This window comes from Pseudoalteromonas sp. GutCa3, assembly GCF_002836155.1.
In the GTDB taxonomy this organism is placed as follows: Bacteria; Pseudomonadota; Gammaproteobacteria; order Enterobacterales; family Alteromonadaceae; genus Pseudoalteromonas; species Pseudoalteromonas arctica.
Genome location: NZ_PJBK01000073.1, coordinates 1 through 115,343, shown reverse-complemented (window position 1 = coordinate 115,343; position 115,343 = coordinate 1). Strand labels below are relative to the sequence as shown.

At 38.8% G+C, this 115,343-nt stretch carries 102 protein-coding genes, 7 tRNA genes and 2 pseudogenes; 63 read left to right on the top strand and 48 right to left on the bottom strand.

Going from position 1 to position 115,343, the window contains the following annotated elements:
- Window positions 1–83: 83 nt before the first annotated feature.
- Entirely contained in the window at window positions 84–215 is a 132-nt protein-coding gene (locus CXF64_RS21040; RefSeq protein ID WP_267135521.1) for a hypothetical protein, read from the bottom strand.
- A gap of 381 nt (window positions 216–596) precedes the next feature.
- Between CXF64_RS21040 and CXF64_RS12905 the strand changes: the two genes are divergently transcribed.
- The 8 genes from CXF64_RS12905 (at window position 597) to CXF64_RS12870 (ending at window position 10,112) form a co-directional block, all read left to right on the top strand.
- Complete coding sequence (locus CXF64_RS12905; RefSeq protein ID WP_101217215.1) at window positions 597–1,757, top strand: CBASS cGAMP synthase; 1,161 nt, start codon at window positions 597–599, stop codon at window positions 1,755–1,757.
- Entirely contained in the window at window positions 1,754–3,469 is a 1,716-nt protein-coding gene (locus CXF64_RS12900) for a ThiF family adenylyltransferase (RefSeq protein WP_101217214.1), read from the top strand. Before CXF64_RS12905 ends, CXF64_RS12900 begins: the two co-directional genes overlap by 4 nt.
- Window positions 3,462–3,899, top strand: coding sequence for a Mov34/MPN/PAD-1 family protein (locus CXF64_RS12895; protein WP_010388203.1), 438 nt, complete (start codon window positions 3,462–3,464; stop codon window positions 3,897–3,899). The genes CXF64_RS12900 and CXF64_RS12895 overlap by 8 nt, the downstream gene beginning before the upstream one ends.
- Window positions 3,880–4,488, top strand: coding sequence for a hypothetical protein (locus CXF64_RS12890; protein WP_010388205.1), 609 nt, complete (start codon window positions 3,880–3,882; stop codon window positions 4,486–4,488). Before CXF64_RS12895 ends, CXF64_RS12890 begins: the two co-directional genes overlap by 20 nt.
- 623 nt (window positions 4,489–5,111) lie before the next feature.
- Window positions 5,112–6,638: an acetyl-CoA hydrolase/transferase family protein gene (locus tag CXF64_RS12885; RefSeq protein WP_101217213.1), complete on the top strand. Its 1,527-nt coding sequence runs from the start codon at window positions 5,112–5,114 to the stop codon at window positions 6,636–6,638.
- 239 nt (window positions 6,639–6,877) lie between these two features.
- The gene (locus CXF64_RS12880) at window positions 6,878–7,234 is read left to right on the top strand and encodes a TfoX/Sxy family protein (RefSeq protein ID WP_024608634.1); all 357 of its coding nucleotides are present in this window, start codon (window positions 6,878–6,880) and stop codon (window positions 7,232–7,234) included.
- A gap of 211 nt (window positions 7,235–7,445) precedes the next feature.
- Window positions 7,446–7,757: an EthD family reductase gene (locus CXF64_RS12875; RefSeq protein ID WP_002958288.1), complete on the top strand. Its 312-nt coding sequence runs from the start codon at window positions 7,446–7,448 to the stop codon at window positions 7,755–7,757.
- Window positions 7,758–7,976: 219 nt separating this feature from the next.
- Window positions 7,977–10,112 carry a TonB-dependent siderophore receptor gene (locus CXF64_RS12870; RefSeq protein ID WP_101217212.1) on the top strand — a complete coding sequence of 712 codons (2,136 nt, stop codon included), beginning with the start codon at window positions 7,977–7,979 and terminating at the stop codon, window positions 10,110–10,112.
- A 34-nt stretch (window positions 10,113–10,146) separates the two neighbouring features.
- Here the strand turns inward: CXF64_RS12870 and CXF64_RS12865 are convergent, their stop codons facing one another.
- From CXF64_RS12865 to CXF64_RS12835, 7 genes are all read right to left on the bottom strand, one after another.
- A complete protein-coding gene (locus tag CXF64_RS12865) occupies window positions 10,147–11,241 on the bottom strand; it encodes a mechanosensitive ion channel family protein (protein WP_101217211.1) in 1,095 nt (364 codons plus the stop codon).
- A 97-nt stretch (window positions 11,242–11,338) separates the two neighbouring features.
- Window positions 11,339–11,740, bottom strand: coding sequence for a DUF6691 family protein (locus tag CXF64_RS12860; protein WP_002958285.1), 402 nt, complete (start codon window positions 11,738–11,740; stop codon window positions 11,339–11,341).
- A gap of 3 nt (window positions 11,741–11,743) precedes the next feature.
- On the bottom strand, window positions 11,744–12,157 hold the full coding sequence (locus tag CXF64_RS12855) for a YeeE/YedE family protein (RefSeq protein WP_082007390.1): 414 nt from the start codon (window positions 12,155–12,157) through the stop codon (window positions 11,744–11,746).
- Between the two features lie 3 nt (window positions 12,158–12,160).
- The gene (locus CXF64_RS12850) at window positions 12,161–13,420 is read right to left on the bottom strand and encodes an OmpP1/FadL family transporter (RefSeq protein WP_101217210.1); all 1,260 of its coding nucleotides are present in this window, start codon (window positions 13,418–13,420) and stop codon (window positions 12,161–12,163) included.
- A gap of 325 nt (window positions 13,421–13,745) precedes the next feature.
- Window positions 13,746–15,176: a sugar porter family MFS transporter gene (locus CXF64_RS12845; RefSeq protein WP_101217209.1), complete on the bottom strand. Its 1,431-nt coding sequence runs from the start codon at window positions 15,174–15,176 to the stop codon at window positions 13,746–13,748.
- 36 nt (window positions 15,177–15,212) lie between these two features.
- The gene (locus tag CXF64_RS12840; protein ID WP_101164372.1) at window positions 15,213–16,316 is read right to left on the bottom strand and encodes a FecR family protein; all 1,104 of its coding nucleotides are present in this window, start codon (window positions 16,314–16,316) and stop codon (window positions 15,213–15,215) included.
- Window positions 16,309–16,881 (bottom strand): RNA polymerase sigma factor, encoded by a 573-nt coding sequence (locus CXF64_RS12835; protein ID WP_024590760.1) that lies wholly within the window; start codon window positions 16,879–16,881, stop codon window positions 16,309–16,311. The genes CXF64_RS12840 and CXF64_RS12835 overlap by 8 nt, the downstream gene beginning before the upstream one ends.
- Window positions 16,882–17,228: 347 nt before the next feature.
- Between CXF64_RS12835 and CXF64_RS12830 the strand changes: the two genes are divergently transcribed.
- The 4 genes from CXF64_RS12830 (at window position 17,229) to CXF64_RS12815 (ending at window position 23,641) form a co-directional block, all read left to right on the top strand.
- Window positions 17,229–20,522, top strand: a complete 3,294-nt coding sequence (locus tag CXF64_RS12830) for a TonB-dependent receptor (RefSeq protein WP_024592088.1) — start codon at window positions 17,229–17,231, stop codon at window positions 20,520–20,522.
- Window positions 20,523–20,593: 71 nt separating this feature from the next.
- Window positions 20,594–22,150 carry a tryptophan halogenase family protein gene (locus CXF64_RS12825; protein ID WP_024590761.1) on the top strand — a complete coding sequence of 519 codons (1,557 nt, stop codon included), beginning with the start codon at window positions 20,594–20,596 and terminating at the stop codon, window positions 22,148–22,150.
- Window positions 22,151–22,188: 38 nt separating this feature from the next.
- Entirely contained in the window at window positions 22,189–22,929 is a 741-nt protein-coding gene (locus tag CXF64_RS12820; protein WP_024590762.1) for a SapC family protein, read from the top strand.
- Complete coding sequence (locus CXF64_RS12815; protein ID WP_024590763.1) at window positions 22,922–23,641, top strand: DUF6445 family protein; 720 nt, start codon at window positions 22,922–22,924, stop codon at window positions 23,639–23,641. Before CXF64_RS12820 ends, CXF64_RS12815 begins: the two co-directional genes overlap by 8 nt.
- Window positions 23,642–23,679: 38 nt before the next feature.
- Here CXF64_RS12815 and CXF64_RS20975 read toward each other — a convergent pair.
- Window positions 23,680–23,859 (bottom strand): annotated as a pseudogene (locus CXF64_RS20975) (protein phosphatase); the annotation flags it as partial.
- A 129-nt stretch (window positions 23,860–23,988) separates the two neighbouring features.
- On the opposite strand from CXF64_RS20975, the gene CXF64_RS12805 reads away from it, so the two are divergent.
- The 3 genes from CXF64_RS12805 (at window position 23,989) to CXF64_RS12795 (ending at window position 28,173) form a co-directional block, all read left to right on the top strand.
- On the top strand, window positions 23,989–26,151 hold the full coding sequence (locus tag CXF64_RS12805; RefSeq protein ID WP_232783802.1) for an exonuclease domain-containing protein: 2,163 nt from the start codon (window positions 23,989–23,991) through the stop codon (window positions 26,149–26,151).
- 135 nt (window positions 26,152–26,286) lie between these two features.
- Window positions 26,287–27,153, top strand: coding sequence for a hypothetical protein (locus CXF64_RS12800; protein ID WP_101217207.1), 867 nt, complete (start codon window positions 26,287–26,289; stop codon window positions 27,151–27,153).
- Between the two features lie 66 nt (window positions 27,154–27,219).
- Entirely contained in the window at window positions 27,220–28,173 is a 954-nt protein-coding gene (locus CXF64_RS12795; protein ID WP_024590766.1) for a surface lipoprotein assembly modifier, read from the top strand.
- On the opposite strand, the gene CXF64_RS12790 is transcribed toward CXF64_RS12795, so the two are convergent.
- A complete protein-coding gene (locus tag CXF64_RS12790; RefSeq protein ID WP_101217206.1) occupies window positions 28,157–29,503 on the bottom strand; it encodes a S8 family serine peptidase in 1,347 nt (448 codons plus the stop codon). The two genes, CXF64_RS12795 and CXF64_RS12790, sit on opposite strands and share 17 nt — an antisense overlap.
- Before the next feature lie 141 nt (window positions 29,504–29,644).
- Here CXF64_RS12790 and CXF64_RS12785 point away from each other — a divergent pair, with 141 nt between their 5' ends.
- From CXF64_RS12785 to CXF64_RS12775, 3 genes are read left to right on the top strand one after another with little or no spacing between them, the layout of a single operon-like run.
- Window positions 29,645–30,136, top strand: coding sequence for an RNA polymerase sigma factor (locus CXF64_RS12785; RefSeq protein WP_101217205.1), 492 nt, complete (start codon window positions 29,645–29,647; stop codon window positions 30,134–30,136).
- Window positions 30,133–30,873 (top strand): hypothetical protein, encoded by a 741-nt coding sequence (locus CXF64_RS12780; protein WP_076924427.1) that lies wholly within the window; start codon window positions 30,133–30,135, stop codon window positions 30,871–30,873. Before CXF64_RS12785 ends, CXF64_RS12780 begins: the two co-directional genes overlap by 4 nt.
- A gap of 25 nt (window positions 30,874–30,898) precedes the next feature.
- On the top strand, window positions 30,899–31,411 hold the full coding sequence (locus tag CXF64_RS12775) for a CC0125/CC1285 family lipoprotein (protein WP_101217204.1): 513 nt from the start codon (window positions 30,899–30,901) through the stop codon (window positions 31,409–31,411).
- Between the two features lie 30 nt (window positions 31,412–31,441).
- On the opposite strand, the gene CXF64_RS12770 is transcribed toward CXF64_RS12775, so the two are convergent.
- Window positions 31,442–32,326: a DMT family transporter gene (locus tag CXF64_RS12770; RefSeq protein WP_101217203.1), complete on the bottom strand. Its 885-nt coding sequence runs from the start codon at window positions 32,324–32,326 to the stop codon at window positions 31,442–31,444.
- Between the two features lie 105 nt (window positions 32,327–32,431).
- Here CXF64_RS12770 and CXF64_RS12765 point away from each other — a divergent pair, with 105 nt between their 5' ends.
- On the top strand, window positions 32,432–32,953 hold the full coding sequence (locus CXF64_RS12765; RefSeq protein WP_007584047.1) for a sel1 repeat family protein: 522 nt from the start codon (window positions 32,432–32,434) through the stop codon (window positions 32,951–32,953).
- 2 nt (window positions 32,954–32,955) lie between these two features.
- Here CXF64_RS12765 and CXF64_RS12760 read toward each other — a convergent pair whose 3' ends face one another.
- From CXF64_RS12760 to CXF64_RS12730, 7 genes are all read right to left on the bottom strand, one after another.
- Entirely contained in the window at window positions 32,956–33,108 is a 153-nt protein-coding gene (locus CXF64_RS12760; RefSeq protein WP_101217202.1) for a DUF2496 domain-containing protein, read from the bottom strand.
- A complete protein-coding gene (locus CXF64_RS12755; protein ID WP_024590772.1) occupies window positions 33,092–33,373 on the bottom strand; it encodes a late competence development ComFB family protein in 282 nt (93 codons plus the stop codon). Before CXF64_RS12755 ends, CXF64_RS12760 begins: the two co-directional genes overlap by 17 nt.
- A 51-nt stretch (window positions 33,374–33,424) precedes the next feature.
- Window positions 33,425–34,318, bottom strand: a complete 894-nt coding sequence (locus CXF64_RS12750; protein ID WP_101217201.1) for a histone deacetylase family protein — start codon at window positions 34,316–34,318, stop codon at window positions 33,425–33,427.
- Window positions 34,319–34,331: 13 nt separating this feature from the next.
- Window positions 34,332–34,940 carry a primosomal replication protein gene (locus CXF64_RS12745; RefSeq protein ID WP_101217200.1) on the bottom strand — a complete coding sequence of 203 codons (609 nt, stop codon included), beginning with the start codon at window positions 34,938–34,940 and terminating at the stop codon, window positions 34,332–34,334.
- A gap of 1 nt (window position 34,941) precedes the next feature.
- The gene (locus tag CXF64_RS12740) at window positions 34,942–35,718 is read right to left on the bottom strand and encodes a sulfite exporter TauE/SafE family protein (RefSeq protein WP_101217199.1); all 777 of its coding nucleotides are present in this window, start codon (window positions 35,716–35,718) and stop codon (window positions 34,942–34,944) included.
- A complete protein-coding gene (gene dinG, locus CXF64_RS12735) occupies window positions 35,718–37,793 on the bottom strand; it encodes an ATP-dependent DNA helicase DinG (protein WP_101217198.1) in 2,076 nt (691 codons plus the stop codon). Before dinG ends, CXF64_RS12740 begins: the two co-directional genes overlap by 1 nt.
- Window positions 37,794–37,877: 84 nt before the next feature.
- On the bottom strand, window positions 37,878–39,611 hold the full coding sequence (locus tag CXF64_RS12730) for a tetratricopeptide repeat-containing sulfotransferase family protein (RefSeq protein ID WP_101217197.1): 1,734 nt from the start codon (window positions 39,609–39,611) through the stop codon (window positions 37,878–37,880).
- A gap of 108 nt (window positions 39,612–39,719) precedes the next feature.
- On the opposite strand from CXF64_RS12730, the gene CXF64_RS12725 reads away from it, so the two are divergent.
- From CXF64_RS12725 to CXF64_RS12715, 3 genes are all read left to right on the top strand, one after another.
- On the top strand, window positions 39,720–42,059 hold the full coding sequence (locus CXF64_RS12725; RefSeq protein WP_101217196.1) for a DNA polymerase II: 2,340 nt from the start codon (window positions 39,720–39,722) through the stop codon (window positions 42,057–42,059).
- Window positions 42,060–42,336: 277 nt separating this feature from the next.
- Window positions 42,337–45,201: a TonB-dependent receptor domain-containing protein gene (locus CXF64_RS12720; RefSeq protein ID WP_101217195.1), complete on the top strand. Its 2,865-nt coding sequence runs from the start codon at window positions 42,337–42,339 to the stop codon at window positions 45,199–45,201.
- Between the two features lie 58 nt (window positions 45,202–45,259).
- A complete protein-coding gene (locus CXF64_RS12715; protein ID WP_101217194.1) occupies window positions 45,260–46,912 on the top strand; it encodes a tetratricopeptide repeat-containing sulfotransferase family protein in 1,653 nt (550 codons plus the stop codon).
- A 46-nt stretch (window positions 46,913–46,958) separates the two neighbouring features.
- Here CXF64_RS12715 and CXF64_RS12710 read toward each other — a convergent pair whose 3' ends face one another.
- The 3 genes from CXF64_RS12710 to CXF64_RS12700 all read right to left on the bottom strand — a co-directional run bounded on the left by CXF64_RS12710 (window position 46,959) and on the right by CXF64_RS12700 (window position 51,181).
- Window positions 46,959–48,098, bottom strand: coding sequence for a DUF547 domain-containing protein (locus CXF64_RS12710; RefSeq protein WP_101217193.1), 1,140 nt, complete (start codon window positions 48,096–48,098; stop codon window positions 46,959–46,961).
- Window positions 48,099–48,157: 59 nt separating this feature from the next.
- Window positions 48,158–49,954 carry a 2OG-Fe(II) oxygenase family protein gene (locus CXF64_RS12705; RefSeq protein WP_101217192.1) on the bottom strand — a complete coding sequence of 599 codons (1,797 nt, stop codon included), beginning with the start codon at window positions 49,952–49,954 and terminating at the stop codon, window positions 48,158–48,160.
- A gap of 63 nt (window positions 49,955–50,017) precedes the next feature.
- Window positions 50,018–51,181 (bottom strand): DUF547 domain-containing protein, encoded by a 1,164-nt coding sequence (locus CXF64_RS12700; RefSeq protein ID WP_157823670.1) that lies wholly within the window; start codon window positions 51,179–51,181, stop codon window positions 50,018–50,020.
- A 314-nt stretch (window positions 51,182–51,495) separates the two neighbouring features.
- Here CXF64_RS12700 and CXF64_RS12695 point away from each other — a divergent pair, with 314 nt between their 5' ends.
- From CXF64_RS12695 to CXF64_RS12685, 3 genes are all read left to right on the top strand, one after another.
- Complete coding sequence (locus CXF64_RS12695) at window positions 51,496–54,123, top strand: TonB-dependent receptor (protein ID WP_101217190.1); 2,628 nt, start codon at window positions 51,496–51,498, stop codon at window positions 54,121–54,123.
- Between the two features lie 533 nt (window positions 54,124–54,656).
- Complete coding sequence (locus CXF64_RS12690) at window positions 54,657–54,959, top strand: H-NS histone family protein (RefSeq protein ID WP_007586043.1); 303 nt, start codon at window positions 54,657–54,659, stop codon at window positions 54,957–54,959.
- A 124-nt stretch (window positions 54,960–55,083) separates the two neighbouring features.
- Window positions 55,084–56,835 carry a DEAD/DEAH box helicase gene (locus CXF64_RS12685; RefSeq protein WP_101217189.1) on the top strand — a complete coding sequence of 584 codons (1,752 nt, stop codon included), beginning with the start codon at window positions 55,084–55,086 and terminating at the stop codon, window positions 56,833–56,835.
- Between the two features lie 35 nt (window positions 56,836–56,870).
- Here the strand turns inward: CXF64_RS12685 and CXF64_RS12680 are convergent, their stop codons facing one another.
- Window positions 56,871–57,206, bottom strand: a complete 336-nt coding sequence (locus CXF64_RS12680) for a ribonuclease E inhibitor RraB (protein WP_007378192.1) — start codon at window positions 57,204–57,206, stop codon at window positions 56,871–56,873.
- Between the two features lie 214 nt (window positions 57,207–57,420).
- On the opposite strand from CXF64_RS12680, the gene CXF64_RS12675 reads away from it, so the two are divergent.
- Genes CXF64_RS12675 through CXF64_RS12665 form a run of 3 tightly spaced genes read left to right on the top strand, consistent with a single transcriptional unit; the run spans window position 57,421 to window position 63,757 of the window.
- Complete coding sequence (locus CXF64_RS12675; RefSeq protein ID WP_007378193.1) at window positions 57,421–59,148, top strand: autotransporter assembly complex protein TamA; 1,728 nt, start codon at window positions 57,421–57,423, stop codon at window positions 59,146–59,148.
- The gene (gene tamB, locus CXF64_RS12670) at window positions 59,148–62,837 is read left to right on the top strand and encodes an autotransporter assembly complex protein TamB (protein ID WP_101217188.1); all 3,690 of its coding nucleotides are present in this window, start codon (window positions 59,148–59,150) and stop codon (window positions 62,835–62,837) included. The genes CXF64_RS12675 and tamB overlap by 1 nt, the downstream gene beginning before the upstream one ends.
- A 32-nt stretch (window positions 62,838–62,869) precedes the next feature.
- Window positions 62,870–63,757 (top strand): peptidylprolyl isomerase, encoded by an 888-nt coding sequence (locus tag CXF64_RS12665; protein ID WP_101217187.1) that lies wholly within the window; start codon window positions 62,870–62,872, stop codon window positions 63,755–63,757.
- A gap of 59 nt (window positions 63,758–63,816) precedes the next feature.
- Here CXF64_RS12665 and queF read toward each other — a convergent pair whose 3' ends face one another.
- The gene (gene queF, locus CXF64_RS12660; RefSeq protein WP_101217186.1) at window positions 63,817–64,662 is read right to left on the bottom strand and encodes an NADPH-dependent 7-cyano-7-deazaguanine reductase QueF; all 846 of its coding nucleotides are present in this window, start codon (window positions 64,660–64,662) and stop codon (window positions 63,817–63,819) included.
- A gap of 59 nt (window positions 64,663–64,721) precedes the next feature.
- Here queF and syd point away from each other — a divergent pair, with 59 nt between their 5' ends.
- Window positions 64,722–65,261: a SecY-interacting protein gene (gene syd, locus CXF64_RS12655; RefSeq protein WP_101217185.1), complete on the top strand. Its 540-nt coding sequence runs from the start codon at window positions 64,722–64,724 to the stop codon at window positions 65,259–65,261.
- Window positions 65,262–65,324: 63 nt separating this feature from the next.
- Here the strand turns inward: syd and CXF64_RS12650 are convergent, their stop codons facing one another.
- The 3 genes from CXF64_RS12650 to CXF64_RS12640 all read right to left on the bottom strand — a co-directional run bounded on the left by CXF64_RS12650 (window position 65,325) and on the right by CXF64_RS12640 (window position 66,711).
- A complete protein-coding gene (locus CXF64_RS12650; protein ID WP_002958242.1) occupies window positions 65,325–66,098 on the bottom strand; it encodes a Zn-ribbon-containing protein in 774 nt (257 codons plus the stop codon).
- A gap of 13 nt (window positions 66,099–66,111) precedes the next feature.
- Complete coding sequence (locus tag CXF64_RS12645; protein WP_010553684.1) at window positions 66,112–66,378, bottom strand: hypothetical protein; 267 nt, start codon at window positions 66,376–66,378, stop codon at window positions 66,112–66,114.
- Window positions 66,379–66,474: 96 nt separating this feature from the next.
- Window positions 66,475–66,711 carry a DUF2789 domain-containing protein gene (locus tag CXF64_RS12640; RefSeq protein WP_002958240.1) on the bottom strand — a complete coding sequence of 79 codons (237 nt, stop codon included), beginning with the start codon at window positions 66,709–66,711 and terminating at the stop codon, window positions 66,475–66,477.
- A gap of 153 nt (window positions 66,712–66,864) precedes the next feature.
- Between CXF64_RS12640 and CXF64_RS12635 the strand changes: the two genes are divergently transcribed.
- Window positions 66,865–67,518: a GNAT family N-acetyltransferase gene (locus CXF64_RS12635; protein WP_008169301.1), complete on the top strand. Its 654-nt coding sequence runs from the start codon at window positions 66,865–66,867 to the stop codon at window positions 67,516–67,518.
- A gap of 851 nt (window positions 67,519–68,369) precedes the next feature.
- On the opposite strand, the gene CXF64_RS12630 is transcribed toward CXF64_RS12635, so the two are convergent.
- Window positions 68,370–68,669, bottom strand: coding sequence for a DUF3301 domain-containing protein (locus CXF64_RS12630; RefSeq protein ID WP_007378202.1), 300 nt, complete (start codon window positions 68,667–68,669; stop codon window positions 68,370–68,372).
- A complete protein-coding gene (locus tag CXF64_RS12625; protein ID WP_101217184.1) occupies window positions 68,670–69,698 on the bottom strand; it encodes a DUF3549 family protein in 1,029 nt (342 codons plus the stop codon).
- 104 nt (window positions 69,699–69,802) lie between these two features.
- Here CXF64_RS12625 and CXF64_RS12620 point away from each other — a divergent pair, with 104 nt between their 5' ends.
- Genes CXF64_RS12620 through CXF64_RS12610 form a run of 3 tightly spaced genes read left to right on the top strand, consistent with a single transcriptional unit; the run spans window position 69,803 to window position 71,329 of the window.
- Window positions 69,803–70,123: a YqcC family protein gene (locus CXF64_RS12620; protein ID WP_024590787.1), complete on the top strand. Its 321-nt coding sequence runs from the start codon at window positions 69,803–69,805 to the stop codon at window positions 70,121–70,123.
- On the top strand, window positions 70,116–70,880 hold the full coding sequence (gene truC / locus CXF64_RS12615) for a tRNA pseudouridine(65) synthase TruC (protein WP_101217183.1): 765 nt from the start codon (window positions 70,116–70,118) through the stop codon (window positions 70,878–70,880). Before CXF64_RS12620 ends, truC begins: the two co-directional genes overlap by 8 nt.
- Entirely contained in the window at window positions 70,880–71,329 is a 450-nt protein-coding gene (locus CXF64_RS12610; RefSeq protein WP_010553680.1) for a flavodoxin, read from the top strand. The genes truC and CXF64_RS12610 overlap by 1 nt, the downstream gene beginning before the upstream one ends.
- Window positions 71,330–71,394: 65 nt before the next feature.
- Here the strand turns inward: CXF64_RS12610 and CXF64_RS12605 are convergent, their stop codons facing one another.
- Both CXF64_RS12605 and gloB read right to left on the bottom strand, forming a co-directional pair.
- Entirely contained in the window at window positions 71,395–72,975 is a 1,581-nt protein-coding gene (locus CXF64_RS12605; protein ID WP_101217182.1) for a LysM peptidoglycan-binding domain-containing protein, read from the bottom strand.
- A 155-nt stretch (window positions 72,976–73,130) separates the two neighbouring features.
- The gene (gene gloB / locus CXF64_RS12600) at window positions 73,131–73,904 is read right to left on the bottom strand and encodes a hydroxyacylglutathione hydrolase (protein WP_101217181.1); all 774 of its coding nucleotides are present in this window, start codon (window positions 73,902–73,904) and stop codon (window positions 73,131–73,133) included.
- 53 nt (window positions 73,905–73,957) lie between these two features.
- Here gloB and CXF64_RS12595 point away from each other — a divergent pair, with 53 nt between their 5' ends.
- A complete protein-coding gene (locus CXF64_RS12595) occupies window positions 73,958–74,743 on the top strand; it encodes a class I SAM-dependent methyltransferase (protein WP_101217180.1) in 786 nt (261 codons plus the stop codon).
- Between the two features lie 162 nt (window positions 74,744–74,905).
- Here the strand turns inward: CXF64_RS12595 and rnhA are convergent, their stop codons facing one another.
- Window positions 74,906–75,370, bottom strand: a complete 465-nt coding sequence (gene rnhA / locus CXF64_RS12590; protein WP_007378210.1) for a ribonuclease HI — start codon at window positions 75,368–75,370, stop codon at window positions 74,906–74,908.
- A 68-nt stretch (window positions 75,371–75,438) separates the two neighbouring features.
- On the opposite strand from rnhA, the gene dnaQ reads away from it, so the two are divergent.
- The 11 genes from dnaQ to CXF64_RS12535 all read left to right on the top strand — a co-directional run bounded on the left by dnaQ (window position 75,439) and on the right by CXF64_RS12535 (window position 80,654).
- Window positions 75,439–76,152, top strand: coding sequence for a DNA polymerase III subunit epsilon (dnaQ, locus tag CXF64_RS12585; RefSeq protein WP_007586004.1), 714 nt, complete (start codon window positions 75,439–75,441; stop codon window positions 76,150–76,152).
- 9 nt (window positions 76,153–76,161) lie between these two features.
- Window positions 76,162–77,532 carry a TIGR03503 family protein gene (locus CXF64_RS12580; RefSeq protein WP_101217179.1) on the top strand — a complete coding sequence of 457 codons (1,371 nt, stop codon included), beginning with the start codon at window positions 76,162–76,164 and terminating at the stop codon, window positions 77,530–77,532.
- Window positions 77,533–77,629: 97 nt separating this feature from the next.
- Window positions 77,630–77,706: transfer RNA gene (locus CXF64_RS12575), tRNA-Asp, on the top strand.
- A gap of 27 nt (window positions 77,707–77,733) precedes the next feature.
- Window positions 77,734–77,810 (top strand) — tRNA-Asp (locus CXF64_RS12570).
- 41 nt (window positions 77,811–77,851) lie between these two features.
- Window positions 77,852–77,928, top strand: a tRNA-Asp gene (locus CXF64_RS12565).
- Between the two features lie 31 nt (window positions 77,929–77,959).
- Window positions 77,960–78,036, top strand: a tRNA-Asp gene (locus CXF64_RS12560).
- 38 nt (window positions 78,037–78,074) lie between these two features.
- Window positions 78,075–78,151 (top strand) — tRNA-Asp (locus tag CXF64_RS12555).
- Between the two features lie 37 nt (window positions 78,152–78,188).
- Window positions 78,189–78,265 (top strand) — tRNA-Asp (locus tag CXF64_RS12550).
- A 54-nt stretch (window positions 78,266–78,319) separates the two neighbouring features.
- A tRNA-Asp gene (locus CXF64_RS12545) sits at window positions 78,320–78,396 on the top strand.
- A 555-nt stretch (window positions 78,397–78,951) separates the two neighbouring features.
- The gene (locus CXF64_RS12540) at window positions 78,952–79,542 is read left to right on the top strand and encodes an ABC transporter ATP-binding protein (RefSeq protein ID WP_101217178.1); all 591 of its coding nucleotides are present in this window, start codon (window positions 78,952–78,954) and stop codon (window positions 79,540–79,542) included.
- Entirely contained in the window at window positions 79,539–80,654 is a 1,116-nt protein-coding gene (locus CXF64_RS12535; protein ID WP_101217177.1) for a DUF6136 family protein, read from the top strand. Before CXF64_RS12540 ends, CXF64_RS12535 begins: the two co-directional genes overlap by 4 nt.
- On the opposite strand, the gene fadE is transcribed toward CXF64_RS12535, so the two are convergent.
- Window positions 80,655–83,111, bottom strand: a complete 2,457-nt coding sequence (gene fadE, locus CXF64_RS12530) for an acyl-CoA dehydrogenase FadE (protein ID WP_007586946.1) — start codon at window positions 83,109–83,111, stop codon at window positions 80,655–80,657.
- Window positions 83,112–83,435: 324 nt separating this feature from the next.
- Here fadE and CXF64_RS12525 point away from each other — a divergent pair, with 324 nt between their 5' ends.
- A complete protein-coding gene (locus CXF64_RS12525) occupies window positions 83,436–84,200 on the top strand; it encodes a class II glutamine amidotransferase (protein WP_024591316.1) in 765 nt (254 codons plus the stop codon).
- 43 nt (window positions 84,201–84,243) lie between these two features.
- Here the strand turns inward: CXF64_RS12525 and CXF64_RS12520 are convergent, their stop codons facing one another.
- From CXF64_RS12520 to cmoA, 5 genes are all read right to left on the bottom strand, one after another.
- Window positions 84,244–84,978: a DUF3108 domain-containing protein gene (locus tag CXF64_RS12520; RefSeq protein ID WP_007586948.1), complete on the bottom strand. Its 735-nt coding sequence runs from the start codon at window positions 84,976–84,978 to the stop codon at window positions 84,244–84,246.
- Between the two features lie 16 nt (window positions 84,979–84,994).
- Window positions 84,995–85,642, bottom strand: a complete 648-nt coding sequence (gene purN / locus CXF64_RS12515) for a phosphoribosylglycinamide formyltransferase (RefSeq protein ID WP_101217176.1) — start codon at window positions 85,640–85,642, stop codon at window positions 84,995–84,997.
- Window positions 85,642–86,694 carry a phosphoribosylformylglycinamidine cyclo-ligase gene (gene purM, locus CXF64_RS12510; protein WP_101217175.1) on the bottom strand — a complete coding sequence of 351 codons (1,053 nt, stop codon included), beginning with the start codon at window positions 86,692–86,694 and terminating at the stop codon, window positions 85,642–85,644. The genes purN and purM overlap by 1 nt, the downstream gene beginning before the upstream one ends.
- Window positions 86,695–86,884: 190 nt before the next feature.
- Window positions 86,885–87,853, bottom strand: coding sequence for a tRNA 5-methoxyuridine(34)/uridine 5-oxyacetic acid(34) synthase CmoB (gene cmoB / locus CXF64_RS12505; RefSeq protein ID WP_101217174.1), 969 nt, complete (start codon window positions 87,851–87,853; stop codon window positions 86,885–86,887).
- Window positions 87,854–87,865: 12 nt separating this feature from the next.
- Window positions 87,866–88,591 (bottom strand): carboxy-S-adenosyl-L-methionine synthase CmoA, encoded by a 726-nt coding sequence (gene cmoA, locus CXF64_RS12500; RefSeq protein WP_007378000.1) that lies wholly within the window; start codon window positions 88,589–88,591, stop codon window positions 87,866–87,868.
- A gap of 116 nt (window positions 88,592–88,707) precedes the next feature.
- Between cmoA and CXF64_RS12495 the strand changes: the two genes are divergently transcribed.
- The 3 genes from CXF64_RS12495 to CXF64_RS12485 all read left to right on the top strand — a co-directional run bounded on the left by CXF64_RS12495 (window position 88,708) and on the right by CXF64_RS12485 (window position 90,701).
- Complete coding sequence (locus CXF64_RS12495) at window positions 88,708–89,394, top strand: DUF3334 family protein (RefSeq protein WP_007586957.1); 687 nt, start codon at window positions 88,708–88,710, stop codon at window positions 89,392–89,394.
- Between the two features lie 219 nt (window positions 89,395–89,613).
- Window positions 89,614–90,174, top strand: coding sequence for a hypothetical protein (locus CXF64_RS12490; RefSeq protein WP_024599836.1), 561 nt, complete (start codon window positions 89,614–89,616; stop codon window positions 90,172–90,174).
- Entirely contained in the window at window positions 90,171–90,701 is a 531-nt protein-coding gene (locus tag CXF64_RS12485; protein ID WP_101217173.1) for a hypothetical protein, read from the top strand. The genes CXF64_RS12490 and CXF64_RS12485 overlap by 4 nt, the downstream gene beginning before the upstream one ends.
- Before the next feature lie 60 nt (window positions 90,702–90,761).
- Here the strand turns inward: CXF64_RS12485 and CXF64_RS20970 are convergent.
- From CXF64_RS20970 to CXF64_RS12450, 7 genes and pseudogenes are all read right to left on the bottom strand, one after another.
- A pseudogene (locus CXF64_RS20970) lies at window positions 90,762–90,929 on the bottom strand (metal-dependent hydrolase); the annotation flags it as partial.
- A gap of 104 nt (window positions 90,930–91,033) precedes the next feature.
- Window positions 91,034–91,711 carry a response regulator gene (locus CXF64_RS12475; RefSeq protein ID WP_101217172.1) on the bottom strand — a complete coding sequence of 226 codons (678 nt, stop codon included), beginning with the start codon at window positions 91,709–91,711 and terminating at the stop codon, window positions 91,034–91,036.
- A gap of 4 nt (window positions 91,712–91,715) precedes the next feature.
- Complete coding sequence (locus tag CXF64_RS12470) at window positions 91,716–93,074, bottom strand: ATP-binding protein (protein ID WP_232783801.1); 1,359 nt, start codon at window positions 93,072–93,074, stop codon at window positions 91,716–91,718.
- Window positions 93,075–93,295: 221 nt separating this feature from the next.
- Entirely contained in the window at window positions 93,296–93,802 is a 507-nt protein-coding gene (locus CXF64_RS12465; protein WP_101217170.1) for a hypothetical protein, read from the bottom strand.
- A gap of 36 nt (window positions 93,803–93,838) precedes the next feature.
- Entirely contained in the window at window positions 93,839–96,022 is a 2,184-nt protein-coding gene (locus CXF64_RS12460; protein ID WP_198551139.1) for a YHYH protein, read from the bottom strand.
- Between the two features lie 234 nt (window positions 96,023–96,256).
- The gene (locus tag CXF64_RS12455; protein WP_024608393.1) at window positions 96,257–96,757 is read right to left on the bottom strand and encodes a M48 metallopeptidase family protein; all 501 of its coding nucleotides are present in this window, start codon (window positions 96,755–96,757) and stop codon (window positions 96,257–96,259) included.
- Window positions 96,758–96,781: 24 nt separating this feature from the next.
- Window positions 96,782–97,630: a DUF72 domain-containing protein gene (locus tag CXF64_RS12450; protein WP_101217243.1), complete on the bottom strand. Its 849-nt coding sequence runs from the start codon at window positions 97,628–97,630 to the stop codon at window positions 96,782–96,784.
- 247 nt (window positions 97,631–97,877) lie between these two features.
- On the opposite strand from CXF64_RS12450, the gene aspS reads away from it, so the two are divergent.
- The 3 genes from aspS (at window position 97,878) to CXF64_RS12435 (ending at window position 100,618) form a co-directional block, all read left to right on the top strand.
- Window positions 97,878–99,656, top strand: coding sequence for an aspartate--tRNA ligase (gene aspS, locus CXF64_RS12445; protein WP_024591308.1), 1,779 nt, complete (start codon window positions 97,878–97,880; stop codon window positions 99,654–99,656).
- Between the two features lie 118 nt (window positions 99,657–99,774).
- Window positions 99,775–100,005 carry a hypothetical protein gene (locus tag CXF64_RS12440; RefSeq protein ID WP_007586979.1) on the top strand — a complete coding sequence of 77 codons (231 nt, stop codon included), beginning with the start codon at window positions 99,775–99,777 and terminating at the stop codon, window positions 100,003–100,005.
- 16 nt (window positions 100,006–100,021) lie between these two features.
- Complete coding sequence (locus CXF64_RS12435; RefSeq protein WP_101217169.1) at window positions 100,022–100,618, top strand: pentapeptide repeat-containing protein; 597 nt, start codon at window positions 100,022–100,024, stop codon at window positions 100,616–100,618.
- A gap of 72 nt (window positions 100,619–100,690) precedes the next feature.
- On the opposite strand, the gene CXF64_RS12430 is transcribed toward CXF64_RS12435, so the two are convergent.
- Window positions 100,691–101,014 (bottom strand): hypothetical protein, encoded by a 324-nt coding sequence (locus tag CXF64_RS12430; protein WP_010555318.1) that lies wholly within the window; start codon window positions 101,012–101,014, stop codon window positions 100,691–100,693.
- Between the two features lie 129 nt (window positions 101,015–101,143).
- Between CXF64_RS12430 and CXF64_RS12425 the strand changes: the two genes are divergently transcribed.
- The gene (locus CXF64_RS12425; protein ID WP_101217168.1) at window positions 101,144–101,911 is read left to right on the top strand and encodes an alpha/beta hydrolase; all 768 of its coding nucleotides are present in this window, start codon (window positions 101,144–101,146) and stop codon (window positions 101,909–101,911) included.
- Window positions 101,912–101,969: 58 nt separating this feature from the next.
- Here CXF64_RS12425 and CXF64_RS12420 read toward each other — a convergent pair whose 3' ends face one another.
- Window positions 101,970–103,172 carry a bifunctional alpha/beta hydrolase/OsmC family protein gene (locus CXF64_RS12420; RefSeq protein ID WP_007586983.1) on the bottom strand — a complete coding sequence of 401 codons (1,203 nt, stop codon included), beginning with the start codon at window positions 103,170–103,172 and terminating at the stop codon, window positions 101,970–101,972.
- Between the two features lie 533 nt (window positions 103,173–103,705).
- Between CXF64_RS12420 and CXF64_RS12415 the strand changes: the two genes are divergently transcribed.
- Both CXF64_RS12415 and CXF64_RS12410 read left to right on the top strand, forming a co-directional pair.
- Window positions 103,706–104,545 carry an isopenicillin N synthase family dioxygenase gene (locus CXF64_RS12415; protein ID WP_024591305.1) on the top strand — a complete coding sequence of 280 codons (840 nt, stop codon included), beginning with the start codon at window positions 103,706–103,708 and terminating at the stop codon, window positions 104,543–104,545.
- 200 nt (window positions 104,546–104,745) lie between these two features.
- Window positions 104,746–106,140, top strand: a complete 1,395-nt coding sequence (locus CXF64_RS12410) for a DEAD/DEAH box helicase (protein ID WP_008172585.1) — start codon at window positions 104,746–104,748, stop codon at window positions 106,138–106,140.
- Between the two features lie 124 nt (window positions 106,141–106,264).
- Here CXF64_RS12410 and CXF64_RS12405 read toward each other — a convergent pair whose 3' ends face one another.
- Together CXF64_RS12405 and CXF64_RS12400 are read right to left on the bottom strand one after the other, a co-directional pair.
- Window positions 106,265–107,020 carry a DUF3307 domain-containing protein gene (locus tag CXF64_RS12405; protein ID WP_101217167.1) on the bottom strand — a complete coding sequence of 252 codons (756 nt, stop codon included), beginning with the start codon at window positions 107,018–107,020 and terminating at the stop codon, window positions 106,265–106,267.
- On the bottom strand, window positions 107,020–107,643 hold the full coding sequence (locus tag CXF64_RS12400) for a hypothetical protein (RefSeq protein ID WP_101217166.1): 624 nt from the start codon (window positions 107,641–107,643) through the stop codon (window positions 107,020–107,022). Before CXF64_RS12400 ends, CXF64_RS12405 begins: the two co-directional genes overlap by 1 nt.
- A gap of 150 nt (window positions 107,644–107,793) precedes the next feature.
- Here CXF64_RS12400 and CXF64_RS12395 point away from each other — a divergent pair, with 150 nt between their 5' ends.
- The 8 genes from CXF64_RS12395 (at window position 107,794) to CXF64_RS12360 (ending at window position 115,298) form a co-directional block, all read left to right on the top strand.
- Entirely contained in the window at window positions 107,794–108,297 is a 504-nt protein-coding gene (locus CXF64_RS12395) for a LabA-like NYN domain-containing protein (protein ID WP_007586991.1), read from the top strand.
- Between the two features lie 174 nt (window positions 108,298–108,471).
- Window positions 108,472–109,392: an NAD(+) diphosphatase gene (gene nudC, locus CXF64_RS12390; RefSeq protein ID WP_101217242.1), complete on the top strand. Its 921-nt coding sequence runs from the start codon at window positions 108,472–108,474 to the stop codon at window positions 109,390–109,392.
- A 9-nt stretch (window positions 109,393–109,401) separates the two neighbouring features.
- The gene (locus CXF64_RS12385) at window positions 109,402–110,583 is read left to right on the top strand and encodes a cystathionine beta-lyase (protein ID WP_024605559.1); all 1,182 of its coding nucleotides are present in this window, start codon (window positions 109,402–109,404) and stop codon (window positions 110,581–110,583) included.
- A 143-nt stretch (window positions 110,584–110,726) separates the two neighbouring features.
- Entirely contained in the window at window positions 110,727–111,554 is an 828-nt protein-coding gene (locus CXF64_RS12380; RefSeq protein ID WP_101217165.1) for an ABC transporter permease, read from the top strand.
- Window positions 111,551–112,459, top strand: a complete 909-nt coding sequence (locus CXF64_RS12375) for an ABC transporter ATP-binding protein (protein ID WP_007377980.1) — start codon at window positions 111,551–111,553, stop codon at window positions 112,457–112,459. The genes CXF64_RS12380 and CXF64_RS12375 overlap by 4 nt, the downstream gene beginning before the upstream one ends.
- The gene (locus tag CXF64_RS12370) at window positions 112,459–112,833 is read left to right on the top strand and encodes a PH domain-containing protein (protein ID WP_007377979.1); all 375 of its coding nucleotides are present in this window, start codon (window positions 112,459–112,461) and stop codon (window positions 112,831–112,833) included. The genes CXF64_RS12375 and CXF64_RS12370 overlap by 1 nt, the downstream gene beginning before the upstream one ends.
- Window positions 112,834–113,034: 201 nt before the next feature.
- A complete protein-coding gene (locus CXF64_RS12365) occupies window positions 113,035–113,829 on the top strand; it encodes a putative porin (protein ID WP_101217164.1) in 795 nt (264 codons plus the stop codon).
- 665 nt (window positions 113,830–114,494) lie between these two features.
- Complete coding sequence (locus CXF64_RS12360) at window positions 114,495–115,298, top strand: putative porin (RefSeq protein ID WP_101217163.1); 804 nt, start codon at window positions 114,495–114,497, stop codon at window positions 115,296–115,298.
- Window positions 115,299–115,343 lie beyond the last annotated feature (45 nt).

Below are 115,343 nucleotides of genomic sequence, written 5' to 3'. Positions count from 1 at the left end.
TGCCGAAAAGGCAGAGGCTAAATAAAAAGACCCCCAGCAAATGCTGGGGTCTTTTGTTCTAAAGCCGAATAATAATTTTAATCTCATTCACCTTTTTTGTGATCATGCTTTTTAAGACTTGGGTGTTTACTTTTATTCTCTGGGGTAACACGTCTTCTCTTATCAGTTTTACCTGTAGAGTCAGCTTTAGGTTTTGGACCTGGTTTAATACTCATATTATCTTCCGTTGTAATTATTCATTTTAGTCTAGTACAAAACTTGGGCTGCTCAAGGGTTCCAAAATTCCGCACTGACTATTTTTGCGAAAGTAGACCTAACTAAACTTATATTATTTGAAGCTTTAAGTTTTAGCTGCATGTCGCGATTTTAGAATATTTTATAATTTATATAGCTAAACAAGTTACAAAAAGTTAGCTGTCTAGATTAATAAGGTAATTTATTTCGACTATTAACTATAAAAATACTTTTTTGAATAAAGTATGAACTGACGGTTGAGTTTTAAAATACAACCCCAATTAATTACAAAAGCATGTAACACTGTATGTGGTATTTCAGTATTACATTAAATACTAGATATAGATTTTGAGGTTATGAATATGCTTAAATTTTCAATTAACAAACTTTTGAGTTCTTCAGGTTTAAGGGATAGGGAATATTATCTCGATAACTTAAGAATATCTGATGAAATACGCTCAAAGCTCGTATCTCTTAGAGATGATGCTCGGAGCGGGATATTGGAAGCTTGGTCATACGCTAAAGAACAAGTAAAACAAGACAAAGACCTTTATGAAAGAGTACCTTTAAGTAAATTGGAACAGCTTATAAAGTTGAAGCCTCGCTTCAAAATGCAAGGTAGTTATGTATACGGCACTATAGTACAGCCAGCCCACAATTCTCAAGATATTGATTTAGATGATGGTATGTATATACCTATGAGCGTTGTACAGTATGATGATAAAACCATGAGTACCGCGATGTTTGAAGTTGTAGATAGGGTACTTAAGAAAATGGCTAGCGCTAATGGCTGGAAGCAAATACCAAAGAAAACTTGCAGTCGCTTACAGACCAATGAAGCTATTCATCTTGACATTCCTTGTTATGCTATTCCTGATGAAGACTTCAACCGTTTATGGTTGTTCGAATCTGCATCAATGGAATCAAATTCAGCTCAAGACACAGAGTTAAAAACCCACACTGTCAATCTAGCTCTTAGAAATGGCGAATGGCTAGAATCGAACCCAGAGCATATAAAAGACTGGGTAAGTAGAGCAAAAAAACTTCACCCTAACTTTAAAGATATTGTAATGGTTGTTAAAGGTCTTAGAGATCATAATTATCCAACAGGTGGACCAAGTTCAATATCTTTAATGGTAGCTATTGAAAAAATCATGTCGAACTCTCCCAAACACGGAGATTTGACTGAAGAACTATATAACGTGGTGCAGAAATTACCTGCTGTGATTTCAGATGAATTAAAGCATCCACATCCTGAGTCAGCACATTTGACAATTCACTCACCTACAGAATTAGAGAAGCAAGAATTACGAATGAAGTTTGATAGTTTCGCGATGTCATTTAAGCAAGCACTTGTTACATCACTTACTGAACGTGAAACTTTGGATATTCTAATTAATCTATTTGGAATTAGAATGCCAAATGATCAAACAAGAATTATTCGTTGTAGTCGAGATAGTGACCTTAAAACAAAAAAATCTGAAGTTATAACTCCTATACAAGAGCACAACACTTTCGGATGAAAAAATATTTAGAAATAGCTCATAATACCCTCATTCAAAAAGGGTTCTCACTCAATATAATGACATACACATGTATTCATGATTACTGCTACGAGGGGAGAGTTAGTATACCTCAAGTTCAGCAAGGATTCGTTGATGTCATTTTTGGTTTTAACGAAGTTCCATTTTTTGAACCGCCCACGATATATCTTGCCAACCGGCCACCCCCTTTAGATAAGTTTTGGCCTAATATTGAAAAGCCAGAAAATGGCCTACATAAGCTATGTGTATTCGATACTACAACTCATAAACTAGAGCCATATGCAATTGAAGAGGTTATTGAAATATATTTAAAGAGGGTAAAAGACATTGTTGCACGTAGTCCCGAAGACCGCTTTGATGCATTTAAAGCAGAGGTAACAGCATATTTTCCAAGAGACTTCTTTAGCTACTTTGTAAAAAGTCCAACAGAGTCTACTTTATCCATTCGATTATACGAATCTTCAGATGCAAGCAATAAACTTGCATATGTCGCAAAGTCTAGTCAAGGTTGTATAAGTCATATTACCCAAGGTAATTACTCACCCATTCCAACAATAATTACCAACCTAGAAGAGATTAAAACATCACCTGAGGGGCAAGCAGGTCTTGCTCAGGTTACAGGCTTTATTGATATAGTTAGAGGCACAAATAAAGAGACTTTAACTACTCTAAAAGAAAAGCTAAAAAACTTAATCCACAGAGAAAAAGACGATATAAAACAGTTCGGAGGTTTCGCTTTATGTTTTTATTATAATGGCAATATATATGCTTATATTATTAAATTAGCTCAGGCACAGATTAAGCAACTACAAAATAGAAGTAAAAACTTCATTGAGCGCTTATTGCGTGGTCAACTGCGTATTATGTCGAATAACTTTGGTGGGGAGTTAAAAAAAGTAACTAATGTTCATTTTTCAGATGGTTCCCAAAGCACTCTGATCAAAAGAAACTATTCCCAAAACTTAGTAGATAAGCAAATTTGTATTATTGGGGCTGGAACTTTAGGTAGCTACTTAGCACATATTTTGATGAAACATGGTGCAGGTTCGTCCAAGTCACTCCACATCTATGATGATGATGTGTTACTACCTCAAAATATTTCAAGACATTTACTCGGGTCTGAATCGTTATTTATTAATAAGGCACAAGCTTTAGTCAATTCACAAAAAAAATTAGCACCGAATAACAATTTATTTTCTCATAAGGAAAAATTTACTAATTTGAACCAAATCCCTCAAGGAACAGATATTGTAATAGATGCTACAGGTGAATTTTCAACGGCAATGACATTGAATCATCAATATATAAGTAATGAGTTCCCTTTTAAACTTTACCATTCGTATTTGTGTGCCGGTGGTCACTCTGCTAGGTTATTTAAACAAGGTGATGGCGGATGCTATAGGTGTTTATTTGATAACCAACATAAACACATAGATAAAGAGTTCAAAAAAGCAGAACATAAAGCATTGATTACAAGAAATTGTGGTGAAAGCAATGTGCAATTTCCTGTTGATAGTTCAATTGGTGCTGCATCATTCATTGCTGCAAATATTTTAGACAGCGAGTATTCAGATAAAAAAAATGCTTACATATATTTTAAAACTCTAGGAAAAAAAGCAGCAGAACATAAAAATAAGCCGTTGCAACGTTCACCTTATTGCCCAGCTTGTAGGGTGAAAAAAAATGAGTGAGGTGATTAAAGTCCATTTTGATCCAAAAGTAGTATCTTTAATAATGGATTATTCTAGGCAAAGAAATGAGGCTGGAGGCTTGCTACTTGGACATAGGTACATCAAAGAAGGATCAGTTGAGTACGAAATAATTAAAATCACAACCCCTTCTTTTATGGATATTAGGGCGCGTGCTTTATTTCAAAGAAGAGATAAGAGTCATTTAGAACAAGCTGTACAATTCCACAGGGATACCAATGGTTATGGAGATTACCTTGGGGAGTGGCATACCCACCCTGGTGGAGCATCAATAAAACCATCTATAAAGGATTTGTTAGCCTTTAGAAGCTCACAAAAGCTAACAAAAACTCCACTAATCTATGTCATAGCTAATTCATACAAGCTAAACACTTATACGTCAGGGGGTAATGATGTGGTCTCTTATTATTAGTAAATATGGCAGTACTGTACAAAAGTTTATAATTTTATCCTTAATATCACTTGGCTTTTTAGTCGCCACGTTAGGATTACAATATACATCTGTAAGGTATGTAGTGGTGCCTATTGTAATTTTAATTTTTTTATTCAACCTGAAACTTTGGGAATATGTTTGGAAAATATCTTTGATACAAAAGCATTTTTGTCCAAATCTAAGTGGTAAGTGGAAAGGCACTTTAAAAGCTAGATATAAATTACCTGACGATGATGAAGTTCAAGAAAAGCATGTTCGTGTTGACTTCGATATCAAAATGTCTTTTTTAACTTTTAAAATGACAGGAGTAAGTGAGAATAACTATATGAAAAGTGAGGTGCTCTCTTCTTGGCTAAAAACTGAAGAGGGTAATCTTTACCTTTACTATAATTATAAGGTTTGTGTTAAAGATCCACTTCCAACAGATGAACAGTTTTTTCATGGTTCGGCCAGGCTAGAGTTGCTTTGGAATGACTACGAATATCATTTTGAAGGTAACTATTGGACTAACAGGAAATGGAATATTGGTGGGCAAACAGCAGGGCACATTAAGTTAGATCGACTTTAAAGCGTAAAGAGGGTTAATCGAGGACGTTCAGAATTCTGAACGTGCTCTTTCTCTAAGCTGTTTATACAGAGCTGGGAAGTCCAAGCTTAAGGATTTCTGAGTTTAAGCCAAATGGGCAGTATATTGCACTGTTATTACCATCCTAACTATTTTTATCTTTTTCTACTTTTGGTGCTGAGTAATCTTTTATGTACTCTTTTATTAAAGGAGTCTCATTACACAAAACTTTATTTGGGCACTTTATGCCATTTTTCGCTTTAATACTATGCCAACTTATACTTCACTTGCAGTGCTGTAGGTCAATAAAGTCGAATGTGGTTATGTCAACTTATACTTCAAACAACATTTGGGTGTTTGAACTAATAAAGTTAATTCCTCAAAAATAATTCCTCTAATTAAATAATACTATTTATTTATAGATTACTTTATAAATTACTTTATAGATTGTTATGTCATTTTTGTTAAAAATATTACTAATAACTACATGATAGTATTAATTAAAAGTAAATTAACCTCCCTTTTAAACATGTTGCTCATCCTCGATTCGTAAATACGACTTAAGTCTAGATTGTGTAGTACGAAGTTAGGATTAGAATAATGTCAAATTTAGAGAGGAGCTCAGTATGCACTTGGAACGTATTCGCAATAGTAACCTGCACGACAAGGTGATGCCGGCAGAACAAGCAAGCCAATTTATTAAAGATGGAATGACTGTAGGGATGAGTGGCTTCACTCGCGCCGGAGAAGCTAAAGCAGTACCCAGAGCATTAATTGAGCAAGTCAAAAAAAATCCAATCAAAATAAATTTAATGACGGGTGCGTCATTAGGTAATGATCTCGACAAGCTATTAACAGAAGCGGGCATTTTAGCGCGTCGTATGCCTTTTCAAGTAGATAGCACTTTACGTAAAGCGATTAATAACGGCGAAGTTATGTTTATTGATCAGCATTTATCTGAAACGGTTGAGCATCTACGAAATCATCAATTAACCATGCCTGATGTAGCTGTTATTGAAGCAGTCGCTATTACCGAAGAAGGGCATATTGTGCCAACTACATCGGTTGGTAACTCAGCCAGTTTTGCTATTTTTGCCAAAGAAGTCATTGTTGAAATTAATATGCTGCATAACCCGAATCTTGAAGGTTTGCACGATATATACATCCCTTCGTATCGTCCTACTCGCCAACCAATGCCGTTAGTTAAAGTGGATGACCGAATTGGTAGCACTGCTATTCCTATCGATCCTGCAAAAATTGTTGGTATTGTTTTTACTAACCAAAGCGATTCGTTTTCTACCGTTACCGACCCTGATGAAGACACCGCCGCTATTGCGCGCCATTTAGTTAACTTTTTTAAAGACGAAGTGGCTCAAAATAAATTGCCAGCTAATTTAGGACCGCTACAAGCAGGCATTGGTAACATTGCAAATGCTGTAATGATGGGATTACTCGACTCTGACTTTAAAGACCTAACAATGTACTCTGAAGTACTACAAGATTCGACGTTTGACCTAATTGACGCAGGTAAGCTTAGTTTTGCATCGGGCAGCTCAATTGTTTTGTCAGAGCGTTGTAACGCGCAAGTATTTAATAATTTAGAACAATACAAAGACAAGCTAGTGTTACGCCCTCAAGAAATTTCGAACCATCCTGAAATAGTGCGCCGTTTAGGAATTATTGCAATAAACACTGCGCTTGAGTTTGATATGTATGGCAATGTAAATTCAACACATGTTTGTGGCACACGGATGATGAATGGTATTGGTGGCTCGGGTGATTTTGCTCGTAATGCTCATTTAGCAATATTTGTGACTAAATCGATTGCTAAAGATGGGGCTATTTCAAGCGTAGTGCCTATGGCGAGCCATGTTGATCATAACGAGCACGATGTTGATATTTTAGTAACCGAGCAAGGATTAGCTGATTTACGCGGTTTAGCGCCGCGTGAGCGAGCGATACAAGTTATTAAGCACTGCGTGCACCCAGATTATCGTGACGATATGTTAGATTACTACAATCGTGCTTGTGAGCGTGGCGGGCACACCCCTCATTTACTTGAAGAAGCGTTTAGCTGGCATATTCGCTTAGAGCAAGAAGGCAGTATGAAAAAAGCATCTGCAGCAGATGCTCCAGTGCAACTGTCAGCATAAGCATTTTAGTTTATTAATATTGAATTAGTTAGTTTTATACTTACTTTTGAACCGCACTAGTGTCAGCTCAATCAGCTTTGATTAGTGCGGTTTAATAAAAACTTTAAGTCCAAAATAATTTTATACCTACTCTTTGCATACCTTTTCCAGCCACCTTTTATTATTTTATTTACTTAGGTTTAAGTGCTATTACCGTTATTAAGTGTGTAATGTGTTTATTAAAAAATAGAGATGCTTAAATGGCTTTTGACAGAGGGTTAGAAGAGCGACTCTATGAGTTGTTTAATGCGCGCCACGATTTAGTAGTAAAGAAAATGTTTGGTGGTTTATGTTTTATAATTTCGGAGTATATGTGCTGCGTAATAATAGGCAACAAGCTGATGGTGCGAGTAGGGCCTGAAAACTACAGCGATTGTTTAGCTAAACCTCATGTAACTGAAATGGACTTTACCGGAAAGCCAGTTAAGGGCTTGGTTTATATTTTGCCTGAAGGTTTTGAGTCTGATTCTGATTTAACATATTGGGTAAATACGTGCGTTAACTTTGTAGAGTCTTTACCGCCCAAACCTTTTAAAAAACGACCCGCACTTAAGTAAATTAGCGAAGTATCACCTTAATTAAAATACGCATTGCAATCAAATTACTGGCGCTATGAGCATGAATACTACATAATTGAGCGACTGCTCACTTATGCGCTTTTTACTTAAGTATGATTCATACTATTTCAAAAGACGCTTTGAACACTAGTTTGTAAAGCTGTTTATTAGCACAGCTTTAAATTTTTTAGTAAATAAAAGAGAGAATGTAATGATTAAAGTAAGCGTATTATACCCAAATAATGAAAGTGCTACTTTCGATATGGACTACTACTGTAAAACACATTTACCACTAGTTGCAGAGTTAGTTGGTAAAGCGCTTATATCAAGTAGTGCAGATGCAGGTTTAGCTGGTGGCGCACCGGGCGAAGCGCCAACTTATATTGCTATGGGGCATTTAGTGTTTGAATCGGTAGAATCTTTTCAGCAAGCCTTTGCACCTCATCAAGAAGTAATAGCGGCTGATTTAGTTAATTTTACTAACGTGTCTCCAGTAATTCAAATTAGCAATATTGCTGGGTAAATTACACGCTAAAACTAATTTAAGAATTACTTAATAACCCCTACTGTATTTAATACAGTAGGGGTTTTATTTTAACTGCAATAAAAGGGCTAGCGCTCTGTTTTGAGTAATATTAGTTCTAATATTTAGATGTATTAAACCCGCTCCTGTGTTGATTATGAAAATGATAAGAGTTATCATTTAGCTTGTTGGCTATCTACACTTCTCCCAGGAATTATCATGTTTAACCCTAATTATTTGGCATTAAGTATTGCTGCGTCTTTATCTGCTTTTTCTAATATGGCATTTGCAGAGCAAAATAACGATATTGAAAAAATAGAAGTAACTGGCCGTGCCCAGCAATTTTACCTAGAAACCGAAAGTAAAATTGGTACTAAAACTAATTTAGATCTTATTAAGCTTCCGCAATCGGCTCAGGTTTTAACAGAGCAACTTATAATTGACCAAGCAGCTCGTGACATTACCGATTTGTACCGTTCTATTGCGGGAGTGAGCGAATATAGCTACTCAGGCGTAACTTTTCGTGGTTTTAGAGATGACGCAAATGTATTTTACGATGGTGTGCGTGGCGACCCATATTCGGGCTTTGGTGTACCGCAGTTATTTAATGTAGAACGTGTTGAAGTATTAAAAGGGCCAGCCTCTGCTTTGTATGGCGGTGGCGAACCTGGTGGGATGATTAATTACGTAACTAAAAAGCCAAGCTACACACAAAAACGCGAATTAAAGCTTACTTTGGGTAATTACAACACCCGTGGTGCATCACTCGATATGACGGGTGGTTTAAACGATACAATGGCTTATAGATTGGGTGGTTATTATGAAGAGCAAGACAGCTTTCGTAACAATGCAGACTCCGCTAATACCGAGCTAACAGGCGGATTGTTATTTGATTTAAGTGATTCAACAACCTTAACCACAAGTGTTGACTACATAAAACAAGACCTGGGCGGTAACCGCTTACGGGGCGTACCGGTAGATGACAACGGCAACTTTTTAGTTGACCCAAGTTATAACGCTAATGAAGCGGTTGATTATCAAGATATGGAAGCGTTGGTGCTTCAAGCCGAGATAAGTCATTACTTTAGTGATGATTTTTCTTTAAGTACTACGTTTCGTTACATGGATAATGAGCGAGACCAAGCCTACCATGAGTCGCAAAGTTGGGTAGATGTAAACAGTGATGGCGTTGCCAATATTGACGATGAAACGATTAAGCGTGAATACCGTAAGCAATTTCGTGCCAATAAAGAGGCAAGTGTAACCACCGACTTTGTTTATAACTTTGGACAAGGACAATTAACCCATCAGTTTTTATTTGGTGGTGATTACCACACCGTTGATACCGAATATGACTACTTACGTGCCCGCTATGAGGCCGATGGCGTCGCTAATTTAAATATTTTTAATTTAAACTACGGTGAAACCGATCCAAGCACTTATAACCTCACCGATTTAAACCGCGATGGCGTTGATACCGACCGATTTGGTGTGTATGCACAAGACGTAATTAGCATAGGCGAGCAGTGGACTATTATTGCAGGCCTGCGTTACGACCATTTTAAAGAGTTTAATCAAGAAACTGGCTTTAGTTACTCAGATAACGACATAACGCCGCGCGTTGCTGTGACCTACCAACCAGTAGAAAACACATCGGTATATATTAACTACTCAGAGAGCTTTAATCCTACATCGTCAGCCGATCAAGAAGATGTAGAAGGCGAAGGTAATTTAGAACCAGAAACCGGTAAGCAAACCGAGCTGGGTATGAAAAACCAATGGCTCGACGGCAAAATAATGAGCACCTTTGCAATTTACCAAATTAATAAAGAAAACGTGGTAATGAGCAACCCTGACGATACGGGAGCGGGAGATGGCATTGCTGCACTTTTAAATATAGGTGAAGTAGAAAGTCGAGGATTTGAAACAACGCTCGTAGGCGATTTATCAGCGCACTGGACCGTAACGGCTAACTACGCTTACAACGATACGCAAGTGGTAGACGGCGTAACGGGTGATACGCTTTCAAATACATTTGGAGACGGTTCGCGCTTTGCTAATGCACCACGCCACCAGGCAGGTTTATGGACTCGCTACGCACTGGATTCGATTGACTCATCAATTGCCTTTGGTGCAAATTACGTAAGTGAGCAACTTAGTACAAGTGGTCAAAAAGTAAAACCATTTACCGTATTTGATATGAGCTGGACGAGTCGCTTTGACGACGTATTACTGAGTGTAAATATTAATAACCTGTTTGATAAAGAATACGCGGTTAGTGGATTTAGTGAGCGAAACGGCCACTTTCCTGGCAGCCCTCGTGAAATTATTGGGCAAATAACCTACAAGTTTTAATACTTATTAGCGCGAGAGTTACTCGCGCTTTGTTTTAAGTATCGCCTTGCACCTTTTTATCACTATTAAATTTAGCGGCTTCTTGAGTAGTGTTAATAGCCGTAATAGGGAAGGGGATTACAATACCTTCTTTTTTATAGCGTTTATGCAGGGCTTTTATAAAAGCAGATTTTACCCAAAAGCGATTAAAGTATTCTTTAGCTCTAAGCATTACCGTAAAGTTAATGCTTGATCTATCAAAGGTATGAAAAACCACAAAGGTATTGTAATCATCAACGCCCCATTCGTGTGAAATAAGTATTTCGCGAGCCACTTCAAGTGTTACTTGCTCAACAAACTCTAAATCTGAATCGTAATGCACGCTTATATCAACAGGCACGCTTAACTCTTTTTCAGGGTAAAAGTAATTAATAATACGCGACTTAGATAATTGGCTATTAGGTATAATAATCATATTGTTAGGTAGCATTTTAACCCATGTAGATCGCCAGCCTATATGATCAACAAAGCCTTGCTCCTTAGATTCAAGCTCAATAAAATCACCCACCCTTATAGGTTTATCTATTACTAGCTGCACGCCAGAAAAAAAGTTTTCGAGGGTAGGTTGCAAAGCAAGAGCAACAGCTAGTGATGTAATACCTAATGAGGCAATAATGGGCGTAATAGAAATACCTAACGTGCCCATTAATACCAGCAAACCCACTGACGATAATGTAACGCGTATCACGCCTTTAATTATGCTTTTTGAATTAAAAACCACGGCTGATTGTTTACCATAGTAATTAATAGTGCCAATAATAAAGCGGTCTAAAAACATAATAAGTGCAAGCAGCGCTAATACAATATTAATGCTATTAAAAGGGATCTGCTGAGAAATAGAAGTACTAATAATGAAGGTGTCGTGCTCTAAAATGGTGAGCAGCACAATAATTGTGCACAGTGTTAGCGGCTTAGATATTGACTCTATTAGTAAAGTATCGAATATAAATTTGGTTTTTGAAGTCCATTTTTTTAGCCAGTACATTACAAAAAAACGAATTAAAAACAGTAGTATAGCTATAAGTAAAAGGGAGGACGCTGCGCTTAACCAAGGTGTGCTGTTAGAAAATTCCAGCGCTTTATTTAGCATAACTTAAACCTGTTCAATATAGTTTTATATATATTGCAGCAAGTTATGTACCTTTGTTTGGGTAAAAGTAGCTGCCGAGTTTAGTCGGCAGCAAATATTATACTTTTTTGGCTAACCACATACCGCCTAGCACGGCTGCAAAAAACAATAAAAACTCCATTTTAAGAGATACTAATTGAACCAAGCCCGGGCCTGGGCATATACCACTTAAACCCCAGCCTAAACCAAAAAGTACCGAGCCGATAATTAAGCGCGCATCAATTTTTTTTAAATCACTTAAATTAAACGTTCCTGAAAGAAGTGGCTTCTCTTTTTTTGCAACCCATAACCATGTAAGCATCATTATTAGCATGGCAACAGCCATCACTATAATTAAGCTTGCGTCCCATTGGTTTCCATACGTAAGAAAGTTAATCACTTTAGCAGGGTTTGTCATCCCGCTAATAATAAGTCCTAAGCCAAATATAAAGCCTATAACAACCATCATAATTGCTTTCATTATTTATCCTACAAGGTTTGCTGTAATGAAGGCAACAAGCATAAATGTGCATGTTGCAACCCAAGAGCGAGTAGAAAAGCGCGACATGCCGCACACACCATGGCCACTTGTGCACCCATTAGCTAACGTTGTACCAGCGCCAACTAAAAGCCCTGCAACAACAATAAGCCAAGACGGTAATTGCAATTCGCCTTCTAATAAAGATGGCGCAAATACCCTTACAGCGACTCCTGCCAACAATAGCCCTAAAATAAAGTATAACTGCCAACGAGAGTCTGAATTTGCTTTAGCGAATACAGACTTAACAATGCCTGATATGCCCGCAATTTTTCCGTATAAAACCAGTAATAACGTACACGCAATACCTATTAACGCCCCGCCTATTGCAGCCGATACTGGGGTGAATTCTGTTATCATTTTTTAAATTTCCCAAACAATAGAAACGCCTAAACCGGTTTGTTTCATTTCGATTGATAATTGTTGATTAGGTGCTAAGTAGTTAGCACCCGTTACTTTTTTTGCTGGCGAATAAAAAGCCATAGCGTTTAATTGTACCTTGTTGGTAAAAGAATGGCTAAAGCCAGTAGTAAAATGCCACTCTTGAACACCCGGCGCTAAAATATTTAATATAACTTGAGAAGAAGGAATAGGCTGCTCGGTGTAAGACACCCCAAAACGAATCTTTTGTTGCGATGTACGCTGCCATTGATACCCAAGCTTATAAATAGTCATATCGTTCCAGCCAAACCCAGCTCCTGCATCAACCCCTAAAGGTGCTAACATCAAGTTACTGATTGGATTTGCAATACTTTTTACTTCGCTGTAATTTATTTTTTGCCAATCAAATACAACCTGATTACTTGGGGTAAGCTTGTAGGCTGCGCCAAGTTGAAACGAACTTGGCAGATCAAATCCGCCTTGCTCTGCAAACAAACCTTTATAGCTATCAAACTCTTGCATAGACACTGATGAGCGGTAACTTGCCCCCCAGCTTAATGACGAATTTATATCTTGGCTAATACCTAGTTGAATGCCTAAGCCTGTGCTTGTATCGGTGCCATTATTTGTAAGCGCTTCTGGTGATTGCGAAAAAGGAGCAAAGTTTCCAAGCCCCTGTGCTTCAAACTGTTGCACCACGTAAATAGGGGATACACCAAGGCGTGTTTGTTCATTCAACTCATAGCTTACTGTTGGACTAATAAAGAGTTGTTTTAAATCAACGCCCGTCGTACCAGCGTAAAAAGTCCCCACAGGAGAGGATTCTGCGCCGTACTCGGTATTCATACCGCCGTTGCCATACACTAATAAACCAATATTTACTTTTTCATTTAATTGATGGCCAATAGCAAACTCTGGAATTGCAAATACGGTGTTGTCGCTTTTTTGTGTTTTTGCTTCAAGATAAAATGCACCAGGGTAAAAAGTATCTACTTTTGATGCAGTATATTTTCGTTCAGGTGAAAAAAGCTCTAAGCCCAGTGATAGCTCTGTTCCGTTAGGTAAAAAGGTTGCTGGATTATTAGCGCCAGACATTAACTCTTCTGACAGCGCTACACCTGCGCCAGCCATGCCTTTGTGGGTCATGCCATAGCCGTGAGTAAAATAACCATTAGTAGCAAATGCACTGGACGAACCTAACGCACACGTTAAAGCTAAGCCTGAAATTAACTGTTTTTTCATTTTAGTAAATACATAAAGTTGGAATGGGCGGACAATAGCTAATTTTTGATATTCTAAAAAGGAATTTAAATAGATTAGTTATAATAAAAGGTAATACGGCAATGATTATATGCGCTAACGTATTGAGCTATAGCGATATTTAAGTATGCAATCGGTAGCTATACACTTTGGTATTAAAATTTTGCTGGTAAAAGGAGCGTTTACGTATCAACAGCAGTTTAAAATATATTTATTAATTAACGTTTAGGTTATTTAAACAATCATTATTAAATGGCGCTATTGTATGTAAAAGCAAAGCGGCGATTAATATCACCGCTTTTAAAAATCACATAGATTCGAGCGTTTTACCGCGTGTTTCTTTAATGTATTTAACAACAAAAAATATGCTTATAAGTGCCGATAACGCATAAAAGCCATAAGCGCCTGCAAGTCCAATGTTAGCCAGCATAATAGGGAAGGTCATGGTAATTGCAAAGTTAGCAATCCATTGTGCGCTAGCCGCAACAGCAAGGGCAGCACCACGAATACGGTTATTAAACATTTCGCCTAATAATACCCATACAATTGGGCCCCAACTTAAGCCAAAAAATACCACAAATAAGTTAGCCATAATAAGCGCAAACGTACCCATGTTATCGCTAAGTGCAAGTTTGCCTGCTTCATCAAGGCCTGCACTGCCAAATATATAAGTAAGCGCGCTTAAGCTGATAAACATACCAATACTGCCTACTAATAGCAGTGGTTTACGGCCAACTTTGTCAACTAGGGCAATGGCAATAAAAGTAGATACAATATTAGTAGTGCCCGCTAATACATTTATAAATAGCGATTGCGATTCGTCAAACCCAGCGGCTTGCCACAGCTCAGAGCCGTAATAAAACACCACGTTAATACCCACAAATTGTTGAAACACACTCAGCGCCACACCCACCCAAACAATTGGGTGTACTTTTTTACTGCCATCAATAAATAAATCGCGAATACTTGGCTTTGTATCGCTATGCAATGAGCGTTTAACATCGCTTATTTGCGCATCAACATTGTCGTTCGATATTTTACTAAATACCGATTTTGCATCGTCTACTTTACCTTGCGCCACTAAATAACGAGGCGACTCGGGAATAAACAAAACACCGATTAAAAACAACACAGCAGGCACAAGCTCAGCCCAAAACATCCAGCGCCAAGCGGCTATATCAAGCATTAAAATATTTTGCGCGCTGCCTGCTGCATCAGCAATTAAGTAGTTACTTAAAAAAGCAGCAAATAAACCCAATACAATAGCGAGTTGTTGCAATGTAGCTAAACGACCACGAAGTGCTGGTGGCGCAACTTCAGCAATGTAAGCAGGCGCTAATACCGATGCCGCACCAATACCTAAACCACCAAATAAACGGTAAAAAATAAACTCCGCAGAGCTTTCGCTAATGCCCGAACCAAATGCACTAATGGCAAAAATAATCGCGGTGATGATCATAATTGCACGGCGACCAAACTTATCAGCCAGCGGCCCCGCAGCCAGCGCACCTAGGGCGCACCCTAGTAACACAGACGCTACATTAAAGCCCGTAGCTACACTGCTTGAATTAAATGCATTACCGAGTGCCGACACCGTGCCGTTAATAACGCCCGAGTCAAAACCAAATAAAAAGCCACCAATAGCAGCAACGGCAGAGATAAAAATTACGTAAAAAAGTGAGCACGTGTTTGATGTGTGCGCCGAGCTATTATTCCTCGGCGATAAAGATGATGTCATGATTGTGTGTCCTGATTTTTATTATTGTGTACTGTACTATATTGAAGCGCTTGGATCTGCGTAATTTAAACGAATTTTATCTGGGCTAATTCTTTCATAACTAATATTAAAATTATTATTTAATACTTCTAATAAGCCCTTAACATCGCCTGTTTTAAACATACCAGCGACTTGTACCCTTGTTAAACGCTCATCATCAGAAAGCTCAAAGTCTATATTCGTATATCGACTAATCTCGGCCATGGCATCGGCAAGAGATTCGCCTCTAAAAATAAGGCTTCCTTTACGCCAAGAAAGACTAGCCGCTACATCTATAGGGTCTACTTTTTCAACGTGCTTAGCTATTTTACCTTTGAAACTTAAATCGAGCTTTTCACCTTTAGAAACTGCTGTAGAGTTATTTGATAAATATTTACCAAGCTTATTTGTTCCATTTTTTTGGAGGTTTGATGGTTGCGAACTAGTTTGTTCGGCAACAAGCACTTTGCCATCAGTGACTATTAACTCTATTTGTTTTTTACCCACTTCAACATTAAACGCAGTGCCTACTGCCTGAATAACTTTATCACCAGCAATAACACTCAAAGGCCGTGTCTTATCATGCGCCACATTTATATGTATCTCGCCCCGCAGTAAGTTAATTACTCGAGAGTCTCGGGTATATCTTATTTGTACAAAGCTATTAGTGTTTAATGTGATTTCACTTTTATCTGGCAAAATTATGTCTTTGCTTTCACCTACACCCGTTTGAAAGTTAAGTTGCTTAGCGACAACAGCTGACTGATTAACGGGATAAAAAAATGAAAAATTAAATGCTTCTTGAAAAAAGCTAAGTGCAACAGCCAATAAAACAGAAGCGGCCGTTGCACCTAACCACACAGGGAGGCGTTTTTGTCTAGATTGTGATTGCGGGAATAGATCAGATAAGCGGCTAAGTTCACCCATCTTGTCCCATAGGTGTGCAACTTCAAGCAATACTTCGACGTTTTTATATGACTGAGCTAACCATAGCTGCAATGCGTCTTTTTCGGGTTTAGTTAAACCTCTATCGAGCTTGGCAAGCCATTCACTAGCACAATCAAGGCGTGCGTCTTCGACGGCCTTATTATTTCGTTCGCTTATATGGTGGACATTACTCATGACTACCTCCAGCACTTTTTTGTGAAGAAGAGTTCGGTTTGCCATACACACTTTTTTCAGATTGACGCATAAACTGCGTACAACGTTTTACGCCGGTTGCTATATGTTTTTCCACGGTACTTTCACTAAGGTTTAATTGAGCAGCAATTTCTCGCTGCGAATAACCATACACTTTTTTTAATACAAACACTTTACGGCATTGAACAGGCAAAAGCCTGACAGCTTCACAAAAATTTGAAAATTCGCAATCGGTTAGCGCATTTTCGTACATTTCGTCTTTCTGATGTTCTGCTAAGAGTTGCTCTAATGCTTCCATGTTGTCGATACTATCGACTAGTCGTATATTGGCTTGCTTTTGATAATCGAGCGCTAGGTTACGCGCCGTTTTATAAATAAAAGATTTTGGTGAGCTAATGTTTTCAGTGTTTTTTATTTGACAAATTCGCACGTAAGTTTCTTGCACAATGTCTTCAATTTCATGTGGAGGTACTATGCGTGCCACTACATTTGAGAGACCTTTGCGCGAGGCCAGATAAGCCTTATAAAATAGTGTGTCTTTTGTCATTGAGTGTGTGTCTCGTGTGTGTGTGGTTTTGGCAATTGTTGTTATTGTTTTGCCATTACAGCTTAAGACGATTGGTAATAAAAAATCCGCTACTCAATTTTAAAATAAATTGTTTTTCTATTTGTAAAATTGCAGGCACTATCAATCCTTGTTGTTAAAAGCTTGTAATTTGAATACCAAGTGTACTACAGTTTTTCAAATTATTAACACGTATAGGCTAGCTCTATAATTATACGTGTTCATATAACCAATTAATTAATATAAAAATATATTTAACTTTTTTAGTTGAAACCCCACAACATTTTTTTTGCACACCAAAAAATAATAAAGGTTTAGTAATAATAAGTATGGCTAGTCAAAAAAATAAATTATTTGAAAAAAATAAAAAATATTTATGGAGGAAAATAAAAAGTCACTCGTCTTCATTCTGTGTATGGCCAAAAACTATACGCATGGAATGTATACATTTGCCACTTTGTTTACCGCTATATGTGCTTGTTTTTAGCTTAGTCACCACAGAGGTGAAAGCGAGCTCGGTGGACGAAAAAGCAATGTTTAACATTCCTCGACAAAGGGCCGATTTATCGCTAATAAACTTTGCCGAGCAAGCCGATATTACTTTGCTTTTTCCGTTGGATAAAATTCAACAGTTACAAACAAATACTATTACTGGCGAGTATTCAATAATAAATGCATTACAGATTTTACTCGACAGTACCGGCTTGCAAATGCAAGTTAGCGAAGATGGGCAAATTTCTATTTTAATAGACCCTAGCTTCGAGAGAACTGACAACATGGCTAACTATAAAAAAAATGGCGTGTCGAGTGCTGTACTAGCTGTATTAAGCACAATGGCAACCCTTCCTGCAGTTGCAGAAACAGCAGTACAAGATCCAGAAATAATAGAAGTACGCGGAATTAGAGGCTCGCTTGGTCGAGCCATGGATGCAAAAAGAGAAGCCGGTGGCGTGGTTGACTCCATTTCAGCAGAAGATATTGGTAAATTTCCTGACACAAATTTAGCCGAGTCTTTGCAACGTATTACTGGGGTTTCAATAGACCGTTCAGGCGGCGAAGGGCAGCTTATTACGGTGCGTGGTTTTGGCCCGCAGTTTAATACTGTACTAGTAAACGGACGCCAAATGGCATCAGAGAATCAAAGCCGTGCATTTAGCTTTGATACCATTGCATCAGAATTGGTTAAAAGCCTAGATGTATTTAAAACCTCAACGGCCACTATGCAATCTGGTGGTATTGGCTCAACAGTAAACGTTAATACGGCGCGTCCATTTGCGATTAGTGGCTTTAAAATAGCGGGTAGTGTTAAAGGTATTTACGATGAAAATAGCGAAGAAACCACACCAGAAATTTCAGGGTTAATTAGTAATACATTTAATGATGACACACTGGGTTTGTTGTTTGCCGTTTCTCGCCAAGAGCGCGAAACACGCTTAAACCAAGCTCAAGTAGATGGATGGCTCGAAAACGTCGGTGTTTCAAACCCGCAAACTCAAAGTGGGCAAGCTTACAGTGGTAATATATTTTCGCCACGCAATTATGATCACAAAGTTACTACAGAAACACGCACACGCACTAATGCCAACTTAGTTATTCAGTATGCGCCATCAGATGATTTAGTGATTACTGCTGACGCACTTTACTCCGATTTTGATGTAGAGGCCGATACAACTTCATACGGGCACTGGTTTACAGCACCAAACTTAGAAGGCTTTGGTGATGCAGCGGGGCCAACTGTTGACGAAAATGGCACTGTAGTTGATTTATACCAAGAAGTTGGTCTTGCCACCGATATGCACGCTAAAAAGTTTGACCGTCTAACAAATTCAAGTGCACTTGGTCTTAATTTTGATTGGCATGTAAACGATAACTTAAATATGAAGTTTGATTTGAGCCACTCAAAAGCCGAGCGTGAGGCTAATAATGGCGGTGGCGATCAGCTATCGTTGATTGGCTATGCTAACCGAGTGCGCTTTGAAGTAGACGGTGGCATTTTGCCTTACGCCAGTGAATTTTCCTCAGCTAACCCTAATATTTATAGTGGCCAACAAGAACTGAATGGTGTGGCTTACGATCCAGGGGTAACGCCTGATGGAGTGTCTAATCATTTAGATACAGCAAATAGCCGAGCACATGTAATGCTCCGCCGTGGTTGGGCTGTTGAAGATACTGTTGATCAATTTCGTTGGGATAGTGTATGGAATAACGAAGGTACATCGGGGTTAATCGCGGTTAAATTTGGTGCCATGTATTCAACTGAAACTAAAAACCTTGATCGTTGGGACAACGAAGGCGTAGGTATTCACTGTACCTTTTGTGGTTACCCAGATGACCCAAGTATGGATGGCTTAGCGCAATTTGTATTTGACGCAGGAGATGACTTTTTAGGTGATGTGAGCGGCAGCGGTCGTATGCCAACGTCATGGCTTGCACATGATGGAGAGGCAAACTTTGCGTACCTTGAGCAAATAGCTGCGGCGAATGGTCAGCCTATTAGTTTTGATGCAGTTAAACGCAATAAATCGTTTGAAATAACAGAAGATACATTTTCATTTTACACTGAATTTGACTTTGAGGCCGAGCTAGCTGGCATGCCGTTATATGCATCTGCTGGTTTTAGATACGAAAGTACCGATGTAAAAGTAAAAGGCACAGATGAGCCAGTTAGCGCGCTAACTATTTTAGATAAAACCGAGATGTTGGCTAACTTTGGTGCAGTAAAAAATATTTCATCAAGCTCAGATTACGAAGCTATTTTGCCTAACTTTAGTGTAAAGCTTGAAATTAATGACGATTTGATAGCCCGTGCTGCCGTATCACAAACGATAACGCGCCCAACGCTCGATAGTATGTCGCCAGTGACTGTTATCGAAACTACTCGCCAAGGTGGCAACTTAACATCAAGCTCAGGTAATCCTGCACTTGAACCATTTACCTCCGATAACTTAGATTTATCACTAGAGTGGTACTACGCCGACGCAAGTTACTTATCAGCTGGTTACTTTAGAAAAAACGTTGCTAACTTCATTATAAACACCACTGAAGACTTAACGTTCGAGCTTGCTGGTGGTGGGTTACTTACAGACCCTTCTACAGGCAATGATGTAGATAACTCTGATGCTGCCGACTCTACAGCCGTGTTTACCAATACGTTACCAAATAATAGCGAGTCGGCAATTGTTGACGGCTGGGAGCTGGCTCTACAGCATAGTTTTGATAGTGGCTTTGGTTTTATGGTTAATGCGACATTTGTAGACAGCGATGCAGAACTAGATCCTGCAGATATAACTCAAGTATTTGCATTAACAGGCTTAAGCGACTCTTATAATGTGGTTGGCTTTTATGAGAATGGCCCATTTCAGGCGCGTTTAGCCTATAACTGGCGTGATAGTTTTGTACAGTCGCTTACGCAGTTAAATGGTGATGGTGTCACTATAGTGGAAGACTATGCACAACTCGATGCCAGTGGAAGCTATGATATTACCGAAAATGTATCGGTGTTCTTTGAAGGTATAAACTTAACCGAAGAATACGTACACAAACGTGGTCGCTTTTCTAATCAATTACTAATGGTTGAAGATAGCGGGCGACGTTTTGCGTTAGGTGTTCGTGGAAGTTTCTAACTTAAATAATAAAAGTGGCTTTTACATTTAGTAGTAGCCACTTTTTAAATATGCCTTTATAGGTAACAAGTATGAACCAGAAAAATAAAAAAATAAAAACAGTGGTTGTCATTGGTGGTGGTATAGCAGGCTGGCTAACAGCAGGTCGATTAGCGGCACATCATAAGAGTAATACGCCCGATGGTCTTAACGTTGTGCTAGTTGAATCTCCAAATATACCAATTATAGGTGTTGGCGAAGGCACGTGGCCCACTATGCGCAGTACATTAATAGCGCTTGGTATTAGCGAAACCGATTTTATACGCGAGTGTGAAGCAAGCTTTAAGCAAGGAGCAAAATTTGCCAAATGGGTGGATGGCAGCGATGATGATTTTTACTATCATCCATTAGTTCTGCCGCAGGGCTTTTCAAAAACCGATATGGCAGGGCATTGGTTAAATAACACAGCAGAGTCAACGTCTTTTTCAAACGCAGTGTGTTACCAAGAAGCTATTTGTGAGCAAGGGCTTGCCCCTAAAACAATTTGTACACCAGAATATGCTGCTATAGCCAATTATGCCTACCATTTAGACTCTGTAAAATTTGCTGTTTTTTTACAAAAACACTGTACGCAGCAGCTTGGCGTTAAACATATTTTAGCCGATGTAACGCAGGTCAATAGTGCTAAAAATGGCGATATTGCAAGCGTTACCACAAAACAACAAGGTGAAATTAGCGGTGATTTATTTGTCGATTGCACCGGCTTTTCATCATTGTTATTAGGCGAGCATTACAAGGTTCCCTTTAAGCCCTGCGATGACGTGCTGTTTATTGATACCGCCTTAGCAGTGCAAGTCCCTTATGAGGATGAAGATGAGAGCATTGCGTCTCACACAATTTCAACTGCGCAAGAAGCTGGTTGGATTTGGGATATAGGCTTGCAACACCGTCGTGGTGTTGGTTATGTGTATTCCAGTAAATATAGTACTGAAGCCCAAGCAAGAGAAAAACTCAAAGAGTACGTGGGCGATAAAATCGATTCACTCACCATCAGAAAAATCCCTATTAAAAGTGGCCATCGCTCACACTTTTGGCAGAACAACTGTGTTGCAGTTGGGCTTTCGGCTGGCTTTTTGGAACCGCTTGAAGCTTCTGCATTGGTATTAGTAGAAATGTCAGCGCAGATGATCAGCGAACAACTCCCCCACACCCGCGATATTATGGATATTACCGCCAAGCGCTTTAATGAGACGTTTAGTTATAGGTGGGAAAAAATAATCGACTTTTTAAAGTTACACTATATTTTATCAACCCGTGACGATAACGCATTTTGGAGCGATAACAGAGACCCAAAAACGATTCCTCAAAGCCTACAAGATCTAATGAAATTATGGCAATACCGCGCCCCTGCTGACCACGACTTTACAAGTAACAATGAGGTGTTTCCAGCGGCGAGTTATCAATATGTTTTATATGGTATGGGCTTTAAAAGTGACTACAGCACAACTGCCTATATGCTTAAAGACACTGTTTTTGCTAAAAGTCAGTTTGATAAAAATAAAAGCATGATAAACCAAGCAGTCACTAACTTACCTAGTAACCGAGAATTGTTAAATAAAATTAAGAATCATGGCTTTAGCACTATTTAGCTTAAAAATTTACACATAAAAACAATAAAGAGACACACATGGAAAATTTAGTCGCATTAGAGCAAAGTGCTCATCAGCATATAAAAATAGATACACAAAAAGCACAATCACACGCTGAAAACATTAATATGATCCCTGTTGTTATGGCGGAACTTAATCAAATTGCCGTTCAGCAGCCTATAGTTTTTGCAAAAAACTCAGAAACAGGGGAGTTTACACTCAATGCTTTATTAGGCTTTGAGCAACATGAGAACTTGTTTTATCAGAACTCGCAGTGGCAGGGCGTGTATTTACCGCTTCAATTACAGCGTCAGCCATTTTTTGTTGGTGATACTCATGCGCAGCAAACTCAATACCCTGTGTGTATTAATTTAAATAGCCCAGCAGTCGTTAATAATCGAGCGCAAAGCCAGAATAATTTAGAACCAATTTATACCCAAAGCGCAGAAGAAAGTAGCTATTTCAAACAAATAAAGCAGTGTTTAGGGCATTTACTACAGGGCGAAATAGACAATAAAAAGTTAATTGATACCTTGTTACAGCATGATCTACTGCAGCCATTATCGCTTGAGGTAACGTTTCAGAACAGTCAAAAAACAAAGTTAAACGGCCTATACACTATTAACCAAGAAAGACTCGCACAACTTAATAGTGATCAAATTACGCTTTTACATCAAAGCGCTTTATTACCCGCTATTTATACTGTTATAACCTCACTTGGCCAAATATACCCATTGATAGAGCGTAAAAATGCAGTGCTTAATTTAGCCGATGATTGATTTTAAACTAAACGAAAATACGGCGTTACACATACATACTGTAGGGGAAGAGAAAACCCCAATTATTGTTATTGATGATTTTGTAAATAATGTAGATGCGCTTATTAATTTTGCTGTGTTTTCTCAAAGTGCTAGAGAATCGTTTTGCGCACAAGAAAGTGATTTTTACCCAGGAGTAAGAAAAGCAGCACCGCTTAGTTATATCGAGCGGTTAAAAGCGCTTGCGCCAATTATTAATTCGCACTTTGATATGGCGGATAAAAGCGAGTTTGATGTAATTCTTTCTGCTTTTTCAATTGCATGCACTGAGCCTGATAAGCTCAGGCCAATACAAATGCTCCCTCATTTTGATACACCTAATATGAATCAACTTGCTATGGTGCACTTTTTATGTGATGAAACTCATGGTGGCACTTCATTTTATAAGCATAAATCCTTAGGGTATGAACGTATAACAAAAGAGCGGCTTATGCTTTATAGGCAAGCTATTAAGCAACAAGCCATGGCGCAAAAGCTTCATAAAAATCCACAATATATAAATGGAAGTACAACTTTGTTTGAGCAAGTTTACAGAGTAGAGGCAAAGCTAAATCGCGCAGTTATATACCCAAGTAACTTATTGCATTCCGGTAATATAAACGCGTCTAATGGTTATGCCTGCGACCCAGTTAATGGGCGTTTAACTATTAGTAGCTTTGCTGTTTTACGCTAGCTTTTTTATTACCGACTAAAACTCTCAAAGTACTCTTTTTACAGCTCTATAGTGAGTGCTTTAGGGCGAATGCCTTGTACTAGGTTGTATACCTCTTCTTATGTGTAACCTGTCGAATTTAAAATAAGTGCAGCGACCAACCCTGTGCCGCAGGTGCCACCTTTGCAATGTATGGCAATGGTTTGTTTTTGTTGTATGGCTTGTAATATGTCGCTTTTTACATTTAGTGCTTATTGACTCTACATTATTTTGATATGGCAACTATAAGCATTACCGATTACAAGTTTAAGATTGAATAATAAGCATAAATACTAGATACTGTTTTTATATACAGTTATGGCGATATTATGAAAAAAGAATTACCAGCAAAATACTATTTAGCGCATTTTAGAGAGCTTATTGAGTTTGTAACTAGTAAATGTATGCATTTACTTGAGCCTAAACATAGTGAATTTATTAGTAAAATTAACCAGCTAGATGAACAAAGCCAGTGCATGTTGGCGCGTGTGTACTCGCGAAAGCCTTATTTGGTGCAGGCGCAATCGCTTAATTATGAAGAAATAACATCACCGCATCAGGCTATTTATACGCTTAAAAAAGCCGATATTTTATTTGAGCCAAACGAGCAGCATTATTCGCAGCTTTTAGCGCACTTAACCAAACCTTCTTTGGTTGAGTTGCTAAGTAATTACGACGAGCAAATAAGCTTTAAAAAGAGCGCCGGTAAAGGCGCGCTGGTGGATATTGCGCGTGAGTTTTTTAAAGCATGCCCACAAGAGCTTGCGCCACTTTATAGCCAGTATGTAATTAATAACCGCAGTGATTACTACGAGTATTTTGAGTTTTTATTTGCAGGCAAACTAAGCAGTGGAGATGTGAATCATCAAAATCGTTTTGTAATGCGAGACTTAGGCTTAACCGCTACACGCGAAGGGCACAGTGAGAGCTTGTCACGCTTTGAAACACTTGACGAAGCGCAATCAAACTATTTATTAAACCGTTACCGGTTAGCATTTAAAAATATAACAGATGAGAGCGACTATGTTGCTTTAGCGTCACAGGTTTTAGTGCAAGCTGCACATGGTGCAATAGCTGTTGCATTAAAAAATAAATTATTAGTTAGGCTTTATAGGCAGCTAAAAGCAGTTGATAGCGAACTTGCTTTTAGCTTACTAGAAGGGTGCGCGGATGATAGCGAAGCACAAGAAATTCAAATAAGAGAGCAATACAGGCTTGGCAATAAAGAGTGGGTAAAAGCTCGATTAGAAGCCATTATCGAAAACCCACTTACTGATGATTTACTGTATTTTGCTGACGATTTTTTAATGCGTAAGTTTAATAAAAAAACACGTTCGCGTTTAAGTGCAATGCTTGCCGATACTCAGTGCGTGCTAGAAATAGATGAACTGTACCGAGGTGAAGTAGAGCAGGGCGTAAACGATTATTATACTCGCCAAGGTATGGCTGTATTTAATACCGAAAACATGCTTTGGCAAAGTTTATTTGGTTTAGTATTTTGGCATGAGTTATTTGTGGAGTCGCCTTATCCACCATGCAATGAGTTTGATATTTATCCGCAAGTATTAAGGCTTGGTAATTTTTATGAAGCGCAGCAAACACAGATAAATGAGCGCTTAGCACAGTGTCAAACGCCACAAGCATTACTTAATTTGGTATGCAAAAATGCAGCGCAATACTTTGACCAACCTAACGGCTTGTTTAGATGGCGCAGCAATTTATTAGAGCCACTAGAGGCGCTCATTTTAAACAGCCCACTTGAGGCATTAATTACTCATTTAACAGCCATGAGTAAACATTATTTACAGCTAAAAGACGGCTACCCCGACTTAATGGTAATTAATAATGGCCAAGTACATTTTGAAGAGGTAAAAGCCCCGGGCGATAAGATTAGGCGCAACCAACTTACCACCATAGATAATTTAAAAAATGTGGGCTTTACAGTACATATTGCCGCAGTTAAATGGTTTGTAGATCCAAACCGTGTTTACAGCGTGGTCGATATAGAAACCACGGGCGGCTTAAAAGGCGGTAACCGGATTACCGAAATTGGCGTAGTTAAAGTACAGCACGGTAAAGTAATTGATACCTGGACGAGCTTAGTTAACCCCGAGCGCCATATACCTGGCTTTATTACGTCATTAACCGGTATTAGCGACAGTATGGTTTACAACGCACCTGTATTTTCCGATATAGCCAAGCCGCTATTAGATAAACTCGCAGGCAGTATTTTTGTAGCCCATAACGTTAATTTTGACTACGGCTTTATTAAAAAAGAATGCGAGATGGTAGGGCACTTTTTTAAAATGCCAAAAATGTGCACCGTGGTTGAATCGCGCAAAGCGTTTAAAGGCTTAAAGTCGTATTCGCTTGGTAACCTTAGCGCGCATTTTAATTTAAATTTAACCAGCCATCACCGCGCATTGGCCGACGCAACCGCCACTGCTGAGCTGTTATTGCTGATCCAAAACAGTGAAACGCTAACGCCGTAGGGTATTAGCTTACCTTTAAGTATTTGAAATTTAGTTAATAAGTGGTTTTATTGTAATTTTTTAATTTATTTTGGAATAAAGTGTTTTTGTAAATCGTCTTCTTTATGTCAATCCGACAAACTAGAGGACAAAACAATGACTAAATTAAATAAAATTGTAAGCGTAATGATGTTAAGCGGTGTGTGTACTTTTACAGGTGCAGTGCACGCCGCTGATATTGAAATATCTCAGTCAACGTCGGCGCAGCAACAAACATCTACATCTATTGCGCTTTCACAAAACGGTTTAACAGCCAGTGGTAGCAATGATACAAACGCATCTAGCAATACACAAGTAACGGCTGATGACTCGCAAAATACAGATTCAACGGCAAATAATACACAAACCCCATCGCAAGAAAGCAGCGAGGCCGCAGAGCCTGCAAATTCATTAGTTGCCTCTGCCAGCTCATCTTTAAATAACGCATTAAATGCATCGGCATCGTCTTTAAATACCACAGGCAATACCACAGTCAATACAGCGCTTGATGCAACAGCGCAGTTAACCTCATCGGCGGGTAATTTAACGACTGCAGTGAGCCAGTCGTCATTACTTGGACTTACCTCTGATCAAGCCGCTCAGCCTGATACTACCGATACACCAACAAGTGCCTCTTTACTTTCAAACGTGGGCAGCGCTACCGATTCAGTAACTCAAGCTGATGCAGCGAGTGCGCTTACAAACCAATTAGCAATTACTAATACGGCTGCAAACTCAGTGAGCTCTGCACTGCAAGTAGGTGATGCAATTAATACCAGTAATGAAGTTGTAAGCAGTGTTCAGCAATCTTTAATTGCCAGCGTGCAAGATAGTACGGTTAGCAGTTTACAAAGTACGGTACAGCAAAGTGTTAGCGGGCAGGTGAGTGCAGCGGTCACTGATCAAATTAGTAACGATGTAGCACTTAGCACCGCAAGTGAAGTAGTTACCAACATTACTAACGATTTAGACTTAGGTCTTTAATACGCCCTAAGCGTGTTTGCACAAATGCCGAATAGGGAAACCTATTCGGCCTGTTGGAGAATAAATATGAAAGCAGTTATAACCGCCACATTGTGTGTTTTTAGTGCCCAAGCGGTGCTTGCACAAACCAACCACGTTAAAACACCTGAGCAAAATAAACCCTTTAAAAGTAGCTTTGAGCTAAATGCAGATGCAGAAGTTGGGGTATTAAGCAATTCAGCGCTCTCTGTTCAGGAGCTTGACGATATTTCGTCGCAAAGCGACAGCGGCATAAAAACCGCAGCCGGTGTTAATGCAAAATGGCAATTAACCAAAGGCGCTAAATTAACTTCAAGCTACCGGTTTGAACAGCAAGACTACGATGAATTTGATCAATACGATTTAGACCTTCATCAATATGGTTTAGATGGCAGCTACAGCTTTAATAGCCATGAGGTAGGGGTTCGTTACGATGGCACAAAAGCAAATGTAGATGGCGAACCATTTTTACATTTTAATCAAGCCAGCGCTTACTATGGCCATTTTTTAAACCCGCATACGTATTTACGTATGAGCATAAAAAACAAAGCTAAACGTTTTGCTACTGCAAAAGCACGTAATGCTGATGGCGTAGGTGCCGATGTAGCGCTTTATCATTTTATAAATAATGGGCAAACCATGCTAATGGCAGCGCTAAGTGCCGATAAAGAAAACGCCGACGACAACCAGTACGACTTTAACGGCTACGGTTTTACGACTAAAGTTACGCACAAATTTACGGCCTTTAATGTGGCTAACAAAGTAGGGGCTGGCTGGCGTTATCAAAATAAAGATTACGACGAGCAAACAACGGATGACTTTTTTGAGCAAATACCGTCGCGAGATGAGCACCGAAATGTAGTTAATGCGTTTTATAACGTAGCTGTGTTTGAGCACGTAACACTAATAGCCGAGGCTGAATATGGCGATTACCAATCAAAGCTTAGTAGCAATACCTATACTCAGTCGGTTTTATCGGCGTCAGTTAAAGTGCACTTTTAGGTGGGTAAATGGCGCCATAACCAAAGGTGGTGTCTTTGCCTTGCTCGCCTAAATCGACGGCCAGCGATGTAAGCTCGTTAAGTGCTTTGGTTTTATTATTACCATGCTTTAATAATAAACAACTTAATGCCGCGCTTACATGCGGTGCCGCCATTGACGTACCCGACTCCCTACCAAATTTTCCATTGCCTTGGCTTGTAACAACATTTACACCAAGGGCTGTAAAGTCTATGTAATCGCCTTTATTTGACCATCTATAAATGTGGTTTTTTGAATCGATAGCACTTACCGCTATCACGCTTTTATACGCACCTGGGTATAACGGCTGCGACGCCGGCCCTTGATTACCCGCAGCAGCTACAATTAATACGTTTTGTTTTATTGCTGCAGTAATACTTGCTTCTAAAATTGCGTTATTTGGCCCCGTTAGGCTCATATTTATTACGGGTATTTTATTACTAACTAGCCAGTTAAGTGCTTCTACTATGGCAAATAAAGTAGCCCCTTGTGCATATTCAGATTGCCTATAAAACACCTCGGCACTGTAAAGCTTGGCACTGCCTAAAAGCGGGTTAAGTTTTGCGCCTTTACCTGTAATTAGCCCTGCAATGGCGGTGCCGTGTAAATTTGGCGAGCTTAACCCTTTAGGTAAAAAGCTTTGCGTGGTGATATTGGCGCCTCTAAAAGCACTGTGTTTGGTATTAATAGCGCTGTCGATCATGCCAATTTTTACGCTTTGTGTGCAGTAAGGAGCAACAGGCTTATTTTGTGTTACTTTCACGCTAGGCTCGCCTGTTTGCGCTTGGTAAATGTGGTTTCGGTCAAGTATTGCAGACTCATCTAAGTTAAGCGCTTTTAATAACTCACTTTTAGAATTAACACCTTGGGGTACGTTAAAGCGCACTAAGCTCATGTTAAGTGCGTTGTAATTTTTTACCGATACAATGGTTACATTTTGCTGCTTTAGGGTATTAAGTTGTTGGCTATTTGCCATTAATAACCATTGGCGCTCTATTGCTCTAAAGCCGTTTTCAAGCTCTACTTCAACAAATGCAGTGTTTTGGCTATTTATATTAATGTTAAGCACATTAGGTAAGCTGCTAATTGGCTCACTTATTTGAGCTTTTAGTTCATCAATCGATATTTGTGGTACAGGCACTGGAAGCGGCAGGCGTTGTGCTCGCTCTATAGTTTGTTCAATACGCTGCTCTATTGGGCTTAGCTGCCCAAGCACCTGATCGACTCTTACTATGTTGGCTGAACTCGTTGCGCTAAATATGCAAAGCGAGGCGGCTATTATGTGTTTAACGCGTGTGTTTTTAATATTCATAGTGGGTTACTTCTATTAAATTTATCATGCTGGTTAGTTAACGTTTAACACATAGAAATATTTCATTATTTTAAATTATTTTGATTATTTGGGAATAAATGTTTTTTTGAATCGTCTTCTTTATAAAAGGGGTAAAAATCAATGAACGAAACTCTAAAAACCTTATTGCCCATGCTTAGGCGTTTTGCCTATTCGCTAACGGGTAGTAAAGCAGATGCAGACGATGTAGTGCAAATAACAATTGAAAAACTATTAGTAAAAGGCATTCCGGATGACGTTGAGCCTGCTAAATGGGCATTTAAAATTTGCCGTAATGTGTGGATAGACGAATACCGCTCACGCAAGGTAAGGCAAAATACGGCTCAGGCCGATATTTTACCAGAGCCAATAACAAGCAATGAACACGACACACTCGAAAACAAACAAATGCTTAAACATGTAAATACAGCACTTGGGCAGTTACCTGAAGAACAACGCGCCATAGTATCGCTGGTGGCAGTGCAGGGCATGGCCTATAAAGAAGTAGCACATACGCTAGATATACCTATAGGCAGTGTAATGAGTAAATTATCGCGCGCACGCAGTACACTTTATAACTTAATAAAACCCGACTTTAAAAAGGAGCAAGTATGAACATTAACGACGAAACTCTTAGCGCCTTTTTAGACTCAGAGCTAAGCGAGCACGAAATGGAGCAAGTGCGTAAAGCCCTTGAAACCGATGATGCGCTAGTAATGCGACTTGCAGAATTTAGCGAAGTAGACATGCTAGCAAAGGAGCACGCAATAAGTATTGACGACGCACCACTTAGTGACTCATTAGCTAAAACGGTTGCAAAGCTTGATGCAGCTACTACAAAAAACACGTTAAACAGCAATGTAGTGACGTTAACGCCTTGGCAAAAGGTTAAGCAATCGGCTAATAAAAGTTTAGCAATAGCAGCAAGCGTTGCTGTGGTATTTGGTATTGCAATGACGAGCTATTTACAACCCAGTGAGGCGCAAAACTTAGTAGCCAGCAATACCGCATCAGCCCTTAACACACAACTAAGTAGTGGTGTGTTTGAGCAAAGTGATGGCTCAGTATTTAGTGCGCAGCTTAGTTTTAAAAATCAGCAAGGTGAGCTTTGTAGGCAGTATGCACTAAGCTCAAATAATACAACGCAAACAAGCATTGCTTGTAAAACGCAAAGCGGTTGGCAAATTAAAGCGCAAACAGCCGCGCAGCAAAGTGATAATAGCGCGCAATATCAAACGGCGTCTAACAACAGTGAGTTAGATGCTGTTATAGATAGCATGATCAGCGGCGCACCACTAGATAGAGCGCAAGAGCAGCAAGCAATTAGCGCAAAGTGGCAGTTAAACAAATAATAATGTGTATAAAACGAGGTGAATTATGAAAACATCTATTTTAATTATCAGTATTTTACTTATGGCGGGCTGTGCATCTAAACCTGATTACCGCGCCGCGAATAATGGCTCACAAGGTTACAGCGAGCAAAAAATTAGCGACGATCAATACCGAGTAGAATTTAAAAGTGTGTCAAACAACGTAGCCGATGCCGGTGACTATGCATTATTGCGCGCGGCTGAGCTTACACAAGCGCAAGGCTACGACTGGTTTGTTGTAACTAATAAAGAAACCTTTGTTGAGTCTAAATCGCAAGCCCCCACGTCATCTATTAGTGCATCACAAAGCCAGCAATATGAGCGAAGCTGTGGTTTATTAACTTCCGAAACACGCGCTAGCCCAACAAGCAGCGTAGGCGTACAAGTGAGCAATAATGATAAACGCAAAGAAGTGCACACCCTGATTGATATTAAAATGGGCAAAGGTATAAAGCCAAGCGAGAACAGCTTTAGCGCCCAAGACTTAATTGAAAACTTAAGCAAAAAGGCGCAAAAGTAAGCGTTTGGTAAAAGCGCTTGATATAAGTACTTAGCTTGTTTTAGCTAAGTGCTTTTTTCGTGGTAAGAAACCAGTAACCAGCATAGTGCCTACAATTACAAATAGTGCGCCTAGTAATGTATTTGGCCCTATTTGCTCATCTAAAAATAAATGCCCCCAAAATATGCCAAATAATGGAATTAAAAACGTGACTGTTAACGCTGAGGTTGGGCCAATATCGTCGATTAATTTAAAAAATAAAATATAAGCAAGGGCGGTACATACTACGCCCAGTACTAATACACCTAGCATAATGTTGGTGCTTGGTATTTCTCGTATTGGCATAAATAAGATAAGCGGTAATACCATAAAGCTCGAAGCCCACATTGAGCCATGGGCATTATCGAATGGGGCCAGTTTAGGCGCGTTTTTAGTGTAATGCGATGCAATGGCATAGCAAAGTGAAGCACTCAATGCTGCTATTATAGCCATTATTGATTGGCTATTTAATACAAAATGATTTTGCCCAACGAGTATTGCAACGCCTATTAAGCCAAGTAGTAAACCAAGCACCATACTTTTATTGGGCTTTGTTTTCGTCCATAAAATTCCAACGACAACACCCCATATTGGTGTTGTCGAATTTAAAATTGAGAGTGTGGATGCGCTAATAGTTTGGGCTGCGTAAGCAAAAAATAAAAACGGAAGGGCAGAATTAAACGCGCCTATAATAAAAAAGTGTTTTTTGTGTTCAGTAAAGGCTAAGCGGCGTTTTAAATACAAAGCAACAATAAATAAAGTAACTGCAGCAAAGCCTACTCTAAACTCAATTAATACCGCAGGCCCCAAGCTGTTAGCTGCCATTCGCATAAATAAAAAAGAAGCGCCCCATATAGCGGCCAGAAAAAATAATCGCAGTAAACTTGCTAAGCTCATGATAGTATTTTAATTAAGCTGATTGGTTTTTAGAATAACAGGGTTTATAAAAAGTGTAAGCCATATTCGGAACTGGCATATAAAAATAATAAATTAAGGATAAGAATGAAAACGTTCTCAGTAGTTTCTATGGTATTTATCACTTTTTTGGGTGGATGTAATTCAAGCTCAATCAACCTTTACAGTGATACCACCATGAAAAAGAATGAATACAATGGTATTAAAGCGTATCGAAAAGGACAGTTTGAGGCCGCTTTCAATTATTTAAAAGAGCCTGCTGGGCTAGGCTATAAAAGCGCACAATACACGTTGGCGTTTATGTTTTTGAAAGGCCAATACTTGGAGCAATCTACTAAACTAGGGATGGGCTGGCTAGGCGTTGCAAAAGAAGCGGGGGTTGAAAATTGGTCTGCGCAATACGATGTATTTTACAGTGCAGCGACTACGCAGCAAAAACAACAAATAGACGAAACAGTTGCGTTGTATATAACGCAATTTGGCGTTAAAGCACAAAATATGACCTGTCGGCGTTCAACTTCGCCTAGGCGTACATTTGGTGAAGTTAAAATTGATTGCACTAAGCATGAAGGTAGCGTTACCGAGCACGACATACAAATAATAGAATAGAGTTATGACTTTTCTAGCTTCTTTTCAAAGTCGCTTTTAACAATATCGAGTGCTTTTAAGACCTCTTCTGGAGCAACATCGTGTTGCTCTAGTATCATAATTAAATCTACTGCAAGTTTAATATGTGTAGGGGCTTGATCAAGTGGGCTTGTCATTTAACTCTTTCTTTTTTGATATCTGGCTAATGGCAACATTTATTGCTGTTTGCACACGTTGTTCCATATGTATGCGTTCTGATTGCGGTAAATAAAACGCCATATCTACATCATAGCGAATATATCGTGGCGGGAGCTGATTTAGTACCGTACAACAAAAGTCAGCCATTACATCTTCATCATATTTTTCATCAAGTTTAAGTTTGATGATTTCTTCAACTACAATCTTTTCGTAATAGTTGTGTATGTCTTCGTGTAATCGCATATTCCCACCGCTTTAAAATAATCCGTTTAACTGAGTCTATACTAAGGCTTACTATAAATCGATAGCGGCTTTAAATAGTTGTTTATGAACATTAATTAGTGAACTCAAATTACGCTGATAACCGCCGCCTAAAGCGCACATTAGTGGGATTTGATGTTGCTTACAGAAGTTGAGAACAAACAAGTCGCGCTCATATACGCCATTGAGCGATATATTAAACAAGCCTAACTCGTCTTTAGTGTAAATATCAACGCCTGCATTATACAAAATAATATCAGGGTTATGTATGCGCACGCAAAAATCGAGTGCTTGCTTTAATGTAGCAAGGTACTCATCGTCGGCTGTTTTAGCGGGCAATGCAAAATCGTAAGTGGACTCTTGCTTATTACGAGGAAAATTTTGTTCACAATGAATTGAGCAGGTAATAATTTGGTTATGGTTTTGAGTGATTTTTGCTGTGCCATCGCCTTGGTGTACGTCGCAATCAAAAATTAAAACAGTGTCGGCTTGCTCTGTATTTATTAAATGTGCTGCTGCAATAGCTAAATCATTAAAAATACAAAAGCCACTGCCAAAATCACTATGAGAATGATGATAACCACCGCTTAAATTGAAGGTTAGATCGTGACTAAAAGCCGCTTCAGCAGCTTGAATACTCCCGCCAATAGATAAAAGAGTAAGCTCTACAAGTTGTTGCGAATAGGGAAATCCCATCTTTTTTATTGCTTTATCGCTTAGTGTTCCATTTAAAAAGTCATCTATATAACGTTGGCTATGACATAGCGCAAGTTGAGATACGGTTACTTTTTTAGGCTCTTGAAAGTGAATAGCCGAAACACCTAGATTTTCTATTTCGGTTTTAAGTAACTTATACTTTTGAATAGGGAATCGATGACGTTCTGCAAGGATAAGGTCTGAATACAATGGATGATAATAAAGCTGCATAGTAAAGTGCGGCTTAACGCAGCTGCTGTTTTTCTACTTGTTGTATTTTATCCTCAGTGGCAGAAATTGCTTTTCTGCAGCGGCCTAATCGAGCGTGTGTGCTTAATATTTCAAGGTTAAGCTTTTGTGCTTTAGCTGGCGAGGCTTTATCCATTTGCATTTTACGCTCTTCAATCATGAGCACTAAACGGCGTTCAAACTCATGGTTTTGTTTTAATTCGTCGTAAAGCTCGTGTGATGATTGCATTATTTTTTGTACCGCTTGCTTATAAACGGTTTGCTTAGGGCGTGGTTTATAATGGCTTTTGTTTTCTTTAACCCAAATAGGCGTTGATTTAATAACGTTGAATACAGCTTGTACCTGAGCTCCTATACGTTCAAGCGCGTAGGTATAAGCATGGCGATGCTCACTTGGCGGTAATCTTGATACTTCGTCTTCTATTTCTATTACGTAATCGACTAGATTCATGCTTTTTGTACTAAAAACTGCGCGGTCAAACAAGCTAGGTTGCGCCTGCATGTAGCGATTTTTAGAAAAAAGTTTAGCTTTATCAAATTGCTCAGCTTGTTGTTTTAGCGTAACAACTTGTTGACGTAGTTTATCTAAAGCCATTGAATGCATATTAAAAGTAAGCCTCGTAAATTAGTTTTAAAGCTAAAAGTATAACCATAGTATTAAATACAGGGCGAATAAATTTACTACCAAAACGTATCGCCGAATGTGCTCCAAACCATGCGCCTAGCATAATAAAAAAGCCCATTGTTATGCCAAGTAAAAAGTTTACATGGCCGAGTGCTACAAAGGTAATGAGCGATATAAAGTTAGAAACAAAGTTCATTGAACGCGCTAAACCACAATTGAGTAGCAAGTTCATTTTATAAAGCATGCCATTAGAAGCGGTCCAAAATGTCCCCGTACCTGGGCCTGCTAAACCATCAAAAAAGCCTAATGCTAAACCCTGTAGCCATTGTTTTATTTTCATCGCTTTGTTTAGTTTAGGGAGCTCATCGCCTTCTGTGGTACTTAAATTACCAAATAAGCTATAAGCGGCAACTAAAATAATAATAATGGGTAGTAGTTTGTTTAAAAAATCGATACTTAAATGATCAACAATAACAGTACCTATCAATGCACCTATTGCAGTAGCAACTATGGAGGCAGCCCAAAACTTTGGACTAAATAAGTTCTTTTTATAGTATGTATAGCTTGCTGTTAAGGAGCCAAAACTTGCTGCTAGTTTATTGGTGCCTAATGTTAAATGTGGAGGTAAGCCTGCAGTTAATAAAGCGGGCACAGTTAACATACCACCGCCACCGGCGATAGCGTCTATAAAACCTGCGGCAAGTGCAACAGCACATAAAACAGCCCAAGTTGTTGGATCGAGTGCGAGTTCAAACATTAATAATCTATTTGTCTTTTAAAAGGTGGTAGGGTGTCGAGCATGGCTTTACCGTATCGCTTAGTAATTAAGCGCCTATCGAGAATAGTAATACAGCCTTCATCACTCTCTTTTCGCAGCAGTCTACCACAGCTTTGTACCAATTTCTTTGCGGCGTCTGGCACGGTAATCGTTAAAAACGGGTTACCGCCTTTGCTTTGTACAAATTCTGCTTGCGCTTCTTCTATCGGCGAAGTAGGTACAGCAAACGGAATTTTAGTAATTATTAAGTTCTCTAAATATTTTCCTGGTAAATCAAGGCCTTCTGAAAGGCTTTGTGTTCCAAATAAAATACTGCCTTTGCCTTCGTCTACATTTTTAGTGTGCAATTTAAGCAACGCTTCTCGCGACATCTCACCTTGTACTAATAAGTTAAAACCTTTTGTTCTAAGAAACTTTGTTACGTGGTCCATTTGCCAGTAAGAAGCGAATAGTACAAGGTTCGCTTTTTTATCATTTAGGTACTCTGGTAAAGTTTTAGCTAGGTGATCACTAAAGTCTTTATCGGTAGGTTCTACTTTAGATACCGGAATACGTAAAGTGGCTTGTTTTGGGTAGTCAAAAGGAGAAGGTACTTTAATAAATTTAACGCCTTCTTCTTTAGCAAGTCCTGTTTCGTAAGCAAAGTGATCGAACGAGCCCAGTGCACTTAATGTAGCAGAGCACAAAACAGCGCCCGCGCATTCTCGCCACAATTTATCTTTTAAGTAATAACCGACCTCGATAGGGCAGTCGCTTAATAAGTGGTCGTGATGGCTTTTGTATTCAAGGCGTTTTATCCACCGTGCATGAGGAGCACCTTCGCCTTTTTTTGCGTAACTAAACCATAGTTTGTTTAGTTGTTCTAACCGGTTTATGTATTGACCGCTTTCGCCTAGTATTGGGTCGGCAACGTAAGGTTTTATGTCGCCATCACTTACATCTTGGGTAAGGGTGTCGTGCATTTTGTTTAAACAGCGCAGCGCATCTTGCGTGGCTTCGCTTATATCTTTTGCTTTACTGTGCAGCGATTGTGGAATTTCACCGTGTTCAAAGCGATAAGTATCGTCTTTTGAGTATTCAAAGTCGGCATTATCAAGAATATCGCGAACTACTTTTAAATCTTTATTCGCGTCATTAATGCTGTCGCAAAGTTTAAAGTTTTGCCCAATAGCTCTTTGCCCCACTAAAACCTTCGCCATTTTCCCGCTAAACTTGGTGAGCTTATCAAGCCATTCTATCGTGCCTTTAATTGTGGCAGCAGCTGATGAAAAATCGCGTGTTATATGTGCTAAATGATGCGCTTCATCAATAACGTAAATGGTGTTGTCGGGCTCTGGTAAAATTTTACCACCGCCTAGGTCTAAATCGGCAAGTAATAAAGAGTGGTTAATTACCAGCACATCCATTTGCATTAATTGATTACGAGCAAGCTGAAACGGACACGTTTGATGGGCCTTCATTTGGCGCTGGCACGAATGTTTGTCGCACGCTATTAAGTTCCACACTCTATCGGGAACAGTATCGGCCCAGCTGTCTCTATCGCCTTGCCATTTTTTATTCACATAGGCGTTATATAGCTCATTCAAACACTTGGTTTCCATTGCGCTCAATGGTGAAGTAAGCGTTGGCATAAAGTCCATTTGTGTTTGGCTATCGCCGTTTACAGCATTATGTAATTTGTGGGCACAAATATAACGATGGCGACCTTTTACCAAATCAAATTTAAAGTCGAGGCCTGAATGTTTTTTAAAAAATGGGAGTTCTTTTGCTATTAATTGTTCTTGCAGTGCAACGGTTGCGGTAGAAATAACTAGCTTCTTTTTTTGCGCTAAGGCAAGCGGTAATGCGCCTAAACAATAGGCAAGAGACTTACCGGTACCGGTGCCTGCTTCAATTACGCAAATGCGCTGCTTTTTATGGTATTCGCCAGCAAGCGTTTTTGCTATTTCGGCTACAAGGTAGTTTTGACTGCTACGAGGGCGATAATCGTTTAGGTTGCTAGCCACATGCTGGTGTACTTGCCTAATTGTTTTTTTTAGTGAGTCAGAAAGCATGGGATGATTTACCTAAAGTATGTATATAATTACAGTGCTATGGATTTTAGAGTTATAAGAGTGTAACTACAAGCAGCTTGTTTACTAATTTAGCCTATTAAGCAGTGGCGTTAGATGATTTGCATATTTTTTCCAGTCAGTCAGCGCTTCTTTGTAAATTGGCTTACGTACTTGTTCTGAACTGGGAGTTAAAACAGGGCGTTGGTTATTATAAAACTCATAACACGCTTGCTCTACTACTAAATTGCAATGTTCAAATAAATCATCAACCGTTTCAGTGAAGTTGTTTATTAAGCTTTCATAATTAATTGTATATATTTCGTCAGGATATACGCTATGCCAATGTGTCATCAGCTTATAATATTCATTCATGTAGTGAGCTAAATCTTCCTGATCATAGCTATAACTATGGCCTTGTGAAAATGAGTGCTTATAAAGGCTCCATGCAGTCGCTTTTTTATCTCGTTCTACATCGATTATTTTTGCATTAGGGAATAAAGTTTTGATAAGAGCAATATGTTGAAAGTTGACTGGTTGTTTATCAATAAAGTAAGGCTTGTTATTGCGAAAAGGTTCAATGAATTTTAAGTAGCGTTTGGCTAATGTTGCCAAGTGATCTTGAGTCAAACTATTTAGCTTATAAGGTACGTTGCTTTTTATCTGAAGGTTTTCTAACTCTACTGCAATAGAATTGATTTCTGATAATTCATAGCTAGCGTCAACATGGCTATGCGATGCCAGTATTTGCTCAATAAGTGTAGAGCCACTTCTAGGCAAGCTTACAATAAATATTAGCTGGACTTCATTTTCGGTTGAGGTATGTACTGTATTGGCTACTTTTTTGGTTAGGTATTTTTTACAGCGCTCATTAAAGTCATTAGTAATGTAAGGGGTAAGTGACTTTTGTAAATCGTTACTTATTCTTAGCTGCAAAAAGGCATCTTCATACCTGCTATGTTGTTCATATGCTTTAGCTAAAGCAAAGTGAAGTTGTGCTTTATTTAATTTATTTGAGTCTATTGTTATCTGCTGTTCTAAATTAGCTATATTGAGCTGAGTGAAAGTATATGTTTTTAAGTTTGCTAAGTTCCAATAGGCTTCGCCGATATGGGGAGCTAGTTTTATTGTTTTGCAATAGTACGCAATAGCACTTTGGTTATTGCCAATTATCTTTTCTATGTTTCCAAGTCTTAAATTGCAATATGCGGGGTAATAATTTTTATTTAACAAAGATTGGTAATTTAGAGATGCATTTTTGAAGTCCATCATTTTTACATAGGCAGCAGCGAGTAGACTTTGGGATTGTGGTAGTAAAGTAACTAATTTGGTCGACCTATTATAAAAAGAGATTAGTTCTAAATATTGCTTTGTATTAAATAATGCTTCAATGTGCGCATCATAAGCGGCTGATTTTGTGCTGTTTATATTTATATTATGAGAAGTAATAGCCAAATACGTTTTTAAGTCGTTTGCCTGAAAAGCTATTTTACTTAATAACACTAAAACACGGTATTCATTCGCTACAAGCTTGAGCAACTCATGGGCAATGTTTTCTGCTGGTTTTAATTCTTTGTTTAATAGATGCTGATTCGCTTTATCTAAACGTTGGTTAAACCAAGCAATCATCTCATATTGTTTATTGGCTTTTTGGTATTGCTCTTGCTCTTTTAACTGTCGATGTACTTGGGTTAATACTTGCCAAGCTTGATGGTGCTCTGGTGCAGTTTGAATTAAAGATAATATTATTTTTTTGGCTTGTTGAAGCTTGTTTTGTTGAAGTAGATTATTAGCGTGTTGGATAATTTCAGAAGGGCTCATTGAATGCTCATATTATTTTTTCTTAAGACTAACTTAGAAAGAAATAAAATATAACCTGCTTTACAAATTTTATTTTTGTCGTTTTTTATTACAAGGCTTATTTCATTAATGCACTTAGACTCGGGGTTTATTCTCTCTACAGAAACAGTTGATTCACCTTTGGGCGTAAGTTTTGTTATTTGGCTTTTAACTGATAAAGGGCCATTAAAAGCAATTAGCTTACCAGAGTCAGTTGTTTTTTTTATCAAGTTAAAGGATAAAGCGACGGTAGAAAAAGTACTGCGGCTCTCAGATGTTTCTTTTGAAATTGTCCCTGTAGAATTAAAAGATTTTCAGCAGGGGACTGTGGCTGGTTGCTACTTTAAATCACTTAAACATTACTACAATGCGTTAAAAGCTCTAAGCGCAGAGGGCATTGTGACATACGAAGATGACATACGGCCTATAGATCGCTTTTTAATGGAGCGATTTATTAAAGGCTCCACATGGGTGAGAGGAGATATTACACATAAAGACGGATATAGGCTGTTAACCAATTGCCAATTTAAAAATAACCCAGATGTAAATCCTAAGTTTAAAACAGTTTCTTTAGACATCGAATGCAATGGAGAAGGGGTATTATTCTCCATTGGTTTGGTCGGTCATGGCATTGATTGTGTATTAATGATTGGCAGTCCGATTAAATATGGAGATGCAATTGAAGTAATATGGTGTGTTGATGAAATCGATCTTTTACAAAAATTACAGCACTTTATAGCAAAAACAGATCCAGATCTTATTATTGGTTGGAACGTCATTGAGTTTGATTTTTCTGTTCTTCACTCCAGAGCTGAAACTCTAGGTATAGAATTGCGTCTTGGACGTAATAACGAAAAAATAAAATTACGAGTAGGCCATTATACTCGATTAACTATACCAGGAAGAGTTGTTATAGACGGTATAGACACGTTAAAAAATGCGACCTACCACTATGATAGCTTCAGCCTGTCAAATGTAGCTGCTAAGGAGCTTGGTGAGAAAAAGTTCATCAGTTCAAGTGACCAGCTAGCAGAAATTGAACGCCAATTTAATGATGATAAGTTATCCCTTGCGAAATACAATAGACAAGATTGCGTACTGGTGCTACGTATTTTTAACAAATTAAATTTACTTGATTTTGCTGTTGTTAGGAGTCAATTAACGGGGCTTGAACTTCATAGAATGGGAGGTTCAGTCGCTTCATTTGTTAACCTTTATCTGCCCTTACTTCACCGAAGTGGTTATGTAGCACCTAATTTAGGAGATCATGGCTTAAATTTTGATAGTCCAGGAGGGTATGTAATGTCTTCAAAACCGGGATTTTATAAAAATGTACTTGTGCTCGACTTTAAAAGCTTATATCCATCAATTATGCGTACTTTTTGTATAGATCCTCTTGGGTTAATTGAAGGGTTGCTCAATCCAAAAGATGCAATCCCAGGATATAATAATGCACTTTTTTCAAGACATAAAAATCATTTACCAGCCCTTATAAAAACTTTATCAATAACAAGGCAAGAAGCAAAAGATAGCCAAAAACCTATGTTATCGCAGGCTATAAAAATTATTATGAATAGCTTATATGGAGTGCTTGGTTCTCGGGGATGTCGTTTTTACGATCCACGTCTTTCAAGTTCAATCACACTACGTGGGCACGATATAATGCAAACCACAAAAAAATGGATAGAGGAGTGTGGGTACAATGTAATTTATGGCGATACAGATTCAATATTCATTACTTTGGATGACGGTTTGAATACGCTTCAATGCGATGAAATTGGTAAACAATTAGCTATTAATATCAATCAACAGTGGGTACAAGAAATTAGTCAGAAGCACGACTTAGAGAGCTTTTTGGAGATTGAATTTGAAACCTTATACAGTCCTTTTTTTATGCCTACAATTAGGGGGAAAACGATGGGCTCTAAAAAACGATATGTAGGTCAAAAAATTAATAAAAATCACAATGAGCTAGTATTTAAAGGTGTTGAAGCAGTTCGAAGTGATTGGACTGAGTTCGCTCAAGAGTTTCAAGTAGAGTTGTTTGAAGCTTTGTTCAGTAGTGACTATAAAATAAGCCTTTTAGAGGAGTTAGTTAATTCTTACTCTAGGCGTTTACAAAATGGAGAATTTGACGATAAATTAATTTATAGGAAAAAATTAGGACAAAATTTAACTGAATATAAAAAGAATATTCCACCACATGTCCAAGCAGTTAAAAAATATAAAGCTCTGAACCCAAACTTTGAGGTGAAACGAGGGCAAGTTATAGAATATGTTTACACCTTTGATGGACCAGAGCTCAGTGATACAAATAAAAGACTGAATTATCCTTTGTATATAAAAAAACAATTAGACCCAATAGCCGAAATGATTTTTAGTGCTATGGAAGTGACGTTATCAAAGAGCATTCAAACCTCTCTCTTTTAAGTTACTGTAAGCTAAAAGTTAACCTTTGTGAATTTAATCCCTCCTTTTTATAATTTCCCCTAATGCAGTAATGGCGCTATTTAATAATGGCAATGTAAATTTTTTGACTCTAAATTGTAATTCTTTAGCTGTAAAAGTATTGCTAATTAACATTAGGTTAATTTTATGTTGACCACGTTGTGTTGCTGGTATTATCATAGCGTATGATTACTATTTATTAACAAATGGTAATCAAGCAAAAAAATATAAAAAATATAAAGTATTCTGGGAGAATCAAATGTTAAATAATAAAGTTTCAAAGGCGGTTCGCTTAGCGATAGCTTTCGGTACAGCTTCAACAGCTGCGTTTTCAGCAAGTTCTTTTGCTGCTGATGAAGAAAAAGTTGATAAAGTTGAACGAATTGAAGTTACTGGTTCACGTATCAAACGAACAGATATGGAAACAGCTAGCCCGGTACAAGTAACAACTGCAGAAGAAATTGCTGTTGCAGGTTTTACTCGTGTTGAAGACATGATGAATAGTTTGCCGCAACTAGAAGCGTCTAACACTTCTTTCCAATCAAATGGCGCTTCGGGCACTGCAACGCTTGATTTGCGTGGTATGGGCGCTCAGCGTACTCTTGTTCTTGTAAACGGTCGTCGTATGCAAGCTGGTGGTATCTACACACAATCAGCTGATATTAACCAAATTCCTGCTGCGCTAATTAAACGCGTAGATGTAATGACTGGTGGTGGTTCATCTACTTACGGTGCAGACGCTGTTGCTGGTGTTGTAAACTTTGTAATGAACGATCAGTTTGAAGGTTTTGAAGTTAATGTAGGTACAACCGCTTACCAACATAATAACGATAATGAATACATGCAAGGCCTAATGGATGATGCTGGCTTTGAGTATGAAGAAGGTAATACGGGTCTTGATGGCGCGTCGTTTGATTTTGCAGCGACTCTAGGTGGTGCATTTGATAGTGGTAAGGGCCATGCAGTAGCTTACTTTACTTACAACAGACAAAACGAATTACGCCAAGGTGCACGTGATTACTCATCTTGTGCTCTAAATGCAGCTGGTACTGCTTGTGGCGGTTCAGGTAATGCTGTTAACCCTAACTTCTATATCTCAGCTCCTAACGCTGACGGTGTTGTAGATTTTGGTGAAGGCCAGTATGAATACTGGACTCTAGGTCAAGATAGCAGCTTTATTCCTTCAGTTGGTAATACATATAACTACGCGCCAATTAACCACTTTATGCGTCCTGATGAACGTCATACATTAGGCATGTTTGCTAACTACGAAATCAATGATAGCTTCCGTCCGTTCATGGAAGCAATGTTTATGCGTAACCGCACTACAGCGCAGATTGCTGAGTCTGGTACGTTCTTTAATGATAATTACTCAATTGATTTTGATAGCCCATTATTAAATGATACACAACGTGCACAACTAACTGAGCGCTTTGGGTTGACTTCTGGTGATCAGTTTGCAACTTATATTGGTAAGCGTAACGTTGAAGGTGGTGCTCGTGCAGACAGCCTTGAACATAACTCTTTCCGTTTAGTATTAGGTAGTAAAGGCGAAATTAACGACCTTTGGTCTTACGAAGCATTTGCTCAATACGGTTCAACTTCATCTTCTTCAGCATATGAAAATGACTTCTTTGGTCCGCGTATAATCACTGCTTTATCAGCAAATGGTGAAGATTGTAGCGCGACTTCTGGTTGTATCCCATATGATGTTTTTCAGTTTGATGGTGTAACTGAAGAAGCTGCAAAGTCATTAACAGGTACAGCAATTCTTAACGGTGTTACTGAGCAATTGATTGTAAGTGGTTTTGTTACTGGCGAATTCGATTTCTCACTTCCATCTTCAGAGTACCCTGTTGCTGCAGTATTTGGTGCAGAGTATCGTGAAGAAACATTCAGTAGAACAGCTGACGAAGTATACGCACAAGGTCTATTACTTGGCCAAGGTGGTACTACTAAGAGTTTAAATGGTGGTTATCAAGTACGTGAAGTGTTTGGTGAGCTTAGCCTACCAATCGTTGAAGATTTACCGTTAGTTGAAAGTTTACTTGTTGAATTAGGCTACCGTTGGTCAGACTATAGCACTTCAGGTGCTGAGCCGACTTATAAAGTGGCAATGAACTGGGATGTAACTAGCGATTGGAAAATTCGTTCAAGCTACAACCGTGCAGTTCGTGCAGCAAACAATGGTGAGTTATTTGCTCAACAAAGCACTGGTTTATGGGCAGGTACAGATCCATGTGCTGGTACACCAACTTTATCAGCAGCTGAGTGTGCAAATACAGGTGTTTCTGCAAGCCAGTACGGCAATGTAGGTAAGAGCCCTGCGGATCAATATAATGCTCTGTTTGGTGGTAACCCAGATTTATCTCCAGAAATCGCTGATACTATTACTTTAGGTGTTGTTGGTAACCCATTTGAAAACTTCAACTTCTCAATCGATTACTGGGATATTGAACTTGAAGACGCGATTGGTAATATTGACCCAGAAATTCTTGTTACACAATGTGGTAAAAGCGGCGCGGCTGTATTTTGTGATAACGTAGACCGTACACCTGGTAGTGGTAGCCTTTGGATAGGTTCTGGCCAAGTTGTTGCTACAAATACTAACTTAGGTAATATCCATTACGAAGGTATCGATTTAAGCGCAAACTACGATATGGAAATTGCTGAAGGTACATTAAAAACTAGTATCATTGGTACCTACATGCTAACTAAGGAATTTGATAATATTCCTGGTGTAAGTGAAGTATATGACTGTGTTGACTCATTAGATAACGGTTGTTTCCCTCAACCAGAATGGCGTCATGTTGTATCTGCTAGCTACGACACGGGCAGCTGGTGGAGAGCTACTGCTAAATGGCGTTTCTTCAGCGGTGTAAACGATTACACTGGTGCTGATACATTAGTACAAGACGACGGTATTAGCTCACAAAGCTATATTGACCTTAAAGGTACATTTACTATTAATGATTACACGTCTTTATTAGTAGGTGTTAACAACGTTATGGATAGAGAGGCACCTCTAGTTGGTGGTTCATTATCAACAAACGCAAATGCTATTGCTGGTTACTACGATTCGTTAGGTCGTTACTTCCATGCGAGCCTTTCATTAAAATTCTAATTTGAATTAATTAATGTATATTAAGCGAGCTTAGGCTCGCTTTTTTTATGGGGAAAAAATGAAATCGGTAAAAGAAAGTTTACTGTTTGCAATACAGCAATTGAATCGTGGAAATATTGTAGCAGGAAAAGCCACCCTAGAAGGTTTATGCGACAACCCTGAGGTTAATGAGCAAGCTTTAGCTGTATTGTTTAAAGTAGCTATGAATGAAGGAGATTTAGTAAAAAGTAAGGAAGTTTGTAAAAGACTCATTTCAATAGCCCCCAAAAAATTCGATTATGTAAATACTCTTTGTCAATTATATGCCGCCAGTAATGAATTCTCTTTAGCAATAGACTTACTTAAAAAATACACTGAAATAGTACCGGATAGCACAATGTCGTATTTTCAATTGGGTGAAATGGCAAAAAAAGATGGCGATGGTATTCTTGCAAGTACATCTTTCTTAGCAGCTATCGAGCTTGGTTACCACGACATATATACCGCTTATGTGGAGTTAGCATCCGTCTACTCTGAGCTTTTAATTGATTATGGGACTGCGACTAATTATTTACAGCAGGCAATTACAATTGAACCAAATAAAATTAATGCCTATTTTAATCTTGCTAATATATATGAGCAGCTTGGTGATAAGCAAAACTGTTTAAAGAGCTTTAATCAGGTATTAAAGATAAATCCTTTATATGGCCTGGCGCATGCGAGAATTGCTGATATACAAACATTTAATAAAAAAGAAGCATTAGAATACGAACTAAAAAGCCTATCTATTTTAGAAGCTACAGAAGACGATGTGTTAAAAGCTGATATGTATTATGCGCTTGGGAAAGCTTTTGACGATAGCAAAGATTATGAAAAATCATGGTCTTATTATACTAAAGCCAATAGTTTTAATCGAAAATATATCCCGCAATACAGCAGAGTTGATATTGAACATCAAGTAAGTAGCACACTAGCAAGAGAGCTTAGTAACGTAAAAAGTAAGACTGGCGATATTGTTCCAATTATTATTTGTGGCATGTTTAGGTCTGGTTCAACCTTAATAGAACAAATAATTTGTACTTCTGAGATGATTAGCAATGGAGGAGAGATTGATTACTTGCATAAGCAACTATTCAATCTAATTGATAAGCCTAAAGTGCTGTTAAGCACGGTTAACTCACAATTATTTCAGCAAGGTTATGAGAAAGAATTAAAGTTAAGAGCGGGAAAGAGTAGTCTTGTTACTGATAAACGGCCTGAGAACTACTTATACATTGATATAATCAAAACGATGTACCCTGAAGCAAAAGTTATTTGGACACAGCGCGATATTAGAGATAACAGTTTATCAGCTTACTTTCAACATTTAGGCCCAAGTTTGAATTATGCGACAGCACTGAATGATACAGTGCACTACCATAAAGCGCAGCAGCATGTTAAAACACATTGGCTAAAAAAGTATCCTAATGATATTTTTACAGTCAATTATGATGAACTTGTTTCACAGCCCGAGGGGGTATTATTGCCTCTGTTCGAATTTTTAGGCGTAAAATATCAAGGTGAAAGCGGTTTATTTCATCAACAAAAAAATATTGTAAGTACTGCTAGTGTTTGGCAGGTGAGAAAGCCTCTTTATACATCTTCATCGGGAAGATATAAAAATTTCAGTAGGTATATTAAAGAAAGCTTATCTATTTCTGATTTTGAAGAGTTTAATAATGTATTAGATTAATCACTGAGAGTATTCAGCACTCAATAGAGCGCTGAATACAATTTAATTATTTAGTGGGTAAGTCTTTTATTTTAACACTACTACTATTGATTTTTTTCTTGAGACGAAGCTTATTAATTTTGTCTAATACTGCAGGTGAAAAGCGAGATTGAGAGCTAACTTTAGAGGATAACATATCGTCTAGGAAGCTAAGGTTCATAGCGCCTGCACCAGGCACGCTACTATTGGCTGCTACGGCATTGAGTAAGGCCGCTTTGTTGGTGGCATTACCCTCACCAAATGAGCGCTCAGTGCCGTATATGTCGGTTACATTCCAGTCCTCAATAGCTAGAATTAATTCTTCCGAATCTTCTACTTGTGAGTTAATAGAAGAATCAGAATAGTTTAAAATATGCTTTAGTAGATCGTTCTCAAAGTCAGGAAATAAAATTTTTGCTTGATCATAAAAAATAGAAACATTTAGACGATTTCTTTTAACTTGAACGCCTCGGTTGGAGTTTACAAACTCTTCAGCATTACCTGAAAGTTGTTGATATACCTTATCAGCTGTGTAAGCTTCGTTACGTAAATTCGGACTTCCAATTATCCCTTGATAGAAGCCATACATTACTATTTTCTTATTCCCAAATTTCTTAAAAACGATATTATGTTGAATATTATTAAGTGACAAGGTATGGCCTGAAACATTTATAAATTTATCGTTTAGTATTGAGTTTTCACCTTCGAGTAATTTTTTTGCATTCCGAACTGGGTAATGTTCAATTAACTTTTCAATAATGGCTGTATTATATAAGTTTAGCCAATAAGCTAATTGCTCATCTAAGGTTAATGCATTTAAAGGGACTTCTTCAGGTACTTTTTCTAGGCTTTGGCGAATTATTTTAAAACCTAGCTTAATATCCGATTTTACAACTTCTTCGAAGTAAAAGCGGTTAGCCTCTAAAGCCGTATCTCTGTCTCTATTAGATCGTAACCTTGTGCCATTACCTACTATTGGTTTTAGGATAGTCCTATCAGATAAACCCATGTCAGTAACGGTTAACTCTAGGAGTTGGTCTAGGTCTTCATAAGATATGCTTATATCCCTATTTAAGCCAAAATCTGAAAACTCTTCGGGTAAAGAGAATTCTTCAGCTTTCACTGGGATAAAAACAATAGCGATTATAAGTAGCAAGCATTTTATCATGATCAATCCTTTGTTTATTTTTATTTGTATAGCACTAGTTTAAATTTCAATCAACTAGATTAACCAATTGGCATAATATCGCTAGGTATTGTTAAGCGAGGTCTATCACTTTTGAGCTCATTTGTACCATGCCAAATATAGCTAGGAAAAATGATAATTTGTCCACTTTCAGGGCATATCTCGCGATCTATTGATTCTCTTTTTCCTAGATCAAGACATGTTTCTCCTAGCTTTAACCAGCCATTTTTAAGTGGATCATTTTTACTCATTTCATCAGGTATAGAAATATAGCTGGGTGCTGACAACCAACCGTGAGGATGAATATGATTGGCATGATATCCTCCATTTTCGAGTTTTACTGACCAGCTGCCTTTGGCAGTAAAGTTTAGGCTATTTCTTACCGTTAATGGGTGCATACTATCTGCTGGTAAATCATTTAAGTAAGTAGATATACATGACTCCATTGACTGCTTAAATAATGAGAGTAACGTATTTGAGCGATAGAGTAAGTGTCCTTCAGTTTGGCTTCCTCTTCGAACACTTTGATCAAGCGGGTCTTGTTCTTTAGTGTGTAAAGTAAGTAAGAGTTCCTTGAGATCCTTACCAAAAGAGTCAAACGACTTGTAGCCTTTAGGCGTAGGTAGAGCCATTGTTTTAACAAACATATCGTAATTAGTTAACCAATGATATTTATCGTCTTTAGCTAAGCGCCAAGCTGTGGATAAATAAGCCCAGATTTCTTGATTAAAAGGGTTGTGTTTAACTGCAGTGTTTAAGTGCAGTATTGCTTTTTTATATTCAAAATTTTCAATACAGTAGTTTGCCAAATCTACACTATATCTTGCTGATTGGGGAGCCTGTGATACAAGCTCATCTAATATAATGAATGCTTTATCACTTTGCCCATGCTTACCTAAAATGATGCCATGAGCATGTTTTATGTCTAAGTTATCAGGGAAGAGCCTAATTGCTTGTGAAGATACATCAAGGGCTTGATTAAAATCTTTAAAATGTAAAAGCTGAGCTAGTTGTGATTGAACTAGTTGTGGGTTTTTAGCATGATTTAAGAATGTACTATCGTAGGAGCTCATAAGGGCTGATTTGTTTGCACGATCCCAGTATAATTTATTTAAACACTCATGCGCAGGTATATAGTTAGGAGCCTGTTCAAGACATCGTTTTAAATACTGCTCACAGAGCTCAAACTTTAGTAAATCATAATAAGTACAGCCAATCAAAAAGTTAACCTCGGGGCTATACTTGTTCTGCTTATCGCTTAGCATTAAAAATATATCTAAAGCATTGTCGAATTTACCCATATTGCGAAAATTACAAGCACGTTTATATTTAAATAAAAATTGATTTTTTAAATCGGCAGGTAAAGACAGGTAATAGCTTTCAACTAACTCTAAGTCACCCAAACGTTCTAGTAATTCAAGCTTTAACCAGTGATATCTCTCTTTTAAGGTTTCATCAGATAAGGTTTTAGAAAGTTCCTTTTTTGCTTGTAACAACTGGTTGGTTTTGATCAAGCTTTCTATAAAATTCAGAGATACCTTTTCGCTTTGTGCCAAATACCTTGTGTTTTTTAAAAAGTTTAAACATAACGAATGTTTAGCAGTTCTGCATAGCAAGTTTGTATAGTTTTCAATTAGAGTGAGGGATGAAGGAAACTTATTTACTGCGTAAGAATATGTTTGTTCGGCATTTTCATTTTGGTTAAGTGCGCTATATGTAGCGGCAAGTAAAATATACCAATCAACAGTTTTAATATCACATTTGTTTAAAAAAAGAATAGCTTGGTTATATTGACGTGAATTATAAGCAGTGAGCGCAGAGTTAAGAAAGTTAGACATAAAACACCCTATTTTTCGTACTATGTTAACAGGGTGTTTTTTAAAGTTAAATAATAAAATTTATTAAAGGTCTTTTATTTTTACTGAGCCACTATTATCAGTTTCTTTTAGCTTGAGAGCTCTAATTTTTTCGAGCATTTCTGGAGAGAAGCGGCCAAAGTCCATCGTTTTCTCCGAAATAGAATTAGATAAAAAGCTTATGTTAACAGCACCTAATCCTGAACCTGCGCCATCAGCTCCTATTGGTTTTGATGAGTTATTTGCAACAGCATTGAGCATGGCGGCAGGATTTGTTGACGCTGCGCCACCAAACTTTCGCTCTGTGCCATAAATATCAGTGATTCTCCAATCTTCAATACCTATTTTAAAGCTCTTAGCATATTTTATATCAGAGCTCATTGGCGGGTTTGCATAGTCTTTTAGGTGCTCTCGTAAATCTTTCTCGAAGTTTTCGAATAATGGTTTAACTTGCTCATAGTACTTAGAGGCATAAAGGCGATTTTTTCGCTTGATACTAGTTCCTCTATTTGAATTGACAAATTCTTCAGCGTTTTCAACTAATTGATGATAAACCTTGTTTCCTTTATATGCTTCGGCACGAATGTTAGGACTTCCTATATTTCCTTGATAAAACCCATACATAACTATTGGCTTTTTTATACCAAACTTTTTAAAAACAATATTTTGTTGTATATCGTTTAAAGAAAGTTTATGGCCAGCAACATTTAAAAACTCATCCTCTAAAATTGAATTGCTGCCAAAGAGTAAATCTTCTGTATCGCGAATAGGATAGTGTGTGATTAGTTTTTCTAACATGGCTGTATTGTAAAGGTTTAACCAATAAGCAAGTTGCTCATCAAGGCTGAGTTCGTTAAGTGAGATTTCATTTGGCAGACTTTCTAGGCTAACTCTAATCTTATAAAAACCATCTTTAATCTCTGATTTTGTTACTTCTTCAAAGAAGAAACGATTTGCTTCTAATGCTGTGTCGTTATTTTTATGCGACTTCATTCTTGTACCGATAGAGGCTTGAGAATTTAGTTTGGAACGATCTGATGCTCCAGTATCAATTACAGTAAAACTTAGAAGAGTATCTAAGTCATCATATGAGACAGAAATATCTCTATTTAAACTAAAATCTGAAAATTCTTCCGGAAGTTCTTTTAAATCAGCGAAAGCTGAACAAGAGACAAGAAGTATAAAAATAAATGCGGAGTAGGTTTTCATAGCAATTCCTTTGTTTGTTAGGAACACCATCATCTACAAATGTTAATTCACTTTCAAGGTTTGTTTACATTTAATTTCATTTCATTAGCATGACTCCAAAAAGTGAAATATTGCTCTTTGGTTAATGGTGATTATATGGCAACGTGTTGATTTTTTGTTTCTTTAAGTTATTGTAAATTAATGTATTTTTTCGTTGTCAAAGTGTTGACCTTTTGCTTGAGTTGGGACTACTATTCAAATCGAAATAGGTACTGTGATGAATTGCAGACCGTTTTGAAAACAAAATAATTAAAAAATATTCTAGGGGTAATCCAATGTTAAATAATAAAATCTCGAAAGCTGTTCGCTTAGCGATAACTTTTGGTGCGGTATCTACCGCTGCTTTTTCTGCAAGCTCTATGGCCGCGGAAAAAGAAAAAGTTGAACGTATAGAAGTAACTGGATCTCGCATTAAACAAGTTGATATGGAAACATCATCACCAGTAACTGTTATTACCGCTGCAGATCTACAATTATCAGGTGAAGCATCAGTTGCTGATGTTTTAAATAATACTTCTGTAAATAGCTTTGGTTCATGGCGTGGTATGTCTGGCTACGGTAACGGCGCAGCAGCAACAAGTAATATTAACATGCGTGGCCTTGGGGCTGAGTACACATTAGTGCTACTTGACGGTCGCCGTATGCCTGGTACAAGTTCGTCTTCAGGCGCTGCCGCAGATACTTCTCGTATTCCAATGGCAATAGTAGAAAGAATTGAGATTCTTCGTGAAGGTGCTTCTGCTGTATATGGCTCAGATGCTGTTGCAGGTGTTATTAACATTATTACAAAAAAAGACTTTAACGGTTTAAGTTTTTCATATGATACTGAGCTACCTAGTGCCGAAGGTGGTGATACAAATCGTTTTAACGTAAGTACAGGTTACTCTGGTGAGAAGGGTAATATTACATTAACTTATGAATATTATGATGCTGAATCAGTATACGATAGAGATATTTGGAAATTAAATGATGAGACTTATGCTGATTATTCGTCATTTAGCTCAGTTCCAAATGGTAATGGTGCTAGTGGTTGGGTTACAAGCCCTACTATGTGTGCAGAATCAAATAACACGGTTGATGGTGGCACTCGCTGTTTATATAACTATGGTGCAGTAACTAAGTTATTTGGTGATACTACTCAGAACTCAATGCTTTCAAATTTCAATTATGAATTCACTGATAACTTAAAGTTCCGCGGTCGCGCAAGTGCATCACTTTCTGAAACTGATTCTCGCTATGCAGGTACACCTGTATCTACAAACCAACCAACTATGTTGGCTGATAATCCTTTAAACCCTGTAGGCGAAGATTTAACTCTATACATGCGCTCAGCTAACATTGGTGAGCGAGATACTCGTACTGAAATTAATAGTATTGATTTCTTAGGTGGTTTAGTCGGCTTTGTAGATGTTGCAAATGGTATTGACTGGGAATTTAATGTACAACACAGCCGTTCTACAACTAACTCATTCAATACAAACCTGATAAATGATGATGTTGTTCAGAAATTAATTGATAGCGGCGAATATGATATCTTTAATACATCAGGAATGAGCTTTGCTAACTGGGATAGCAGCATGAAAGACTTGTATGGGCAAGCTGCTCACACAGGTGTGTATCAAGCTCGTTTTACAAGTACTCAATTTGATACGGTAGCATCTACATTATTGTTTGATAATGGTGATGTTTCGATTGCTGGCGTAGTTGGTGCTGAATTTGAGCAAGTAGAATTTGAACAAATGAGTGACCCTCAATCGGCTTCAGGTCGTGTGTCAGGTGGCTCAGGTGGTGACGATGTTAATGCAGAACGTGATAGAACATCTGTATATTCAGAGCTTCAAGTAAACCTACCATACAATGTTGATATTAAAGCAGCTGTTCGATACGACAAGTACGAGCAAGAAGGTGACGTTGGTTCACAATTTGTATCAGGAACATTCGATAATGTTGCCCCTCAAATTGGTGTTGCATGGCGTCCTTCTGATGCGCTATTAGTGCGAGCTAGCTGGGGTGAATCGTTCCGTGCACCTAACATGGGCGAAATGTTCTCTAGTCAGGCACTAAGCTTCGAAAAAGCTTACGATACAATTTGGTGTGATACGCAAGGCAATGCAGGTTCTGATGCTATTTACTGTAACCCAAATGCTTCACAGCAACATAAAACTTGGTTTGGTGGCAATCCAGATCTTGAGCCAGAAGAAGGTGAATCATTTACAACAGGTTTTGTTTGGAATGTAACAGATGACTTATCTGTAGAGCTTTCTTACTATAATATTAAGTTAGAAAACAGAATTGCAGCAGTAAGTGTTGAACGTCTATTAAAAGACGAGCAAGACAATGGTTCTAACCCTGCAGTAGTTCGCGATCCAAATACAGGTCGTATTGATGTAATGTACAGCTTTGACCAAAATATGGCGAGTTTAGAAACATCAGGTTTTGATTTTAAAACAGCTTACATGTTTGAATCTAGCATTGGTAACTTCGCTCTTAAAGGTGAGTTAAGTTATGTAAGTGACTTTGAAGAAGTAACAGAAGAGGGTGCTGACGCATTCGATTACGCTGGTTTACAAGAGTACCCAGAGCTTCGTGGTAATGTTACTTTTGATTGGACTAATGATGCATTTGGTGCAGCATGGACTACATACTACATAGGCGACCAAGACTCAGGTAATGAAGAGTATGGTGTAACATATTTAGCTGATATTCCAAGCTATATTAAACACAATATCCAAGTATCATATAACCATGAGTGGAATGGTAAGTTTGTACTAGGTGTGAACAATGTGTTTGATAAAGAAGCACCACAGCTAAACGATGGCACTAGAGGTTATCGCGATGCTTCAACATCATTATATGATGTTTTAGGCCGAGCTGTATTTTTAAAAGTTGAACAAAACTTCTAAAAATCGTTTATAGATTATGTTTCGTCTTCAATACGTTGACGATTATAAAAAAAGGTCAGTTGCTTATGCTTCTGACCTTTTTACATTTGGTTTGCAATTTTATCTTTAAAATTTTAATTATGGTTTGTATGTACTTACTGGCCCACTTTATTTTTAAGTTTGTTACCTTGTGATTTTCCGATTATATTCACCTGACACGAAAAATAGATAATGTGGTTTTTAATTGAGTCGAAGTAATGATATTTGCAAATTACATATAAGTTTTTAGCTGCTTTATTGTACTGAAAGCTGGCATTTATTATTCAACGGATTAGTAGTGTTTTTTATCGACTATATATTTTATAAAATGAAGTTCCCTTATACATCGACAATTTATATTAAATTACTCCTAATTTAATAAGGTAGGACTAATAGCGTATATTTAACAGAGGGATTATTTAGTTTATATCTTGTAATAGTCATTCCTGAAAAATACCCTTATACTAAAAAAGAATAATTAAATAAATCCAATCACACAATTTAGCGAGATATAAATGAAAGAAGTCCGATCTTTTATTAAAACAGCATCATTAACGGATCTTGAAAAAGCTCAACAGCTTATCAATGATGCAATTTCAAAATATACCCAGCAGCAAAAAGCGAAACAGGAAGTTTTGGATCTTTTAAAAGAAAAAGGACTTACGCTAGAAGATTTACAAGATGGAGCATCTGACAAACGTACTAAAGTTAAGCCTAAGTACCGCATGGAACTTAATGGTGAGACTATTGAATGGACAGGCCGTGGCCGTCGTCCTAAAGCGTTTGAAGGTGTTGAGCTTGAGAAATTTTTAGCTTAAAGCTAAATATAAGAGAAGCTTCGGCTTCTCTTTTTTGTTTACCCCTCAATAAAATATAATTAAAGTTTAAAACTCCCAGCTATTATTTGCTAAAATCTCTTCACTCAAACTTATTTGTTTTCCCATGAGCTATAAACTAAGACCTTACCAGCAAGAAGCCGTAGAACGAACCGTTTTACACTTTAGAAAGAGTAATGATCCTGCCGTTATTGTGCTACCGACCGGTGCAGGTAAAAGCCTTGTTATAGCTGAACTTGCCCGTATTGCTAAGCAAAAAATATTAGTACTTGCTCATGTAAAAGAGTTGGTAGAGCAAAACTCGCAAAAGTATAAAAGTTTTGGTTTAGAGGCGAGTATATTTTCAGCCGGTTTAAAAGAAAAGTCATTAAACCATCAAGTAACCTTTGCTAGTGTGCAATCACTTTCTCGTAATTTAAATAAATTAAATGAGCATTATTCGTTACTTATTATTGATGAATGCCACAGGGTAAATGGGGATAAAAAAAGCCAGTACGGAAAAGTAATAAGCAGTTTAAAAGAATATAACCCTCAGTTAAAAGTATTGGGTTTAACAGCAACACCTTATCGGCTAGGAACGGGGTGGATATACCATCATCATTATCATGGCTTTGTTAAAGGGACTAAAGAAAGCCCGTTTAAAAGTTGTATTTTTGAATTGCCGCTCAGGTATATGATCAAACATAATTATTTAACGCCGCCAAACGAAGTTGATGCAGCGATTAGCCATTATGATTTTTCATCTTTAGATAGTAATGCATTTGGGCAATATACGACTGATGATATGAATGCGCTTTTAAAAAACAGTGAGCGCGCAACGAAAGCTATATTACAGCAAGTAATTCAATACAGTGAAGAGCGTGAAGGTGTTATGGTTTTTGCCGCCACGGTAATGCATGCTCAGGAAATATTAAGCTACCTACCAGCTCATCAAAGTGCACTTATAACAGGTGATACGCCAAACACTGAGCGCGATAAAATCATTAAGCAATTTAAAACTAAGCAATTAAAGTATCTAGTTAATATATCGGTACTAACAACCGGCTTTGATGCGCCACATGTCGACTTTATAGCTATTTTAAGACCTACAGAATCAGTTAGTTTATATCAACAAATTGTGGGGCGAGGCTTGAGGCTATCTGAATCAAAAACGGATTGCTTAGTAATAGATTATGCTGGCAATGGTTTTAATTTATTTCACCCAGAAGTAGGCGATAAAAAAGGCGATAGTGATAATGAACCTGTGCAGGTACTTTGTCCTGGCTGTGGTTTTGCGAATATATTTTGGGGTAAAACTGATTCCGCAGGAAAAGTAATAGAGCACTTTGGCAGGCGCTGTAAAGGGCTGTTAGAAGATGATGATGGGCATAAAGAGCAGTGCGATTATCGTTTTAGGTTTAAAGAGTGTGAGCAGTGCGGTGCCCAAAATGATATTGCTGCACGTAAATGTCATGATTGCGGCTCAGTAATGGCCGACCCTGATGATAAGTTACGTAATGCATTAAACTTAAAAGACGCACTTGTGCTTCGATGTAGTGGGTTGTCGGTAACTCAAATTAAAGATGAACTTATTAAAATAACGTATTTTGATGAAGATGGTGCAAGTTGCGATGAAGTATATAACCTCGCAAATAAAGGCGGGCAATTTATATTTAATAAGCAATTTGGTCTACGAGTAGGACTTGGACAAACACCTATTAATTTTAAAACTGCAGAGCAAGTAGTAAAAGCACAATTTGAATTAGTACCACCGGATTTTGTTATTGCACGAAAAAGCAAAAAGTATGGTTGGAAAGTGGCTGATAAACTATTTGACTATAAAGGGGGTTTTAGAAAGGCAAATCAGTTAAGCCGCTAAGCTTAACTGATAGAGTACATTGAACTAAAAGGCGATTAAGCCTCGTCACCGTCCATTAATCCCCAGCCATCACCGTATCCATTAAAGCTATTAGCAATACTTTCAATGTATTGCTCTGCTTGTCCTAGAAGGGTGTGCTCTGGCACCATTTGTACTTGAGTGATTACTTCCCAAACGCCAGTGTCTTTACATTTTTCAAGCTCAGCATTTTGAACTAATGCATCAGAGACTATTTCTTTAGCAAATTTTTCAGCATCGGCTTCTTGTTCAAATAAAATAAAAAAATCGACTTGGTGCATTTTATTTAAATCAATGCCAGCAGCGGCTATTTCGGCTAAAAGTTGGCCGTTATCATCATCAGGGAATTGCATTAAAAACTCATTTAAAATTAATTTTTTATTCGTAGGCACTATTGTAACTAAAATATTGTCTTAACGCGTACTAATTTTAATTATGCTGATATTTATTCAAAGTTAAATTTACGCGTTAGATTGTTATTAAGTTAATGTGTTGCTCATTATGGCTATGCTAATATGCGGGTAATTAACCAGTTTTTTGTAAGATATTAAAAGTAAGGATATTTACTTGTTTATTAAGTTTTTACGTTGCATGTGTGTTGTGAGCGCTTTAATTGCGACAAATAGCTATGCGGCAGAAAAAGTCATAGAAGATTACGAAATTGAAGGGTTAAGTGGCGATTTAGAAAATAACGTAGCTCTTTACCTCAAGCAGTTAATTGGCGAGAAGCCAACCCGTACACTTCGCCGTTATGCTCAAAAACAAGTACAAAATAGCATCAAAGCACTTGGCTATTATAGCCCGACCGTCGAGGTTATTTATGATAAAGACGACAGCGAGCTAATTGTTAAAGTTGAACGGGGGCCTGCAACTCGCATAGAAGCAATTAATATTACGCTAAACGGTGATGGTCAAAGTGATACTCAATTACAGGCATTGATTAAAAGCAATCACTTAAAGCAAGGTGATGTTTTAAATCATGGTAAATATGACTCTGCTCATAAAAAAATAGAATCTATGTTGCTGGAGCTTGGTTATTTTGATGCTAAGTGGCCAGCGCGCAAATTAGAAGTGTCGCTTAAAAAAAATAGTGCTGTTATTACTTTCATAATTGATACCGGAGTTAGGTATCAATTTGGCGATATACAAATTGCCAGTAGTACACCCGCTGAAAAATACATACGCTCTATAGCGCCTTTCTCGCAGGGCCAACCTTATAAATCAACACATATTGCTGACTATAACTTGGATTTATCAAGTACCCCTTATTTTGCCAGTGTACGTGTTTATGCTGACATTGCAGCGCGCAAAAACAGCCAAGTACCGATTAAAGTTGAAGTATTACCCAAGCCAGCTAACAGCTATGAAATTGGCGGTGGTTTTAGTACTGACTTAGGGCCCAAGGTGCGTTTTAAATGGAGTAAACCGTGGATCACAGAAGACGGCCATTACCTCGAAACTAATTTAAATGTGGCACAAAAGCAGCAAGATATTTCCATGGCTTATACAATTCCGGTTGATGATCCTAATGATGATTTATGGCGATTCTCTGTCGGTTATAAATTAGAAGATGAGCTTACAAACGACACTTACAGTGAAATATTAACAGGGCAAGTTCAGCGCCAATGGTTGACCGAAAATAAGTGGGTGCGTACTGCATTTTTACGCCGCGACCAAGAAACCTACCGTATTGGTGATGAAGACGAAGAAAGTACCGAAATGTTAATGCCGGGCATTAGCTACGCGCGCAAAAAATCAAAAGGCGGCACGACTCCTTATTGGGGAGAGCAGTGGCTTATATCTGCTGAGTTTGGCTTAGATGATGTGCTTTCGAGTACTAATCTGATTAGGGTGCAAATGCAACATGCATGGCTACGCACTTATTTTGACCGCCACTTGGTGTTTTTAAAAGCGAATGTGGGGGCAATGCTTGTTGATGATATTAACAACGTGCCATTTTCACTTCGGTTTTACGCAGGTGGCGATCAAAGCGTTCGTGGTTTTGCGTACCAATCAATTTCGCCTGAGAACGATGACGGCGAGCTAATAGGTGGTAAGTATTTACTATCGGGCACGATGGAATATAACTACCAGTTTGCTAAAAATTGGCGAGCAGCTTTATTTGTTGATGGTGGTACTGCGACTAATGATTTTTCTGATGATTTTGAAGTAGGTGCTGGTTTTGGTTTTCGCTATTTAACACCCGTTGGCCCCGTGCGTATAGACCACGCTTGGGGATTAACAAAAGAAAGTAAAAGCACACGTTTAAGTATTACCATAGGGCCAGAAATTTAATGTCAGTATTAAAAAAGATAACAGCCGCCGTAAGTGCTATTTTTGTCACGTTAGTTGTTGCACTATTTTGTTTGTTATTTACCGCACCCGGTAATCAATTTATTGCTTATAGTGCAAACAAAGCGGTAGATGGACTACATATTGAAATTAAAGATGGCCGTTTTATTTATAATGATGCCTTTAATGTACGCTTTGCTAGCAACGGATTGGACTTTAATGCACAACAATTGAAAATTGATTTGTTTTGGTGGCAGTGCGATGGAATTTGTATAGATAACTTAAGTGCTAAATCTATAAATTTAACATTACCAAAAACTGCAGAGTCACAAGAAGAAGCCGCGGCAGAGCCGCTTGAAAAAATCAGCTTACCTTTTAATATTGCTGTAAAAAACATTGCGATCAATAAATTTACTCTAGAGCATCCAAGTGCAAACGTAAGCGTTAATAACTTTAAACTCTCAGCAAAAGCAGAGGGTTCAAAGCTGACGGTTAAAAGCCTGAATATTCCCATCATACTTGTTGCCTTAAAAGAGCAAGAACAAGATGCGAAAACACAAACGGCGCAAAATACTCAAGCGCCTTTAACGCACCTACCCGCATTGCCTAATATAGAATTTACTTCGCCACTTGATTTAGTTGTTGAAGACTTTGAAATAGCTAAAATTACGATTGAGCAAAACGAAGCCCAACATGTTATTGAAAACATCTCGCTGCAATTAAGTGTGGAAGATGCGGTTATTAATTTAGAGTCATTCTCAGCAAAGTATGAACAGTGGCAGCTTAATACGCATCTTAATGCTGAGCTTGCAGGGAATTTGCCCGTGAAAGGGGATGTTGTTTTACAAAGTGACGAGCACCAAGCCAATTTGCAGTTGAATGGCGACTTATCAAATCTAAACTTAAATTTAGAAACACAGGGGCAATATCCGCTTAGTTTAACGGCAACGGCAAATTTAAAGCAAAAAAACTATCCATTTGAGTTAAATGGAAAAATTAAGCTGTGGCTTATTGATGCACAAAGTAATGAACTTAAAGTACGAAATGTTAGCCTTAACGCACAAGGTAATGCTGACGACTATCAGCTTAGCCTACAGGCGAATAGCCAACTAGGCGCGTACCCAGCTGTTGACTTAAATACCCAATTAAAAGGCAGTCTTACCAAAGCAACTTTACAAGCGCTAAGCATTAAAGCAAACGAAAGCAGTGCAACTATAAAAGCCAATGTTGATTGGCAAAAAGGCATACAGGCTAACTTTAATGGCACGGTTGCTAACTTAAAAGCGCAGTACTTAACTGATGCCGCTACCAGTGATATTTCGGGACAGTTTAAAGGCTCGTTTAATGCAGCTGACGATAAGTGGCAGCTACAAATGAATAATACAAAGTTAAGCGGATTACTTAACGACGTGCCACTAGAATTTGCCTCAAACTTTAAGCTAGACAACACGTTAAAAGCTAATATTGATAGCTTTTATTTAAGTAGCGGCACCAATAAATTAGCACTAAGCGGGCAAGTTGATGATACTTGGCAGGTTGATGGCAAAGTAACGCTAAAAAGTGATGAAAAAGCTAATATTCCATTTACTGCCGACGGCAACGCAAATTTAAAAGTGAGAGGGGAAAGATTAACGCCCTCTGTTGATTTAGCACTAATACTAGATCGCTTTATTTTTGATGAAATAAACATTAATAAATTATCAGTAAAAGGGCAGTTAGATACCGCAGCCGATTGGCAAACCGATGTTTCGGTAAGTGTTGGTTCGGCGCTGGTGGCCGAACAGCAAATTAATAGCGTTAAAATTGATATTAGCGGCGACAAAACAGATCATCAACTTACGGCATCTGTAGATGCCGAGCAAGGCAGTATAGAGCTTGAAGTTAATGGCAAAATTAATAATACCACTTGGAATGGCGAGCTTAGTAATGTAACGCTTAGCGATAAAAAGCTTAGTTTTAGTAATACTAGAAATATTGCCATTATGGTTAATACGCAAAGTGGCGACTTTGATGTAAGTGCACATTGTTGGGCATCTGAGCAAAGTGAATTATGTATAGACACCTTAGCGCAGTCAAAAAATCTCGGTCAGCTAAATGCTAAACTAAGCAATTTAGCACTTGAGGAGCTTAAGCACTTTTTACCTAATAGCATTCGTACTCGCGGTAATATAGCTGGCGATGTAGCACTTAATTGGCAAAGCGGCGCGCTTAAAACATTACGCGCAAATATCGATTCTAGCGACTTAGAAGCAGTGCTAACCTCGGAAGAAGATCGTTTTAAATTACCAATCGAAACATTAAGTATTAGTGCGTTTTCGGATTCTCAAATTGGCAAGCTTGAAGCTAATTTAGAATCAAGTGTATTAGGCAAAATTAATACACAAATTAATATCGACGATATACAAAATACGCAAGCGCTTAATGGCACCATTAATATTGATAAAATACTCCTTTCAGACTTACAACCTTTTCTTGAAACCCTCGAGCAGTTAAAAGGTGATATTAGCGGTAAAGTGGCGTTAGCAGGTACGTTAAAAGATCCTTTATTAAATGGGGAGCTTAATGTTAGCGATATTAGTTTAGAGGGCGAGCAATTACCTATAGCGCTGCAAAACTCAAATATAAACGTATTGTTTGATAAAACAACAGCCACAATAAAAGGCAACTTAAACGACAATCAAGGCGGTAAAATAAATCTAACCGGTGACGTTGATTGGCAAGGTGCGCAGCCTGCTGTAAATGTTGCGGTAGTTGGCGAGCAGTTTTATGTACGTGCGCAGCAAGGGGTCACTTTTAAAGTATCGCCGGATTTAAAAATAGGCTTGGCTAATAATGCACTCAAGCTTGCTGGTGAGGTAGTTGTGCCTTACGGTCGTATAATGATTGAAGAGCTTCCTGAGGGCGCGGTGCAAGTTAGCGATGATGAAATTATTGTTGATCAAAAAACTGAGGCCACAGAAACAGTTCCGTTTGATTACGACATAGATTTAAAAGTGATTGTTAAAAACGATGTAAAAGTAGAGTCGTTTGGCTTGGAATCAAAAGTTGCGGGTGATTTAGCGATAAAAATGAGTCAAGGTGCGCCAATCATAGCCACAGGTGAGCTTAACTTAATTGAAGGTACTTACTTAGCCTTTGGACAAGATTTAATAATCAGCACCGGGCAAGTAGGTTTTAGCGGTTCAATTGAACAACCATTTTTAAATATTAAAGCAATACGTAATCCCGATACGACTGCAAATGGTGTCATTGCAGGGGTTACGCTCACGGGTAATGTTGAACAACCAACGCTTAAAATATTTTCTGAGCCTGCGATGGATCAAGCACAAGCACTTGCATATTTACTTAATGGCCAACCTTTAGGTGATGGAGAAAGTTCGTCAAGCGATGCTATGCTTACGCAGTTATTACTTTCTCAAGGGGTTAGCCGCAGCGAAGGGGTTGTTTCTAAGGTAGGTGAAACCTTTGGGTTGTCAGATGTAAGTTTAAGCTCATCAGGTAGTGGTGATAGTACCAAAGTAGAAATATCAGGATACGTAGCACCCAGTTTGCAAGTTAAATATAGCGTGGGTGTATTTGATTCGCTCAGTGAAGTGGCTGTGCGTTATCAGTTACTTTCACAGTTATACATAGAAATAACGAGCGGCCTATATCAAAATGTTGATGTGCTATATAAGTTTGATTGGGAATAACCAAAGCTATAATAATTATAAGGATATGAGCGATGAAAAAAATTATATTGCCGGCTCTGCTTAGTGTTTTATTAAGCGGTTGTGCTCAACAACTAGGTGAGGATTTTGCTAAACAAGAGCTACCTTTATTGAGCGCGAGTGAGGTAATTGCTAGTGCAACAGATAATGACTGGCGAGTAGTGGATGCTCAAAATATTTTAAAGGTAACGCTGCCAACGGGCGATGCGTATATTGAACTTAATGAACTGCTTGCCCCAAAGCACGCTCAAAACATTAAAAAGTTAGCGCGAGAAGGGTTTTATAAAAATACCAGCGTTTATCGGTTTGTTGAGGGTTTTGTGGCGCAAGGTGGCGACAGCTCGGGTAAAAAGTTAATTAAAACTGCGGATAAAACAGTCCCCGCTGAGTTTTATTTAAAAACAAACAAACCACTTTTAATTACTGAGCTAAATGGCGACGGGTATGCACCAGTTACCGGCTTTTTAAACGGCTTTGCAGTAGCTCAAAATTCAGCCCATACGCAAACATGGCAAGTGCATTGTAGTGGCGTGTTTGCCATGGCGCGCGACAACGATATAAATAGTGCGAGCACGGAGTTTTTTGTAACGATAGGGCAAAGCCCGCGCTACCTTGATAAAAACATTACGGTGTTTGGTCGAGTGCTAGAAGGTATAGAGCATTTTAACCGTTTAGCGCGTACACCAACTGAAGGAAAAGCATTTAACCCAATTACCAATATACAAGTACTTGGTGATGTACAAAGCGATAAAAGTATATTTAAAGTGATGAAAACAAACTCACCGGTGTTTAAAAACTTGATCAGTGCTCGTAAAAGCCGTATTGAACCATGGTTTGTTAAATCACATAACTACGTTGATGTGTGTGGTATGCCTATACCCACTAAGCGCGAAGTTAATTAAAGAATGTAAAAAGGAGCCTAGGCTCCTTTTTTAATACCCATATTCCAGCTTAAAATAACCTACTGACGATTAATTTTAACTGCAAATGGCGTATCGTTATAATGCGTAGAGCGATACGGGTTTATATCAAGCCCACCGCGACGAGTGTAACGCGCGTAAACCTCTAACTCTTTAATATTAAGTTGTGTTGTTAAATCGCTATAAATACGTTCAACACACTGCTCATGAAATTCGTTATGCGTTCTGAACGAAATTAAATAACGCAGTAACGACTCGCGGCATATTTGCTCGCCTGTGTATCGTATAATTACACTTGCCCAGTCAGGCTGGGAGGTAATTAAACAGTTTGATTTAAGTAAATGGCTGTAGAGCGTTTCTGTTACTACGTTATCATTCTTTGCTTTAAGTGAATTAGCATCAATATCGTAATTATTAATTTCAATATCTAAGTCATCAATACATTCACCTGGCAACGCCGTACACGGTAAGCAATTGTAATCATCAGGATTATATAAAGTCACTTTGACAGGGCTGTTAACCGCGTTTGATAAGTCATCAATTAAGTGCTGTTTTACTACATCAATGCTTTCAAATCGGGTTTGGTTAAAGCTATTTAAATAAAGTTTAAACGACTTTGACTCAATAATATGGCTGCTTTGGCATTCAAAGGTAAATAAGGCTACGGCAACTTGCGGTTTACCTTTATTGTTTAGCCATGAAAGCTCGTAACCTGTCCAAATGTCTTGGCCTTTAAATGGAAGCTCTGCTTCGTCAATATTTAAAGCATCACGATTTAGTTTGCGCGCAATAGGGAAAAGCAAGCTTGGCGTGTACACATCTACATACTCAGTAGATTGGCCTAATACGCTACCTTTAAGGTCTGGAGAATTGCTGTAATCTGTCATGTTTGCTCTTAAATAGTTACAATAGGGACATTATATCTAATTTAAATGAGTTTCACAGTATGTCTGTTGTATTGCTTATAGAACAACTTCATCAAACATTTAGCGAAAATACCCTGAAAAATACCGCAAAGTACCCACTTATTGTGCACGACGAGCAATGGCCAAGCCCGTGTGAAGTTGGCGAGGTGGACGAGCAAGGAAACATTCAATGGCAGGGGGCGCGTCAGCAACCTGCAGGTTCGCTTAATGATTTAGCCAGTGCACTAGAACTTGAGTTTCCAAAAGCGCTTAGCGAGCTATACGGACATATGTACGGTGGAAGTATTTTAGCAAGTATTGATGGGCATCAGGTTGAATTACTACAAGCATGGAACGAAGAAGACTTTAATTTGCTACAGCAAAATATAACGGGCCACGTTTTAATGAAACGCAAGCTCAAGCAGCCAGAAACAGTATTTATTGGTTTAACAGAACAAGATGATTTACTAGTAAGTGTATTGGTGCACACTGGTGAAGTATGTTTAGAGTTTGTCGGCAAAAAAACACACCATGTACTTGCACCTAACATTAATGCTTTTTTAAAGGCATTAGAGGTTTAAAACGTGTTTAATAAATCAGCTTAGCGTTATCACTAAGCTGATTATAAGCGCTCACTAAAGTTGTTACTGAAAATCCCACGATATATTAGACACTAAGCCACACGGCTCACATCTAAAATCGAATAACCCAAACCACGACTCAGGTAATTTCCAATCGCCATTGCAGCTAGGGCATTTTCGTTCAAGTTCAGACGCTTTATCTACGCCGCCTACACGGTATAAATAATAATAGGTTGGCTTTTTAGTTAAAAAACTAATTCGCTTTGTTATGTCTTTTCCGCGTCTGTATAAGTCGCTTTGGATACTCGATATTTCTTCAAGCGCCGGAAACTCACAACGGGTTGCGCCATTAATTTGAATTTGATCGCAGGCTTGCCAATCTTCTTGCCATTTTATAAGCGTTTTATAGTCACCATTAGCAATTGCCGGAATACGAAATAACGGCACAGGCAAAAAGTCATCACCACAATAAAGCGGGCTACACGTATGCACATAGGTTGTGTATAAAATATAACTTGATGGTTCTTTACAGCAGTCAGCACCATTGGAGTGAATATCTTGTCCAATCACTTTTACTTTTGGCGCAAGTAGCCCCGCACTATGTAACTTTTCGATACTGTGCTTAACAAACGGGCTGTTATTTAGCGGGTGCATTGCATCTTCAGTAGGGCACATTACACGGGTAATAAAAAATCCATCTTTTAAAACGGTTGGAAATTCTTCCCCCATTATTTGACCATTAAAACGCAGTGCATTTACTAAGCGATTTATTGCTTGTTCGGCTTGTTCTAGGGTGGTGTCTTGGTAGCAATCAAAAGTTAAATCAACAACGAACATTTATAGTCTCAAATTATTTTTGTTCTAGCAGTGCAAGAAGTTTATCGAGTTTTTGCTCAATTCTATCTAATTGACTTGTTTTAAGCTCAGTACTATCTGACTGCTGTGGGTTTCTCATGAAGTTATTTATTGAATCAGGATTGTTTTTATATTGGCTTACTGCTGCAATAATCATCGGCATAGGAACCGGTTGCGCCAAACGGCTTTTAGTTAGTGCTACAGTAGGGGTTTTGCCTTCATCAAGAAGGGCTTTAATTGCATCAAATACAACTGAATTCATTAGATATATAACTCTTTAATAAAATAAATACGCAGCATATAAATGCTGCGCAGATGCTATGTTAGCAATAAATAAGGGAGGGTACATTAAATAAAATTACTTACTTTGACGAATGCGTACATCTAACTCGTCAATTACTTCACTCCAATCACCGTCTTGTGCAAGCGATTCAGCTAAAAAGTGCTGTTGTGCCTCATCCCAAAAAGAAGCTTCTTGGAGTAGCGTTGTGTCTTCTAATTCATGTGAGGCAATAAATGCATCTATTTGTTCATCAGAATTAGGTAATCCAAGTTGTGCAAATAGTGTATTGATGTCGTGTTTAGTCGTATCCATGATATTGCTCCTTTAAACGAATGAAAACTTATTCTAAGGATTAACTCTACTCCTAGCTAGTTAAACTCTCGCTGAATTTACGGTTAATAATTTTAGGTATATAGTTAGGTATAAAGTTAAACAGTCTACAGCTAAAATAATAAAGGAAATACAATGAGTGTAACCACGCCAGCTGATACGTTCAGCGTACAGTATTTAGCCGCAGAAGATATTAGCACTGCAGCAAGCCTAATTTATCAGGCTTATCATGACGATCCTGTATTACAAAACATGCTTAGCTACAATGACGAAAATAAATCAGTATACGAAAAAAAATTACGATCATTAATTCGCGAAGAGCTCAGTAGTTTTTGGCAAGAAAAGCAGCCATTAATTGGTTTATACCGCAACGATAAATTAAAAGCAGTAGCGTGTGTATTTGAATCTAATAGCCAATTACAAGCGCAGCGTTATTGGCACTGGCGTTTAAAATTAATGCTGAGTGCGGGCTACTTACAAACAAATCAATTAATAGATAAAGAACAAACAATTAGAGATGCCCTTAAAGAGAAAGGCAATTACTACTTTTTAGCTTTTATTGCCGTAGATCCACATTTTCATGGGCAAGGGTTTGGTCGTTACTTACTACGAGGGCTTGATGATTTAGTTAAATGTAACGCTGAGTCAACGGGGATGGCTGTATTTGTAACGCGTAAAGAGCACACTGAATTTTTTAAAACCGAAAAGTTTGAAGCATTTAAACACCTTACTTTTAACCAAGTAGAGGGCGAGTTACTGTTTAAATCAATAATTGAGCCAACTATTTAAAATTATGATGTAAGCCAATGCGCCCAAACGGACATAAGGCCGTGAGATATATCTCACATTATCGTGAGCATTGTCAGTTAAAGGCTATTAATAAGTAGCCTTTTTCCATTCAAGCTATTGTTATTTAAAGTTTATTTTTATTTTTCATTTTTGTGACGTTTATTTATTTAATGTTAAGTCCTATTTCTCCCCCCTGATTGCTTTAAACTTGTCTTCGTCAAGACGACATAGCTCAATGATTGAGTTACTGCCAAGGATACGGAATAGGCAACATAGCGGACGCTAGCAGGAAGCATAAAGGACAAGCTAAAACGGATACAAGGAAGAATAAGGAAGTGCATGAAGCACTTAGTAGCTAGGAGTTACTTTAGGATAATCACGGATGACGCTACAGGAAGTAGCAGGAGCGTTAGTTTACGCAGGACGGCCAAGATGGCAAGTGGACATTGCAGGATGCAAAAGTGGCAGGAGCTACTTTAAAGGATTACCAGGGATGATGCTACGGGATGCAGCTAAACGATAGATTTCGTGGGTTTGCCAAGATGGCTATGGATATTGCAGGATGCAAAAAGTGGCAGGAGCTACTTAAAAGGATTACCAGGGATGATGCTACAGTATGTAGCCAAACGATAGATTTCGTGGGTTTGCCAAGGTGGCTATGGATATTGCAGGATGCAATGTGAGGGTAAACAAGGTTGTTTACTCGTTCAGGGGATGATAATACGGATTTAAGATAATGGATATCTAGCAGGATGCAGTCCAATTGGGGCGTAACTTTAGTTACGCCTTAGTTTTTTGTGTTGAATTAAATTTATTAATTTAAGACAATTACTCCTAAAGTATATTAAGTTTTATATTTTATGCGGTGGAACAACCACACTTTTCAAAAACTCATTTTCCATAATTAACACACCTTGATAAGCATTTTCACCATCGCTTGAAAACTCAAATATAAATTCACTTTTGATGCCTGGCTTGCCGCTCTTTAAAAAACCAAAGCGGCGTTTTGTGCATGCAACACTCATCAACTGCACCTGCAATTGCTCACTTTGACGTTTAGCATGAACGTTCGCCGCTTCAGCAACCTTTCGGTTAAGCCAAAATAAGTAAATTACACTACCAATAAGTATGAACGTCCATAAACTTGCCATTTAAGAGAATAACCTTCCAATTGCACGCGCGAGGGTTTCGCTACGATTTTCTTTACGTAATAAGCCTAATAAATGCGGGCGAATAGTCGGTATTGCAACTAAGTCAGCAAAAATACTAGGAAACAACTCATCAATTTTTTGATGATGTGCGCAATTATCCATAAATACATGTAAGCGTTCAGGGTTTTCTAATTGCTTAAAACACCGCCCAGCTATTGTTAGTAACACGTCAGAGTCGTGTCTTACCTGTGAGCTTAGTACAGTATCAACTAATTGAGCGCATAACCCTTGAGCTTGACCTTTCGATGCAGACCTTAGTGCTGCGGTTATAGCTAATGTATCGTTACTACTAATTGCGGCCTGCGTGTAATCAACAAGTAACTCACTCATTGATGTTGGTATTTCAACGTGTTCAAGCATGGCACTGAGTGGTTGCAGTACTTCAATCGGTAAATGCGCCCATGCTTTTTGCAAATTACTTAAGTTTGTATCGCTGTCTAAGCGTAGTGCAAAATCGGCAATACCCTGCAGTGCAACACCTTGCCAATTATCAAAACCAATTTTACCGCTAAAGTATAACTGTGCATGCTCGTAATACTGCGACGCAGGCTGTTTTAATAGTACTTTTACTTGGGCGTTAAATGCCGCTAATTTATTTGCGTTTGGTGTAAAAACATAAGGGTTATTATCAAGTTTTCCATCGGCTTGCTCACCTGTAATTTCAGTGCCTAGCGCTTGAATAACCATATCAGCAAAGTGATCGCGGCTAGCACTTACAAGCATACTTTGCTCATCAAGTGAAAACTTTAAAAACCATACATAAGGTTCTTTACTGGCTTTAGTATCCCAAAATTGGATAGCGAGCCAAGCATGACCAGCAAGAGGATAAGGGTAAGGCACTTGAGCTTGTTCAATAGCTAAAAATTGTTTTTTATCAAGCTTAGTAATGTGCCTGCCAATATCAAAAGCACGCCACTGAGTACCCGCACCATCTAAAAGCTGACCTAATGTAGCTATTTGATCACTCATTGTTTTCTCAACTGTTTTTACTGCAAAATTACATTAATTATACGTCATAGCCGCCTATGAGGGAACAGGGTATAATTGCATTACATATATAAAAGAGGGTGGTTATGTACCAGCAAACCCAAACTTATTTAGTGCAGCTAACGGCACTTTTACAAATACACGCGCTTTGGCAAAGTGAGCCAATAGACGCTGATGCACTGCTTTCAAATACTCCTTTTTGTCACGATACAATGGCGTTTGAGCAGTGGTTACAATTTGTATTTATTGATAAAATACAGCAATTAATAACGCACAAGCAACCACTGCCACGTAACTTTGCTATTGCCCCTATGGCGCAAATGACACTTGTGAATAAAGCAGGGAGCGATGAAATAATTGAATTACTAACAGCCCTTGATACCTTTTTAGGAGAACCAAATGAGTGAGCGTCCAGCGCCTATTGAATATGGCGAGCTGACTATTTTGTATCAAGATGAAAACTATGTGGCTATAAATAAGCCTTCAGGTTTATTAGTGCATCGCTCGTTTTTAGATAAACACGAAACCCAGTTTGCTATGCAAATGTTGCGCGACCAGCTAGGGCAACATGTATTTCCAGTACATAGGCTCGATAGACCTACGTCCGGCGTATTACTGTTTGCATTGAGCTCTGAAGCTGCTCGCGATATGAACCAGCTATTTATTGAGGGCACCATTGCTAAGCGCTATTTGGCCTTAGTGCGCGGTTTTGCACCAGAGTCGGTATTTTTAGATAAACCGCTTAAAGAAGAACTTGATAAAATAGCCGATAAGTTTGCAGATCAAGATAAAGCACCGCAAGAAGCGCAAACCCAGTTTAATTGCTTGCACCAAGCTGCATTGCCTATTCCTATAGGTAAGTATCCAACAGTGCGTTACTCGTTAGTTGAGTGTTTTCCAAAAACCGGGCGCAAGCATCAAATTCGCAGACACTTAAAGCACTTATCACTGCCTATCATTGGTGATGTAAATCACGGTGATAACCAGCATAATCAATTTTTTAGGGAGCATTTTGAGCTAAGACGCCTAATGTTATTTGCAACAGAGCTTAGTTTTGTGCACCCTTATAGTAATGAATCAATAACAATTAAAGCGCCACTAGGTGAAGACATGCTTGAAATATGTCAGCAGCTAGGTTGGCCAGAGCAAGAAAAGGATTATTAATGGCACATATTAGTATTTTTGTAGGCAGCGTTAATGGCGGTGCAGAGCGTTTAAGCGATGAAGTTGCAGCTACAATAGAGCAAGCGGGTCATACTGCAACAGTAATTACTGAAGCATCACTTGATGATATAAAAAATGCATCGCATATTTTAATTGTTACCTCCACAACAGGCCAAGGTGATGTACCGAGTAATTTGGCAGGATTGTACTTTGCAATGAATAGCACTTTCCCAATGCTTACCGATAAACCGTTTGGTGTAATTGCAATGGGTGACAGATGCTACGGCGATACATTTTGTGGCGCAGGGCGTAGCTTTGACGAGTTACTACGCGATTTACAAGCAAAGCCTGTGGGCAACCGCCTAGAAATAGATGCATGTGAAGATTTTGAACCATGGCCAGTAACCGAGCCTTGGTTAAAAGTATGGCTAGAAAAACTACCTGCTTAATCCTTAACTTTAAGGTATTAAAAAAGGAGCGCATGCGCTCCTTTTTGCTTTTATAGCTTTATAAATTAACTACTTCTGACATCTACTTTAAGTTTTAGCTTTTGGCCAGGTTGTAAGTATTTTTGACCGGCTAAATTATTCCACTTAATAATTTCGTTAACGCTGAGATTAAATTTAGACGCAATACGTGCAAGTGAATCACCTCGGCGTACTTTGTATGTAATAGTACGGTTGGTGCTTGCCGTTGCTTGTGGTTTATTAGCTGACTTATACACAGTTAGTTTTTGATTTAGGCGCAACACAGAGTTTTTCTTTAGCTTATTCCATTTAGTCAACTCATCCATAGTTACGTCATATTCGCGGCTAATATCCCATAACGTGTCGCCACTTTTAACTGTGTGCGAAAGCTTTGTGCGAGTTGCTTTATTAGCAGCTAAACGCATCTGCTTTGGTAAATGCTCGCTATTTATAGCGCCATCAGTAAGCGGGACTAATAATTCTTGGCCTACTTTAATCGTATTTGATTTGAGTTTATTAAGCGATCGGATTGCGCTTGAGCTTGTTGTAAACTTTTTGGCAATTACCGATAAGCTGTCGCCTCGAGCCACAATATAACGCTGCCAGCGTAATCTGTTTTTAACATCAGTGTTTGCTAGTTTTTGGCTAAATTCCTCTGCTTTATCAACAGGCAATAATAAAGAATGCGGGCCATTAGGATCAGTTGCCCAGCGGTTAAAACCAGGGTTTAATCTGTATAGCTCAGTAAGCGTCATATCAGCCATATCAGCAGCAAGCGCTAAATCTATTTGCGAGCCAACATCAACCACTTCAACCACTTGTGCATTAATTACTGGTTGCCATGTAACGTTAAAATCATCTGAGCGTTTTAATAAATCGGCAAGTGCTAATAACTTTGGTACGTAGGCTGTTGTTTCGCTTGGTAAATCAAGAGACCAAAAATCGGTAGGTAAATGCTTTTTACGATTCTTTTTAATAGCGCGCATCAAGCGCCCTTCACCCGAGTTGTAAGCAGCAATCGCATTTAGCCAATCGCCTTCAAGTGTTTTATGTAAATACGATAAGTAGTCAAGTGCTGCGCGAGTCGATTGCACTATGTCGCGACGACCGTCGTACCACCAGTTTTGTTTTAAATCGAATCGCTCACCGGTTGCAGGCATAAACTGCCAAATGCCCGATGCGCTGCGATTAGAATAACCAAACGGGTCAAATGCACTTTCTACAATAGGCAGGAGTGCAATTTCGATTGGCATTTCGCGCTTTTCTACTTCTTCAACTATAAAGTGTAAGTAAGGTTCTGCACGTTTAGAAATACGATCTAAATAGGCTTGGTGGCGAGCGTAATAATTACGTTCAGTAACAACAGGGCGGTTTTGCGGTATTTCGATAGAAAGTTGGTAGCGAATTCGCTCCCACACATCATCAAACACGGGAGCTTCTTGCTCATCAGGGTCAACTTGCTGATATTGTGCGTTTACCATCAATGCATTGTTAATGTCGTTAGGAGTTGCGCCTTCGAGTTGTTGGTTTGCTTGCGTGGCGACTTGAGAATCTGAGTCTAGAGTTGTCACAGTTTGACAACCACTTAGCGCTAACGCCAAGGCTACTAATAGGGGAGATTTATTCATAAATACCAATACATCGGGTAAAAAATTCGGCGAATACTACCTGTTATGAGTTAACATTGCCACTTAATGACTTTTTAAAACGCAGAAATAGAATCATCACTATATCTTAAGTTAATGATTCTAATAAAATAAATATTAAAGTATTAGTTTGTGCATTAAAAATTGTCTTTGAACTGTCTCAGACTAGCAAAGTTTCCCCAAGGTTCATTGTTTTTTGTAACCGAGATGAATTTTTCTGGCACTAACTCTGTAATGGTTGGCAAATCGCTACGCATAAATGGATTTATTTTTAGCTCCTGTCCAATAGAAGTGGGTAGGGAGATTTGGTTATTACTGCGTAATTCATCTACTTTTTTACTGTACGCAAGGAGTTCTGGGTTACGTGGTTCAACCGCTTTGGCAAAGGCAAGATTAGCTTGCGTGTATTCGTGCGTGCAATACACACTGCAGCTTGCAGGCAGCTCTCTTAGTTTATTAAACGATTCCCACATTTGCTTTGGCGTGCCTTCAAATAAGCGTCCACATCCACCGCTAAACAATGTATCGCCTGTAAAAGCAAGTTCATCATTTGTATAGCAAATATGATCAAGCGTGTGCCCAGGAGTTGCCAAAATATTAAAGTTAATATTAAGCACACTGATGCTTTGACCATCAGTGAGTGCGTGAGTGACGCCTTTAAATGGACTATTTGCGGGGCCATAAACCGATATATCTGGATAGGCGTCAACTAATGCAGCTACGCCATCAGTGTGGTCGTAGTGATGATGCGTAATTAAAATACCACCAAGCGTTAGTTTGTGCTCAGCTAGATACGCTAATACGCTCTGTGCTTGGCCTGGATCGACTACCCATGCTTGGTTACTGTTATCGGTAGTTAAACACCAAATGTAATTATCAGAAAAGGCTTTAATTGCTTTGACTTGCACCATGGTAAATTGCTCTATAAAGTGACACTTATCGCATAGTATAACGAGCTCAAAAAATGAAACCAGCCCTTAGTTTTCAAGAAGGACCCAAACCACTGTCGTGGCAACAGTTTCCTCATGGGGATTATTTGCGCAAAGATATTGAACGCAAAATGGAGCAATGGCTGCCGCGTATGTTTGGCTATCATATGCTTAAGCTAGGTAATTTAAGTGGCGAATTAAATACAAGTATAAGTACGATTAAACACCAAGTGTGTGTTGCAGAGCCTGGGCCTTACACCGGAGTAGTTGCTGACATAGATGAACTGCCATTTTACGAGCACAGTATTGATGCTTGCATACTAAGTCACTGCTTAGAGTATCATTCAGACCCACATCACATTTTACGAGAAGCACATCGCACACTTATTCCGGGCGGCTATATAGTAATTACGGGATTTAACCCGTTTAGTTTGTGCGGACTTGCACAAATGCTGCCTTTTAGTGGTCAGAAATTACCATGGACGGGGCGCTTTTTTACACCTGCGAGGGTTAAAGATTGGCTAAACTTACTTGGTTTTGAAATTGTAAGTGACGAACGTTTTATTTATTCATCACTGGCAAGAGGTAATAGGCTATCAAGGTTTGAGTTTTGGCGGACTTTTGCAAAACAGTATTTAAAACCGATGGGCAGTGTTTATATGCTGGTGGCACGAAAAAGAGTTGCGCCACTTACGCCAATAAAACCTAAGTGGCATGCAAGGCCGCAGTTTGCGCCAGTAAAAGGGGCAGGGCTTAGACAAACGTCAAAGCAACACTTTAAATCGTGCGAGCAAGAAAATAATACCAATTGCATTAAATAAGTGATCTATTATAGCGCTAAGAAAATAGCACATTAACAAGGCGAAAATTGTGACATATAGTTGTTCTATATGAATAATTTTTAACGCAGTTAGTGAGTTATTTAATGCGATAGAATGAACATGTTTTTAATAAAATTGGTATAACAACTAGCTCAGAATAAATTAAGGCTGGTAGCCTACATCTTCTAGTAAATCTTTACTGCCAGCGGCATCGCGCGCTAAATCATCAACTATTTCGTTGTACTTATGGCCGCTATGCCCCTTAACCCATTTCCAAGTTACATTGTGCTCGCTACAGGCTTTATCTAGGCGTTTCCATAAGTCGACGTTTTTAACCGGCTTTTTAGCTGATGTTAACCAGCCACGTTTTTTCCAGTTAGTGATCCACGATTCAATACCTTGCTTAACATATTGGCTATCGGTTGTTAGATTTACTTCGCATTCTCGAGTGAGTGATTCTAGGGCTACAATAGCCGCGAGCATTTCCATTCGGTTATTCGTTGTGAGTTTATAACCTTGGCTCATTTCTTTTTCGTGGCCGTTATAAATCATAAAAATACCATAACCGCCGGGGCCTGGATTACCTAAACATGAGCCATCGGTGTAAATCTCTACGGTTTTTTGCACTGTTTTACCTTGATCTTATGTACAATAAAGTGATTATAGAAAGATACCAGAATCAGGCTAAATTCGATATGGCACGTAGACAAATAGTTTTAGATACAGAAACCACTGGCATAGACCCTAAACAAGGGCACCGTATTATAGAAATTGGGTGTGTGGAGTTAGTAAATCGCCGTTTAACAGGCAATAATTTTCACGTTTATATAAACCCACAACGCCCAAGCGAAGAAGAAGCAATCGACGTTCACGGTATCACTAACGAATTTTTACGTGATAAACCGTTGTTTCATCAAATTGCCCAAGAGTTTTTCGACTATATTGAAGGGGCAGAGTTAGTTATTCATAACGCCCCGTTCGATGTTGGTCATATGGATAACGAATTTGCGCTGCTTAATCAGGGCTACCCTAAAACAGATACTTTTTGTCAAGTTCTCGACACGCTTAAAATGGCGCGTGACTTGCATCCAGGTCAAAAGAACAACCTTGATGCATTATGTCGTCGTTACGATGTAGATAACGGTAAACGAACGCTTCACGGCGCGCTTCTGGATTCTGAGATTTTAGCCGATGTTTACCTTGCCATGACGGGCGGTCAAACAAAGCTGAATTTGAATCAAAACAAAGATGATGGCAGCGAGCAACAGAAGGGCGGTATAAAGCGTTTAAATAGTGATAGAGCCCCATTAGTTGTATTACGAGCAAGCGACGCTGAGCAAAGCGCACACGAAGCACGATTAGATCTTGTAAACAAAGAAGGCGGCCAATGTATATGGCGCGCTGAATAAGGCGATTTGATGAAAACGATGTATTTTGTAACAGCGTTATGTGCAGCTAGTTTATTTACTGGCAATGCATATGGCGTAAAACAAGTAGAAGTGCTCAAGCGCGATGGGCATCAAAATGAGATCCCTTTACTTGATAATCGTTTTCGCATAGATAGCAAAATAGATGAAATAACACTGCTTTTTTTTAGAAAATCAGGTGCACCTGCTGTTATTTTAGTGAGGCCCGATGGCAGTAAGTACTTTGCTACTGACTCAGTTAAAAACCCTAACTTAGATTGGTTTGACGAACTCAGCTACGATTTAGTAACCATAAAAAAACCTATGGCAGGTCCTTGGCAAGTAATAGGCAGTATTTTACCCGACAGCAGAATAGTTGTATTAGGCGAAATATCTCTTGAGGCAGAGCCTCTTCCTTCAATGTTGTTTAGGGGGGAGACAATAAAAATCACCGGGAAAATACTAAATGACGGTGAGCCAATTAACACAAACCTATTTAGAGATGTTGTTAGCCTTAATGTTGACTTTGTAAGTACCAACAATGAAAACTTTGCTAACTTTGGCGCAGGCATTCAAGAAGTAGCTGAATTTAAAGACGATGGGCGTGGATTTGATGAGCGCCCTAAAGATGGTGTATTTACCGGCGAGTTTACTTTAGATTTCCCAGCGGGTGAATGGACACCAGAGCTTTACGTGGCAACACCTCTGCTGCAGCGTCGCATTGTGCAAAATACAATAGAAGTGCACGAGCCACCTTTTGTAACCGAAGTCGCGTTAGCAGAGCAAGACACAGACGAGCATCTGTTAACTATAAATATAGACCCAAGTATTGTTAAGCCAGAAACAGTCATCATCCAGGGAAAAATCTACTATCCCAATAACGAAGAGCAAATGTTTACCATAGATGCTGCAGCTAAAGACTCACGTCAGCTTAGTGTAAAAAATTATGATTGGGGTAGATATAGTGTTGAGCTGTCTGTTTTTGGCACTAATATTAATGGCCGTGAATTTATGGCAACGCTACCAACGTATAAATTTGAGATAGAACGACCCATAGAAGCGGTGCCCGAAATTGATCCTGCAACGATTATTACACCAGATAAAATGATTGAGAGTGAACCTGTTGAAGAAAAAATGGGCACATCGACAATTATTAGTTTAATTGTAGGCTGCAATACGCTTATTTTATTACTCGGATGGTTGTTAATTCGTATATTTGTTCAGAAAAAACCGATTAAATTTAAAGTGAAGCTACCTTTTTTAAAGAAAAAGAAAACAAGCGAAGGTGATGTTGCCGACACAGAAAAAAATCAAGTCGGTAAAAATGGCTCAAAAAATGACAGATCAGGTGAAATTTTAAACCTTTCGATGACAGATGACTAAAAAACCTATAAAAAAACAAAAAAGCCCTTGACGAAATAGGGGTTGGTTCGTATTATTCACGCCGCTGTCAGGGAGACCTAAACAGCAACGGAAATATGGAGTGGTAGTTCAGTTGGTTAGAATACCGGCCTGTCACGCCGGGGGTCGCGGGTTCGAGTCCCGTCCACTCCGCCATTTTCGTAAAACTTGTAAGTAAAAGCTGGAGTGGTAGTTCAGTTGGTTAGAATACCGGCCTGTCACGCCGGGGGTCGCGGGTTCGAGTCCCGTCCACTCCGCCAACACTTACACAACGTATGGTTGTAAAACATATTCTTATTATGGAGTGGTAGTTCAGTTGGTTAGAATACCGGCCTGTCACGCCGGGGGTCGCGGGTTCGAGTCCCGTCCACTCCGCCAATAAGAAAAAATAACAGTTTAAATGTGCGCTGGAGTGGTAGTTCAGTTGGTTAGAATACCGGCCTGTCACGCCGGGGGTCGCGGGTTCGAGTCCCGTCCACTCCGCCAACTATTTAAACAATGTTATATTACAAAATTTGTATGCTGGAGTGGTAGTTCAGTTGGTTAGAATACCGGCCTGTCACGCCGGGGGTCGCGGGTTCGAGTCCCGTCCACTCCGCCAACAAATTAAGTAATAACAAGTATAATGATATCTCTGCGGAGTGGTAGTTCAGTTGGTTAGAATACCGGCCTGTCACGCCGGGGGTCGCGGGTTCGAGTCCCGTCCACTCCGCCATTTGATATCATGATTAAAATTAGTAAGTGCATTACCCCATGCACATACCACTGCGGAGTGGTAGTTCAGTTGGTTAGAATACCGGCCTGTCACGCCGGGGGTCGCGGGTTCGAGTCCCGTCCACTCCGCCACTTGTTATTTCCTCAATAACAAGTTTATAAAATCCTTGATTAAATAATTTAGTAAAACATTCTTTGGCTATCAGCTAAAAAATCGACTTTTTAATATTCCTCTTATTCCTAAATATTCATCTTCTTCTATCTCCATGAATAGTTAAACACTTAGCACTGAATACCGCTCCAGTCTTAAATTGCCCCATGGTGTCACACATGACGTAATTAGCTCTTATCGGGTATAACGGCTAGTTAAAGTATTTACTCGTGCCAGAAGCTATTTCAGCGATTTTAATAACCTTAATTTTTTCATGGGTGGTATGCAGTGTGAGCTACAGCACCACTCCAATCATTATACCAATCCGCAATAATACTTAATCATTTTGCGGGGCTAAACGTGTCGCTACCTGTGTTAAAAAATTCTCATTTAGAAAAACTAAATAGCGAATTTTTTGCCTAGCTATCAACACGTTTCTCCATCCTCAAAATAGATCACTTAATTAAGCGAATTGGTATTAGTTGTTTCTCATAACAGAATTCTTATAATGAATAGTCAGTTTAGAGGGATATTTTATGATTGAAGTCATAAGCTTAAATAAGCAATTTTCAGGCAATGTTGTTTTTAAGGATTACAACAAAGTTTTTTCAGATCAAAAGGGGTGTATTGAAGCGCCTAACGGCCAAGGAAAAACGACATTACTGATGATGCTAGCAGGACTTGAAAAGCCGCAAAGTGGTTCACTTTTATTTGCTGGTAGCCGATTGAACACTCCAACAAAAACCGTAGCAATTGCCAGTGACCGTATTGCGTTACCAGATTTTTTAACTGCAAATCAAATTATTGATTTATCTGTTAACACATTAGGTTGCGATTGGCCCCATTCGCTGGTTAACGGGTTTAACTTTAATGCATTTTTAAATACGCGATTCGAAGCACTGTCGTCGGGCAATCAAAAAAAATGCCAGCTAATTTTAGCATTAATGCGTAAATCACCTTATTTATTATTAGATGAGCCAAGTGCTGCGCTCGATCAAACCAGTATTCATTATCTTTTAAGCCAACTCGATGCTTATTTGGCTGACAAACCCAATGGGCAAATTATCATTACTTGCCATGAGCCCGCTGTGTTTATTGAGCATGGTTTTAAGTGTGTCTCGCTATGAGTATCATAAGCATAAAAAGCAAACTTAATCAGTATCTCGCGTTTATAGGTTACCGGTATTTAGCGTACACGTTTGAGCTTAAGCAATTGCTTCAACAGCTAAAAAACTTTGGTTTGTTATTTTTAGTGGTGTTGGGATCATCCGCTCTTGGTTTTGTATTATTGCTTTTTTTAGGCTTAGGGAAAATTATAGATAGTGCGGATACGCCTTTATATGGCGCGCAAATGGCACTATTTTACTTGTTATTGCAAAGCGTGATGATAAGCGCAATGAAACTGGCGATTAAAAATAGTAACCAACGGCTGTTTCAACTTACGATCGCTCACCCTAGCTGGCTTCACCTTGCCGATATTAAATTGTTATTTATCAGCAATGGCTGGCTTATCGCTAGTTTGTTGATAGCGCTTGATCTTACCTTTGAACAGTGGTTAAAGGTGCCGCATTTTATAGTATTTATGTTTATTCAGTTAGGATTAGGCATTGTGTGTTTATACAAACCTAGCGCACTAGTTTATGGTTTTATGTTAAGCGGCCTTTTTTTATTCACTCCCATCAACATACCGCCGCTTATTTATCATATTGTTTTTTCAATCATCTTTAGCATTAGCTTGCTTATACCTAGAGTTAATATAAATGGGCGTGTTAGTGTTCGGTCACTGTTTGGTTTTTGGTTTTGCTACTTTATAAATCACAGCTGGACACTGGTATGGCGTATGTCGTTACTTTTATGTGTGTTTATGGCCTCGACTACGTTAGTCGCTGAGCGTGCTGATCTCGTTAATATACTTGATGCTGTGGCGATGGCTTTTATTGTATTATTTTGCAGCTCATTACAATTTGATTGCGCTAAAATTTATGCACAATATCGCTTGTTTTTTAATACATGCCAAAAAGCACGGACGTTTTATATTAGCCAGTTTATACCTAGTATGCTGTTGTTTTTAGCGACCTTTGTAACTTACAGCATTACGTTTGAGAGATTAAACATTATTTTGTTGAGTTTAGGTCTACCATGGTGTTTGTTGCAGGTTAATTTTGCACAAAAAAAACCAGCGCATTATGCGCTGGTTTGGATTTTTTTTACAGCTGGGGTGCTTGCTTTACTAAATTAGTTAAGCAGCATCAGCTTCTTTTTTAACGCTATTACGCGCGGCTTTGCCTGCAAGTAAGTCAGCAGGGTCGAAGTCATCAACGTTAATAACATCTAAACGAGATTGCTCAACAGCAGCTAGTTTATCAGCCTCTGCTTGGCTTAAAATACCTGCTTCAAGCCCCATTTGCGCTACTTTATCAAGCTGGAAGAATGGCAGTTTAAGACCTTTTTCTTTGCATACACGGTCAAATAATGGCTCAACAGCAAGTACGTCTTTAAGCGTTTGCTCTTGACGACCTACAAGGTTAAGCGGCTCATTTGTTAGGTATACATAGCTTGCTAAACGGTTACGCGTTTCACTAGGTACTTGTAGTAGTTGCGCAAGTTTATGCTCAAGTTGGTCAGTTGGTTTACGAACCGGGCGACCAAACGGGAATAACAATACTTTTAACACGGCACGTAGTGGAGCCGAAGGCATGTTATTAATTAAATCAGCAAGTGCACGTTGGCAATGGTAAAGGTGATCTTGGCAACTCCATTTTACTAGAGCAAAATCTTCTTTTTTACGGCCTTCATCGTTGTAACGCTTAAGCGTTGCAGACACTAAGTATAAGTAACTAAGTAAGTCACCTAAACGTGCTGAAATACGTTCTTTACGTTTTAGTGAACCACCAAATACTGCCATGCTAATGTCTGACATAAGAGCAAGTGATGCACTAAAGCGTGACGCTATACGGTAAAACTCAGCGGTTTCGTCGTTGTACGGCACACTTGTAAAACGAGCGCCGGTAAGAGCAAGCCACTTAGTACGTACAAGGTTCGACATAGTAAAACCAATGTGACCCATTAGCGCTTTATCAAATACGTTAAGCGCTTCTTCACGGTCTTCAATTTCGCACGCACCTAGCTCGGTAAGTACAAATGGATGACAGCGAATAGCACCTTGACCATAAATAATCATATTACGGGTCAAGATGTTTGCACCTTCAACGGTAATGGCAATAGGTGCACCTTGATAGCCACGACCTAAATAGTTATTTGGCCCAAGCATGATGCCCTTACCGCCAAGTACATCCATTGCATGAATAGTTGCATCACGCATTTGCTCTGTCAGGTGGTATTTAATAATGGCAGAAACAACAGATGGCTTTTCGCCTAAATCAACAGCACCCGTAGACATACTAACCGCAGCATCAGAGCTGTAAGCGTAACCAGCTAATTTAGCTAGTGACTCTTCAACACCTTCCATTTTACCTATAGGTAAACGGAACTGACGACGAATGCGGCTATAAGCACCTGTCGCAATAGCAATCATTTTAATGCCACCGGCAGAGTTTGACGGCAATGTAATTGCACGACCAACCGATAAACATTCAACCAACATGCGCCAGCCTTGACCAGCCATATCTGGACCACCAATAATATAATCAAGTGGTACGAAAATGTCTTTACCGCGAGTAGGACCATTTTGAAATGGAACGTTTAGCGGGAAATGTCGACGACCAATTTCAACTCCGGGAGTATCCGTTGGAATAAGTGCACAGGTGATGCCTGGCTCTTTATTGTCGCCAATTAGGCCGTCTGGATCTTGTAATTTAAACGCAAGTCCAAGTACGGTAGCCACTGGGGCTAGTGTAATGTAACGCTTATTCCACGTTAAACTAACACCCACAACCTCTTCACCATTCCATTGCCCTTTACATACCACACCGTAGTCTGGAATTGAGCTTGCATCAGAACCCGCTTCTGGCGAAGTTAACGCAAAACATGGAATTTCTTGACCGCTCGCTAGGCGGGGTAAGTAATGATCTTTTTGCTCTTTTGTACCATAGTGTTGTAATAATTCACCTGGGCCTAAAGAGTTCGGTACACCAACAATTGACGAAAGTAATGTTGATTTACTTGTTAGTTTTTGAAGTACACATGATTGTGCAAATGCAGAAAACTCTAAACCGCCGTATTCTTTTTTGATGATCATGGCAAAGAATTTATTATCTTTTAGATATTGCCATACATCTTGAGGAAGGTCGGTTAGTTCGTGCGTTGCTTCCCAATCGTCCAACATGCTACATACTACTTCAACAGGGCCATCAACAAAGGCTTGCTCTTCAATAGTAAGTTTAGGAACTGGGTATTGGTGAAGTTTTTTCCAATCTGGGTTACCGCAAAATAAGTCAGCTTCCCACCACGTCGTACCGGCATCAATAGCTGATTTTTCAGTATCAGACATGCTTGGCGTTACTTTTTTAAACGTAGCAAAAATAGGCTTGATGATATATTGCTGACGAAGGCCAGTAACAGAAAGAGGAACCGCGATGATCAAAAAGATCAACCAGCTAATTAAACCAAAAGCACCTGCAAAGGTACCAATTAATAAAGTTATAGCCGAAACACCAAGTGCTGTGTTCCAACTTGCTCTGTGGTAAACCGCAGTGCAAAGCAACGCGATTAGAACCAGTGTAAATATGAGTGTCATTTTTATTCCTTAATAGAGGTCAGACCACCTCACTTAGAGTAGCGCTAGTAACAGTAATTTTCAAGTACATAACGATGTTAAATTGTAGTAGAAAGTAACTTAAATACGATATTTAATTACCCGACAGAGGAACGCACAATAACTATCGTATAGTCAAAGCATTAACCGTAAGTAGTGTTAACGTAAAAATAAATAAATCTAATAGCAAAATGACACTTTTTAAGTAAGTATAGCCGTTATAGCAGGTTGCAAATTAGTGTACGCTTAATACACAAATATAACGCTATTTATTTTAATGTATGGTTTTTAAGGGTTATTTTATTAATGTGTGAATTACTTGGCATGTCAGCCAATGTGCCTACCGATATTTGTTTTAGTTTTTCAGGCCTTTTAGAGCGTGGCGGAAACACGGGACCACATAAAGATGGTTGGGGTATTACATTTTACGAAGGTAAAGGCTGTAGAACCTTTAAAGATCCTGAGCCGAGTTATCAATCTGAAATTGCAAAGCTCGTCAAAGCATACCCCATTAAAAGTGTCTCGGTTATTAGCCATATTCGCCAAGGTAACCGCGGGAGAGTATGCCTTGAAAATACTCATCCTTTTACGCGAGAGTTATGGGGGCGCGAGCTTACTTACGCTCATAACGGGCAGCTATCTAATTATCATGATTTAAAACCGCAGTACTATCGCCCAGTAGGTAACACCGATAGCGAACTCGCTTTTTGTTGGTTACTTGATAAAATTCGTGAAAAATACCCAAAGCGTCCAAGTAATATGGCGTCGGTTTTTAGATACGCCGCTAAGCTTTCGCATACCCTTCGTGAAAAAGGGGTGTTTAATATGTTATTGACCGATGGGGTGTTTGTTTTAGCGTATTGCACTAATAACTTACATTACATAACGCGCCGTGCGCCATTTGGTAAAGCAACGTTGATTGACGCCGACATGGTGGTTGATTTTCAACAAGAGACCACACCAAACGATGTAGTAACAGTTATAGCTACAAGGCCTTTGACGAATGATGAGCGTTGGCAAAAAATGGAGCCTGGGGAATTTGCATTGTTTAAAATGGGTGAGCTAATTTAGCCCACCTATTTTAAATATTAGCTTAATTTTGGTTTAATTAAATTTAGTTAGCTTCTTGAGGTTGTTGTGCTGTAGCAGGCGCAACAGCTGTAGGCGCAGTAACAGTAAATGAATTCATTTGAACTTCAAACTGCTCCATACCTTTTTCGCCTTTCCACATACGTACCAGCATGTAATCCATTTCTGGCGCAAACCATGCAATTGCTTGGCGTTTATCGTTATCGTATAAACGTTTAACTTTAATGGCTTCTACATTACCGATAGGTAGGGAGATCATCTCTTTTTCAACAACTTCAAAGTTGTAGTCGCGGCGGTTACCTTTTTTGTCTATAAGCGGGAATGAAAAGCTCGTTTCGCCTTTTTTCAATCCTTCGCGCACTTGCACTTGGTATGAAATAGCATCCTGAAATTCATCAGTCCATTCGCATTTAAGTGGGTATTCGCTAGCGCTGCTAGTCACTACTTTGTTTGTTGTATCAAAATCAATTTTATAATCTTTATCTGGGCCTGTACCGGTGCGGATCATATTGTAATGATGCGGGGTAACCTTGCCATCTTTAAAGGTAAACTTTGATGTTTCTTCACGAGAATCAGAGAAAATCATCCACTCAATATTGCTGTGGTATGTTAGTTCATAAGTATCGTCGCCCATTTTTTTGAGCTCACGAACAGCCTCACCATGATTTTTACCTTTGCGTAAAATATCGTAGTTAGCTTGATATTGGGTCAATTCGCCTGCAATTAGGCTAGTTGGAAGTAAAGCGCCCGCACATAACAACAGGGCACTTATTTTTTTATTGTGAGTAGTGCGCGCCGTGTGCAGGAAGTTGTTTTTTGTCAAGAACTGCATAATCTGCTTCCATAGTAAGTCTGTGTTCACTGAACCACTTGACCACCAAAGGATAAATTATATGCTCTTGCTCATGCACGCGTTTTGCTAATGTTTCTGCTGTATCATCCTTGAGTACAGGTATTTGCGCCTGAAGAATAACGGGACCGCCGTCTAATTCTTCAGTAACAAAGTGAACACTTACGCCATGAACATCGTCTTTTGCATCAATTGCTCTTTGGTGGGTATTCAGCCCCTGATACTTAGGCAACAAAGATGGATGAATGTTCAACATTTTTCCAACATATTTTTGCACTAAGCCAGGAGTAAGAATACGCATAAACCCAGCTAATACAACTAGATTTGGCATAAAAGAGTCGATAACGTTCATTAATTGCGCATCGTACGCTTCGCGCGAGTCAAAATCTTTATGACTGAGCACTTTTGTAGCAATACCTGCTTTTTTTGCACGCTCTAGGCCATAAGCGTCTGCTTTGTTACTAATAACAGCCGCTATATGTCCGTTTATCTCGCCACGTTCGCAGGCATTTATGATGGCTTGTAAATTAGAGCCACTACCTGAGATTAAAACTACTAGACGAGTCGGTGCCATTACTTAGCACCACCTACAATTTCAACTTGCTCTTCGCCAGCTGCTGCATCTTGAATTTCACCAAGGTGCCATGTATTTTCGCCCAAGTCTTTTAGCATTGTTAAGCTTTGCTCAAGTTTGTCTGCAGGAACTACTAAAACCATACCTACACCACAGTTAAATGTACGGTACATTTCGTGCGTAGTAATATTACCGTTTTCTTGTAACCAGTTAAAAATAGGTGGCCACTGCCAGCTATCACCTTTAACTACAGCTTTTGCTGAAGCGGGTAATACGCGTGGAATGTTTTCCCAAAAACCGCCGCCAGTAATATGCGAAAGCGCATGTACGTCAACGTTTTTGAATAACTCAAGTAAAGGTTTTACGTAAATACGAGTAGGCTCAAGTAAAGTTTCGCCTAAAGTTTTACCTTCAAAGTCAGCGCTGGTATCAGCTTTTGACACTTCAAGTACTTTACGAATTAAAGAGAAGCCATTTGAATGAGGGCCGCTTGATGCAAGTGCAATAAGCTGATCGCCTGCAGCTACTTTTGTGCCATCAATAATTTTAGATTTTTCTACAACGCCTGTACAAAAGCCTGCCATGTCGTAGTCTTCACCATCATACATACCTGGCATTTCAGCTGTTTCGCCACCAATTAGGGCACAACCTGAAATTTCACAACCTTTGCCAATACCTGTAACTACGTCAGCTGCTGTGTCTACATCTAGTTTACCAGTTGCATAGTAATCTAGAAAAAACAGGGGTTCAGCACCTTGAACAATTAAGTCGTTTACACACATTGCAACTAAATCAATACCAACAGTATCGTGTTTTTTTAAGTCGATTGCTAAACGTAGTTTAGTACCAACGCCATCTGTGCCTGCAACTAATACTGGTTGCTTGTAGCCTTCAGGAATTTCGCAAAGTGCGCCAAAACCACCAATTCCGCCCATTACTTCAGGACGACGAGTTTTTTTAACTACGCCTTTAATACGCTCAACAAGTGCATTACCAGCGTCGATATCTACGCCCGCGTCTTTATAGCTTAGAGACTGTTTTTGTTCGCTCACAGGTTTTCCTCAAAATAGTTGTTTTGGGTTGCTTAGAAACGCGCGTATTTTACAACAATTGCAAGGTCGCGGCTAGCTCAAATGTAATTTTGAAATAATTAACAAGGACACTTGTCCGCTGTCTGTTGTTTAAATAAACAAAAAAACGCCCGTAGGCGTTTTTTTAGTATTAAAGGCGTTAAATTAACAGCTATGCTTTTGCAGTTAATATGGCTCGAAGTGGAGCTGGGTAGCCTTCAATTGTTTTACTTGTATCGTTTGGATCTAAAAAGTCGATTAACGATTCATTTTCCATCCAATCGGTTTTGCGTTGTTCTTCAAGCGTGGTAATAGCGCAATCTTTTATTTGCACATCTTTAAAGCCAACGCGTTCCATCCACAGTTTTAATGCTGCAGTACTTGGAATAAACCAAACGTTGCGCATTTTAGCGTAGCGGTCGGTAGGGACTAATACTGTGTTTTCATCACCTTCAATTACTAGCGTTTCAAGTACGAGTTCGCCGCCGGGGCGAAGCTGGGCTTTTAACTGTGCTAAAAAGTCGATAGGTGAGCGACGATGATAAAGTACGCCCATCGAAAAAACCGTATCAAACGCTTTAAGCTCAGGTAATGCTTCAACGCCTAGTGGTAGTAAATGCACGTTTTCGTCTGGATTGTAGTGTTTAATTGCTTGAAACTGACATAAAAATAAATCAGACGGATCAATACCCACTACAAACTCTGCGCCTTCACCGCGCATACGCCATAAATGATAACCTGAACCACAACCAATATCTAAAACAGTGCGACCTTTTAATGGCTCAATATGAGGCAGGAGTCTGTCCCACTTCCAATCACTGCGCCACTCTGTGTCTATTTCAATTCCGTGCACACTAAATGGGCCTTTGCGCCATGGCATCATGCGTTTTAATAAATGCATGGCTTGCTTTTGCTCGCCATCACTCATCTCCCCTGGGGCGCCAATTTCTACCTTAGTAGAAATATCAACGTGTGTTGTAGCCACCTCTGGTAAGTTTTTAAGTACTTTTTGCCATTTAGGTAAATCACCGTGGCTTGCCTCTAACTGCCAATGTTTTAATTGTGCAGGAAGGGTTTCTAGCCAGTGACTAAGTGGGCTTTGTGCGATAGATGCGTAAAATTGGTTAAACCATTGAGACATGGATGACTCTCTTTATTTAATTGCTACCATTGAGCAAAAATTAAAACATTGATACCACACTTGAGTTTGGCTAAAACCAATATCTTGTAAGCGAGTAAAGTGAGCGCTTAGTGTATCTGGGCGCATAACGTTTTCGATGGCGGTACGCTTTTGGCTTATTTCAAGCTCAGAGTAACCATTGTGTCGTTTAAAGTCGTGGTGCAAATCAATCAATAAATTGTCGCATTGCTCGTTTTCAGCTTTAATTTTTTCGCTTAACAGTAATACGCCGCCAGGTTTTAAATTAGCGTATATTTTTTCAAGCACGGCTTGGCGCTGCGCGTGTGGAATAAACTGCAACGTAAAGTTCATTGCCACTACTGAGGCGTTTTGAATCTCAAGCTCGTTAATATCGCCCAAAGTAACAGTAACAGGCACATCTGATTTAAAACCTTGTAAATGTACCTTACAACGCTCAACCATAGCTTGAGAATTATCTACCGCTATTATATGGCAGTTATCGGTGCGAATATTTCGTCGCATGCTAAGCGTTACTGCACCCAGTGAGCAGCCTAAATCATAAAGATTTGAGTTACTTTGTGCGTATTCACCCGCAAGTTTACCCATTGTACTGACAATCGTTGCGTAGCCCGGTACAGAGCGCTGGATCATATCTGGAAAAACTTCGACTACATTTTGGTCAAAGCTAAAATCTTTTACTTGTTGCTCAGAGGCATAAATACTGTCTTTTATGGTCACGAAGGCAGTCTCTTTGTAAATAATGGCGTTATTTTAACATTTTATACTGGATAGTCAGTGATAAATTCAGTAGCTTGACTAGAATTATGAATAATAAGTATAAAAGAGAAGATTAAATGAGCAAAAGTAAGGTCATCAGCACAGACGATATATTAGCAACCCTTTGTCATTCAGTGACAGGTGTACTCACATCAGCCAGCGGTAATGGTATTAGCTACTCAGCCATGGTGCAAAAAATAACACGTACATGTATGCGACCAGATATTGGCTGCTTTGTTTTATTTGACGGCGGTTTTACAGGGCTTGTAATTACCAACTTTACTTCGCAAGCGGCGATGGAAATTTATGGCGATTACATGCGAAACATGGGAATGCCAGAAGATGAAATAGCGCATAGCCATTTATCAGACGACGTATCAAACGTACTAGGCGAGTTGATGAATCAAATTGTTGGCGACTTTACGTCTAAAGTGCGCGAGCAGTTACATACTTCAATTACGCAAAACCAGCCAAAAATGATGGCAATAAACAAGCAAGTGCAAATATCGGTAGATACCACCATGGATCGCCCGCAAGCCCGCCGCGTAACATTCACTACAAGTAAACAAAATATCTTTTACTTGGAATTAGCGATGGATAAAACAGAGTTTATTAAATTACACGACTTTGATATTGCAGAAGCACTAGACCCTGATGACATAATTGAAAACGAAGCACGTAAAAAAGCGGACAAAGAAAAAGCATCTACAGCAGTAGAGCAAGACGATGCCGATGATGATTTTATGGCAGGCTTAGGGCTTTAAACCTATTTACGTAGGTTGGGTTGAGTGAAACGAAACCCAACATGCTTTTTCGCTGCTTGGAGAAAGAAAGTTCATAAGGTAGGTATGAGCAGATATCAGGTCTACCTTATATCTAAATTAATTTTTTATTAATATGAACATTTTAATTTATAGCTTTGTGCGCCTAAAAGGTACAATACAAATCTATTGAGTTTGGTCTATTTAAGATTTAGGAAGGGTATGGATATAAGCGGGCTGTTTACGAAAGTGAAGAAGTACTCTGAGGATAATAAATATTTACCTATTAAAGTTGAGTCAGTTGAAAGTTTAAGATATGTCATTGGATTACTCGCAAATAGGAGTAATAACACACTAAAAGCATTTATCAAATTTGATCATAATGGAAATAATACCTTTTTTGACGCATTTACTCATTTAGAAGTTAAAAAAAACTTAAAAGATTTTTTAAGTGAAGATGACACTAGCATCTCTATTGTTACTAATTGTACTAACAAATTCTCCAGATTATCTGAAGGCTTAGAAATCAATTCCAGTGATAAACTTTTCTTATACGAGTTCCCACAGGAGAAGCTAGAAGCAATGGAAGCTAAATTGTCGCAACCGATGCATAGCTTTATACTTGGGGATAAACAATCACTTATGATTGGACACTTTGATTTTAATAACGATAAGAAACACACTTTCGTCAATTTCTCCGATTCTGAGAGCGCGAAAAAGATGCTCTCATTTTTTAATAAGGCAAAAAGCTTGAGCCCCCGTGCAGGGGAGAATAAAAAATGAGCGAGGTCAGTACACCTATTGTTTATTTGTTGAGTGATTTTGCATCTTTGTTTGAAGTCGCTGTGGGACTCAACCTAGTTTTTGCTGTTTGGGATGGCCTTAGGAATCAAGCTGTTGAACGTTTTCGCGAAATATCAAATGACGTAGACAAAGCTTTAGAACTAAACTTAGGCAAAGATTACAGAACGGGGCGCTGTGCTTCGAAGTATTCATCTTTACAAAGCTCTTATTTAAGTACACTAGAAGGTATATCTAAATATGCTAAGGTCTTAGGTTTATTAGTTACTGCCTTACTTTTGGGGGTCTTAGCATATATAGGTTACAGTCCTTTAGAGAAAGTTACTTTCATTCCGATTACGATTTTAGTTGTTATTTCGACTTTAGTAACACCTTTGTTTTTAGTTTCGGGGCACCTATTTGTGATAAGGGGTAAAAAAAAGCTTCTGGAGTTTCAACAACATCAAAACAATGCATTTACAGACTTGCAGCAGTTTTCTAATGAAGTAATTAAGCGAAACGATGTTTGATAGCTGTGATTGAATTTTAGGCGGCAGGGAGGTAGGGAAATGTCTATTGTGAGGTTTTCATTATTTAACATACGGATTCTCTCCCATCGCCACTACCACACAAAATATCCTTAAATCTAATTCCAATTAGTGATACTGCTGTTCCTTATGGCAGCAACGTTTATAAAAGCCTTTGTTGTGGTCTTTTTCTTTAAAGTTAGCAAGCTCATGTGCTACTAACGTTTTTAGTTATAGCTCAGGTGCGCCGAAGGAGATCATTGTGTATCGACCAATTAATGCGTTGGGAACCGTACTTCCCTCGTTTTTAATGCTGTTATTTTAAGCGGCTAAACCTACTCTTTAAACTTATAACCCACACTATAAACCGCAGCTATTGGGTTTAGTCCTGCTTGAATGTCGTTAATCTTTTTTCGTATATTTTTAATGTGTGTATCTATGTTGCGATCGGATATGTCGGTTGTGTCGCTGTATACGTTATTAATAATATCTTCGCGGGTAAAAACACGCCCTACGTGGCTTATAAATAATAAAAATATTTTAAACTCGACGGCGGTAAAGCCAATGCTTTTGCCGTTTAGGCGGGCTTCGTAATCGTCTTTGTGTAATTGAAAATTATTATGATTGATGATGTTGGTTTTAGGCTGGCTGGTCCTTCTTAGTACGGCTTTTATGCGTGCTATAACTTCTTTGGGGCTGAAGGGTTTGCATATGTAGTCATCGGCGCCGACCTCTAAACCCAGTAAGCGGTCTATTTCTTCACTTTTTGCGGTAAGCATAATAATAGGCACACTTGAAAAGGCTCTAATTTGCTTACATAGCTCTATGCCATCAACATCTGGCAACATTAAATCAAGAAGTATTAAATCTACTGCGTTTTGTTTTACAAAACTAACTACACCCTTGCCGCTATTAAAGTGCTCAGTTTCGTAATCTTGTTGCTTAGCGTAGGCAATAAGTACCTCTGCAATGTTTTCTTCGTCTTCAACGATAAGTATTTTTTGTGATGCCATTATTTTAACCTAAAAGTGCCAGCGTTATTTTAACTTCTAGTCCACCAAGTGGTGAGTTGTGCAACGATATTTGACCACCATGTGCTTCTATTATTTGTTTGCAAAGTGCAAGCCCTAAGCCCGAGCCGCCGTGCTCTCGGCTTCGAGATTTTTCAACGCGATAAAAACGCTCAAACAATTTTTGTAAGTCGTTTGGTAAAACACTTGGTGCTGAGTCTTGTAAAATAAGCTCAATATTATTGTGTGTTTTGTTGGCAAGTATTATTACTTGCCCACCTTTATGCGTGTATCTGCAGGTGTTTTCTAACAGGTTTGAAAATAATTGTACAAGGCGTTCTTTATCGCCATTTATTATACATTTGCCGGCTTTGGTTAAGCTTTTGCTGTCTACATTTAATTCACGCTCTTTAAAGCGAGCGGTGTAGTTTTCAATTGATTGCTCAAAAATAGTGATTAAATCAATGCGCGCATTGTTATAGGTTAAATTAACGCTATCTGTTTTTGTTAGTTGAGCTAGGTCGTCAACAATGTGACTTAAGTTATCTACTTGGTTTATGAGTAAATCAATGCGCTTTGTGTCAGCTGTAAATACGCCATCTTGCACGGCTAGTAAATGCGAGCGTAGTACAGTAAGTGGGGTTCTTAATTCGTGGGATGTGTCTGACACCCATTGGAATCGCATTTGTTGGTTTTGCTCAAGCGTGTGGGCTAAGGCGTTAAAGTTGTTGGATAGGGTACCTAGCTCATCTTTACTAGAGGGGATGACTCTGCTGGCAAAATTTCCTTTTGTTAACTCATCGGTGCCAGTTACTATTTGCTTTATCGGTTTGATTAAATGGCGTGATAACACAATAGCCATAATAAATGCGAGCACAATAACGAGTAATGTGATCATAAAATAGTTATGAAATTGCGCTGCTAAAAATGCTTTTGCTGGGCTACTTTGCACAAGTTTTGAAGGGACTAAACCTATCCAGCCTATAACGTTATTGTTTAATAAAATAGGTTCTATATGTGGGTTGTCGTTTAAATTAGCCCTACCAACAACAACCTTTTTATTTTGATCATATAAACTTATACGTTGCCCTGTTTTAAGTGAACCTGCAGGTAAATGTACCCACAATAAAGAAGGCGTTACATTGCTGTTATTTGGTTTGGGTGGGGTGCTTGTGTGTTTATTCGCTTTGGGCTCGCCTGGCTTTTTTTGCGGCTCTACAATAGAGCGCCATAATTGCGTGCTTTGTGTAATGGGTTGCCAACTGCCTAATCCGCTATAAAACTCAATAAGTTGATGCTTAACCATTGCTACATGTTTTGTTTCTTCTTGTTCAACAAAGTCGTTAAAACCTGACGAAAAGGTCATGTATATAAACACAAACATAAGCCCAACAAGGGCGATATTAGTGATAAAAAAAGCTAAAAAGAATTTATGTATTAATTTCACTGATTGGCAAATAGTAAAGATCATGACGTTAACGTACCAAGCAGTATTGCATATTGATTATGTGCCTACAATTAGCGTATTTAGGGAGTTGCTTACTAAAATCCTTTTTAAGTAAGCTTTTAGGTATGTTGATTCTTGGGCTAGAACTTTATTTTTGCGGTATCGCCAGCACCCAGTAACTTATATTGTGGTTTTACAAAGCTTGCGTGTACTGCACCTAAACTTTTAGGGAACGATATGGCAAGCTCATCTACTGTTGTAAATGAGTGCTTCGCTTGAAAAACAATTTCTAGGTCGTGCGCTTCGTTGTTGCTGGTGGTAAAAACGACGCGTTCAAACACGATAACTTGCTGATTTACACGTAAGCTCGTTTTTTGTTTAAGTGCATTTTTTACAAACTCTTCTTGTTGCTCTGCACTTAAGTTTGTAGGCATAAGCTTATCAATATCGCCCATAAGCCATGCTTGCTCGCTTTGCAGCGCTGAGATTAAATGCTCAGCATTAGTTAATACTTTTACTTCAACTTGCCCATCTCTTAAAATTACTTGGGCTGTTGTGTTTTTTAATACATGTGCGCTCACTTGAGCGCACATACTTGTTAAAATACACGCTAGCATTAGCCATTTTAATTTTTTTAAAAAATACATAATTACTACCTTTTATTGAAGCGGAGACCTTTTTGTTTATTGAGGTTGCTCAATAGTTACTTTACAAATAAGGGTGTTGTCGGTTTCTAAGTCTTCGCCCCACATGAATTTTGCGTTTTCATCCCAGTTAATATCGTCGTAACCGTCTTTTGGTCCTACATCGGCAAAGTTGTGCTCTACTGCATTAGCCCAATTCGTATCGTCAAAGTTACTTTGCAGCCAGTCAGTTGGTGCTTCTTTTGACATAAACGTACAAGCGCCTTCGCCCGCTACAGGGTTTGTTTCGCTTTCGCATAATTTGTTAAGCGGCGCTTTGTGAAGTATTTCGCATTTAAAGCTTTTATTGCTTACCGCAATTACTTTATTTGTATCGGTGTCGGTAAGTTGCATAATAAAACCGCCATCACCCATTTGCTGATTTTTAGCACCGATGTATTCAAGCCCAGTGTCGTTTTGCTTAAAGTCTTTAATTATTAAATTAAGCTCAATAGGGTAGTTTGCAGAAAACGTAATACTTTCGGCATTAAATGAGCGCTCTGTGGTTATTGGCACAGAATCTTCAACAAGTAACTGCTCGCCTATGTAGGCTGTAAACCAGTTATCAGCCCATGCTTCTAGCTTTAAGTTATGCTTGCCTGTAATGGCAGGATTTGTATTTTGCTTAGTGACTGTTGGAGTAAGGTGATTTGGCTGCGGGCCTCTACAAAATGTACCTGTTTGAACTTTGCCACCATTACTGATGGTTTTTTGTTTAAAGCTATAGCAGTCTTTTCCCTGTGATGCAGGGCTGTAGGTAGTAAAGTAGTTTTCACCTTTGTATGAATAGCTCATTGTACGGCTGCCATTTTCAGAGATTGCGTGCGTTAGGTTTTCAACGCCTCCTTGTGGCGGGCGCAAGTCGGCTCTTATACCTTGAGTATCGCCACTCAGTGGTGACACTCTTGGTAATTTAGCTGTATCTACTTCACCTACTAAGCACTGAATAATATACGGCGGTGTAGCTGATGTTTGGTAGCGATAGCCAAATGTGTCGTCGGCTTGCCCGTTACATACATCAAGGTCACCTTTGGCAATTGCACTGCCGTCTGGGTTTTTACTGCCATACAGCGGGTAACCATCGTAAGCCCAACCAATAATGGCATCGCTTGTTTGGTTTTTCATTGTGTCAATCATACACGTTGGCGATACATGATAATGGTAGTCATCACCTCGTCCTGCGTGTCCGCCACATATATCTAACTGTCCGAGTGCTAACGTGTCGTGTTTTTCATCGTAGCTATTTACATCCAACTCACCTTGCGAAGAATAGTCGTATATTGGTACGCCATTAACGGCAACACCTACGGCTGCATCAATTGTTGTTATTGTTTTTGCTTTTTTTGGGTTTAGCTTTATAGGTGCGGCGTAGTCTTTAGCTGGAACGGGTATTTGCTCGTTAGTACCTGTAATACCAGTCATTACTTCATGAACAGGATAAGTAGATGAGGCAATATAAGCATATTGTTCATCGCACGTAACAGATACGCTTTTATCAAACCCTGCATTACTCACCGATTGTGTAATAGCATCGCAACGAGGTGATTTTACGTTAGCGGTTAAATATGATTTATCAGGCTTTGGTTGCTCATTTGGTTTTGGTTTTGAATCCGGTTTGTGCTCGGCGCTATTAGCGCTTCGCGAGTACTTAACCGTCATACTTGCAGTATCGAGCGTAATATCTTTTACAGCGGCGAGTAATGCTGATCGATCTACTTTTGTATCGCTATTAAAGGTAACTGGTGCAGATAACGCGTACACAGTATAAGTATAGCTTTTTTCACCCGGACCTTTAGAGCAAGGCGGCGCGTATTGGTTTAAATCGTTTACGCTATTAGAGCCTACTTCACCGAGAGTTTCGCCCGCTTTAATTTGTGTTTTATCGGCGGAAATGTTGTACATGGTCCAATACCAATGCATTCCCTCTGGCGCTTTATGATCCATAATTAATGCATAATATTTGGTTGCCTTAGGTGCACCACTCCAGTTAAGTGGGGGGCTAATGCTTTGCCCATCGCACGTATAAGTAATAGGCAAGTTACCGCCATCGCTTACCTTTGAGCTGGTTAGAGTAAAATCATTGAGGTTTGATTGTTCAAGTGATTGGCTGTTTTGCTCGTTGCAGGCACTTAAGGTTACACAGCACAGGGCACTGAGTAAAATGGCATGGGTATTTTTCATCATTTAAAACTCCAAAGATTAAGAGTACATAGAAAGAATTAGCTATTAAGAGTGTAGTTCTCAAATGTAGGGCAATTATGTAGTTTTAAACTTTTTTGTTTTTATTAAGGGCTGGCGTTAAGTTGTGAGCTGCTTACTTGGATAAGAGAAGAGATTGGATATGGGCGCTTGGTTATGAAAGGAAATATTAACTTAAGCATGGCGTTATTTTCACTCAGTTAAATAACGCTAAAATCCTTATTTTAAATAAGGATTTTCACCCATTGCGACTACCACACAAAAAATTCTTAAATCTAACTCTAGCTGGTGGTAACTCGGTTCCATATGGCAGCAAAGTTGATAAAAGCCTTTGTTATGGTCTTTTTCTTTAAAGTGGGCGAGCTCATGTACCACTAACGCTTTTAATAACGGCTCGGGAGCGCGCAGCAAGTCGCTGTTTATCGCTAAATCGTGTTTGCGGGTTTTACCTTGCATTCGATACGTATGTGTACCGAGTGCGTTGGTGACCATATCGCCTTGCTTTTTAAATGCTGCGCGACCAAACGGTGGTGCGTTTTTTAAATACTGTTTTTTAAGCTCGGTTGCATAACTATAAAGTAGTTTATCGCTGGTAATAGTGTGTGCTTGCGGGTACTTTTTAAGTAAGTAATCACATACCTTTTTGTTATTTATAAGGTTTAATACTTGCTCAACAATGTTAGCTGGGTAGCCGGTAAAGTAACGTGCGTATTCACTCATTATTATTTCTCTGTCGTTTTACTTTTAGAAAAGTGCTTGCTGGTGGGCTTCTTTTTCGCCAGTAAATGGGTTTAATGCTTTGTGATTATAACCAAGGTCCTTACAAAACTGCCTTGCTAATAAAGGTGCTTCTCGGTTATCTGCCGTATGAAAAAACACATAAGGCGTTTTTCCTTCATCAAGCCATTGTTTTACTTTACTCAGCCACGGTTTATAAAAGGGTTTATAGTCGTTTTGTAAATCGGCGATAACAAAGCGCGCCATGGGTTGTGTGCTTGTAGCAATGGCATGCACGGGTAAATGCGGCTTTTTTTGCTGTGCATCTATTAGCGCTTCGGTGGTTGGTTTTACTGCAAATAGGGCGCGAGTATCCATCGATATGCGATTTATGTTGTTTGCCATTAATAACTGATTAAGCGCTATTTCGGCTTCGCCCTTTTGAAAAAACGCAGTATGACGTACCTCTACACCGTAATTAACCTCTTTTGGTAATAGGCTAATAAATTGTGCGAGTTTGGGTAAGTCACCAGGACCAAATGCTTTAGGTAATTGCAGCATGATTTGCCCAGTTTTTTCTAAAATAGGGGTAAACAAGTTTAGCCAATCAGTAAGCTCGGTTTGAACATTAGTTAGGTGCAGCTCGTGGCTAAAGCGACGATTAAACTTAAAAGTAAATTTAAAATCGTCAGGTACGCTGTTTGCCCAGCGCAATACGGTGCTTGGCGCAGGATCAGCGTAAAAGCTGGTATTGCCTTCAACAGAATTAAAATGTTGTGCGTATTGGCTAAGCATATCGGCGTTTTTACATTGGCTTGAAAATAAATTGCCTTTCCATGCATTACTCGACCACTGCGGGCATCCAATATATAACATACAAACTAGCGCCTTATTATAAAGTGGCGATAGTGTAGCAAATAACAAAACAAGCTGCTGTAAATTCAGGGGCAAAAGCGGCACACGCCCTAGCATCTTAATGTTAGTTGAGTATAATGCAGGGCTTAATTTGATTATTTTTAGATTGCTAGCGGCTTTATTTGTATTGTGGTGACCTGTTTTTTAAATCACACGCCTTAAAACAAATAAGTTTAGCCGTTTAAGCCTTTTATCTGACAGGAAAACTATGCGCTCTATATATTGCGGACAGCTAAATAAAACTCACGTAGATCAAGAAGTTGAACTATGTGGCTGGATCAACAAACGACGTGACCTTGGTGGACTTATCTTTGTCGATTTACGCGATAGAGAAGGTTTAGTACAAGTTGTATTCGACTCTGACATTGAAGAGTTAATGAGTTCAGCTAACACACTTCGCCAAGAATTTTGTGTTCAGCTAAAAGGTATTGTTCGCGCACGCCCAGACAGCCAAGTAAATAAAGACATGGCAACAGGGGAGATCGAAATTTTAGGTAAAGAGCTTAATATTATTAACCGCTCTGAGCCATTACCGCTTGATTTTAACCAAGTAAACTCAGAAGAGCGTCGTTTAAAATACCGCTACTTAGACCTACGTCGTCTAGAAATGAGTGACCGTATTAAATTACGCGCTAAAGCAAGCAGCTTTGTTCGTCGCTTTTTAGATGAAAACGGCTTTTTAGACATCGAAACACCTGTACTTACTAAAGCAACGCCAGAAGGCGCGCGCGATTACTTAGTGCCAAGCCGCGTTCATAAAGGTAGTTTTTACGCATTACCACAGTCTCCACAGTTGTTTAAGCAATTGTTGATGATGTCGGGTTTTGACCGTTACTACCAAATTGTTAAATGTTTCCGTGATGAAGATTTACGTGCCGATCGTCAACCAGAATTTACCCAAATAGATATAGAAACCTCGTTCATGAGCTCTGATCAAGTACGTGGTATGACTGAAAAAATGATCCGCGAAATGTGGCAAACATTACTAAACGTTGATTTAGGCGATTTTCCAATCATGCCTTACAGCGAGGCAATGAGCCTTTACGGTTCTGATAAGCCAGATTTACGTAACCCAATGAAATTAGTTGATGTTGCAGATTTAGTTAAAGACGTAGAGTTTAATGTTTTCTCAGGTCCGGCTAACGACGAAAAAGGTCGCGTTGCTGTGTTAACTGTACCGGGTGGCGCTAAGCTTTCTCGTAAACAGCTTGACGATTACACTAAGTTTATTGGTATTTACGGCGCTAAAGGCATGGCGTGGATGAAAGTAAACGACCACACTGCAGGCGCTGAGGGTGTTCAATCACCAGTGGCTAAGTTTTTAAGCGAAGACGTAATTACTAAATTACTTGAGCGTACTAATGCACAGTCTGGCGATATTATTTTATTTGGTGCCGATAAGCGTAACACAGTAAACGAAGCAATGGGCGCACTGCGCGTTAAGATTGGTGTTGATTTAGAAATCACTAACCTTAATAGCTGGGCACCACTTTGGGTTGTAGACTTCCCAATGTTTGAAGAAGATGACGAAGGCACATTACATGCTGTACATCATCCATTCACTGCACCAAAAGACATTAACGCCAGTGAGCTTGAAGCAAACCCAGCAGCTGCTATTTCAGATGCCTACGATATGGTATTAAACGGCTACGAAGTTGGTGGCGGTTCGGTACGTATTCATAATGCAGATATGCAAGAAACTGCATTTAGAATTTTAGGTATTAACGAGCAAGAGCAACAAGACAAGTTTGGCTTTTTACTTGATGCACTTAAATACGGCACACCACCACATGCAGGTTTAGCATTTGGTCTTGACCGTTTAGCAATGCTTTTATGTGGTACCGATAACATTCGTGACGTTATTGCTTTCCCTAAAACAACACAAGCGTCGTGCTTATTAACCAACGCGCCAAGCAAACCTAACCTTGATTCGTTAGCTGAACTTGCAATAAGTGTTGTAGAAAAAGCGATACCTAACGAAGAGTAATCTTGTTTCGCTTTTTTGAGCTAAATTTAAAAACCCTTAAGTTATATGCTTAAGGGTTTTTTTATGGTTAAATTTATAGCAGAGTGTGTTTTAAACGAACAGATGAAAAGGAATTATTATGTCGATCAATGCAACCTTATTTGGTGAGTTTTTAGTTTTTATTATTGTGCTGTGTATTCCTATTTTTGCTGTAATTAGCTACAAAATAGGTAAGCGTAAAAGTACTATGCCGGGTGTTTTAGCTTTTGTGGGTGGCTGTTTAGCGCTATTTCCACTATTTGCTTTGATTTTTATTGCAGTGCTTGCGCTTAAAAAAGATTTACCTAAAAGTAATGGCTACACAGGTTAAATTTAATAGGTGAATTGTGTTGTTAAGTAACAATAACCAGTATTTTGATGAGCAATTTAATGCTTTGCAGTACGCAGAGCAGCTAACTGAAAACTCTGAATTTGAAGAGTGTATATTTATCGATTGCGACTTTTCAGGCGGGCAGTTTAAACATTGCCGATTTATAGAATGTAGTTTTAAAAACTGTAATTTATCGTCACTAAAATGGAACTACAGTTCGCTTGAGAATGTAAGTTTTAGCCACTGTAAATTAAATAGTTTGCAATGGGCTGACGTAGATTGGCCAGCGCTTAGTATTAACGCACCGGTGAGTTTTAATTATTGCGAGCTCAGTAATAGTTCTTTTTTTGAATTAACCCTCAAAGCCCTCAAACTAACACACTGCTTTGCCAAAAATGTTGATTTTAGACACGCTGATTTAAGCGGTAGTGAATTTACAGGAACAGATTTTCGCGATAGTGAGTTTTTTCAAACTAACTTAACAAAATGTGATTTTGTAGGTGCTACAGCGTTTAATATAGATTTGAATAATAATATTTTAGCGAATGCTAAGTTTGATCGCTTCGAAGCACTTAATTTGCTTACCAGCCTTAATATAGAATTGTGTGATTAATTTAGTTTAATATGATTACATATCTAGAAGCGACAGCTTGGCTGGGCTTCTAGATACTGCGTGACTGGGTAATTAACGGCTTGGGCCATTTTTATTACGTGCACTGGCAAGCTGTCTTGCGATTTCTAATAACGCAGGTGAAATATCTTCAGCGCCATCTTTAATTAGTTTTGTAACATCACCTGACGAAAACAAACCGTCACGTGGTGATTTAATACCTAACTCACGAACAAAATCCTTCGTTTTACCTGTGCTGCCTGTTTCAATAAACTTAAAAATAATACGTTCATTGTTGTTTTTAGCAGGTGCTTTTAGTGTTTCGATTTCGTCATGTATTGCAGTTAGTTTGTCTTCTAAAATTTCTATACGTTCTTGAATGCTATTGTATGATTTCATTTATTGGATCTTTTACTAAATATATTTAAACAATGGCGACTATTATCGCATAGTTTGACAATAGAGAATGCAAACCTATAAAGTAAAAATTATTTTTAATTAAAAACAATAATTTATATAAGTTTAAATATGCAAAAAACACCCAAAAAGCTTTTTATGTTAAGCGCACTAGCTCTAAGTGCATCATTAATAAGTACATCAGTAATAGGCGCAACAAGCTATGCAAACGACGAAGTTATAACTGATCAAAGCCGCAATCGCACTATTCCTATCAATATCACACTACCAAGTAACAATGCTAAGTGCACTGAACAAGTAAAATGCCCTGTAGCGTTTATTAACGCAGGTTACGGGATTAGCCATAACGGGTATACGTTTGCCAGTAATGCGTTTAATCAGCGTGGATATTTAACAATAGCAGTTACACACGAACTAAAAACCGACCCTGACCTTAATCGTGAGCAACCTTACTTAACAACACGTATGGAAAACTGGCACCGTGGCGTAGTAACGCTTAAGTTTTTAGTTAATGAGCTATCGAGTAAATACCCAGCGTATGATTTTACAAAGCTCGCCTTATTTGGGCACTCAAACGGCGGGGATATTTCGTCATTATACGGCTCTATTTACCCAAACGAAGTTAGCACTATTATTACGCTCGATCATCGCCGCATGTTGATCCCGCGCAATAAAAACATTCGCGTACTTACTCTACGCGGTAGTGATTACACAGCTGATGCGAATGTGCTGTTAAAGAATTCAGAGCTGGATAAGTTTCCTGTTACACAAACACTAATAGAAAAATCGCGTCATAACGATATGTACGATGGCGGGCCAAAATGGCTGGTAGATAGAATGAGTAAAGAAGTAGAGGGATTTTTAGATAGTAAAAATTAGGTTTATAAAAGTTTAATCATAGCGCAGTGTTACCTGCGCTATATTAATTTTACGGTCGTTACTCTACCAGTTCACTTACAATAACTGGGTTGTTATGTAGTGTTTTATGCACAGGGCATTTGTCGGCTATTTCGAGTAAACGCTGGCGTTGTGGCTCAGTTAAGTCGCCACGTAAGGTGATTTTACGAGTAATGGCTTCAAGGTTACCTGTTTGCTCACAATCGTCGCAATCTTTGTTGTAATCGCGAGTGTGATCAAGCTCTACTTTTACATGCTCCAGTGGTAAGTTTTTACGTGTAGCGTACATACGCAGTGTCATGGCCGTACAGGCACCAAGCCCCGCTAATAAGTGATGATAAGGATCAGGACCTAAGTTTTTACCGCCTACTTTTATTGGCTCATCTGCAAGCCAAGTATGATCTTTTGTACTTACGTGCTGAGTAAATACATGGTCTTTTTCTTCAACGAGTACATTGCCACCCGTTAAACTTGCCGTGTATTTAGTTTTGTCGTACTTAACATAACGGTTTGCCCACGTTGCAATTATTTGTGCAGCGTAGTCGGCATCGTTTTTATTTGTTAAAAGATGATCGGCGTTATCTAGACTAATAAAGCTTTTAGGGTGTTTAGCTGATGCATAAATTTTTTCAGCTTCACTAATATTTACCGTCGCATCAATAGGGGAGTGCATTACTAATAATGCGCGCTTAAGTTTACTTATGTGGCTTTTATCGTACTTGGCTATATCGTCAATAAATTGCTTTTTAATGGTAAATTCACGGCCGGCTAAGTTTACTTTAGCTTCACCTGCTGCGTTAATTTCATCAAGGTGTGCTTCAAAATTATGCGCTACGTGCTGCGCATCTGACGGTGCACCAATGGTTGTAATAGCCGATACTTCAGGAATATGCTCCGCAGCAGCAAGAACGGCAGCCCCGCCTAAACTGTGGCCAATGAGTAGTTGCGGCGCCGCAAAATGCTCACGTAAATGATTTGCCGCAGATACTAAATCTTGAATGTTTGATGAAAAGTTACTGTTAGCAAAGTCGCCATCGCTATTACCTAAACCGGTAAAGTCGAAACGTAGTACGGCAATGCCTTGTTGTGTTAAAGCTCGGCTAATACGAGTGGCTGCTGCAATGTCTTTACCGCAGGTAAAGCAGTGTGCAAATAGCGCGTAAAACTTAACGTCACCAGAGGGAAGTTCAAGTTGGCCGGCAAGTTCTAAATCGCCGCTTTTAAAAGATACTTTTTGTCGCATGGGGAGCCTTATTTACACAAATAAAATATATTATATTAGGGCGTGTTGACCGTTGTGGATTGAAATTTGTTCAATCTAGGGGCGATTTAATCGCGGCGCGAGGTTTGTAACCTAGTGGACTAAGTAAAAACCGAGCAACAAAGAGTTAATCGTCCCTAGAAAGAACCCAAAGGGTAGCGCATGTTTGGCGTTTATGCTGCGTTATCGCCTATTTATGGGGAACAACCACACATCACAGGCTCTGCCTTGCTTAAATACCAAACAGTCTGCTACAAATTCACCCACCAAAGGTCAGCACGCCCTAGTAGACCAGATATAAGTACTAAACCTTGCAAATTCAACGTTTTTTTATAAGTTGATCTTGATCAAGCCAAGTGGCGGTGACTATGCTTTGCGGACATATGTCCTTATGTTTTTGAGGTCATTTGTCTATGCTCGCATAGCGCTATAATGAAGGCTTTGCTACTTTATATAAGTAATTTAGCACTATTAAAAGCAACTCACTTCACACAACCTATTCACTGGAACGTACAATGCAATTACCTACTGTTGATTATAAAGCTCCCGATGCGGCTGCACAATTTGTTGAATCGTTAAGAAATACTGGATTTGGCGTTTTAAAAAACCACCCAATCCCACAGTCTTTAGTTGAGTCTATTTACAAAAATTGGCAAGACTTTTTTAACTCAGAGCAAAAGCACGACTTTTTATTCTCTAAAGAAACTCAAGACGGTTACTTTCCGCCTTCAGTATCTGAAGTAGCGAAAGGCTTTACAATAAAAGACATTAAAGAGTACTTCCATGTGTACCCTAAAGGTCGCGTTCCTGAAGAGCTTGAAGCTGATGTACGTGAATACTACCGTTTAGCAAGTGAATTTGCTGGCACATTGTTAAGTTGGGTTCAGGCTGAATCTCCGGCTGATGTACGTGCTAAGTTTTCGATTGATTTAAAAGACATGATTGCCGATTCTGAGCAAACATTGTTACGTATCCTACATTATCCGCCTATGACAGGTGATGAAGAGCCAGGTGCTATTCGCGCAGCAGCCCATGGCGATATTAACTTATTGACTGTATTACCAGCTTCTAATGAGCCTGGTTTACAAGTTCAAAAAACAGATGGCGGTTGGTTAGACGTGCCATGTGATTTTGGCAGCTTAATTATTAATATCGGCGACATGTTACAAGAAGCGTCGGGCGGGTATTTCCCATCGACAATTCACCGTGTAATTAACCCAACGGGTAAAGCATCTACTAAATCGCGTATATCACTACCGTTATTTTTACACCCGCATCCAGATGTTGTGCTTTCAGAGCGCTACACGGCAGATAGCTACTTGCAAGAACGCCTGCGTGAGTTAGGTGTTAAGTAACTCTTATACTTAGAGTAATTAAGTATAAACAAAAAACGGCTTATGGCCGTTTTTTGCATTTTTAAGCAACTTGAGCACAGGTTTAATTTTATTAAGCTATGCTCAATTGCTCGCAACGTAAATAATGGCATGCATTCTTAGCTACTACAGGTATAATGCGCGCAACTGGCTAACGTAGCCTAATTTAAAAGAGAGTTTATATGAGTTTTGAAGGTTTAGGTTTATCACAGTCTTTGGTTAATGCGGTTTTAGAAAAGGGCTATGAAACGCCAACGCCGATTCAGGCTCAAGCAATTCCTGCAATTATTGAACGCCGTGATGTTATGGCAGCAGCGCAAACAGGTACAGGTAAAACAGCGGGTTTTACATTGCCACTTATTGAGCGTTTGTCGTCTGGCCCTAAAGCTAAAAGTAACCACGTACGTGCACTTATTTTAACGCCTACGCGTGAGCTTGCTTTGCAAGTAAGCGAAAACGTTGAAGAGTACGCTAAGCATTCAGATGTGAGCTCATTTGTAGTTTACGGTGGCGTTAAAATTAACCCACAAATGCAGCGTCTTCGTAAAGGTGTTGATATTTTAGTAGCAACGCCGGGTCGTTTAATCGACTTACATAATCAAAATGCAGTTAAATTTGATAGCGTTGAAGTGCTTGTACTCGATGAAGCTGACCGCATGTTAGACATGGGCTTTATTCATGACATTAAACGCTTAATTGCTAAAATGCCTGCTAAACGTCAAAACTTGATGTTTTCGGCTACATTTTCAGATGAAATTCGTGCACTAGCAAAAGGGTTAATTAATGACCCAGTTGAAATTTCAGTTGCTGCAAAAAATACTACAGCTAAAAGTGTTACTCAGTGCGTTTACGCGGTAGATAAAACACGTAAAACAGCATTGCTAAGCCACTTGATTCGCACTAATGATTGGCAACAAGTATTAGTGTTTAGCCGTACAAAGCACGGTGCTAACCGCTTAGTTAAACAACTAGAGCGTGATGACATTGTAGGCGCGGCTATCCATGGTAATAAATCACAAGGCGCACGTGTTAAAGCACTTGATGGTTTTAAAAGTGGTGAAGTACGCGTACTAGTAGCAACAGACATTGTTGCACGTGGTTTAGACATTGTTGAATTACCGCATGTTGTTAACTACGACTTACCAAATGTATATGAAGATTACGTTCACCGTATTGGCCGTACAGGCCGTGCTGGTGCATCGGGTCATGCGATTTCGTTTGTAACAACAGAAGATGCTGTTGATTTATACGGTATTGAACGCTTTATTGGTGAGCTTATTCCACGTGCTGAGGAAGACGGTTTTGAGCCTATTAACCCAGTAGCTGAACGCGCATTAGATGCTCGCCCACTGCCGGCTAAAAAGCCTAAGAAAAAGCAGCCTTTTAATAAGCCTAAATCTGATAGCAGCAAGCCTAACAGCAAAAAGCCGAACAATGGTGGTAATGGTACCGGCCCACGCCGTGGTGGTTCTAAAAAGCCAGCTGCTAAAACAGATGACAGCGCGCAAAACCCATGGGCAAAGCGTGAATCTGTTGGCGGTAATGGCCAACGCCGTCGTCGCACCAATAACGATTAATCATTATTAGTGATTGCACTAGCGTTTAATTAATTTAGAATTTAGTTAAATGCTGATACAAAAAACGCGCTCCCTTCTTTAATTAAATAGAAGCAGCGCGTTTTTTATTACCTGTAATTTGTACTTACTGTATTGCCTGCCTGATTAAATAGTTAATACCTAAACCTACAAATAAAGTAACACTTACGCTAAGTAATGTGCCGAGCATGACGTACTCGGTAAGTTTTTTATCTTTACTAGCACTTAAATCGCCAAACCTAAATACTGACTTTGCGGCAAGTAAAAAACCAAGCCCTGCAAATTGGTCAAGCAATATAAAGCTCAGCATAAGTACGCGCTCAAGCATGCCAATGCTTTGCCCTGCAAGCGGTAAGCTACCAGTACTTGAAAAGTTACTTGTTAAACGCTCTAACATCATTCTTATAAATACGGCGCTAGGACTCAAAATAATTAAATAACCGCATACCACCCACAGTATTTTGGGATCAGTGAGCATATTATTAATTGCTGCCATAAAACTACTGTTATCAGTTAGCCAAATACTGAGCGCAATAATAACGAGTATGTGCGCTATTTGATCTAGTAAAAAAGGGACCACGCCTTTATTAGAATACGATTTAGCTATATCAATAAAGTAATGGCTCAACATAATGCTCGCGGTGGCAATTAAAACACTGCTTAGTTGCTGCCACCCGAATGTGTATTCCCACACGGTAATAATGAGTGCACTCGTTACACAATGCACTAGTACATGAAAATAAAGCTTACTGGCTTTAAAGTGACGGGTGTTTCTGTCGTTTACCCAACTCATAGGTTGCCAGTAAAAATCAGCGAGTAAGTGGCCAATAATAAGCGCGACCAGTAAAAGTGAAAACGTCATTATTCACCTCCTTTAATTATATTTTTTATAACGTGTTGTGTGTGCTTAATAAAGCGCTCTATAAGTTGGTAGTGCGCTAAATTTAGTAGTTTCGTTACATTTTCGCGACTTGTTTTAAGCTCTTTAGCCAGTGCCGCGTGGCTGTTGTCTGGTGATGTTAAATAGACATACAGGGCATTTGCTTGTTTTTGTGTGATTTTAGTGAGCAATACGTCAGCAAAGGCTAAATTAAGATTTAAGCTTTCATCGAGCTGCTGCTCGTTAACATTAAAAACAAAGCGTTGATTACCTATTTTATCAAGGCCTTGCCCCGAAAGGGTAAAAGCAGAACCTGTTGCTGTTTTTATATCGCTGCGTGGGTTATCTATTTGCCCAAGTGCCAAGCTTTGTCGTAGTTCATAACCTGACGATTTAAGGTGCAAATATACAAGTATGGCATTTTTAAAAAGGAACTCAGGATTATTAACTTGTAACTGAAAGGCATCGCCTCGGTATATATTCCAAAGGGTTTGCTCACCCGAAATGTTTCGCAAACTTTGCTCTAGTTGATAAAGCATGGCATCGTATTGCTGCTTAGGGATTGTTTGCGATTTAATAATATCGCCGCTGATCACACCAATCATAAAAATCTCAAAATGGTTACTTTTTAATATGTAACCAATATTGGTTACATAAGGGTATGTAACTAATTTAGGTTACTTAAATATAAATTGCAAGGTACACTTATTTTATAACGTTACTTTTATTGCTATTAATCCTCACTAGGACACTTAATGACTTTACAAAACGAGCAGCAAAGCACGAAACCACGCGTAGGTATTTTTGTTGATGTGCAAAACATTTATTACACGTGCCGCGAGAGTTACGGAAAAAACTTTGACTACAATGCGTTTTGGCGGGTAATGCAGGCGCAATACAATATTGAATGTGCTTTTGCGTATGCTATTTATCGAGGAGATGAAAAACAAAATCAGTTTCAAAATATTTTGCGTGCGATTGGTTTTGACGTAAAGCTAAAGCCATTTATTCAACGTCGTGATGGAAGTGCCAAAGGCGATTGGGATGTAGGCATAACAATAGACATGTTAGAGCAGGGTAAAAGCCTTGATAAGGTTATTTTGCTCTCTGGCGATGGTGACTTTGCTTTGTTACTTGGGCATTTAAAAAATCAATATAATGTACCGTGCGATGTATACGGTGCTGACCGGTTAACCGCTGAGGTATTAAAACAAAGCGCAGAGCAATTTCATTTAATTGACAATACTTTGCTTCTTTAACAGCAAAAAATAGTTAAGAAGGTGCAAGCTAAGTACCTACAACATGAGAGATTTTAATACAAAGCCGTAATAGATGAATTAAGCCTTATATAGGCTTTTTTTATTACTGTAATCAATTGGGTTTGCTAAATGATTATGGTAATTTTAAAGCATAACGAGTTACCAAGGACTTACATGCTTCATTACAGCAACATGCCACTAGACAGAGGCTCAAATTTTCGTAAAGACCCATCGTGGCTTAAAGCGCAAATGTCGGCGCAAAGTAAATGGGTTTTAGTTAAAAATAATCAAACCCTATTTATTAAAGATACCCCTAAAGTAAGCTATTTAACGTATCAACAAGTGGCGCATTTAGATTTGACGAGTGCTATTTTTGTTGGTTTAAACAATGCTAAACATGGTGTATTTGCATTGGATGTTTCTGATCTGGATGAAAGCGTACTTACGCCTTTGATAGAGGGCGCTCAGTTTTTTGATATTCGCCAATATGGGCCTCAAGTAACCATTAAATATGCCTCAATAGCCGCCCTTGCGAGAGGGTTATGTTATTGGCATGCCACGCACCGTTTTTGTGGGCGCTGCGGTAGTAAAAACCGTTCAGTGGAAGCAGGGCATTCTAGAGTGTGTGAAAACGAAAACTGTAAGCATCCTACATTCCCGCGTACCGATCCTGCGGTAATTATGGTCGTTACTAAAGTCTTTGCTGACGGAGTAGAACGCTGTTTATTAGGTCGTCAAGCTACGTGGCCTATTGGTATGTATTCGTCGCTTGCTGGATTTGTAGACCCAGGGGAGACACTGGAACAAGCTGTTGCGCGTGAAGTTAAAGAAGAGGCAGGTATAGAGGTTGATAACGTACGTTATGTTGCATCTCAGCCATGGCCGTTCCCATCGTCCATTATGCTTGGTTTTTTTGCAGAGGCGACATCTGAGCAAATTAACGTAGATAAAGAAGAGCTAGACGATGCAAAATGGTTTAGTCGTGAAGACTTAGAGCAATTTGGTAATTGGCACGAAGAAGGGGAGCATTTAAAGCTGCCTAGAACCGACTCTATCTCTCGTTATTTAATTGAGCATTGGCGCACAAACCCTTAAGGATTAACAATGTCGAGTAAAAGTAATAAAAACACTCAGCTGGTATCATCAGGGCGAAAAAAAGCCTATACACATGGCGTAGTAAATCCCGTTGTACAACGTGCCTCTACTATTGTATTTGATACTGTAGCAGATTTAAAAGAAGCTGCTAAAACCCGTGGCGATAAAACGTTATTTTATGGGCGCCGAGGAACAACAACACACTTTGCACTACAAGAAGCTATTACAGAGCTTGAAGGCGGCGAAGGCTGTGCACTATATCCTTGTGGCGCAGCGGCGATCAGCCAAGTATTTTTATCGTTTTTAAAAACCGGTGATCATATTTTAATGGTTGATAACGTGTACGAACCAACTCGCGATTTTTGCGATAAAATTTTAGTGGGACTGGGCATTACAACAACTTACTACCCGCCAACCATTGGCGCAGGTATTAAAGACTACATTCAGCCAAATACCAAAGTATTGTTTTTAGAGTCCCCAGGTTCTATTACGATGGAAGTGCAAGATGTGCCCGCTATGGTAAAAGTAGCCAATGAGCACAACGTAATGACCATGCTTGATAATACCTACGGCAACGGTTTGCATTATCGTCCGCTAGAGCACGGTGTTGATATTAGTATTCAAGCTGCAACAAAGTATATTGTTGGCCATTCAGACGTGATGATGGGGGTGGCTGTTGCTAATAAAAAGTATTGGCCAACTTTGCGCGAAAATTCATACTTGTTAGGGCAATGTACCAGTGCCGATGATGCGTATTTAGCACTTAGAGGCCTGCGTACAATGGGTGTGCGTTTAAATCAACATGAAAAAGCAGCAATAGAAGTAGCTAAATGGCTTGAGCAACATGAGCTTGTTGATCATATTCGCCACCCTGCATTTGAAAGCTGCCCAGGGCATGAGTTTTTTAAACGTGACTTTGATGGCAGTAATGGGTTGTTTTCATTTGTGATGAAAACCGGTAATCAAAAAGCGATTGATGCATTTTTAGATAGCCTTGAGCATATTAAAATGGGCTTTTCGTGGGGCGGTTTTGAAAGTTTAGTAACCGCTAATTTAACTATGAAAGGGCTGCGTTCAAATACAGGTTGGGATTTAGGCCCGGTTATTCGCCTGCATATTGGCCTTGAAGATGTTGAAGATTTAATTAGCGATTTAAGCCAAGCACTTGAGGTTTATAAGCAGCATTTATAATTTATATCGCAATTTATGCTGTTACATTTAAATGTATTGTTACAAAGCTCGCCATTGGTGGGCTTTTTTTTGCTGGTAATTCAAGGTGTTTACACTTAGTGTGGATAAATACACAGAAAATAAAAAGTCATTAAGGATAGTCAATGGCAACACCATTACCGATAAACGTAGGGCGATTAACGCAAATAGCGGGATTTGAGCTTGTACGTATGTTTTTAACTAAACGTGGACTTATTGCATTAGCTGCCTTTGCATTGGTGTGGCTAATAATACTGCGCTACCCAATAGGGCAGGCAGTAGGTATTGTAAGTGCGCCCGATTTTGAGCAAATAGCCCGTGATATATCAGGTTCTATTGGTTTAAGTAAATTATTGGATTGGCCTGAGGCCGAATTTGCTATGTACTGGTTAATAGCCCTGTATAGCTTTCCCGTTTTTGGTTTATTTATTTGTAGCGACCAAACGGTAGGCGATAGAGAGCGCGGCACACTAAGGTTTTTATCACTGCGCTCCACTCGCTTTGAAATACTGTTTGGTCGTTTTTTAGGGCAATTAGCGGTATTAGCCTGCTTAGTGGGCATTACTCTTGTGGCTACGCTTGCTGTACTAGGGTTTAGAGATCCAAGTTTACTGGCTGGTGGTTTTGCCCGTGCGCTTTCTATATTTTTAATATTAGTGATTACTCTGTGTCCATTTGTAGCACTTATGACGTTAATAAATACCTTTGCTCGCTCATCGCGTTTATCTATTGTATTGGCAATTTTATATTTTGCAGCAGGCGGTATTATAGTTGGTATATTGCAATGGCAAATACCCGCATTAGGCTTGCTTGATTATTTATTTCCGGGTGTGCAAATAGAGTTATTAGCGGGGCAAAATTTACCATTATTGAGCGCTGTGGCTATTCCCCTTGTGCAAACAGCGGTGCTACTAAGCGTTGCTCAACGTATTTTTGCAAGGAGCTCACTATGAGACCATTAATTACAGCTAGCGGTTTGAGTAAATCGTATGGTGCAAAACTTGCGCTTAATAATGTGGACTTTGAAATTAACAAAGGCGCGCCAGTGGCGCTTGTTGGGCCAAATGGTGCGGGTAAAACCACCTTATTTAGTTTGTTGTGCGGCTATATAGCGCCAAGTAAAGGCAGCCTTGAAATATTAGGGCATAAGCCAGGGAGCGCTGCTTTATTTAATAAAGTAAGTGCATTACCGCAAGACGCACAACTTGACCCCCGTTTTAATATAGACAAGCAACTCGCCTTTTATGCAAAGCTACAAGGTATGGGGGCAAAGCAAAGCCAAACTGAGGCGCTACGTGTACTTGATTTGGTAGGCCTAAAAGAGATTGCAAAGCAGCGTGCAGGGGACTTATCGCACGGCATGCGCAAGCGCGTTACGATAGCGCAAGCACTTATTGGCGCACCACAAATTGTAATGCTTGATGAAGCAACCGCAGGGCTTGATCCGATTCATGCCAGAGAAGTACGCGAGCTAGTATCTGAATTAAGTGAACAGGCTACGTTTATTTTAAGCTCTCACGATTTAACTGAGCTTGAACGACTATGCTCACAGGTGCTTCATTTAGATAAAGGCGTACTAAGCGAGCATCAAACAAAAACAAACAATACCGATAAACACTTTTATACATTAATGCTAAGCGAAGCTTATCAAAATGTTGAGCAACAGCTTCAAGCAATTGCAGGGGTGAGCCGGGTGTATATGAGCCAACATAAAGAATATGTTGTTGAGTATCAGCCAACGAGCGATCCACTTGATATTGCACTACTGAATTTTTGTCATCAGCAACACTGGCAGTACAGGCAGTTAGTTAATGGTCACACATTAGAGAATCAAATATTTAAACAGGAGAAAGTATAATGGGTTTACTTAGCGGACTTATGGGTAATGCAAGCGAAGTTGACGATTCTGATTTAGAGAAAATCCTCGCCAATACATTAATTGACGGCGAGCAAGTAGAAAAAGCATATAAAGTAGTACGTGATATGTTTATTTTTACTAATAAGCGCTTAATCTTAATTGATAAGCAAGGTATGACCGGCTCTAAAATGGAAATGGTGAGTATTGCTTACTCTAAAATTACCAAGTTTAGTAAAGAAAGTGCAGGCCATTTTGACTTAGATGCCGAGCTAAAAATATGGGTTGGCTCAGATCCAACACCAATTAGTAAAGAGTTTAAGTCTGGCGATAATATTAACGATGTTTATCGTATTATTAGCCAACACGCGCTTTAAGCTGCGGTACATGTTTTAAGTAGTTGTTGACTAGATGTTGCAACTACTTTAATTTTACAGTTTACAACACTTCCTTACAATTAACTTAATAAATACAACTGGTTAGTTAAGTTTTCATTCAGTTTCCTAACGTTAGCATGTGCCTCGACTTTAGCAATACAGCTAGAGCATAAAAAGCAATGTACATAGGGAAGTCTTACAATGAAAAAATTAGCAGTTATTATTTCGAGCATTTTATTATCTAGCACTGCGGCTGCTGCAGACAGCTATAATTCAATTAGTAACCTAAGCTACAAAAATAGCGATAACAACGATACTGTTGCTGTAGATTCTATTTACTACTTATCTCCTAAAAAAACTTTAGGTCCGTACGATCAGTTTGAATACATCAATAAACAAACTAACGTATATGGTGGCTACGCTGATGACGACTTTGGCGATTTAACATCAGTTGGTGGTGAATACTTCATTAATGAATTTGTTGTTGGCGCATCTTACGAGAATACAGACCTAGATTCAGGTTCTAACAGTGAGCTTTATAAACTGACGGGTGGTTACTTTTTCAACCCTGATTTACTTGCAAAAGTAACACTAGTTGAAAACAAAGACGGCGATGATTACGCATTATTTGATTTAGCTTACAACTACATGCTAAACAGCACAGATTACGTAGGTGTTACACTTACATCAGACGACGATTTTGATTACCGTGCAGTAGCTGCTAAATACTTTATTGATTTACAGCAAGGTAACTACCTTACTTTTGAAGGTAAATACGAAAGCATTGATGATGCAGAAAACCAATGGGTAGCAGAAACTAACTACTACTTTTCAAAGGCAACATCTGTATTTGCTAACTACAATAAGCAAGATACTTATAGCTTTGGTGCTCAACACTTCATCAATAAAAATATTGGTGTAAAGGTGGGTTACGAAAACAACGCTGATGATTCTGACAACGATGCGTACTTTGCTAACATGCGTTTTCAGTTTTAATTAAGTCCCGTACTTAGTTAATACAAAAGTAATATTAAAAAGCCCGCTAAATTTAGCGGGCTTTGTCGTTTTTAAACGTTTGAGCTTTTAACTATAAACTTTTACCAGCCATTATTACGGCCTTTATTATACTCATCTAAATAACTCCTTTAAGTTATAAATAGAGTCGCCATGAATGGCTAAATTGTTATTAAAGTCATTAAGTGCAGTCGATGATAATAGCTATAAAATAGTAAATATTGGAGTTATTTTTGCTAGTAAACAATGGTTATTGGAAAAAACAGATAAAAATATGCACTGATACAAACCTATTTTTCATTATAAATACAGAAATAATGAATTAAACAGAGTAATTTTTTTGAGAAATTAAAAAAATTTAGTGAGAGGAAATTATATTGATGAGGTTTATCGAATAATTAAGTTGTGTTCAATTTAGCGACAGTTTGTACCGTATTTGTTACTTTTTAAATTTAAATGATGACATGATATTGTCTTGTAAATTTGATGGATACTTTGCATTTACATTTGCATATAAATTATTACAATTCCACTGAGTTTAATCTGACCTTTTATTCAGTTTTTGTTCATTTTTTTGGCGTTAGGATGCGCCCCGACTTTGGCTAGACAGCTGAGGCATAAAAAGTAATATTTATAGGGAATTTAAAATGAAAAAATTAGCCGTTATCATTTCGAGCATTTTATTATCAAGCGCTGCAACCACTGCAATAGCCGCAGATACTTACCAATCAATTAGCCATGTAGGATATGTGGACGTAGATGGTGATGACACAGTAAGTGTTGACTCAACGTATTATTTTTCTCCAAAAGCGACTTTAGGTCCTTACGATCAATTTGAATACATCAATAAGCAAACAAATGTTTATGGTGCATACAGTGATAATGATCTTGGAGATGTTACTAGCGTTGGCGGTGAGTATTTTGTAGAAGATTTTGTATTAGGTGCACAGTACAATAATTTCGATAGTGATTTTGGCTCAAGCACGGATGTAATTGAACTTTCAGCGGGTTACTTCTTTAATCCAAACCTTGTATTAAAAGCAACGTTTGTAGATTTCGAAGATGCTGACAATCAGTTTGTGTTTGACTTAGCATATAACCATCAGTTAAACAGCACTGATTATATCGGCTTTACAGTAACAGCAGATGATGAGTTTGATTACCGTGCAGTAGCAGCTAAGTACTTTGTTGATTTACAGCAAGGTAACTACTTGACTGTTGAAGGTAAATTTGAAGATGTTGATGGCGGTTCAAGTAACTGGGAATTAGCATCTAACTACTATTTCAGCAAAGCAACATCGGTGTTTGTTACAGTTAATAAAAATGATGACTACACTCTTGGTGGCCAACACTTTTTCAACAACAATGTTGGTTTAAAAGCAGGTTACGGCAATAACTGGGATGATTCTGATTATGATGCTTACTTTGCAAATGTAAGCTTACAGTTCTAATTTAACAGAAAATTAGAATATGAATAAAAAGCCCGCTCATTTGAG

Excerpts from the sequence above, each read along its gene's own strand:
- CXF64_RS21040 (WP_267135521.1), bottom strand. The coding sequence starts at position 215 with ATGAGTATTAAACCAGGTCCAAAACCTAAAGCTGACTCTACAGGTAAA.
- CXF64_RS12905 (WP_101217215.1), top strand. The coding sequence starts at position 597 with ATGCTTAAATTTTCAATTAACAAACTTTTGAGTTCTTCAGGTTTAAGG.
- CXF64_RS12900 (WP_101217214.1), top strand. The coding sequence starts at position 1,754 with ATGAAAAAATATTTAGAAATAGCTCATAATACCCTCATTCAAAAAGGG.
- CXF64_RS12895 (WP_010388203.1), top strand. The coding sequence starts at position 3,462 with ATGAGTGAGGTGATTAAAGTCCATTTTGATCCAAAAGTAGTATCTTTA.
- CXF64_RS12890 (WP_010388205.1), top strand. The coding sequence starts at position 3,880 with ATGTGGTCTCTTATTATTAGTAAATATGGCAGTACTGTACAAAAGTTT.
- CXF64_RS12885 (WP_101217213.1), top strand. The coding sequence starts at position 5,112 with ATGCACTTGGAACGTATTCGCAATAGTAACCTGCACGACAAGGTGATG.
- CXF64_RS12880 (WP_024608634.1), top strand. The coding sequence starts at position 6,878 with ATGGCTTTTGACAGAGGGTTAGAAGAGCGACTCTATGAGTTGTTTAAT.
- CXF64_RS12875 (WP_002958288.1), top strand. The coding sequence starts at position 7,446 with ATGATTAAAGTAAGCGTATTATACCCAAATAATGAAAGTGCTACTTTC.
- CXF64_RS12870 (WP_101217212.1), top strand. The coding sequence starts at position 7,977 with ATGTTTAACCCTAATTATTTGGCATTAAGTATTGCTGCGTCTTTATCT.
- CXF64_RS12865 (WP_101217211.1), bottom strand. The coding sequence starts at position 11,241 with ATGCTAAATAAAGCGCTGGAATTTTCTAACAGCACACCTTGGTTAAGC.
- CXF64_RS12860 (WP_002958285.1), bottom strand. The coding sequence starts at position 11,740 with ATGAAAGCAATTATGATGGTTGTTATAGGCTTTATATTTGGCTTAGGA.
- CXF64_RS12855 (WP_082007390.1), bottom strand. The coding sequence starts at position 12,157 with ATGATAACAGAATTCACCCCAGTATCGGCTGCAATAGGCGGGGCGTTA.
- CXF64_RS12850 (WP_101217210.1), bottom strand. The coding sequence starts at position 13,420 with ATGAAAAAACAGTTAATTTCAGGCTTAGCTTTAACGTGTGCGTTAGGT.
- CXF64_RS12845 (WP_101217209.1), bottom strand. The coding sequence starts at position 15,176 with ATGACATCATCTTTATCGCCGAGGAATAATAGCTCGGCGCACACATCA.
- CXF64_RS12840 (WP_101164372.1), bottom strand. The coding sequence starts at position 16,316 with ATGAGTAATGTCCACCATATAAGCGAACGAAATAATAAGGCCGTCGAA.
- CXF64_RS12835 (WP_024590760.1), bottom strand. The coding sequence starts at position 16,881 with ATGACAAAAGACACACTATTTTATAAGGCTTATCTGGCCTCGCGCAAA.
- CXF64_RS12830 (WP_024592088.1), top strand. The coding sequence starts at position 17,229 with ATGGCTAGTCAAAAAAATAAATTATTTGAAAAAAATAAAAAATATTTA.
- CXF64_RS12825 (WP_024590761.1), top strand. The coding sequence starts at position 20,594 with ATGAACCAGAAAAATAAAAAAATAAAAACAGTGGTTGTCATTGGTGGT.
- CXF64_RS12820 (WP_024590762.1), top strand. The coding sequence starts at position 22,189 with ATGGAAAATTTAGTCGCATTAGAGCAAAGTGCTCATCAGCATATAAAA.
- CXF64_RS12815 (WP_024590763.1), top strand. The coding sequence starts at position 22,922 with ATGATTGATTTTAAACTAAACGAAAATACGGCGTTACACATACATACT.
- CXF64_RS12805 (WP_232783802.1), top strand. The coding sequence starts at position 23,989 with ATGAAAAAAGAATTACCAGCAAAATACTATTTAGCGCATTTTAGAGAG.
- CXF64_RS12800 (WP_101217207.1), top strand. The coding sequence starts at position 26,287 with ATGACTAAATTAAATAAAATTGTAAGCGTAATGATGTTAAGCGGTGTG.
- CXF64_RS12795 (WP_024590766.1), top strand. The coding sequence starts at position 27,220 with ATGAAAGCAGTTATAACCGCCACATTGTGTGTTTTTAGTGCCCAAGCG.
- CXF64_RS12790 (WP_101217206.1), bottom strand. The coding sequence starts at position 29,503 with ATGAATATTAAAAACACACGCGTTAAACACATAATAGCCGCCTCGCTT.
- CXF64_RS12785 (WP_101217205.1), top strand. The coding sequence starts at position 29,645 with ATGAACGAAACTCTAAAAACCTTATTGCCCATGCTTAGGCGTTTTGCC.
- CXF64_RS12780 (WP_076924427.1), top strand. The coding sequence starts at position 30,133 with ATGAACATTAACGACGAAACTCTTAGCGCCTTTTTAGACTCAGAGCTA.
- CXF64_RS12775 (WP_101217204.1), top strand. The coding sequence starts at position 30,899 with ATGAAAACATCTATTTTAATTATCAGTATTTTACTTATGGCGGGCTGT.
- CXF64_RS12770 (WP_101217203.1), bottom strand. The coding sequence starts at position 32,326 with ATGAGCTTAGCAAGTTTACTGCGATTATTTTTTCTGGCCGCTATATGG.
- CXF64_RS12765 (WP_007584047.1), top strand. The coding sequence starts at position 32,432 with ATGAAAACGTTCTCAGTAGTTTCTATGGTATTTATCACTTTTTTGGGT.
- CXF64_RS12760 (WP_101217202.1), bottom strand. The coding sequence starts at position 33,108 with ATGACAAGCCCACTTGATCAAGCCCCTACACATATTAAACTTGCAGTA.
- CXF64_RS12755 (WP_024590772.1), bottom strand. The coding sequence starts at position 33,373 with ATGCGATTACACGAAGACATACACAACTATTACGAAAAGATTGTAGTT.
- CXF64_RS12750 (WP_101217201.1), bottom strand. The coding sequence starts at position 34,318 with ATGCAGCTTTATTATCATCCATTGTATTCAGACCTTATCCTTGCAGAA.
- CXF64_RS12745 (WP_101217200.1), bottom strand. The coding sequence starts at position 34,940 with ATGCATTCAATGGCTTTAGATAAACTACGTCAACAAGTTGTTACGCTA.
- CXF64_RS12740 (WP_101217199.1), bottom strand. The coding sequence starts at position 35,718 with ATGTTTGAACTCGCACTCGATCCAACAACTTGGGCTGTTTTATGTGCT.
- dinG (WP_101217198.1), bottom strand. The coding sequence starts at position 37,793 with ATGCTTTCTGACTCACTAAAAAAAACAATTAGGCAAGTACACCAGCAT.
- CXF64_RS12730 (WP_101217197.1), bottom strand. The coding sequence starts at position 39,611 with ATGAGCCCTTCTGAAATTATCCAACACGCTAATAATCTACTTCAACAA.
- CXF64_RS12725 (WP_101217196.1), top strand. The coding sequence starts at position 39,720 with ATGCACTTAGACTCGGGGTTTATTCTCTCTACAGAAACAGTTGATTCA.
- CXF64_RS12720 (WP_101217195.1), top strand. The coding sequence starts at position 42,337 with ATGTTAAATAATAAAGTTTCAAAGGCGGTTCGCTTAGCGATAGCTTTC.
- CXF64_RS12715 (WP_101217194.1), top strand. The coding sequence starts at position 45,260 with ATGAAATCGGTAAAAGAAAGTTTACTGTTTGCAATACAGCAATTGAAT.
- CXF64_RS12710 (WP_101217193.1), bottom strand. The coding sequence starts at position 48,098 with ATGATAAAATGCTTGCTACTTATAATCGCTATTGTTTTTATCCCAGTG.
- CXF64_RS12705 (WP_101217192.1), bottom strand. The coding sequence starts at position 49,954 with ATGTCTAACTTTCTTAACTCTGCGCTCACTGCTTATAATTCACGTCAA.
- CXF64_RS12700 (WP_157823670.1), bottom strand. The coding sequence starts at position 51,181 with ATGAAAACCTACTCCGCATTTATTTTTATACTTCTTGTCTCTTGTTCA.
- CXF64_RS12695 (WP_101217190.1), top strand. The coding sequence starts at position 51,496 with ATGTTAAATAATAAAATCTCGAAAGCTGTTCGCTTAGCGATAACTTTT.
- CXF64_RS12690 (WP_007586043.1), top strand. The coding sequence starts at position 54,657 with ATGAAAGAAGTCCGATCTTTTATTAAAACAGCATCATTAACGGATCTT.
- CXF64_RS12685 (WP_101217189.1), top strand. The coding sequence starts at position 55,084 with ATGAGCTATAAACTAAGACCTTACCAGCAAGAAGCCGTAGAACGAACC.
- CXF64_RS12680 (WP_007378192.1), bottom strand. The coding sequence starts at position 57,206 with ATGCAATTCCCTGATGATGATAACGGCCAACTTTTAGCCGAAATAGCC.
- tamB (WP_101217188.1), top strand. The coding sequence starts at position 59,148 with ATGTCAGTATTAAAAAAGATAACAGCCGCCGTAAGTGCTATTTTTGTC.
- CXF64_RS12665 (WP_101217187.1), top strand. The coding sequence starts at position 62,870 with ATGAAAAAAATTATATTGCCGGCTCTGCTTAGTGTTTTATTAAGCGGT.
- queF (WP_101217186.1), bottom strand. The coding sequence starts at position 64,662 with ATGACAGATTACAGCAATTCTCCAGACCTTAAAGGTAGCGTATTAGGC.
- syd (WP_101217185.1), top strand. The coding sequence starts at position 64,722 with ATGTCTGTTGTATTGCTTATAGAACAACTTCATCAAACATTTAGCGAA.
- CXF64_RS12650 (WP_002958242.1), bottom strand. The coding sequence starts at position 66,098 with ATGTTCGTTGTTGATTTAACTTTTGATTGCTACCAAGACACCACCCTA.
- CXF64_RS12645 (WP_010553684.1), bottom strand. The coding sequence starts at position 66,378 with ATGAATTCAGTTGTATTTGATGCAATTAAAGCCCTTCTTGATGAAGGC.
- CXF64_RS12640 (WP_002958240.1), bottom strand. The coding sequence starts at position 66,711 with ATGGATACGACTAAACACGACATCAATACACTATTTGCACAACTTGGA.
- CXF64_RS12635 (WP_008169301.1), top strand. The coding sequence starts at position 66,865 with ATGAGTGTAACCACGCCAGCTGATACGTTCAGCGTACAGTATTTAGCC.
- CXF64_RS12630 (WP_007378202.1), bottom strand. The coding sequence starts at position 68,669 with ATGGCAAGTTTATGGACGTTCATACTTATTGGTAGTGTAATTTACTTA.
- CXF64_RS12625 (WP_101217184.1), bottom strand. The coding sequence starts at position 69,698 with ATGAGTGATCAAATAGCTACATTAGGTCAGCTTTTAGATGGTGCGGGT.
- CXF64_RS12620 (WP_024590787.1), top strand. The coding sequence starts at position 69,803 with ATGTACCAGCAAACCCAAACTTATTTAGTGCAGCTAACGGCACTTTTA.
- truC (WP_101217183.1), top strand. The coding sequence starts at position 70,116 with ATGAGTGAGCGTCCAGCGCCTATTGAATATGGCGAGCTGACTATTTTG.
- CXF64_RS12610 (WP_010553680.1), top strand. The coding sequence starts at position 70,880 with ATGGCACATATTAGTATTTTTGTAGGCAGCGTTAATGGCGGTGCAGAG.
- CXF64_RS12605 (WP_101217182.1), bottom strand. The coding sequence starts at position 72,975 with ATGAATAAATCTCCCCTATTAGTAGCCTTGGCGTTAGCGCTAAGTGGT.
- gloB (WP_101217181.1), bottom strand. The coding sequence starts at position 73,904 with ATGGTGCAAGTCAAAGCAATTAAAGCCTTTTCTGATAATTACATTTGG.
- CXF64_RS12595 (WP_101217180.1), top strand. The coding sequence starts at position 73,958 with ATGAAACCAGCCCTTAGTTTTCAAGAAGGACCCAAACCACTGTCGTGG.
- dnaQ (WP_007586004.1), top strand. The coding sequence starts at position 75,439 with ATGGCACGTAGACAAATAGTTTTAGATACAGAAACCACTGGCATAGAC.
- CXF64_RS12580 (WP_101217179.1), top strand. The coding sequence starts at position 76,162 with ATGAAAACGATGTATTTTGTAACAGCGTTATGTGCAGCTAGTTTATTT.
- CXF64_RS12540 (WP_101217178.1), top strand. The coding sequence starts at position 78,952 with ATGATTGAAGTCATAAGCTTAAATAAGCAATTTTCAGGCAATGTTGTT.
- CXF64_RS12535 (WP_101217177.1), top strand. The coding sequence starts at position 79,539 with ATGAGTATCATAAGCATAAAAAGCAAACTTAATCAGTATCTCGCGTTT.
- fadE (WP_007586946.1), bottom strand. The coding sequence starts at position 83,111 with ATGACACTCATATTTACACTGGTTCTAATCGCGTTGCTTTGCACTGCG.
- CXF64_RS12525 (WP_024591316.1), top strand. The coding sequence starts at position 83,436 with ATGTGTGAATTACTTGGCATGTCAGCCAATGTGCCTACCGATATTTGT.
- purN (WP_101217176.1), bottom strand. The coding sequence starts at position 85,642 with ATGGCACCGACTCGTCTAGTAGTTTTAATCTCAGGTAGTGGCTCTAAT.
- cmoB (WP_101217174.1), bottom strand. The coding sequence starts at position 87,853 with ATGTCTCAATGGTTTAACCAATTTTACGCATCTATCGCACAAAGCCCA.
- CXF64_RS12495 (WP_007586957.1), top strand. The coding sequence starts at position 88,708 with ATGAGCAAAAGTAAGGTCATCAGCACAGACGATATATTAGCAACCCTT.
- CXF64_RS12490 (WP_024599836.1), top strand. The coding sequence starts at position 89,614 with ATGGATATAAGCGGGCTGTTTACGAAAGTGAAGAAGTACTCTGAGGAT.
- CXF64_RS12485 (WP_101217173.1), top strand. The coding sequence starts at position 90,171 with ATGAGCGAGGTCAGTACACCTATTGTTTATTTGTTGAGTGATTTTGCA.
- CXF64_RS12475 (WP_101217172.1), bottom strand. The coding sequence starts at position 91,711 with ATGGCATCACAAAAAATACTTATCGTTGAAGACGAAGAAAACATTGCA.
- CXF64_RS12470 (WP_232783801.1), bottom strand. The coding sequence starts at position 93,074 with ATGACCTTTTCGTCAGGTTTTAACGACTTTGTTGAACAAGAAGAAACA.
- CXF64_RS12465 (WP_101217170.1), bottom strand. The coding sequence starts at position 93,802 with ATGTATTTTTTAAAAAAATTAAAATGGCTAATGCTAGCGTGTATTTTA.
- CXF64_RS12460 (WP_198551139.1), bottom strand. The coding sequence starts at position 96,022 with ATGATGAAAAATACCCATGCCATTTTACTCAGTGCCCTGTGCTGTGTA.
- CXF64_RS12455 (WP_024608393.1), bottom strand. The coding sequence starts at position 96,757 with ATGAGTGAATACGCACGTTACTTTACCGGCTACCCAGCTAACATTGTT.
- CXF64_RS12450 (WP_101217243.1), bottom strand. The coding sequence starts at position 97,630 with ATGTTATATATTGGATGCCCGCAGTGGTCGAGTAATGCATGGAAAGGC.
- aspS (WP_024591308.1), top strand. The coding sequence starts at position 97,878 with ATGCGCTCTATATATTGCGGACAGCTAAATAAAACTCACGTAGATCAA.
- CXF64_RS12440 (WP_007586979.1), top strand. The coding sequence starts at position 99,775 with ATGTCGATCAATGCAACCTTATTTGGTGAGTTTTTAGTTTTTATTATT.
- CXF64_RS12430 (WP_010555318.1), bottom strand. The coding sequence starts at position 101,014 with ATGAAATCATACAATAGCATTCAAGAACGTATAGAAATTTTAGAAGAC.
- CXF64_RS12425 (WP_101217168.1), top strand. The coding sequence starts at position 101,144 with ATGCAAAAAACACCCAAAAAGCTTTTTATGTTAAGCGCACTAGCTCTA.
- CXF64_RS12420 (WP_007586983.1), bottom strand. The coding sequence starts at position 103,172 with ATGCGACAAAAAGTATCTTTTAAAAGCGGCGATTTAGAACTTGCCGGC.
- CXF64_RS12415 (WP_024591305.1), top strand. The coding sequence starts at position 103,706 with ATGCAATTACCTACTGTTGATTATAAAGCTCCCGATGCGGCTGCACAA.
- CXF64_RS12410 (WP_008172585.1), top strand. The coding sequence starts at position 104,746 with ATGAGTTTTGAAGGTTTAGGTTTATCACAGTCTTTGGTTAATGCGGTT.
- CXF64_RS12405 (WP_101217167.1), bottom strand. The coding sequence starts at position 107,020 with ATGACGTTTTCACTTTTACTGGTCGCGCTTATTATTGGCCACTTACTC.
- CXF64_RS12400 (WP_101217166.1), bottom strand. The coding sequence starts at position 107,643 with ATGATTGGTGTGATCAGCGGCGATATTATTAAATCGCAAACAATCCCT.
- CXF64_RS12395 (WP_007586991.1), top strand. The coding sequence starts at position 107,794 with ATGACTTTACAAAACGAGCAGCAAAGCACGAAACCACGCGTAGGTATT.
- nudC (WP_101217242.1), top strand. The coding sequence starts at position 108,472 with ATGCTTCATTACAGCAACATGCCACTAGACAGAGGCTCAAATTTTCGT.
- CXF64_RS12385 (WP_024605559.1), top strand. The coding sequence starts at position 109,402 with ATGTCGAGTAAAAGTAATAAAAACACTCAGCTGGTATCATCAGGGCGA.
- CXF64_RS12380 (WP_101217165.1), top strand. The coding sequence starts at position 110,727 with ATGGCAACACCATTACCGATAAACGTAGGGCGATTAACGCAAATAGCG.
- CXF64_RS12375 (WP_007377980.1), top strand. The coding sequence starts at position 111,551 with ATGAGACCATTAATTACAGCTAGCGGTTTGAGTAAATCGTATGGTGCA.
- CXF64_RS12370 (WP_007377979.1), top strand. The coding sequence starts at position 112,459 with ATGGGTTTACTTAGCGGACTTATGGGTAATGCAAGCGAAGTTGACGAT.
- CXF64_RS12365 (WP_101217164.1), top strand. The coding sequence starts at position 113,035 with ATGAAAAAATTAGCAGTTATTATTTCGAGCATTTTATTATCTAGCACT.
- CXF64_RS12360 (WP_101217163.1), top strand. The coding sequence starts at position 114,495 with ATGAAAAAATTAGCCGTTATCATTTCGAGCATTTTATTATCAAGCGCT.